The 113,683-nt window shown below is 69.5% G+C and carries 109 protein-coding genes, 1 other RNA gene and 1 pseudogene (1 of these 111 cut by a window edge); 68 read left to right on the top strand and 43 right to left on the bottom strand.

Annotated features, from left to right (window positions below; translation table 11 throughout):
* Window positions 1-137 precede the first annotated feature (137 nt).
* Together U0R18_RS00005 and istB are read left to right on the top strand one after the other, a co-directional pair.
* Window positions 138-1,499 carry an IS21/IS408/IS1162 family transposase gene (locus U0R18_RS00005; protein WP_526364690.1) on the top strand — a complete coding sequence of 454 codons (1,362 nt, stop codon included), beginning with the start codon at window positions 138-140 and terminating at the stop codon, window positions 1,497-1,499.
* Complete coding sequence (istB, locus tag U0R18_RS00010) at window positions 1,496-2,353, top strand: IS21-like element helper ATPase IstB (RefSeq protein WP_526364692.1); 858 nt, start codon at window positions 1,496-1,498, stop codon at window positions 2,351-2,353. The genes U0R18_RS00005 and istB overlap by 4 nt, the downstream gene beginning before the upstream one ends.
* Window positions 2,354-2,418: 65 nt before the next feature.
* On the opposite strand, the pseudogene U0R18_RS00015 reads toward istB, so the two are convergent.
* The 3 genes and pseudogenes from U0R18_RS00015 to U0R18_RS00025 all read right to left on the bottom strand — a co-directional run.
* Window positions 2,419-2,817 (bottom strand): annotated as a pseudogene (locus tag U0R18_RS00015) (diiron oxygenase); the annotation flags it as partial.
* A 132-nt stretch (window positions 2,818-2,949) separates the two neighbouring features.
* On the bottom strand, window positions 2,950-4,206 hold the full coding sequence (locus U0R18_RS00020; protein ID WP_526364694.1) for a hypothetical protein: 1,257 nt from the start codon (window positions 4,204-4,206) through the stop codon (window positions 2,950-2,952).
* Window positions 4,207-4,220: 14 nt separating this feature from the next.
* Window positions 4,221-5,006 carry an MspA family porin gene (locus tag U0R18_RS00025; RefSeq protein WP_526367315.1) on the bottom strand — a complete coding sequence of 262 codons (786 nt, stop codon included), beginning with the start codon at window positions 5,004-5,006 and terminating at the stop codon, window positions 4,221-4,223.
* A gap of 953 nt (window positions 5,007-5,959) precedes the next feature.
* Here U0R18_RS00025 and U0R18_RS00030 point away from each other — a divergent pair.
* From U0R18_RS00030 to U0R18_RS00045, 4 genes are all read left to right on the top strand, one after another.
* On the top strand, window positions 5,960-6,172 hold the full coding sequence (locus tag U0R18_RS00030) for a hypothetical protein (RefSeq protein ID WP_526364696.1): 213 nt from the start codon (window positions 5,960-5,962) through the stop codon (window positions 6,170-6,172).
* Window positions 6,173-6,355: 183 nt separating this feature from the next.
* Window positions 6,356-6,940, top strand: coding sequence for a TetR/AcrR family transcriptional regulator (locus tag U0R18_RS00035; protein ID WP_526364698.1), 585 nt, complete (start codon window positions 6,356-6,358; stop codon window positions 6,938-6,940).
* A 167-nt stretch (window positions 6,941-7,107) separates the two neighbouring features.
* Window positions 7,108-8,532, top strand: a complete 1,425-nt coding sequence (locus U0R18_RS00040; RefSeq protein ID WP_526364700.1) for an aldehyde dehydrogenase family protein — start codon at window positions 7,108-7,110, stop codon at window positions 8,530-8,532.
* A gap of 269 nt (window positions 8,533-8,801) precedes the next feature.
* Window positions 8,802-10,196 (top strand): DUF4185 domain-containing protein, encoded by a 1,395-nt coding sequence (locus U0R18_RS00045; protein ID WP_526364702.1) that lies wholly within the window; start codon window positions 8,802-8,804, stop codon window positions 10,194-10,196.
* Between the two features lie 9 nt (window positions 10,197-10,205).
* On the opposite strand, the gene U0R18_RS00050 is transcribed toward U0R18_RS00045, so the two are convergent.
* Both U0R18_RS00050 and U0R18_RS00055 read right to left on the bottom strand, forming a co-directional pair.
* The gene (locus tag U0R18_RS00050; RefSeq protein ID WP_526364704.1) at window positions 10,206-10,604 is read right to left on the bottom strand and encodes a VOC family protein; all 399 of its coding nucleotides are present in this window, start codon (window positions 10,602-10,604) and stop codon (window positions 10,206-10,208) included.
* 20 nt (window positions 10,605-10,624) lie between these two features.
* Entirely contained in the window at window positions 10,625-11,437 is an 813-nt protein-coding gene (locus U0R18_RS00055; protein WP_526364706.1) for an oxygenase MpaB family protein, read from the bottom strand.
* Between the two features lie 37 nt (window positions 11,438-11,474).
* On the opposite strand from U0R18_RS00055, the gene U0R18_RS00060 reads away from it, so the two are divergent.
* Window positions 11,475-12,413, top strand: coding sequence for a cobalamin biosynthesis protein (locus tag U0R18_RS00060; protein WP_526364708.1), 939 nt, complete (start codon window positions 11,475-11,477; stop codon window positions 12,411-12,413).
* Here U0R18_RS00060 and U0R18_RS00065 read toward each other — a convergent pair.
* The 3 genes from U0R18_RS00065 to U0R18_RS00075 are packed head-to-tail and all read right to left on the bottom strand — an operon-like array spanning window position 12,367 to window position 14,307.
* On the bottom strand, window positions 12,367-13,185 hold the full coding sequence (locus tag U0R18_RS00065; RefSeq protein WP_526364710.1) for an SURF1 family cytochrome oxidase biogenesis protein: 819 nt from the start codon (window positions 13,183-13,185) through the stop codon (window positions 12,367-12,369). The genes U0R18_RS00060 and U0R18_RS00065 overlap by 47 nt on opposite strands.
* A complete protein-coding gene (locus tag U0R18_RS00070) occupies window positions 13,182-13,667 on the bottom strand; it encodes a low molecular weight protein-tyrosine-phosphatase (RefSeq protein ID WP_526364712.1) in 486 nt (161 codons plus the stop codon). Before U0R18_RS00070 ends, U0R18_RS00065 begins: the two co-directional genes overlap by 4 nt.
* Window positions 13,654-14,307 carry an HAD-IA family hydrolase gene (locus U0R18_RS00075; protein ID WP_526364714.1) on the bottom strand — a complete coding sequence of 218 codons (654 nt, stop codon included), beginning with the start codon at window positions 14,305-14,307 and terminating at the stop codon, window positions 13,654-13,656. Before U0R18_RS00075 ends, U0R18_RS00070 begins: the two co-directional genes overlap by 14 nt.
* Before the next feature lie 57 nt (window positions 14,308-14,364).
* On the opposite strand from U0R18_RS00075, the gene U0R18_RS00080 reads away from it, so the two are divergent.
* The 4 genes from U0R18_RS00080 (at window position 14,365) to rnpB (ending at window position 17,760) form a co-directional block, all read left to right on the top strand.
* Window positions 14,365-15,498 (top strand): Nif3-like dinuclear metal center hexameric protein, encoded by a 1,134-nt coding sequence (locus U0R18_RS00080; protein WP_526364716.1) that lies wholly within the window; start codon window positions 14,365-14,367, stop codon window positions 15,496-15,498.
* Window positions 15,495-16,214, top strand: coding sequence for a zinc ribbon domain-containing protein (locus tag U0R18_RS00085; protein ID WP_526364718.1), 720 nt, complete (start codon window positions 15,495-15,497; stop codon window positions 16,212-16,214). Before U0R18_RS00080 ends, U0R18_RS00085 begins: the two co-directional genes overlap by 4 nt.
* Window positions 16,215-16,224: 10 nt before the next feature.
* A complete protein-coding gene (locus U0R18_RS00090; protein ID WP_526364720.1) occupies window positions 16,225-17,316 on the top strand; it encodes a bifunctional RNase H/acid phosphatase in 1,092 nt (363 codons plus the stop codon).
* Window positions 17,317-17,355: 39 nt separating this feature from the next.
* An RNA gene (gene rnpB, locus U0R18_RS00095) (RNase P RNA component class A) lies at window positions 17,356-17,760 on the top strand.
* A 115-nt stretch (window positions 17,761-17,875) separates the two neighbouring features.
* Here the strand turns inward: rnpB and U0R18_RS00100 are convergent.
* Complete coding sequence (locus U0R18_RS00100) at window positions 17,876-19,333, bottom strand: hypothetical protein (RefSeq protein ID WP_526364722.1); 1,458 nt, start codon at window positions 19,331-19,333, stop codon at window positions 17,876-17,878.
* Window positions 19,334-19,668: 335 nt separating this feature from the next.
* Here U0R18_RS00100 and U0R18_RS00105 point away from each other — a divergent pair, with 335 nt between their 5' ends.
* Window positions 19,669-19,911, top strand: coding sequence for a hypothetical protein (locus tag U0R18_RS00105; RefSeq protein WP_526364724.1), 243 nt, complete (start codon window positions 19,669-19,671; stop codon window positions 19,909-19,911).
* A 66-nt stretch (window positions 19,912-19,977) separates the two neighbouring features.
* Here the strand turns inward: U0R18_RS00105 and U0R18_RS00110 are convergent, their stop codons facing one another.
* On the bottom strand, window positions 19,978-21,510 hold the full coding sequence (locus tag U0R18_RS00110; RefSeq protein WP_526367317.1) for a CYTH and CHAD domain-containing protein: 1,533 nt from the start codon (window positions 21,508-21,510) through the stop codon (window positions 19,978-19,980).
* Window positions 21,511-21,612: 102 nt separating this feature from the next.
* On the opposite strand from U0R18_RS00110, the gene U0R18_RS00115 reads away from it, so the two are divergent.
* On the top strand, window positions 21,613-23,415 hold the full coding sequence (locus tag U0R18_RS00115) for a fatty acyl-AMP ligase (protein WP_526364726.1): 1,803 nt from the start codon (window positions 21,613-21,615) through the stop codon (window positions 23,413-23,415).
* Here U0R18_RS00115 and U0R18_RS00120 read toward each other — a convergent pair.
* Genes U0R18_RS00120 through U0R18_RS00130 form a run of 3 tightly spaced genes read right to left on the bottom strand, consistent with a single transcriptional unit; the run spans window position 23,412 to window position 26,793 of the window.
* Window positions 23,412-25,421: a 5-oxoprolinase/urea amidolyase family protein gene (locus U0R18_RS00120; protein ID WP_526364728.1), complete on the bottom strand. Its 2,010-nt coding sequence runs from the start codon at window positions 25,419-25,421 to the stop codon at window positions 23,412-23,414. The two genes, U0R18_RS00115 and U0R18_RS00120, sit on opposite strands and share 4 nt — an antisense overlap.
* Window positions 25,418-26,050, bottom strand: coding sequence for an urea amidolyase associated protein UAAP2 (locus tag U0R18_RS00125; RefSeq protein ID WP_526364730.1), 633 nt, complete (start codon window positions 26,048-26,050; stop codon window positions 25,418-25,420). Before U0R18_RS00125 ends, U0R18_RS00120 begins: the two co-directional genes overlap by 4 nt.
* An 8-nt stretch (window positions 26,051-26,058) precedes the next feature.
* Entirely contained in the window at window positions 26,059-26,793 is a 735-nt protein-coding gene (locus tag U0R18_RS00130) for a DUF1989 domain-containing protein (protein WP_526364732.1), read from the bottom strand.
* Between the two features lie 165 nt (window positions 26,794-26,958).
* Here U0R18_RS00130 and U0R18_RS00135 point away from each other — a divergent pair, with 165 nt between their 5' ends.
* Window positions 26,959-27,630, top strand: a complete 672-nt coding sequence (locus U0R18_RS00135) for a TetR/AcrR family transcriptional regulator (protein ID WP_526364734.1) — start codon at window positions 26,959-26,961, stop codon at window positions 27,628-27,630.
* The gene (locus U0R18_RS00140; protein ID WP_526364736.1) at window positions 27,627-28,406 is read left to right on the top strand and encodes an enoyl-CoA hydratase/isomerase family protein; all 780 of its coding nucleotides are present in this window, start codon (window positions 27,627-27,629) and stop codon (window positions 28,404-28,406) included. Before U0R18_RS00135 ends, U0R18_RS00140 begins: the two co-directional genes overlap by 4 nt.
* A 48-nt stretch (window positions 28,407-28,454) precedes the next feature.
* On the opposite strand, the gene panB is transcribed toward U0R18_RS00140, so the two are convergent.
* Window positions 28,455-29,306: a 3-methyl-2-oxobutanoate hydroxymethyltransferase gene (gene panB, locus U0R18_RS00145; RefSeq protein ID WP_526364738.1), complete on the bottom strand. Its 852-nt coding sequence runs from the start codon at window positions 29,304-29,306 to the stop codon at window positions 28,455-28,457.
* Window positions 29,307-29,469: 163 nt separating this feature from the next.
* Between panB and U0R18_RS00150 the strand changes: the two genes are divergently transcribed.
* The 7 genes from U0R18_RS00150 to U0R18_RS00180 all read left to right on the top strand — a co-directional run bounded on the left by U0R18_RS00150 (window position 29,470) and on the right by U0R18_RS00180 (window position 40,192).
* Complete coding sequence (locus U0R18_RS00150) at window positions 29,470-30,864, top strand: WS/DGAT/MGAT family O-acyltransferase (RefSeq protein ID WP_526364740.1); 1,395 nt, start codon at window positions 29,470-29,472, stop codon at window positions 30,862-30,864.
* Window positions 30,865-30,944: 80 nt separating this feature from the next.
* Window positions 30,945-32,483 (top strand): alpha/beta fold hydrolase, encoded by a 1,539-nt coding sequence (locus U0R18_RS00155; protein ID WP_526364742.1) that lies wholly within the window; start codon window positions 30,945-30,947, stop codon window positions 32,481-32,483.
* 52 nt (window positions 32,484-32,535) lie between these two features.
* Window positions 32,536-34,011, top strand: a complete 1,476-nt coding sequence (locus U0R18_RS00160) for an alpha/beta fold hydrolase (protein ID WP_526364744.1) — start codon at window positions 32,536-32,538, stop codon at window positions 34,009-34,011.
* A 190-nt stretch (window positions 34,012-34,201) separates the two neighbouring features.
* A complete protein-coding gene (gene glnA / locus U0R18_RS00165; RefSeq protein WP_526364746.1) occupies window positions 34,202-35,542 on the top strand; it encodes a type I glutamate--ammonia ligase in 1,341 nt (446 codons plus the stop codon).
* A 100-nt stretch (window positions 35,543-35,642) separates the two neighbouring features.
* Window positions 35,643-38,621: a bifunctional [glutamine synthetase] adenylyltransferase/[glutamine synthetase]-adenylyl-L-tyrosine phosphorylase gene (locus U0R18_RS00170; protein WP_526364748.1), complete on the top strand. Its 2,979-nt coding sequence runs from the start codon at window positions 35,643-35,645 to the stop codon at window positions 38,619-38,621.
* A gap of 93 nt (window positions 38,622-38,714) precedes the next feature.
* Window positions 38,715-39,332: a PaaI family thioesterase gene (locus U0R18_RS00175; RefSeq protein WP_526364750.1), complete on the top strand. Its 618-nt coding sequence runs from the start codon at window positions 38,715-38,717 to the stop codon at window positions 39,330-39,332.
* Window positions 39,332-40,192 (top strand): TIGR03619 family F420-dependent LLM class oxidoreductase, encoded by an 861-nt coding sequence (locus tag U0R18_RS00180; protein WP_526367319.1) that lies wholly within the window; start codon window positions 39,332-39,334, stop codon window positions 40,190-40,192. Before U0R18_RS00175 ends, U0R18_RS00180 begins: the two co-directional genes overlap by 1 nt.
* Before the next feature lie 60 nt (window positions 40,193-40,252).
* Here the strand turns inward: U0R18_RS00180 and U0R18_RS00185 are convergent, their stop codons facing one another.
* From U0R18_RS00185 to glnA (U0R18_RS00200), 4 genes are all read right to left on the bottom strand, one after another.
* Window positions 40,253-40,687 carry a DoxX family protein gene (locus U0R18_RS00185; protein ID WP_526364752.1) on the bottom strand — a complete coding sequence of 145 codons (435 nt, stop codon included), beginning with the start codon at window positions 40,685-40,687 and terminating at the stop codon, window positions 40,253-40,255.
* Between the two features lie 47 nt (window positions 40,688-40,734).
* Entirely contained in the window at window positions 40,735-41,166 is a 432-nt protein-coding gene (gene dtd / locus U0R18_RS00190; RefSeq protein WP_526364754.1) for a D-aminoacyl-tRNA deacylase, read from the bottom strand.
* Window positions 41,167-41,173: 7 nt separating this feature from the next.
* On the bottom strand, window positions 41,174-41,416 hold the full coding sequence (locus U0R18_RS00195; protein ID WP_526364756.1) for a hypothetical protein: 243 nt from the start codon (window positions 41,414-41,416) through the stop codon (window positions 41,174-41,176).
* A gap of 192 nt (window positions 41,417-41,608) precedes the next feature.
* A complete protein-coding gene (gene glnA / locus U0R18_RS00200) occupies window positions 41,609-43,045 on the bottom strand; it encodes a type I glutamate--ammonia ligase (protein ID WP_526364758.1) in 1,437 nt (478 codons plus the stop codon).
* 137 nt (window positions 43,046-43,182) lie between these two features.
* Between glnA (U0R18_RS00200) and U0R18_RS00205 the strand changes: the two genes are divergently transcribed.
* Window positions 43,183-43,644: an RDD family protein gene (locus U0R18_RS00205; protein WP_526364760.1), complete on the top strand. Its 462-nt coding sequence runs from the start codon at window positions 43,183-43,185 to the stop codon at window positions 43,642-43,644.
* A gap of 98 nt (window positions 43,645-43,742) precedes the next feature.
* Window positions 43,743-44,588: an endonuclease domain-containing protein gene (locus U0R18_RS00210; protein ID WP_526364762.1), complete on the top strand. Its 846-nt coding sequence runs from the start codon at window positions 43,743-43,745 to the stop codon at window positions 44,586-44,588.
* A 90-nt stretch (window positions 44,589-44,678) separates the two neighbouring features.
* Here the strand turns inward: U0R18_RS00210 and U0R18_RS00215 are convergent, their stop codons facing one another.
* From U0R18_RS00215 to sucB, 5 genes are read right to left on the bottom strand one after another with little or no spacing between them, the layout of a single operon-like run.
* Window positions 44,679-45,437: a DUF4191 family protein gene (locus U0R18_RS00215; protein WP_526364764.1), complete on the bottom strand. Its 759-nt coding sequence runs from the start codon at window positions 45,435-45,437 to the stop codon at window positions 44,679-44,681.
* A gap of 23 nt (window positions 45,438-45,460) precedes the next feature.
* Window positions 45,461-46,396, bottom strand: coding sequence for a lipoyl synthase (gene lipA / locus U0R18_RS00220; protein ID WP_526364766.1), 936 nt, complete (start codon window positions 46,394-46,396; stop codon window positions 45,461-45,463).
* A complete protein-coding gene (lipB, locus tag U0R18_RS00225; protein WP_526364768.1) occupies window positions 46,393-47,103 on the bottom strand; it encodes a lipoyl(octanoyl) transferase LipB in 711 nt (236 codons plus the stop codon). Before lipB ends, lipA begins: the two co-directional genes overlap by 4 nt.
* Complete coding sequence (locus tag U0R18_RS00230; protein WP_526364770.1) at window positions 47,100-48,011, bottom strand: TIGR01777 family oxidoreductase; 912 nt, start codon at window positions 48,009-48,011, stop codon at window positions 47,100-47,102. The genes lipB and U0R18_RS00230 overlap by 4 nt, the downstream gene beginning before the upstream one ends.
* Window positions 48,012-48,016: 5 nt before the next feature.
* Entirely contained in the window at window positions 48,017-49,780 is a 1,764-nt protein-coding gene (sucB, locus tag U0R18_RS00235; protein WP_526364772.1) for a 2-oxoglutarate dehydrogenase, E2 component, dihydrolipoamide succinyltransferase, read from the bottom strand.
* Window positions 49,781-49,946: 166 nt separating this feature from the next.
* Between sucB and U0R18_RS00240 the strand changes: the two genes are divergently transcribed.
* Window positions 49,947-50,288: an oxidoreductase gene (locus U0R18_RS00240; protein ID WP_526367321.1), complete on the top strand. Its 342-nt coding sequence runs from the start codon at window positions 49,947-49,949 to the stop codon at window positions 50,286-50,288.
* Window positions 50,289-50,342: 54 nt separating this feature from the next.
* Here the strand turns inward: U0R18_RS00240 and U0R18_RS00245 are convergent, their stop codons facing one another.
* The gene (locus U0R18_RS00245; protein ID WP_526364774.1) at window positions 50,343-51,875 is read right to left on the bottom strand and encodes a leucyl aminopeptidase; all 1,533 of its coding nucleotides are present in this window, start codon (window positions 51,873-51,875) and stop codon (window positions 50,343-50,345) included.
* Window positions 51,876-51,914: 39 nt separating this feature from the next.
* Here U0R18_RS00245 and gcvT point away from each other — a divergent pair, with 39 nt between their 5' ends.
* Window positions 51,915-53,012 (top strand): glycine cleavage system aminomethyltransferase GcvT, encoded by a 1,098-nt coding sequence (gcvT, locus tag U0R18_RS00250; protein ID WP_526364776.1) that lies wholly within the window; start codon window positions 51,915-51,917, stop codon window positions 53,010-53,012.
* 23 nt (window positions 53,013-53,035) lie between these two features.
* Window positions 53,036-54,142, top strand: coding sequence for a branched-chain amino acid aminotransferase (locus U0R18_RS00255; RefSeq protein WP_526364778.1), 1,107 nt, complete (start codon window positions 53,036-53,038; stop codon window positions 54,140-54,142).
* An 11-nt stretch (window positions 54,143-54,153) separates the two neighbouring features.
* Here U0R18_RS00255 and U0R18_RS00260 read toward each other — a convergent pair whose 3' ends face one another.
* The 4 genes from U0R18_RS00260 to U0R18_RS00275 are packed head-to-tail and all read right to left on the bottom strand — an operon-like array spanning window position 54,154 to window position 57,161.
* A complete protein-coding gene (locus U0R18_RS00260) occupies window positions 54,154-54,879 on the bottom strand; it encodes an adenosylcobinamide-GDP ribazoletransferase (protein WP_526364780.1) in 726 nt (241 codons plus the stop codon).
* Entirely contained in the window at window positions 54,876-55,925 is a 1,050-nt protein-coding gene (gene cobT, locus U0R18_RS00265) for a nicotinate-nucleotide--dimethylbenzimidazole phosphoribosyltransferase (protein WP_526364782.1), read from the bottom strand. Before cobT ends, U0R18_RS00260 begins: the two co-directional genes overlap by 4 nt.
* Window position 55,926: 1 nt before the next feature.
* Window positions 55,927-56,457 carry a bifunctional adenosylcobinamide kinase/adenosylcobinamide-phosphate guanylyltransferase gene (locus tag U0R18_RS00270; RefSeq protein ID WP_526364784.1) on the bottom strand — a complete coding sequence of 177 codons (531 nt, stop codon included), beginning with the start codon at window positions 56,455-56,457 and terminating at the stop codon, window positions 55,927-55,929.
* Window positions 56,458-56,474: 17 nt separating this feature from the next.
* Window positions 56,475-57,161, bottom strand: a complete 687-nt coding sequence (locus tag U0R18_RS00275) for a DUF3043 domain-containing protein (protein ID WP_526364786.1) — start codon at window positions 57,159-57,161, stop codon at window positions 56,475-56,477.
* A 71-nt stretch (window positions 57,162-57,232) separates the two neighbouring features.
* Here U0R18_RS00275 and U0R18_RS00280 point away from each other — a divergent pair, with 71 nt between their 5' ends.
* Both U0R18_RS00280 and U0R18_RS00285 read left to right on the top strand, forming a co-directional pair.
* Window positions 57,233-58,306, top strand: a complete 1,074-nt coding sequence (locus U0R18_RS00280) for a glycerate kinase (protein ID WP_526364788.1) — start codon at window positions 57,233-57,235, stop codon at window positions 58,304-58,306.
* A gap of 53 nt (window positions 58,307-58,359) precedes the next feature.
* Window positions 58,360-58,713, top strand: coding sequence for a HesB/IscA family protein (locus U0R18_RS00285; protein WP_526364790.1), 354 nt, complete (start codon window positions 58,360-58,362; stop codon window positions 58,711-58,713).
* Here U0R18_RS00285 and U0R18_RS00290 read toward each other — a convergent pair.
* Window positions 58,710-59,300 carry an Rv0361 family membrane protein gene (locus tag U0R18_RS00290; RefSeq protein ID WP_526364792.1) on the bottom strand — a complete coding sequence of 197 codons (591 nt, stop codon included), beginning with the start codon at window positions 59,298-59,300 and terminating at the stop codon, window positions 58,710-58,712. The genes U0R18_RS00285 and U0R18_RS00290 overlap by 4 nt on opposite strands.
* 138 nt (window positions 59,301-59,438) lie before the next feature.
* On the opposite strand from U0R18_RS00290, the gene U0R18_RS00295 reads away from it, so the two are divergent.
* Window positions 59,439-60,413: a carbohydrate kinase family protein gene (locus U0R18_RS00295; protein WP_526364794.1), complete on the top strand. Its 975-nt coding sequence runs from the start codon at window positions 59,439-59,441 to the stop codon at window positions 60,411-60,413.
* Between the two features lie 90 nt (window positions 60,414-60,503).
* On the opposite strand, the gene asnB is transcribed toward U0R18_RS00295, so the two are convergent.
* Entirely contained in the window at window positions 60,504-62,435 is a 1,932-nt protein-coding gene (gene asnB / locus U0R18_RS00300) for an asparagine synthase (glutamine-hydrolyzing) (protein WP_526364796.1), read from the bottom strand.
* Between the two features lie 207 nt (window positions 62,436-62,642).
* Here asnB and ctaC point away from each other — a divergent pair, with 207 nt between their 5' ends.
* The 4 genes from ctaC to U0R18_RS00320 all read left to right on the top strand — a co-directional run bounded on the left by ctaC (window position 62,643) and on the right by U0R18_RS00320 (window position 65,732).
* Window positions 62,643-63,725, top strand: coding sequence for an aa3-type cytochrome oxidase subunit II (gene ctaC / locus U0R18_RS00305; protein WP_526364798.1), 1,083 nt, complete (start codon window positions 62,643-62,645; stop codon window positions 63,723-63,725).
* 10 nt (window positions 63,726-63,735) lie between these two features.
* Window positions 63,736-64,155: an aa3-type cytochrome oxidase subunit IV gene (ctaF, locus tag U0R18_RS00310; RefSeq protein WP_526364800.1), complete on the top strand. Its 420-nt coding sequence runs from the start codon at window positions 63,736-63,738 to the stop codon at window positions 64,153-64,155.
* Window positions 64,156-64,293: 138 nt separating this feature from the next.
* Window positions 64,294-65,139: an MmpS family transport accessory protein gene (locus U0R18_RS00315; protein WP_526364802.1), complete on the top strand. Its 846-nt coding sequence runs from the start codon at window positions 64,294-64,296 to the stop codon at window positions 65,137-65,139.
* A complete protein-coding gene (locus U0R18_RS00320; RefSeq protein ID WP_526364804.1) occupies window positions 65,139-65,732 on the top strand; it encodes a DUF2561 family protein in 594 nt (197 codons plus the stop codon). Before U0R18_RS00315 ends, U0R18_RS00320 begins: the two co-directional genes overlap by 1 nt.
* A gap of 145 nt (window positions 65,733-65,877) precedes the next feature.
* Here the strand turns inward: U0R18_RS00320 and qcrB are convergent, their stop codons facing one another.
* Genes qcrB through ctaE form a run of 4 tightly spaced genes read right to left on the bottom strand, consistent with a single transcriptional unit; the run spans window position 65,878 to window position 70,221 of the window.
* Window positions 65,878-67,587: a cytochrome bc1 complex cytochrome b subunit gene (gene qcrB, locus U0R18_RS00325; protein ID WP_526364806.1), complete on the bottom strand. Its 1,710-nt coding sequence runs from the start codon at window positions 67,585-67,587 to the stop codon at window positions 65,878-65,880.
* Entirely contained in the window at window positions 67,584-68,735 is a 1,152-nt protein-coding gene (gene qcrA / locus U0R18_RS00330) for a cytochrome bc1 complex Rieske iron-sulfur subunit (protein WP_526364808.1), read from the bottom strand. Before qcrA ends, qcrB begins: the two co-directional genes overlap by 4 nt.
* The gene (gene qcrC, locus U0R18_RS00335) at window positions 68,732-69,583 is read right to left on the bottom strand and encodes a cytochrome bc1 complex diheme cytochrome c subunit (protein ID WP_526364810.1); all 852 of its coding nucleotides are present in this window, start codon (window positions 69,581-69,583) and stop codon (window positions 68,732-68,734) included. The genes qcrA and qcrC overlap by 4 nt, the downstream gene beginning before the upstream one ends.
* Before the next feature lie 26 nt (window positions 69,584-69,609).
* On the bottom strand, window positions 69,610-70,221 hold the full coding sequence (gene ctaE, locus U0R18_RS00340) for an aa3-type cytochrome oxidase subunit III (RefSeq protein WP_526364812.1): 612 nt from the start codon (window positions 70,219-70,221) through the stop codon (window positions 69,610-69,612).
* 112 nt (window positions 70,222-70,333) lie between these two features.
* Between ctaE and trpD the strand changes: the two genes are divergently transcribed.
* Window positions 70,334-71,386 carry an anthranilate phosphoribosyltransferase gene (gene trpD, locus U0R18_RS00345; RefSeq protein WP_526364814.1) on the top strand — a complete coding sequence of 351 codons (1,053 nt, stop codon included), beginning with the start codon at window positions 70,334-70,336 and terminating at the stop codon, window positions 71,384-71,386.
* Here the strand turns inward: trpD and U0R18_RS00350 are convergent.
* Window positions 71,303-73,129 (bottom strand): DEDD exonuclease domain-containing protein, encoded by a 1,827-nt coding sequence (locus tag U0R18_RS00350; protein ID WP_526364816.1) that lies wholly within the window; start codon window positions 73,127-73,129, stop codon window positions 71,303-71,305. The genes trpD and U0R18_RS00350 overlap by 84 nt on opposite strands.
* Window positions 73,130-73,341: 212 nt before the next feature.
* Here U0R18_RS00350 and U0R18_RS00355 point away from each other — a divergent pair, with 212 nt between their 5' ends.
* The 4 genes from U0R18_RS00355 to U0R18_RS00370 all read left to right on the top strand — a co-directional run bounded on the left by U0R18_RS00355 (window position 73,342) and on the right by U0R18_RS00370 (window position 76,841).
* Window positions 73,342-73,569 (top strand): hypothetical protein, encoded by a 228-nt coding sequence (locus tag U0R18_RS00355; protein ID WP_526364818.1) that lies wholly within the window; start codon window positions 73,342-73,344, stop codon window positions 73,567-73,569.
* A gap of 158 nt (window positions 73,570-73,727) precedes the next feature.
* Window positions 73,728-74,861 (top strand): peptidoglycan hydrolase RipC, encoded by a 1,134-nt coding sequence (gene ripC, locus U0R18_RS00360; RefSeq protein WP_526364820.1) that lies wholly within the window; start codon window positions 73,728-73,730, stop codon window positions 74,859-74,861.
* Window positions 74,862-74,892: 31 nt separating this feature from the next.
* Window positions 74,893-75,708: a hypothetical protein gene (locus tag U0R18_RS00365; protein ID WP_526364822.1), complete on the top strand. Its 816-nt coding sequence runs from the start codon at window positions 74,893-74,895 to the stop codon at window positions 75,706-75,708.
* Complete coding sequence (locus U0R18_RS00370; protein ID WP_526364824.1) at window positions 75,708-76,841, top strand: glycosyltransferase family 4 protein; 1,134 nt, start codon at window positions 75,708-75,710, stop codon at window positions 76,839-76,841. The genes U0R18_RS00365 and U0R18_RS00370 overlap by 1 nt, the downstream gene beginning before the upstream one ends.
* Before the next feature lie 77 nt (window positions 76,842-76,918).
* Here the strand turns inward: U0R18_RS00370 and U0R18_RS00375 are convergent, their stop codons facing one another.
* A complete protein-coding gene (locus U0R18_RS00375; protein ID WP_526364826.1) occupies window positions 76,919-78,724 on the bottom strand; it encodes an AMP-dependent synthetase/ligase in 1,806 nt (601 codons plus the stop codon).
* 133 nt (window positions 78,725-78,857) lie between these two features.
* On the opposite strand from U0R18_RS00375, the gene U0R18_RS00380 reads away from it, so the two are divergent.
* From U0R18_RS00380 to U0R18_RS00400, 5 genes are all read left to right on the top strand, one after another.
* Window positions 78,858-79,253: a polyketide cyclase / dehydrase and lipid transport gene (locus tag U0R18_RS00380; RefSeq protein ID WP_526364828.1), complete on the top strand. Its 396-nt coding sequence runs from the start codon at window positions 78,858-78,860 to the stop codon at window positions 79,251-79,253.
* Window positions 79,254-79,321: 68 nt separating this feature from the next.
* On the top strand, window positions 79,322-79,756 hold the full coding sequence (locus U0R18_RS00385; RefSeq protein WP_526364830.1) for an SRPBCC family protein: 435 nt from the start codon (window positions 79,322-79,324) through the stop codon (window positions 79,754-79,756).
* Window positions 79,753-81,060 (top strand): ArsA family ATPase, encoded by a 1,308-nt coding sequence (locus U0R18_RS00390; RefSeq protein ID WP_526367323.1) that lies wholly within the window; start codon window positions 79,753-79,755, stop codon window positions 81,058-81,060. Before U0R18_RS00385 ends, U0R18_RS00390 begins: the two co-directional genes overlap by 4 nt.
* Window positions 81,057-81,446: a hypothetical protein gene (locus tag U0R18_RS00395; RefSeq protein WP_526364832.1), complete on the top strand. Its 390-nt coding sequence runs from the start codon at window positions 81,057-81,059 to the stop codon at window positions 81,444-81,446. Before U0R18_RS00390 ends, U0R18_RS00395 begins: the two co-directional genes overlap by 4 nt.
* 85 nt (window positions 81,447-81,531) lie before the next feature.
* A complete protein-coding gene (locus U0R18_RS00400) occupies window positions 81,532-82,269 on the top strand; it encodes a lysophospholipid acyltransferase family protein (protein WP_526364834.1) in 738 nt (245 codons plus the stop codon).
* Here the strand turns inward: U0R18_RS00400 and U0R18_RS00405 are convergent.
* Window positions 82,190-83,479 (bottom strand): glycosyltransferase 87 family protein, encoded by a 1,290-nt coding sequence (locus U0R18_RS00405; RefSeq protein WP_526364836.1) that lies wholly within the window; start codon window positions 83,477-83,479, stop codon window positions 82,190-82,192. The genes U0R18_RS00400 and U0R18_RS00405 overlap by 80 nt on opposite strands.
* Between U0R18_RS00405 and U0R18_RS00410 the strand changes: the two genes are divergently transcribed.
* The 3 genes from U0R18_RS00410 to U0R18_RS00420 all read left to right on the top strand — a co-directional run bounded on the left by U0R18_RS00410 (window position 83,478) and on the right by U0R18_RS00420 (window position 85,604).
* Entirely contained in the window at window positions 83,478-83,612 is a 135-nt protein-coding gene (locus tag U0R18_RS00410) for a hypothetical protein (protein WP_526364838.1), read from the top strand. The genes U0R18_RS00405 and U0R18_RS00410 overlap by 2 nt on opposite strands.
* 10 nt (window positions 83,613-83,622) lie before the next feature.
* The gene (locus tag U0R18_RS00415) at window positions 83,623-84,144 is read left to right on the top strand and encodes a polyadenylate-specific 3'-exoribonuclease AS (protein WP_526364840.1); all 522 of its coding nucleotides are present in this window, start codon (window positions 83,623-83,625) and stop codon (window positions 84,142-84,144) included.
* Window positions 84,145-84,206: 62 nt separating this feature from the next.
* Window positions 84,207-85,604, top strand: coding sequence for a class II 3-deoxy-7-phosphoheptulonate synthase (locus U0R18_RS00420; protein WP_526364842.1), 1,398 nt, complete (start codon window positions 84,207-84,209; stop codon window positions 85,602-85,604).
* Window positions 85,605-85,689: 85 nt separating this feature from the next.
* On the opposite strand, the gene U0R18_RS00425 is transcribed toward U0R18_RS00420, so the two are convergent.
* Complete coding sequence (locus U0R18_RS00425; RefSeq protein ID WP_526364844.1) at window positions 85,690-86,958, bottom strand: protein kinase domain-containing protein; 1,269 nt, start codon at window positions 86,956-86,958, stop codon at window positions 85,690-85,692.
* Between the two features lie 61 nt (window positions 86,959-87,019).
* Between U0R18_RS00425 and U0R18_RS00430 the strand changes: the two genes are divergently transcribed.
* Complete coding sequence (locus tag U0R18_RS00430; RefSeq protein WP_526364846.1) at window positions 87,020-87,424, top strand: Rv2175c family DNA-binding protein; 405 nt, start codon at window positions 87,020-87,022, stop codon at window positions 87,422-87,424.
* 3 nt (window positions 87,425-87,427) lie between these two features.
* Here U0R18_RS00430 and U0R18_RS00435 read toward each other — a convergent pair whose 3' ends face one another.
* The 4 genes from U0R18_RS00435 to U0R18_RS00450 all read right to left on the bottom strand — a co-directional run bounded on the left by U0R18_RS00435 (window position 87,428) and on the right by U0R18_RS00450 (window position 91,390).
* Window positions 87,428-88,954 (bottom strand): alpha-(1->6)-mannopyranosyltransferase A, encoded by a 1,527-nt coding sequence (locus U0R18_RS00435; RefSeq protein WP_526364848.1) that lies wholly within the window; start codon window positions 88,952-88,954, stop codon window positions 87,428-87,430.
* A gap of 4 nt (window positions 88,955-88,958) precedes the next feature.
* Entirely contained in the window at window positions 88,959-90,020 is a 1,062-nt protein-coding gene (gene idsA2 / locus U0R18_RS00440) for a bifunctional (2E,6E)-farnesyl/geranyl diphosphate synthase (protein ID WP_526367325.1), read from the bottom strand.
* 61 nt (window positions 90,021-90,081) lie between these two features.
* Window positions 90,082-90,756, bottom strand: coding sequence for an LppM family (lipo)protein (locus U0R18_RS00445; protein ID WP_526364850.1), 675 nt, complete (start codon window positions 90,754-90,756; stop codon window positions 90,082-90,084).
* 4 nt (window positions 90,757-90,760) lie between these two features.
* On the bottom strand, window positions 90,761-91,390 hold the full coding sequence (locus U0R18_RS00450) for a GNAT family N-acetyltransferase (protein ID WP_526364852.1): 630 nt from the start codon (window positions 91,388-91,390) through the stop codon (window positions 90,761-90,763).
* A 277-nt stretch (window positions 91,391-91,667) separates the two neighbouring features.
* On the opposite strand from U0R18_RS00450, the gene U0R18_RS00455 reads away from it, so the two are divergent.
* The 20 genes from U0R18_RS00455 (at window position 91,668) to U0R18_RS00550 (ending at window position 113,314) form a co-directional block, all read left to right on the top strand.
* Window positions 91,668-92,063 (top strand): SCO2097 family morphological protein, encoded by a 396-nt coding sequence (locus tag U0R18_RS00455; protein WP_526364854.1) that lies wholly within the window; start codon window positions 91,668-91,670, stop codon window positions 92,061-92,063.
* A 349-nt stretch (window positions 92,064-92,412) separates the two neighbouring features.
* The gene (gene mraZ / locus U0R18_RS00460; protein ID WP_526364856.1) at window positions 92,413-92,844 is read left to right on the top strand and encodes a division/cell wall cluster transcriptional repressor MraZ; all 432 of its coding nucleotides are present in this window, start codon (window positions 92,413-92,415) and stop codon (window positions 92,842-92,844) included.
* Between the two features lie 34 nt (window positions 92,845-92,878).
* Window positions 92,879-94,009: a 16S rRNA (cytosine(1402)-N(4))-methyltransferase RsmH gene (gene rsmH, locus U0R18_RS00465; RefSeq protein ID WP_526364858.1), complete on the top strand. Its 1,131-nt coding sequence runs from the start codon at window positions 92,879-92,881 to the stop codon at window positions 94,007-94,009.
* Complete coding sequence (gene ftsL, locus U0R18_RS00470) at window positions 94,006-95,082, top strand: cell division protein FtsL (protein ID WP_526364860.1); 1,077 nt, start codon at window positions 94,006-94,008, stop codon at window positions 95,080-95,082. Before rsmH ends, ftsL begins: the two co-directional genes overlap by 4 nt.
* Window positions 95,079-97,010 carry a peptidoglycan D,D-transpeptidase FtsI family protein gene (locus tag U0R18_RS00475; protein WP_526364862.1) on the top strand — a complete coding sequence of 644 codons (1,932 nt, stop codon included), beginning with the start codon at window positions 95,079-95,081 and terminating at the stop codon, window positions 97,008-97,010. Before ftsL ends, U0R18_RS00475 begins: the two co-directional genes overlap by 4 nt.
* 36 nt (window positions 97,011-97,046) lie before the next feature.
* Entirely contained in the window at window positions 97,047-98,552 is a 1,506-nt protein-coding gene (locus U0R18_RS00480) for a UDP-N-acetylmuramoyl-L-alanyl-D-glutamate--2,6-diaminopimelate ligase (protein ID WP_526364864.1), read from the top strand.
* Window positions 98,549-100,060: a UDP-N-acetylmuramoyl-tripeptide--D-alanyl-D-alanine ligase gene (locus tag U0R18_RS00485; protein ID WP_526364866.1), complete on the top strand. Its 1,512-nt coding sequence runs from the start codon at window positions 98,549-98,551 to the stop codon at window positions 100,058-100,060. Before U0R18_RS00480 ends, U0R18_RS00485 begins: the two co-directional genes overlap by 4 nt.
* On the top strand, window positions 100,057-101,136 hold the full coding sequence (gene mraY / locus U0R18_RS00490) for a phospho-N-acetylmuramoyl-pentapeptide-transferase (protein WP_526364868.1): 1,080 nt from the start codon (window positions 100,057-100,059) through the stop codon (window positions 101,134-101,136). The genes U0R18_RS00485 and mraY overlap by 4 nt, the downstream gene beginning before the upstream one ends.
* 12 nt (window positions 101,137-101,148) lie before the next feature.
* Window positions 101,149-102,618 carry a UDP-N-acetylmuramoyl-L-alanine--D-glutamate ligase gene (gene murD, locus U0R18_RS00495; protein ID WP_526364870.1) on the top strand — a complete coding sequence of 490 codons (1,470 nt, stop codon included), beginning with the start codon at window positions 101,149-101,151 and terminating at the stop codon, window positions 102,616-102,618.
* A gap of 2 nt (window positions 102,619-102,620) precedes the next feature.
* Window positions 102,621-104,204: a putative lipid II flippase FtsW gene (gene ftsW, locus U0R18_RS00500; RefSeq protein ID WP_526364872.1), complete on the top strand. Its 1,584-nt coding sequence runs from the start codon at window positions 102,621-102,623 to the stop codon at window positions 104,202-104,204.
* Window positions 104,201-105,352 carry an undecaprenyldiphospho-muramoylpentapeptide beta-N-acetylglucosaminyltransferase gene (gene murG, locus U0R18_RS00505; protein ID WP_526364874.1) on the top strand — a complete coding sequence of 384 codons (1,152 nt, stop codon included), beginning with the start codon at window positions 104,201-104,203 and terminating at the stop codon, window positions 105,350-105,352. Before ftsW ends, murG begins: the two co-directional genes overlap by 4 nt.
* A gap of 44 nt (window positions 105,353-105,396) precedes the next feature.
* Window positions 105,397-106,818, top strand: coding sequence for a UDP-N-acetylmuramate--L-alanine ligase (murC, locus tag U0R18_RS00510; protein WP_526367327.1), 1,422 nt, complete (start codon window positions 105,397-105,399; stop codon window positions 106,816-106,818).
* A 1-nt stretch (window position 106,819) separates the two neighbouring features.
* Window positions 106,820-107,776, top strand: a complete 957-nt coding sequence (locus tag U0R18_RS00515) for a cell division protein FtsQ/DivIB (protein WP_526364876.1) — start codon at window positions 106,820-106,822, stop codon at window positions 107,774-107,776.
* 261 nt (window positions 107,777-108,037) lie between these two features.
* Entirely contained in the window at window positions 108,038-109,207 is a 1,170-nt protein-coding gene (gene ftsZ / locus U0R18_RS00520) for a cell division protein FtsZ (RefSeq protein ID WP_526364878.1), read from the top strand.
* Window positions 109,208-109,236: 29 nt separating this feature from the next.
* On the top strand, window positions 109,237-109,944 hold the full coding sequence (gene pgeF, locus U0R18_RS00525) for a peptidoglycan editing factor PgeF (RefSeq protein WP_526364880.1): 708 nt from the start codon (window positions 109,237-109,239) through the stop codon (window positions 109,942-109,944).
* On the top strand, window positions 109,941-110,720 hold the full coding sequence (locus tag U0R18_RS00530) for a YggS family pyridoxal phosphate-dependent enzyme (protein ID WP_526364882.1): 780 nt from the start codon (window positions 109,941-109,943) through the stop codon (window positions 110,718-110,720). The genes pgeF and U0R18_RS00530 overlap by 4 nt, the downstream gene beginning before the upstream one ends.
* 106 nt (window positions 110,721-110,826) lie before the next feature.
* Window positions 110,827-111,444 carry a cell division protein SepF gene (locus tag U0R18_RS00535; protein ID WP_526364884.1) on the top strand — a complete coding sequence of 206 codons (618 nt, stop codon included), beginning with the start codon at window positions 110,827-110,829 and terminating at the stop codon, window positions 111,442-111,444.
* A 75-nt stretch (window positions 111,445-111,519) separates the two neighbouring features.
* Window positions 111,520-111,825, top strand: a complete 306-nt coding sequence (locus tag U0R18_RS00540) for a YggT family protein (RefSeq protein WP_526364886.1) — start codon at window positions 111,520-111,522, stop codon at window positions 111,823-111,825.
* Between the two features lie 106 nt (window positions 111,826-111,931).
* Window positions 111,932-112,762, top strand: coding sequence for a DivIVA-like cell division protein Wag31 (gene wag31 / locus U0R18_RS00545; RefSeq protein ID WP_526364888.1), 831 nt, complete (start codon window positions 111,932-111,934; stop codon window positions 112,760-112,762).
* Between the two features lie 81 nt (window positions 112,763-112,843).
* Window positions 112,844-113,314, top strand: a complete 471-nt coding sequence (locus U0R18_RS00550; RefSeq protein WP_526364890.1) for a hypothetical protein — start codon at window positions 112,844-112,846, stop codon at window positions 113,312-113,314.
* On the opposite strand, the gene U0R18_RS00555 is transcribed toward U0R18_RS00550, so the two are convergent.
* A protein-coding gene (locus U0R18_RS00555; protein ID WP_526367329.1) for a phosphoribosyltransferase crosses the window boundary here: on the bottom strand, window positions 113,274-113,683 show its 3' portion. It continues 229 nt past the right edge of the window; the window shows 410 of its 639 coding nt (coding positions 230-639); its start codon lies beyond the right edge, outside the window; its stop codon occupies window positions 113,274-113,276. The two genes, U0R18_RS00550 and U0R18_RS00555, sit on opposite strands and share 41 nt — an antisense overlap.

Raw genomic sequence — 113,683 nt, forward strand, 5'->3', positions numbered from 1 at the left:
TGACCGCGCTCGCTGAAATTCCCCACTGACGCTCATCGAAATTCCCCACCCGTGTGGCTCCGCCGAGAAGGGCGGGCCTCCCTCGAAGCTGCTGGTGTCTGACGCCAGTTGCTCCACCGAAGGAGGCCCGCTTTCTCATGCTCACATGGGAGGACGATGTGGAAGTACATGCCCTACGCAAACGTGGTTGGTCGATCTCGGCGATCGCCCGCCACACCGGTCGCGATCGCAAGACGGTCCGCAAGTATCTGGCCGGTGACGGCAAGCCCGGGGTCCGGGCCCGGCCCGACCCTGATCCGTTCGATCCGTTCGTCGACTACGTCACCGCGCGACTGACCGAGGATCCGCACCTGTGGGCCCGCACCCTGTTCGACGAACTCGAGGACCTGGGGTTTCCGTTGTCGTATCAAAGCCTGACTCGCAACATCCGCACCCGCAATCTACGCCCGGTCTGTGAGGCGTGCCGGACGGCGACCCAGCGTCCGAACGCGGTGATCCCGCACCCGCCGGGTGATGAAACCCAATGGGACTGGCTGGAATTGCCCGATCCACCGGCATCATGGGGGTGGGGCAAGACCGCGCACCTGCTGGTCGGGTCGCTGGCCCATTCCGGAAAGTGGCGCGGCTATTTGGCGGCGTCGGAGGATCAGCCGCACCTGGTCGCCGGCTTGGACCGCGTCACCCGCGGCCTGGGCGGCTGCACACGGGTGTGGCGCTTCGATCGGATGGCCACTGTGTGCGACCCCGGCAGTGGCCGGGTGACCGCATCGTTCGCCGGGGTGGCCAAGCACTACGGCGTCTCGGTGGCGATCTGCCCGCCGCGGCGCGGCAACCGCAAGGGCGTGGTGGAGAAAGTCAACCACACCGCCGCCCAACGCTGGTGGCGCACCCTGGCCGACGACATGACCGTCGAGGCGGCCCAGGCCAACCTGGATCGCTTCGCCCGCGTCCGCGGTGACACTCGTTTGCGGGCCACCACCGACGGCCGCTCCTCGGTCGCAGTGGTGGCCAAGGCCGAACCGCTACAGCCGGTGCCGGCGACCCCGTATCCCGTCATCGTCTCCGAGCGCCGGACCGCGTCACGGCAGGCATTGGTGCCCTACCGCGGCAACCGCTACTCCGTACCCCCGGAACTCGCCGCCGCACAGGTCGTGGTGTCACATCCGGTCGGGGCCGACTTCTGCGATATCGCCACCATGAGCGGGATCGTGATCGCCCGGCACCGGATGGCCGCCGACGGGCTCGGGGTGATGGTGCGCGACAGCGGTCATGTCATCGCCTTGGACACCGCCGCGATGGCCACCGCGGCCACTGGGCGTCCACACCGTCGCAAGGAACGCATCCCACCCGGACCCGCGGCCAAAGCTGCTGCCGCACAACTGATCCAGATCAAACAGGCCGATAGTTCTGCTGATCAATCTTGCACTCCGTCAACCGATTCCACCGTCATCGACCTGTCCGCATATGAGCGGGCCGCCCAGAACAGGACCATCCAATGACCCCCACCCCACGCACCCCGAAAACCACCACTACGACCACCGCCGAGGAATCGCCGTCAGCGGCGGCAAGTCGTTATCAGCAGCTGCGCTCGCACCTGGCCGAACTCAAACTCACCGCGGCCGCCGAAGCGCTCCCCGCGGTGCTCGATCAGGCCGCCGCCGAGGGGTTGTCGCTGACCGTCGCGTTGGAGCGGCTGCTGGCCGTCGAGGTCGATGCCAGCACTGCCCGCCGATTGGCAGGCCGACTGCGGTTCGCCTGCTTGCCCACCCCGGCCACCCTCGATGACTTCGACGTCGACTCCGCCGCCGGGATCGACCGCAAGCTGATCGACGAGCTGGGCACCTGCCGCTACCTGGAGTCGGCGACCAACATCCTGCTCATCGGGCCGCCGGGAACAGGAAAGACGCACTTGTCGGTCGGATTGGCAAGGGCTGCAGCACATGCCGGCTACCGGACCTACTTCACCACCGCCGCCGATCTGGCCGCTCGGTGCCACCGCGCCGCGATCGAGGGACGCTGGGCCACCACTATGCGGTTCTTCGCCGGCCCGACCCTGCTCGTGATCGACGAACTGGGGTACTTGCCGTTGCCCGCCGAAGCCGCTTCGGCGTTGTTTCAGGTTGTCTCCCAACGGTATTTGAAGACCAGCATCGTCATCACCACCAACCGCGGGGTGGGAGCCTGGGGTGAGATCCTCGGCGACACCACCGTGGCCGCCGCCATGCTCGACCGCCTGCTGCACCGCTCCGTGGTCATCAACCTCGACGGCGAGTCCTACCGGTTACGCGACCACCAGGCCGCCGCGGAAACCCTACGCCGAACAACCACCGGCACCCGCCGACAACTACACTGACCGCTGCTCACAGGTGAGGAATTTCGGCGAGCACACCTGAGGATTTTCGATGAGCGCGATCACATGTGGTTGCACTCCTCGACGGATTCGTGCACGCAGTAACGAAATTCGGGTGATCCGTTGGGCAGTCGGAAGCTGTAGTGCATCAAGCCACGGACCAGGATGCTCTCGAACTGCGCAGCCACCTTGGCGATATTGGCCTGCCGGGCCAATCCGATGGCGATCTGCCTGCTCGATGACTGACCCTGATACCACCGGTGGCTGCCGAGTAGATCGGACTTCGACAGGACCCAGCGGGGGTCGTCGCGCCGTACGATGAATTCGGTTGCTCCCCAATTGATGTCGGCATATGCATCGAAGTGGCGGCGCACCGACCCCTCGCTCAGGATCGACAGTGCGGCACGGTATTGCGGGTCGTCGACAGCCTCGCTGTCCCTACGGCGTCGATGCGATTGTCGCCTCATCACCAGCGCCGAGATGGCGCCGGTGATGACGAGCGCCGTTGCCCAGCAGACTGCAGTCAACGGCGGATCCCCATGGAATCGGCTTCGGGCCCGCTGCCGACCGTGTCAATCCTGCGATCGCGCACGGCCGTCTCAGGGTCGGCAGTAGGAATTGCCGTTCGACGGTGCCTTGGTGATATCGGAATCCGGCGTGACCGGCTGGCACAGCTTACCGGTACGCATATTCTCCTTCACCCAACGCGTTTCGTCGTTGGCAACGCGCACGCAGGTGTCGTAGTCGCTCCCGCTCTGACCCACGGCAGCCACGCACTGGGCCGACATATTCGCGAATAATGCGTTGTTACACAGGTCGACTCCCGGACCTGGGTCGGTGATGTCGAGGCACATCTGTTGGCTGCGGCAGGCGCCGGTGAAATCGACCGATCGCCCGGTGTCGATGCTCACTCCGCTCGGGCCGCCCTGACATACCCCCGAGTGGCGTTGTGCGTAGAGCGCTGGATCGACGCCGTCGGGGCGGAATCGCCCATCGGTGTCCAAGACGTAATCGCCGGTTTTTATCGCAATCTGCGGTGCCGTCGCGCCCGGCGGAACACCGGCCCAGTCTTGCGAGAGCGCGCCGACGGTTGGAATGTTCGAGGCACGGTAAGCGACCATCACATCGACCGGAAAGGCGAGGATATTGGCAGGCCCGAGGTCGATCGAAATGTTCGTCTGATTCGGGAAGCCGCCGGCCAGGGTGGGAGTTACCGCGATTCCGACCCCATTCGAATCATGGGCGACCGGGACCGAGAAGGTTCCGATGACGGAGGCGGGGTTCCCCGGGGCCGGGTCGGTTTCGAGCAGGAACGCATTGTCGCCCTGGCGTAAATGAGTGTTCGCCGGCAGTCGAACCCCGAACTGCATATCGCTGGGTGAGCTGATGCTCTTTCGGTGGACGACGATGTCACCGCCACCGCCCGAATACGGAATCACTTGATAATCGACATCATTCGACGTATAGGTCGCCCCTCCGTCGCCCGCCCATTGGGCCGGCTGCAGCCGCATTTCGTTGGGGAGATGGATCACCACGTTGTTGCCGGCACGAACCGTCGGAAAGAAGATCCCGTCCTTGGCGAACATTGGCATCGTGAAGGTCGACAGCGAGGTTGCGGCGGCCAATGGCTGCCCCATCCCGTTGTCCTCGCCCTGCGGGGCGCTGGAGGAGACCTTCGCCCCGCCGATGTAGTCGGCACGCGGGGGATCTGCCGGCATCGGACGGATCGCGGGGTTCGGCGGAGCGACGTCGACGTCGGCAATGGCGGGTGTTCGGGCCGCCGAAGCGGTAACGCCCAGGCTGACCAACGCTGCGAACACCATTGCCCTGTTCCCCAGTTGACGCAACGCGATCATGTTGTCCCCCTTCATCACAAGGTCTTCGGTTCGCCGTAGAGCGTCTGTGTGTCGTTACCGTTGTCGGTCCTGACCCGAACGGTGGCGAAGGATTGAATGCGCACCTGCCCGCCGCACCCGTCGGCCTCGATGTTGACGGTCCGGACCTGCGAGACCGCGTGCATGTTTCTCAGGTTGATGCGGTCGATCGGCAGCTGGGCGAGACCGCCCGGCCGGAGCAACACCCGGATGTGGCCGCCGAGGTGTTCCTCGACGCCGGCCACGGCGCCGACCTGGGCGTTGACGCCCGCGTTGACACCCGCTCCCACGCCGCCACCCACGCCGCCGCCGACACCTGCACCTACGCCGGTCGGTAACCCCAGGAAACCCCCGGCCCCGCCACCGACGCCGCCGCCGACACCGGCACCGACGCCGACGCCGAGGTCAGCCCCGACGCCGCCGCCGACCGCTTGGAACCCGCCGACTCCGGCATCGCCGCCAACTTCTACACCGGCGGACGAATCTGTCCGGCAGCCGACGAAATATCCGGTCTCCACTTGGGAATCCTGGATCGGCGACGACCCTGCACCGCTGATGGTCACCTCAGCTCGATAGGACACTCGCGCTTGCCATGAATTGCTTGCGCCGGCGATGTTGTCGATGTGGTCGATCAGCTCATTCGTGAGAGTTAGATCGACCACCCATCCGTCGTCGGTGGTGAACTGTTGATACTGGTCAGGCATGATTTCTGGGTCCGCAACGGCCGCCGTGGCCGCGAACAGGACCGCAGCGCCGGTCGTGGTTGCGACCACGGCCGCCAGCCTCCGTGACACCAAAGTGTTCTCCTAGCTCATGCCGCCTCGCCGAGGACACGCCAGGACGCAATCGGCAGCCCAAGTGCCCGCACGGAGTGAGGGGCGCCAACTCCGCGCGGTATGACTGATATGCCAGTCACGGAATTATTACTATCGGTCGGCCGTTGGTCCCGTCAAGTTGTCATCGTTCGCCAGAGACGTGGTCCAGTTCGCTAAATCAATCGCTATACAGAGGGTTTCGGCCTGATATCTATTCGTTTGATGTTTGCGGAGCCGGGTGTGAACGAGCCCGAGGCAGAGCATGGTTTCCGTTTGGCGATTAGGCATGACGGTCGGATATTGCCCAAGGTTGACGGAAGAGGTCCGCCCCCCGGGTGATTATCGGACAGTTGCGACGTCCGGCTGGCTCGAATCTCCCTCGGGCGCGAGGTATCCAGCGCCGTCGTCGAGTAACGTCTTGGACAACCGCCGAACCGGGGTGCAGTTGTTCGTCCAGCGTGCTCATCCACGGATTCGTCAGCCGCGGCTCCGGTGGGATGCCGGCACACCCCAAGGCGTGAGGTCCGCGCATCTAATATCGAATAATTTGGTTGTTCAACAAAATTCGCGGATAGAAATCCGCAGGGGATGTCGGAGCCCAGAGGTCCGGATGCCACTTGGTGGTGTGCCTCGAACTGCTGATTGCTCCGAACCAGTGCGGCTGCCCCTCGTCCGTGCCCACTTTCAGCAAACGGATCAACATCGAGCGCATCGTTGCTAGCAACGTCGCGGTGTCCTAGCATATTTATCTGACTGCGTCGTCAGTCTCGTTAAAGGCCGCCTGAGGCCGGCTCCGTCGTCAGGCGGCGACGGTTGGCTCGGTGTTGAGAGAACGGTGTGGTCATGAGGTACCCCGATGCGTGCTCGGCGCCACCCGGCAGTCCTGGGCTTCCAGGTTCACCCGGTGGTGACGCGTGGTTGTGACGATCGTGCTGATCTTCGCCGTCGTGTGGGCCACTGGGGTTGTGAGTCTGTTGCTGCTCATACTGCTGGGCGTTCTGTTCGGTCGCGACAAGGCGGCCGCCGCGGACCGGGCGGTGGCGGCGATCACCGCGGAGATCGATCTCGACCGCTGGTCCGGCGAGATGGGCGAATTGACGGACGACCAGCGTCCTCTCTCGGACCGACCGTGACCGTGCGGGCTCCGAGTCGGCAACCGGGCGCGGGCACCTTCGGGCCGGTCCTGATTTGCTAATGTTCAGGAATCAATCGTCGTCAGGGAATCTTCTGGGGCAGTACCCGGCCGGGGTAGGGCGCCGAAGTCCTCGCTACGAAAGGTTCTGGCTGCCATCGCTGTTGACGATCGATCCGCTCAGTTGTACCGCGCTGCCACTGAGTTGTTCGTCAAGCTGGGCTATCGCGGCGTCGACGTGGTCGACATCACGAGCCGGTGCGGCGTCAGCCCCGGTACGTTCTACAACTACTACCGCAACAAGCGTGACCTCCTGGACGTGATCCTCGAACGCACCATCGACGGGCTGGTTTCCGCCGCGTCCGGCGCCGGCGATGTGTCCACACTGGTCGACCGGGACGCCTTCGTCGCCGAGTTCGAGGCGCGTGCCTACGCCGTGCTGGATCATGTGGCCAACAACGCCGAGGTCGTGTCATTCGTGGCGTTCGTGGCGCCCGGACTCGACGAGGCGGCGTACCGAACGATCTTCCACGGTTACCAGGAACTCGGCGCACAATTCGCCGCGCTGCTGTCGACCGGTCGGCGCCGCGGGTGGGTCCGCGAGGACGTGGACGTGCAGATCGCCGGCCAAGTGGTGGTGAGCTGCCTGGCGATGGCGGTGATGCCGATGAAGGACGGTGCCACGGCCGAGCCGTTCGATGCCCGCGAGGTAGCCGCTGCCTGTAGCTCCTACCTGCTGTTCGGCGGGCGCACTCTGCTCCCGGAGTGACCAACCGGCGTCCCGCGCCGCGACGGCTCGCGCAGCAGCCCGGCACCCTGGGCCGCCGTGTTCACGGCGGCATCTGATCGCAAAGACCGCAGAAGCGGATCTTGACGCCGCCCAGCCGCCAATGCTAAGCAAGTGCTCAGCATTGGCGGCTGGGCGAAGGGAAATCGATGTCAGTGAGCGCTCCGGGTGGCACGATTCCGGTGTTCAATCCGTCGAACGAGGAGCAGATCGGCGAGGTGCCCGACGCCGATCAGGCGGCCGTCGACGCCGCCGTGGCGCGAGCGCGCGAGACGTTCGAGTCCGGCGTCTGGCGTAAGTTGCCGGCCGCGCACCGGGCGGACGTGTTGTTCCGCGCCGCCGAGATCATCAAGGCGCGCACCGAGGAACTGGCCGAGATCGAGGCCCGCGACAACGGAATGAACGCGCTGGCCGCGCAGCAGATCATCAAGGTGGCCAACGAGATGCTGATCTACTACGCCGGTTGGGTGGGCAAGATCCACGGCGAGTCGGCCAACCTCGTGTCCGACGGCCTGCTCGGGCATTTCGAGGAATACCACACGTTCACCCAGCTGGAGCCGGTCGGCGTGGTGGGCCTGATAATCCCTTGGAACGGACCGTTTTTCGTCGCGATGCTCAAGGTGGCGCCGGCGCTGGCGGCCGGTTGCAGCGCGGTGCTCAAACCCGCCGAGGAAACCCCGATGTCGGCGCTGAAGCTCGAGGAGATCTTCCGGGAGGCGGGTCTGCCCGACGGCGTCCTGAACGTCATCACCGGCTACGGCGAGACCACGGGCGCGGCGCTGACCGCGCATCCCGACGTCGACAAGATCGCGTTCACCGGGTCCACGGAGGTGGGCCGGCTGATCGTCCACGCGGCCGCCGGCAACCTCAAGCGCCTGACCCTCGAGCTCGGCGGCAAATCGCCGTTGATCATGTTCGACGACGCCAATCTGGACAAGGCGATCATGGGTGCCGGAATGGGCCTGCTCGCCGGTTCGGGCCAGAACTGCTCGTGCACGTCGCGAATCTATGTGCAGCGCAAGATCTATGACCAGGTGGTCGAGGGGTTGGCCGGGTTCGCACAGATGCTGCCGATGGGTGGCTACGAAGATCCCAGCTCCGTCCTCGGTCCTCTGATCAGCGAGAAGCAGCGCACCCGGGTGGCGGGCATTGTCAGCGACGGTGTGGCCGGCGGCGCGGAGGTGATCACCGGCGGCAAGCCGATGGACCGCAAGGGCTATTTCTATGAGGCGACCATCATCACCAACACCACCCCGGATATGCGCCTGATCACCGAGGAGATCTTCGGCCCGGTCGGATCGGTGATCCCGTTCGACGAGGAAGAAGAAGCGATCGCCGCCGCCAACGACACCGCGTACGGGCTGGCCGGTGCCATCTGGACGGAGAACCTGTCCCGGGCCCATCGGGTCGCGAATTCTCTTCGCGGCGGCCAGATCTGGGTCAACTCGGCACTGGCGGCCGACCCGTCGATGCCGATCTGCGGGCACAAGCAGTCCGGCTGGGGCGGCGAGCGCGGCAAGAAGGGACTCGAGGCCTACTTCAACACCAAGTCGGTATACATCGGCCTCACCTGAGCAAGCTTCCCATCTGCTCAGCGGCCACGGACACGTTGTGCGAGTGGATGTCGCACACAGCGCTGCACAGATCGGTCAGGCGGTTGCGACACGGTCACGGCACCGCATCGATTGATGACGCACTGATCACATGAATCACAGCTTTCACTATCGTCACATCTGTCCCAGCCGGTGACGTCGCCTTTTGGCTCGAGCTCACGTGTCCGAGCCAGACGTCCCAACCTCGAAGGTGTGACGTGTCGGCGCGAAATCGAATTCCCACGGTCTCGGTGGCATCCGTTGCCGCGGTCGGCCTCTGTGCGGCAATGGTGGTCCCACCCACCACAGCGCAGGCCGACCCGTGCACCGGCGCCGCCGCCACCGCCCAACCGCTTCCCGAACAGGCGTACCAGATTCCCAGCCCGTCCCGGATCGCGCCGTTCGACCGACCGACCGGACACCGGCCCGCCGGCACCGACGACAACGCGCCCAGCCCCAAGCTCGGCCAGCTGATGGCCCTGCTCAAGGCGGTGATACCCAAATCGGCGAAGTCGGCCCAGATCGAACAGCAGGCCGCCGTCGTCGCGACCACGCCGTCGAAGTCCGCCAAGGCGCCTGCCCCCGCCCAAACCGCACCGGAGCCCGCTGCGGCCGCGGGCCCGCCGTCCACCGCCCCGCCGGGCACGTCGGTGGTCGGCTGGGTGACCGGACCCGACAGCCCCAACAAGACGATGGAGCGGTTCGCGATCAGCGGCACCGACCTCGGCATCATGTGGGACAACGGGGATCCCCACAACGACCAGGTGCTGATGGCCTTCGGCGACACCAAGGGCTACTGCGTGGTCCCCGGCAACCAGTGGCGCTACAACGTGTTGTTGCGCACGCAGGACCGCTCGCTGACCAACACCGTCGCGGTGTCCGACGCCGCGATCAAGAATCCGTACGCCGGTTCACCGATCTGGCGGCCGGGCATCTCCAAGCAGATCGTCAACAGCATCAACTACGCGCCAGAGGAGACGGGCATCATCCCGACCGCTGGCATCGCCGCCGGCGGCCGGCAGTACATGAACTTCATGTCCATCAAGACCTGGGACAACAACGGCGCGTGGACCACGAACTACTCGGCCATCGCCACCTCGGCGGACAACGGCGAGACGTGGGGCGTCTACCCGGGCACCGTTCGCCCGCCGTCCGGGGGCAACGAGAAGTTCCAGATGGGAGCGTTCCTCAAACCCGGCCCCGGCGATCCCTACATCTACTCGTTCGGAACGCCGAACGGCCGCGGGGGATCGGCGTACGTCTCCCGGGTCGCGCCGGCGCAGATTCCCGATCTCAGCAAGTACGAATACTGGAGTTCCGACAGCGACTCCTGGGTACCGGCGAACCCGGCCGCGGCCACCCCGGTCATCCCGGGCCCCGTCGGCGAGATGTCGGCGCAGTACAACTCGTACCTGAAGCAGTATCTGGCGCTGTACTGCAACGGCATGAACGACGTCGTGATGCGGACCGCGCCCGCTCCGCAGGGCCCCTGGGGGCCCGAGCAGATGCTGGTGTCCTCGATGCAGATTCCCGGCGGCATCTACGCGCCGTTCCTGCATCCGTGGTCGACGGGCCGCGAGTTGTACTACAACCTGTCGCTGTGGTCGGAGTACAACGTGATGCTGATGCACACGGTGCTGCCCTGAGGGCAGTCGCTATCCGGGCGGGGCGAAGAACTCCAGGGCAATGCCATCGGGATCACGGAAACTCAGGCCGGAACCGTAGTGCGCGTCGACCACACCGCCGTTGGCGACGCCGAGTTGATCCAGCCGCGCGGCCCATGATTCGAGCTCGGCGCGGGACGCGCAACCGAACGCGACGTGATCCAGTCCGGCCCGGAACTCGCTGAACTTCTCGTCGGGTGCGGCGGTGTCGTGCTGGTGGATACCGAACAACGTGCCGTTACCGAGTGCCCACACCGCATGATGGAAACCGGCGTCGGTGTCCTCATCGAGGGCGGGGTCGGTACCGAACAACGCGCGGTACCACGGGGTGCTCACTGCCAGATCGCGAACGGTGACCGCGACGTGGGTCAAGGCGGGGAATTCGGACATCGTCCCAGCCTTCGCCGGGATCAGACGATTTTCAACCCCAGTCGGTGCCGCAGCCGCATGTCCCACAGGTACAGCTGGTATCCCGCCAGCCAGGCCCGGCGCGGGATGACGCGGTCGGCCAGTCGCAGCCCGGAGATCAGCACCGCGAAGCGCCGTTCGTCGGCCGCGCCCCACGGCAACCGCATCATCGCGCGGAACTCCGGCGCCAGGAAGCCCGTCGTCGCGAACAGGTTCAGCGGCCCGACCACCGCGCGGATCGGCCGCGGCAGGAACGCGAATCCGGCCACCCCCTCGAGGTGCTCGCGCACGGGCGGGTCGATGGCCAGCTCGTCCAGCGAGCGTTTCCAGTATTCGTCGAACGCGACCCGGTCGGGCGGCCACATGCTATCGCGCACCTGCAGGGTGGTGCCGAGCTTGCGGGCGTCGGCGTACACGGCGTCGGCGGACTCGTCATCCAGTGGGCCGTAGAGGAATTCGTGTGCGTCAACGTAGTACCGGTACAGACAGGCCGCCACCCACAGCTGCAGTTTCGGGTCCATCGCGCGGTAGGAGACCGGGCTCTTGGCTGTCGAATGCACTTGCCGGTGCGCCGTGTCGACCGCCGCCCGGATCAACCTGCGGTCGGCGTCGGTGCCGATGGTCGCCACGGCCAGATAGGTGCCCGTGGTCCGCGCGCGTTTGAACGGATGCTTGTAGACGTTGCCCGAATCGACGGGGCTCTCCAGCACGCCGTAACCGACGCCGGGCGCGGACAACTGCATGATCACGTTCGACGCCGGCATCAGCATCGACGCCGGGTTGAGCAGATCGACCACCCGTCGGGCATGCCTCATGGATTCGAGTAGACCACCTTGTGAGACGCTGCCGTGGATGATTTCCCGACGCGTCGCGGGCATTCTGCTCGGCTACCTCGCCGATCTGGCGTTCGCCGACCCCCGCCGTGCACATCCGGTGGCTGGGTTCGGGTCCGCCGCCGCGACACTGGAACGGGTCACCCACCGCGACAGCCGGACCGCCGGCGTGCTGCACGTCGTGCTGCTGCTGGCGCCGGTGACCGTGGCCGCGGAGCTGGTCCGGCGTTCGTGGCCGGCACTGGCGGTAGCCACCTGGGTGAGCCTGGGCGGCACCTCGCTGGCACGCACCGGCCTGGCGATGGCCGACGACCTGGAACGTGACGACATCGATCGAGCCCGGGAACTGTTGCCGTCGCTGTGCGGCCGTGACCCGGCGCAGCTCGATCACGCCGGGCTGACGCGCGCAGCGTTGGAGTCGATCGCCGAGAACACCTCCGATGCGCAGGTGGCACCGCTGCTGTGGGCCGCGCTGGGCGGTGTGCCCGGGGTGCTGGCGTACCGCGCGGTCAACACGCTGGACGCGATGATCGGACACCGCTCACCGCGCTACGCCCGGTTCGGTTGGGCCGCAGCACGATTGGACGACGTGGCCAACTATCTGCCGGCGCGGCTGGCGGGCGCGCTGGTGGTCGGGTGCGCACCGCTGGTCGGCGGGTCGCCCGCCGAGGCCTGGCGGGCCTGGCGGCGCGACGCCGCCGCGCATCCCAGCCCAAACGCGGGGGTGGTGGAGGCGGCGTTCGCCGGGGCTTTGGGAGTGCGCCTCGGCGGTCCCACCCGCTATCACCACGAACTGCAGATCAGGCCGACGCTGGGGGACGGCCGCCCGGCGACGGTCGCGGATCTGCGTCGCGCCGTGCGACTCTCGCGCATCGTGCAGGCCTCGTCGGTGGTTGCCGTGACGGTTCTGGTCAGCGCCGCCGGCCGTACCGGTCGGCGAGTTTCTCCTCGACGGTGACCGGACCGCCGGCCGCGCCATCGCGACCCTGCTTCTCGCGGCGACGGGCCTTCAGCTCGGAGTACACGAAGTAACCCAGCCCGATCGGCGCGACGATCCCGAACGCGATCCACTGGATGCCGTAGGACAGGAACGGCCCGGCGTCCAGGTGGGGCAGCGGAGCGACGCCCAGCCCGCCGGGCTGATCGGCGCCCAGCTGGACGTACGAGCCGGTCAGCGGAACCCCGACCAGCTGCGAAACCTGCCCGGTGTCAATGGCATACACCTGCCGAAAGCCCTGCTCGGTGACGGGCTGCTTGTCCGCGGGGGCGGTCTCGGAATCGCGCAGCCGGCCCTCCAGCGTCACGGTGCCGGTCGGCGGTGCGGCGATCGGCGGAACGCGCGAAGCACCTTCGGGCCGGACGTATCCGCGGTCGACGAGCACGGTCGGGCCGTCCTCGACCGCGAACGGCACCAGCACCTGGAACGCGGGGTCGCCCTCGACCACCCGCAGCCGGGCCAGCACCTGCTTGTCGGCCAGGAATCGTCCGGTCGCGGTGACGCGCCGCCACTGCGCATCCGGCGCCGACGAATCCTGATGCGGCAGAACCGAGGTCAACGCGACCGGATCGGCCGACAGCGACGCGTTGATCTGTCGGTTCTCGCGCGAGGTTGTCGTATTCTTGCCCAGCTGCCAGGGCGCCAGGACCGTGAAGCACAGGTAGGCGAACCCGACCACCACCAGCGCCAGGGCGATCCAGCCCGGCCGCAGCAGGAACCCCAGCCGCGTCATGACCTGTCCAGCCGGTCGTCCACCCAGGCATGCAGACCGGGCAGCGCGGCGGCGATGACGTGGAACACCTCTTCGAATTCGGCGTCGCCGCCGTAGTACGGATCATCGACGTCGGGGGTGTGGGCGCCAGTGCGCGGGTCGAAGGCCCGCAGCATCCGGACCCGGTCGTCGGCCACGCCGGCTGCGCGCAGGAAGCGGAAGTGATTGCGGCCCAAGGCGATCACCAGATCCGCCGCCAGATGATCGTCGCCGATCTGGGCGACGCGGTGCTCCACCGGATAACCGTTGGCGGCCAGCACCTTTCGGGCCCGGCGGTCGGCACCCTCGCCGACGTGCCAGTGGCCCGTGCCCGCACTGCTGACGCGCACCCGGTCGGCCAGCCCGCGTTCGCGGATCTGGTGGGCGAACATCTTCTCCGCCATCGGCGAGCGGCAGATGTTGCCCGAGCAGATGAACGTCACGTGCAGATCATGATCGGGCATTCAGCACCTCACGCAGCTGCGCCACGTCGGCGACGTGCGCCATGGCGGGGGAGCCGTCGGGGAAGTCGGCGCCGCCGTAACCCCAGTCGACCACCACGGTGTCGATGCCGTGCTGCGCGGCGCCCTCGACGTCGTGGCTGCGGTCGCCGACCATCAGGACCCGGGTCGGTAGCGGTGTCAGCTGCGCCAGCGCGTGGGCCACCACGTCGGCCTTGGCCGAGCGGACGCCGTCCGGGCTGGCCCCGGCGATCACCTCGAAGAAGCCGTCCAGGCCGAAGTGCTCGAGGATCCGGCGCGCGATGGGTTCGGACTTGGACGTCGCGACCGCCAGGCGCACCCCGGCCGACCTCAGGTCGGCGAGCAGTTCCGGAACCCCGTCGAACGTGCGGTTCATCGCCCACCCCCGGGTGGTGTAGTCCGCGCGGTAGGCCGTCATCGCTTCGCCCGCGCGGTCCCCGACCAGGTCGGCCATGGTGACATGCATCGGCGGGCCGACGATCCGGGACACCAGATCGCCCTCGGGCACCGGGGCGCCCAGTTCACCCAGCGCATGCCTGAAACTGGCCACCACACCCTCGGCCGAATCGGTCAGGGTGCCGTCGAGATCGAACAGGACGAGTTCGGGCGAGTGCGGTGTCACGAGTTCATTCTCCCCGACCGCCGGGGCCCGGCTCTGCGCGCACTACTGTTCTTCACTGTGACGGTGCGGCTGGCGGACATCATCGAGGTGCTCGACGCCGCGTACCCGCCGCAGTTGGCGCAATCCTGGGACTCGGTCGGCCTGGTCTGTGGAGAACCGGGCGATCCGGTGGACTCCGTGGTCGTGGCCGTCGACGCCACCGCGGCGGTGGTGGACGAGGTACCGGAGCGGGCTCTGCTGCTCGCGCACCATCCGCTGCTGCTGCGCGGGGTGGACACCGTCGCCGCCTCGACACCCAAGGGCGCGCTGCTGCACCGGTTGATCCGGTCCGGCAGCGCCCTGTTCACCGCGCACACCAACGCCGACTCCGCGGCCCCCGGGGTGTCCGACGCGCTGGCTCGGGCCCTCGGCCTGACCGTCGTCGGCGTGCTGGACCCGACCGCCGGGGCGGACTTCGACAAATGGGTGATCTACGTCCCGCCCGAGCACGCCGACGCGGTCCGCGCCGCAGTGTTCGGCGCCGGCGCGGGACAGATCGGCGACTATTCCTGTTGCAGCTGGAGCGTGTCCGGCGTCGGGCAGTTCCTGCCGCACGACGGCGCCCGGCCGGCGATCGGAACGGTCGGGCAGATCGAGCGGCTGCCCGAGGACCGCGTCGAGGTCATCGCGCCGGCGGGCGCGCGGCCCGCGGTGCTGGCGGCCATGCGCGCCGCCCACCCCTACGAGGAGCCGGCCTTCGACGTCATCCCCCTGGCCGCGCTGCCCGCCGGCACCGGGTTGGGCCGCATCGCCGAACTGCCCGAGCCGGAACCCTTGCGCGACTTCACCGCTCGCGTGGGCGCGCGGCTGCCCGCCACCGCCTGGGGTGTCCGGGCCGCCGGTGACCCCGACCGGCCGGTCCGCCGCGTCGCGGTGTGCGGCGGTGCCGGCGACTCGCTGCTCAGCACCGTCGCCCGCGCCGGTGTGGACGTCTACGTCACGGCCGACCTACGCCACCACCCCTCCGACGAGCACCGCCGCGGCTCCGAGGTGGCCCTGGTCGACGTCGCGCACTGGGCCAGCGAGCAACCGTGGTGCGATCAGGCCGCCGCGGTGCTGGCCGGCCACTTCGGCGATGCGCTGGCCGTGCGCACGTCGTCCATCCGCACCGACCCCTGGAATCTGCACGCGCAACGGGAGAAGCACGCATGAAAGCCGACGCGACCCAGCAGCGGGCGCTGCTGGAACTGGCCCAGCTCGACGCCGAACTGACGCGGATCGCACATCGCGCCGCCAACCTGCCCGAGCAGCAGCGCTGCGACGAGCTCGAGGCCCAGCAGCGGGTGGTGGCCGATCGGGTGGCGGTACTCGGCCTGGCGCTCGAGGATCTCGAGGGTCAGGTGCAGCGGCTGGAATCGGAGATCGACGGGGTGCGCCAGCGGGAGGACCGCGACCGTGCCCTGCTGGATTCACCCGACACGAACGCCAAGCAGCTCGCCGAACTGCAGCACGAACTCGAGACATTGCAGCGCCGGCAGTCCGCCCTGGAGGATTCGGAACTCGAGATCATGGAGCGCCGCGAGCAGCTGCAGACCGAGCAGGCCGGTGAACAGCAGAGCATCGAGACGCTCACCGGGGAGCTCAACGCCGCCATGCACGCCCGCAACGAGGCGCTGGCCGGGATCGAACAGGCCCGCGATACCGCCACGGTGCGGCGCACCGAGTTGGTGTCGGTTGCCGGCCCCGACCTGGCCGCCCTGTACGACCGGGCCGGGGCGGGTGCCCTGCAGGGCGGCCGCTGCGGCGCCTGCCGAATCGAGATCGACCGGGGCGAGCTGTCCCGGATCGCGGCCGCTGCCGACGACGACGTGTTGCGCTGCCCGGAATGCAGCGCAATTCTGTTGCGCGTCAAGGGGGTTGGTTCGTGATGGTGGTTGCGTGAAGGTCATCGTCGAGGCCGACGGCGGCTCCCGCGGCAATCCCGGTCCGGCCGGCTACGGCGCGGTGGTACTGGCCGCCGACCGTGCCACGGTGCTGGGCGAGCGCAAACAGGCCATCGGGCTGGCGACCAACAACGTCGCCGAATACCGCGGCCTGATCGCCGGCCTGACCGAGGCGGTCGAACTCGGGGCCACCGAGGTGGCGGTGTCGATGGATTCCAAGCTGGTCGTCGAACAGATGGCGGGCCGCTGGCGGGTGAAACATCCCGACCTCATCGAACTCAACCGCGAGGCCCGGGCGCTGGCGGCGCGCTTCGAACACATCGCCTTCAACTGGATCCCACGGGAACGCAACACGCATGCCGACCGACTGGCCAACGAGGCGATGGATGCCGCGGCCGTCGTCGACGCCGATCCGCCGGGGGAGTCGGCCGAGAAGGCCGCGGCGCTGACGTCACCGGGATGGACGGGAGCCACCGGCGCTCCGACCCGGATGCTCCTGCTGCGGCACGGGCAGACCGAACTGTCGGTGCAGCGACGGTATTCGGGCCGGGGGAACCCGCCGTTGACCGAGCTTGGCCGCCGTCAGGCCAATGCGGCCGCGGCCTACCTGGGCGGCACGGGGGGCATCGCCGCGGTTGTCAGCTCACCGCTGCAGCGGGCGCTGGAGACCGCCGGCGCCGCCGCTGACGTCCTGGGCCTGCCCGTCACCGTCGACGACGACCTGATCGAGACCGACTTCGGCTCCTGGGAGGGCCTGACGTTCGCCGAGGCCGCCGCCGCCGACCCCAAGATCCACGGGAACTGGCTGCGGGACACGTCGGTCATCCCGCCCGGCGGGGAGAGCTTCGATGCCGTGCACGCCCGGGTGCGACGCGCCCGCAGCCGGATCATCGCCGAGTACGGCGGGTCGACGGTGCTGGTGGTCTCGCACGTGACGCCCATCAAGACGCTGCTGCGGATGGCCCTGGATGCCGGTCCGGGGATGCTCTACCGGCTGCACCTGGATCTGGCGTCGCTGTCGATCGCCGAGTTCTACGGCGACGGTGCCGCGTCGGTCCGGCTGGTGAACCAGACGGCCTACCTGTAACGGCGGCCAGCGCTGATCAGGTATTTTTGACGACGCGAACGAGTTGGCCGGGCGGCCGCGGGACCTGGATGTCTTCCAGGGCTCGAGGAAAGTCCGGACTTCACAGAGCAGGGTGATTGCTAACGGCAATCCGAGGTGACTCGCGGGAAAGTGCCACAGAGAACAGACCGCCGCCTGCGCCCTCGTGGCGCAGGGGGTAAGGGTGAAACGGTGCGGTAAGAGCGCACCAGCGCTCCGGGTGACCGGGGCGGCTAGGCAAACCCCACCCGAAGCAAGGCCAAGAAGGCCGCGCCCCTGGCGCGGCTGCGCAGGCGTTCGAGGGCTGCTCGCCCGAGCCTGCGGGTAGGCCGCTCGAGGCACCCGGTGACGGTGTGTCCAGATGGATGGTCGCCGCGGGGGTTTCGGCCCCCGGCACAGAATCCGGCTTACAGGCCAGCTCGTTCGCCCACGCAGCCCCAGGCATGGCGAGCGTCCGCGTTGGTACGCGACACGCCGCGGGAGGCCGTACAAACACGGCCGCTCGGCAGGGGGGTGCTGGCAGGGGGGTGCTGGTAGTGGGCTAGTTGGTCGACCCGCCGGTTCCCGGCGTTCCGTTGGTGCCGCCGATACCGGCCGTGCCACCGGCGCCGCCCTTGCCGGGGGCCGTGGTGTTGCCCGACGCATCCCCGCCGTGGCCACCGCGACCACCCACTCCGGCGGCCAGGCCGCCCGCCCCGCCGTCGCCGCCGTCCCCGCCGCTCGCCTTGCCGGTGGTCGGATCGGCCGTGGCGTCGCCGCCGTCGCCGCCGTCCCCGCCGATGCCGTATCCGGCCCCGCCCCCATAGCCGCCCTTGCCGCCCTTGCCGCCGGTCGCGCTCGCGCCGCCGGTCGCGTCGCCGCCGCGGCCGCCGTCGCCGCCGTTGCCGGTCAAGGTTCCGCCACCGTCGCCGCCGTCACCGGCGTCCCCGCCGACGGCATCCACCGCGGCCACGGCGCTGCCGCCGTCGCCACCCTGTCCGCCGTTCCCGACGGTCCCGTCGTAACCGCCCTTACCGCCCGCGCCGCCCGCGCTGGAACCCAGCGTCGAGGTCGCGTCACCGCCGGCGCCGCCCGCACCGCCGTTGCCGGATATCCCGTCGCCGCCGTGGCCGCCGTCACCGCCCAGGGCGTCGCCGTCGTAGGCGTAGGCGTTGCCGCCGTCGCCGCCCACACCGCCCGCGTGGTACTTGCCGTAACCGCTGTCGCCGCCGTTGCCGCCGACCGCATTGCCCTCGTACGCGTACGCGGTGCCGCCGTGGCCGCCCGTGCCGGCGGTCCCGGAGAACGAATAGCCGCTGGCGCCGCCGTTGCCGCCGACCGCATCGCCGGAGATGGCATAGGCGTCACCGCCGTCGCCGCCGGCGCCGGAGTCACCGCCGAAGATTCCGCTCGAACCGCCGGCGCCACCGGCGGCCCCCGCGGCCCCGCCGACGCCCGCGTAGTTGTAGTCGGAACCGCCCTTGCCGCCCTGACCACCCTGGCCGAACAGCTGAGCGCTGTTGCCGCCGGCGCCGCCGGCGACCGCCGCGGCGACCAGCACCCCGTCCTGATAGATCGCGTCGATCCCGTCGCCGCCGTCCCCGCCGTCGCCGAACAACGCGCCGGCACTGCCGCCGACGCCGCCGTAGGCGCCCTTGCCGCCATTGCCGCCGAACAACCCGGCGTCCTCTCCGTTGCACCGGAGGTTGCAGTTGGGGTCGAGTTCCAGAGCGTCGCGCCCGTCACCGACCAGCCAGCCGCCGCGCCCGAAGATGGGCCGCACCGCGGACGCGGACATCGTGGTGGTGTGCGGCTGATCGGAGCCCGTACCGGTCCACGCCGGGTCACCGGTCATCCACCACGGCAGCGGTGAATCATCGGACGCCAGTTGCACATCGGCGGTCCGGATCGGGAGCGGTCCCGGAGTGCGGTGTGGCGCGGCGGTCATCGCGGCGGAAACCGTCAGCGCCGCAGCGAACCCCGCGGCGGCGAACATTCCGGCCTTCGAGTGCATCGGCATCTCGAACCCCCTACGGTATGGGCGCATTCCGATAATCGGAGCACTGTGAGGTCAGCGTACGTTCGCCCCGCCCGCCCGCGCCGGTTTTCGAGCAAATGCCATGCTGCTTGAACTCCGTTGCAAGACAGAGCTTCTGACCGATCTGTCCGTGGCCACGCAAATCCGCAACCGAATGCGGATCTGGCAAACGTTCTGGCCCGGCGCCGAGGATGTCCACCGATCGGGGGACACCGAATTCCCCCGGCGCATCCACCGGTCACCCGACTGACTTTCCGGACTCCCCGGGCGAAAGTTGATCCAACACCGAAACAGAACTCGCACAGGAGAATTCGACAATGACCAACATCATCTTCCGCCGTATCGCCGCCGCCGCCGTGCTGAGCACCGCGCCGGCCCTCATCGCCCTGGGCACCGCCGCGGTCAGCGACGCCGCCACCACTGCGAGCGCCCGCAGCACCGTGGTCAGCACGGTCGATCAGGTGACGCCCCCGCAGCTCCACACCGGCCAGGGTGCGGTCGCGGCCAACGAGGTGCGCTACCGCCACCGGCACCGCAATCCCTTCCACCGCAACTGGTGACCGCGCCCCCACAGACATGACGGAGGCTGCCGCTCTCGGGGGACGGCAGCCTCCGTCATCACGTTCTCAACGCGTCTTGCGGACGGCCTTCGCCAGTGCTTCGAGCGCGCCGGAAAGCTGCTGGCGCGACGATTGGGCCAGCTCGTCCTCGAGTTGGTAGAGCACCCCGTAGGTGAACGTGTCCTCGCCGGCGGCATGCGCCGTCGCGGCCTGCTGGGCGACGTGCGTGCGGCTGATCACCGCGTCCTGGTGATCGCCCAGCAGCGTCTGGATGGTCTTGGCGGCATCGGACACCGCGCTCTTTCCCGTAGCGGCGGCGGTATACCGTAACCGCTTGGCGCCCTTGCGGATTCGGTGCAGGGCTTCGTCACGGTCCGGGCTCTCGGCGGCGGCTGCGGCCTCGGCGGTGCGGGCGGCCTTGCGGACCCGCTTGTACGCCGCGTCGATGGTCACCGGGGCGTGTTCGGCCGGCGCGTGGGTGTCCGCGGCGGTCGGCTCGGCCGTCACCAGTTCCTCGAGCGCGTCGAGCAACCGGAAGTACCGGTTCGTGCGCATCGCCGCCAGCGAGCGCCGCCAACCGCTCTCGTAACGCTTCCGCGCCCCGTCGACCAGGCGTTCGCGCACCGGCCCGCGAATCAGATCGGCCGGCAGTTCATCGAGCGTCTTCTGGTACTTCTCGGCGAGCACCTCGGCGTCGCGGGCCACCCCCAGGATCGAGGCGAGCTGCCGCAGCTCCTCGAGGACCCAGGCGTCGTCGGTGAGCCCGAACGACTCCTCGGACTCCTTGAGCAGGCTGCGCAGTTTGCGGGTGGTCACCCGCATCTGGTGCACCGAGTCGTAGGCGTCGGCCCGGACGGCCCGATCCCAGGTGATCAATTCGGCCACCTGCTGGGCGACGGCCCGGTGGATGGGGTCGGCGGGCGGCGGACCGGGAGTGTCGGCCGGTTCGGTGCCCGTCGCCGCCGCGTCGAGCACTCGGGCCAGTTTCGATCCGTGCCCGGCGGGGGTGGCGCCGGCGTCGTGCAGGCGCTGGCCCAGCCGGTCCAGCAGCGCCCGGTCACCGCAGCCCTCGGCCAGTTCGAGCTCCCACTCCCGCCAGCTGCCCACGGGGGTCTCGGGGCCGCCGTCGGGGAAGGCGCCGGCGGTCACCTCGTCGTCGCAGAATTCGGCCAGCGCCGATCCGTCGGCGGCGTACAGCATCCGTACGTGCCGCGTGGTCGCGATGCGTGCCACCGGGTTCAGCGGCCGGTCCCGCACGACCGCCAGCACCATGTCGCGCAGATCGGCGGGTACGTCGCCGGCTCCGTCCAGCGGCCGTCGGATCTCCGTTCGAGCGTCGGGCGCGTTGTCGCCGGCGGGCAGTTTGAGATGCCAGCCGGCGTCCTCACCGCCGGTGCGCCGCCGCAGGGTGATCCGGTGGCGGGCCAGGTCATGGCCGGCGGTGTCGTAGTACACCGCATCCAGCGTCTGGACCGGCAGTGCGTCCACCTGTGCGACGGACGTCAGACCGTCGAAAGAAGGGGTGACTGCGGTCTCATCGACGTCGAACTTGCGTTCGATCTCGGTGAACTTTCCGGACTTCTTGTGCGCGGCTGCCATGGTGTCCTCAGGGTGCCACAGCTGGGTGAACACCGTCGGTGACCGTATTGCAACCGTGTCGGGTGACGGATCTTCCTAAGGCATTCTCTTAGAATGTGCGTCATGATCTCGTCGAGCGTGACATCCGCCGAGGCATTCCTCGACGCCGAGGGGCACATCGCACTGCCGGTGGGCGCCACTTTGACGTCCTATCTGGATCGCAACATCGCCGACCTCGGTGACGAGCTGGCCTACCGCTACCTGGACTACTCCCACGACCGCGACGGCCGCGCGATCGACCTGACCTGGGCCCAGCTCGGCGCCCGGGTTCGGGCGGTGGCCGCGCGGCTGCAGCAGATCTGCGCCCCCGGCGACCGGATCGCCATCTGCGCACCGCAGGGTGTGGACTACGTCGTCGCGTTCTTCGCGGCCATCGAGGCGGGCGGCATCGCGGTCCCGCTGTTCGCACCCGAACTGCCCGGGCACACCGAGCGCCTCGGTGCGGTATTGACCGATGCCGCCCCGACGGTCCTGCTGACCACGACGGACGCGGCCGAGTCGGTCCAGGCCTTCCTGCGTGGGCGGCCCCGCGATCTGCGGCCGCGGACGATCGCGGTGGACGCCGTCCCCGACTCGGTGGGCGGGCACTACACGCCGGTGACGCTGGACACCGACGACGTCGCCTACCTGCAGTACACCTCCGGATCCACCCGCACCCCGGCCGGGGTCGAGATCACCCACCGCGGGGTGTGCACCAACATCCTGCAGATGGCACTCGGGGTTGGGCTCGATCCCAGCATCCGCAGCGTCAGCTGGCTCCCGCTCTACCACGACATGGGCCTGCTGATGATCATGTTCCCCGCGCTGAGCGGCGGATACCTCACACTGATGTCGCCGCTGGCGTTCGTACGCCGGCCGTCCCGGTGGATCGCCCAGCTCGGTGCCCATGCCGAGGTGGGCCGGACCTTCGCCGCCGCACCGAATTTCGCGTTCGAACTGGCCGCCCAGCGCGGACTCCCCGCACCCGGCGAGAAGCTGGACCTGAGCAATGTGGCCGGGCTGATCAACGGCTCCGAACCGGTCAACATGACCTCGGTGCAGAAATTCACCGACGCATTCGCGCCCTACGGGCTGTCACCCACCGTGGTTCGGCCGTCCTACGGGATGGCCGAGGCCACGCTGTTCGTGTCCACCATCGAACCCGGGACCGTTGCGCGGGTGCTGCACCTGGATCGCGACAAGCTCGGTTCCGGTGTGGCCGAAGAGGTTTCGCCCGACGCGCCGGAGGCGGTCGCCCTGGTGTCCTGCGGCCGGGTGGCCCGCAGCCAGTGGGCGGTCATCGTCGATCCGCAGACCGAGGCCGAGCTGGGCGACGGCCGGGTCGGCGAGATCTGGTTGCACGGCGACAACATCGGCCGGGGCTACTGGCGCCGTACCGGCGAGACCCGCGACACCTTCGGCAACAAGTTGCAGTCGCGGTTGAGTGCCGGCAGCCACGCCGAGGGCTCCGCCGTCGGCGGAACCTGGCTGCGCACCGGCGATCTCGGGGTGTACCTCGACGGCGAGCTCTACATCACCGGCCGGATCAAGGACCTCGTCATCGTCGACGGCCGCAACCACTACCCGCAGGACATCGAGGCCACGGTGGCCGCCGCATCCACCGCGGTGCGGACCGGCTATGTCGCTGCGTTCGCGGTGCCCGGCGATACCGGCGAGCAACTCGTGGTCGTCGCCGAGCGCGCCGCCGGAGCGGGCAGGGCCGACCCCGCCCCGGTGGCCGCCGACATCCGCGCCGCGGTGTCGCGCACCCACGCGCTGCCGATCGCCGACGTGCTACTGGTGGCCGCCGGCACCATCCCGCGAACCACCAGCGGCAAGCTGGCGCGCCGGGCGTGCCGCGAGGAGTACCTGGCCGGCCGGCTCTAACTGGCCCGCTGGCCGGTGAACTCGCCGGCCCGGCCCCAGGCGGCCCGCTCGGCGGCGAACGCCACACCCTGCTGGGCACGGAATTCGGCGATCGGCGCGGCATTCTCGGCCAGGAAGGCCGTGTAGTCCCGCATCGAGAACTGGCCGTCCGTGATGTCGACGTGCCCACGGCCGCCGGCCATATCGGCACGCAGGTCCGCCAACTCGGCGGCGCTGACCGGGTGGAACTCGATCCGGTCGAAATACCGGAGCAGCCAAGGGGTTCCGGGTTCGAAGGAGCTCGCCCCGGCGGGATGGCAGTGGTTCCACACCTGGGTGGTGCGGCCGACGAACTGGTAGCCGCCGGGGCCCTCCATCCCATAGATGCACAGGTAGGCCCCGCCGATGCCCACGGCGTTCTCCGGTGTCCAGGTCCGGGCCGGGTTGTACTTCGTGGTCACCAGTCGATGTCGCGGATCCAGGGGAGTGGCCACCGGCGCGCCCAGGTACACGTCGCCCAGACCCAGCACCAGGTACTGCGCACCGAACACCGTGTCGTAGACATCGGAGACGTCGCCGAGCCCGTTGATCCGGCGGATGAACTCGATATTGCTCGGGCACCACGGCGCATCGCTGCGCACACCGTGCATGTAGCGCTGGATGGCCTCATGGGTGGCCGGGTCGTCCCACGACATCGGCAGCCGGACCGTGCGGCTCGGCACCACCAGATCGCCGGTGCCCGGCAGTTGCTCGTCGGTGCGTCCGATCAGTTCGGTGACCTCGCGCATCGAGATCACCGCCGGGTCGAACTGCACCTGCAGCGAGCGCACCCCGGGCGTCAGCTCGGTCAGGCCGGCGGCGTCCAGGTCGCTCAGGTGACCGTGCAGGGCGTGGACGCGGGCCCGCATCGCCAGATCGAGTGCCATCGGGCCGTACTCGACCAGCACGCCGGCGTCACCGGCGCGTCGCAGCGTCACCTCGGTGCCGTCGGCCGCGGCGAACCGGCTCAGGACACCGTCGTCGCCGTCGCCGGTGTTCGACAACACCAGCGGGAACGACGCCCGCCGGTCGGCGTCGATGGTGCTCAGTGCCGGCGCGCGGTCGGCACGGACCGGGACGAAGCGCACGGTGTCGCCGGGGGCCATCTGGCCCAGCTTCCACCGGTCGGCGCGGACCACGGTGACGGGGCAGACGAACCCGCCCAGGCTGGGTCCGTCGGGCCCCAGCAGGATCGGCGTGTCCCCGGTGAAGTCCAGTGCGCCAACACAATACGCGTTGTCGTGGATGTTCGACGGGTGTAGTCCGGCCTCACCGCCGTCGGTGCGGGCCCACTGTGGTCCCGGCCCCTCCAGGCGCACCCCGGTGCGGTCGGAGTTGAAGTGCACGGTGTAGTCGGTGCCGACGATGGTGTCCATGTCGGCGCGGGTGAAGAATTCCGGGGCGCCGTGGGGGCCCTCGGTGACCGCGACCTCCCAGCGGTGCCCGATGGCGGGCTGTTCGTCGATGGCCGCGCGGGCGTCACGAAGGGGCCGCTCGGCGTGCGGGCCGGGATCGACCCCGGCGGTCAGGGTGTCCCCGGCGCGCAGTGCGCGGCCCTGGTGCCCACCGAACATGGCCATGGTGAAGGTGGCTGTGCTGCCGAGGTATTCGGGCTCGGTCAGGCCGCCGGCGATCAGCACGTAGCAGCGCATCCCGGGCCCGGACAGCACGCCGACCTCGAGGACGCCGCCGGCGGGGACGGTGATCGACTGCCACTGCGGTGCGGGGTTGCCGTCCAGGGTCACCGGCACCGGGGCGCCGGTGACGCATACCCGGGCACCGTCGGGGAACCGCAGGGTCGGGCCGCCCCGGGTGCACTCCAGTCCCGCTGCGCCCTCGGCGTTCTGCAGCACCCGGTTGCCGATGCGGAAGGACAGGTCGTCCATCGGGCCCGACGGCGGAACGCCGATGTGCCAGTAGCCGACCCGGCCGGGCCAGTCCTGGACGGTGCTGAGCATGCCCGGCGCAAGCACCTCGATGCGCGTCATCCGGTGATCACCATCCGCACCGGCGTCGGATCGAAGCCGTTGCACGGGTTGTTGATCTGCGGACAGTTGGACACCAGCACCAGGGTGTCCGTATTCGCTTGCAGGGTCAGCGATTTGCCGGGCGCCGAGAGACCGTCGACGATGCCCAGCGTGCCGTCCGCGTCCACCGGCACGTTCATGAAGAAGTTGACGTTGGACACGATGTCGCGCTTGCCCATGCCCCAGCGGGCGGCCTCGGCGAGGAAGTTCTCCGCGCAGGCGTGTTGATGCACGGTGTGGTGTCCGTAGCGCAGGGTGTTCGATTCCTTGGAGCAGGCACCGGCGATGGTGTCATGGTTGCCCACCTCGTCGGCGACGATCGTCACCAGCGGCGTGCCGTCCGCGGCGCGCAACACCGAACCGGTGGTGAGGAAGATGTTGCGCTGCGCGGCGACGGTGGCCTGTGCGCTGTAACGCAGTGCGGGATCGGGGGTTTCACCCCGAACCCCCCAGAAGAGAGTGTCGACGGCCTGGTTGCCGTGCAGGTCGATGATCTGAAGCCGCTGGCCGGCGCGCAGGACGACCGACCAGGGCAGGTTGGCGGCGGCGATCTCGTCGGCGATCGCGGTGGGGTCCGTGGTGATGGTCATCGGGTGTCCTACTCGGCGTTCTGGGCTGCGGCCCAAGTGGTTTCGGTGTTGAACAGCGCCCGCAGATACTCGGGCTCGTCGTTGACGGGAGCGGTGAGTTCGTCGTCGGCGCGCCAGGCCACCACGTCCAGGGCCGTCAGCGCGGGCGCGGGGTCCAGCGGGTGGGCGGTGTTGGTCAGCGTCACCACCACCGGCAGGTGGATCAACAGGTCGACGGCGTGTCCCGGGCCGGCGGTGCCGGTGAACTCCAGGTCGCCGTCAGCGGCCACCCGGACGCCCTGGAACAGCGACACCGAGGGGGCGACGTCCCGGATGTCCAGCCCGTTCTTGTGCACCGCCAGCAGCATCGCCTGCTGACCGGCCGGCGTCATGCCGCACAGGGTGTCGTGGTGCCCGGAGGTGTCGGCCACCACGGTGGCCAGCACCCGGCCCTGGTCGGACAGCAGCGGATGCCCGGCGCCCAGATAGGCCTGCCACGGAACCTTGACGGTGTCGGCGACATTGAGGCGTTCCCACGGGGCGTCGGCGCGGAACATCAGCAGGTGCGCGCACGCGCCTCCGTCGGGGTCGGCGAGCCGCAGCCGGGTGCCGCGGCCCAGTACCCGGGAGGTGTAGGACCCGGCGGGTACCGATTCGGCCCACACGGGTGCGACGCCGACCGGAGCGACCGGGACGCGCAGGTCGGCGGCGGCCGCCTGCGACCGGGCGTGGGACCGGGCGCCCTGGGTGGATGCGGTGCTCATGGCTCCTCCATTAACTGTCGTGTGAAAGTTTTCGGGACCCCGATTCCGTCCGGGTGTCCGGCCTGTTACGTCCGTGTTGAGGTATTTCTATCAAATGATAGGTATTCGTGCACGGTGATCGGCTGGTGAGCTTGGCCACCGCCGTCGAGTGCGAGAATGACGGCCATGTCCAATGAGGGCCGCGGCCGTCCCCGCCTCGAGCGGCCCCGTCGGCCGGGCAAGACCGCACGCGACGAGATCCTCGATGCGGCCGCGGAGCTGTTCACCACGCTGGGCTACGCCAGCACCTCCACCCGGCGCATCGCCGACGCGGTCGGCATCCGGCAGGCGTCGCTGTACCACCATTTCCCCACCAAGGACGACATCCTCGACGCGCTGCTGGCCGGCACCGTCGACGATCCCCTGCAACTGGCCCAGAGCCTGCTGGCCGAACCGGGGCCGGCGGCCGCGCGGCTGCACCTGCTGATCGTCACCGACGTCACGCAGTTGTGTGCCAACCGCTGGAACCTGGGGGCGCTGTACCTGCTGCCCGAACTGCGGGTGCCGCGGTTCGCCGAATTCCACCAGGCCCGCGGCGAGCTGCGCGGGCACTACCGCAGCCTGGCCCAGCACGTCGTCGCGGAGTGTGACGGCCACCCCGACGCCGACGACCTGCCGTTCCGGCTCGTCGAGACCGTCATCAACAGTCGCTCCGACGACAACACGTGCGAACCGGGACTGCCCATGGTGATCGCCGACGCCGCACTGCGGATCCTGGGCTGGCAGGGTGACGCCGAGGAGCTTCGGCGGGGGAGTGCGAACCGGGTGACAAACGCACCCGTTAATGTCACGTCGTGACCTATGAGACCCTGCTGTTCGAGCAGTCCGGCCCCATCACCCGAATCACCCTGAACCGGCCTGACGCCGCCAACGGGATGAACGACGCGATGACGGCCGAACTCGCCGACGCCGCCGCGCGCTGCGACACCGCCGGGACGAAGGTCGTCGTCCTGACCGGTGCAGGCCGATTCTTCTGTGCCGGAGGCGATCTCAAGGCGATTGCGGCCTCGCCGCTGGGGCCCGGACAGTTCGTCAGGGGCATCGCCGACGACCTGCACGTCGCGATCTCGCGACTGGCGCGGATGGACGCGGTGCTCATCACCGCCGTCAACGGCACTGCGGCCGGCGCCGGGTTCTCCCTGGCGATCGCCGGTGACCTGGTGGTCGCCTCGTCGTCGGCGTCGTTCACGATGGCCTACACCCGCGCCGGGCTGAGTCCGGACGGCAGTGCGTCCTACTACCTGCCACGCATCGTCGGGATCCGGCGGGCACACGATCTGATCCTGACCAACCGCAAACTGACCGCGGCCGAGGCCGAGCAGTGGGGTCTGGTGAACTACGTGGTCGACGACGCCGATTTCACCGCCAGGGTCGACGCCCTGGCGGCCCAGATCGCCGGGGGCGCAAAGGGTTCCAATGCGGCGGTGAAGAAGTTGCTGCTGACCAGTCTGGACAACTCCATCGAGGATCAGATGGAGCGGGAGAGCGAGTTCATCGCGGCCAACGCCGACGGCGCCGACGGCCGGGAGGGCATCGACGCCTTCCTCAACAAGCGCGCACCCAAGTTCGCGTGATTTCGGTGCGCTGACCGTCGCTCAGCGACGGGAAATGCACCGAAATCCCTAGAAGGAGTGCTCCTCGGCCGGGAACGCGCCCGAGGACACCTCGGCGGCGTATTGCTCTGCGGCCCGGCGCAATTCGCCACCCACATCGCCGAACCGCTTGACGAACTTGGCCGTCCTGCCCGAGGTCATCCCGGCCATGTCCTGCCAGACCAGCACCTGGGCGTCGCAATTGGGCCCGGCGCCGATGCCGACGGTGGGGCAGGTCAGCTTGCCGGTGATCTGGGTGGCCAGCTCCGCGGGCACCATCTCCATGACGACGGCGATGGCGCCGGCCTCGGCGACGGCGATCGCGTCGTGGATGGTCTGTTCGGCCGCGTCACCGCGGCCCTGCACCCGGAAACCGCCCAGGCTGTTGACCGACTGCGGCGTGAAACCGATGTGCGCGACGACCGGGATGCCGGCCTGGGTGAGCACCGCGATCTGCTCGGCGACCCGCTCGCCGCCCTCGAGCTTCACCGCGTGCGCGCCGGCTTCCTTCATGAACCGGACGGCCGTGGACAACGCTTGGGCAGCGCCGGCCTCGTAGCTGCCGAACGGCAGGTCGGCGACGACCAGTGCGTGCGGGGCACCGCGGACCACGCCGCGGACCAGGGGGATCAGTTCGTCGATCGAGATCGGCACGGTGGTGTCGTAGCCGTACACGACGTTGGCAGCCGAGTCACCGACCAGCAGTACCGGGATGCCCGCGTCGTCGAACACCCGTGCGCTCGAGTAGTCGTAGGCGGTGAGCATGGCCCACTTGTGGCCTTCGTTCTTCCACTGCTGCAAATGATGGGTGCGGACCTTGAATCGGGTCTCAGTGCGGGGCTTCGTAACTTCGGCAGCACCGTAAACCGGCTGTTCAGACATCTCTGTCCTCATTTTCGGGATCATCGGGTCGTTCCTCGTGGCCCGCTCGGCGGGTCCCCGGGTACGTCTGACCCGTCCATTGTGCCATCGTCGCCCGCAGCGGCGAACACCTGATTCAGTGGACTTCCTCACACCGGTCCCGGGCGGCACTAGCATCGCCAGCATGCAACGGCTCAGCGGACTGGACGCCGCATTCCTCTACCTCGAATCCCCTTCGCAGCCCTTGCACGTGTGCTCGGTGCTGGAACTGGACGCATCGACCATTCCGGGCGGCTACAGCTTCGACAAGTTGCGCGACAGCCTGGCGTTGCGGATCACCGCGATGCCGGAGTTCCGGGAAAAACTGTTCGACAGCCCGTTCAACATCGACCACCCGGTCTGGGTGGAGGACACCCACTTCGACGTGGACCGGCATCTGCACCGGATAGCGGTCCCGGCCCCCGGCGGTCGCGCCGAGTTGGCCGAGATGTGCGGGCATTTCGCCTCGCTCGCACTGGATCGCAGCAAACCGCTGTGGGAGATGCTCGTGGTGGAGGGCCTCGACGGCAGCGATCCGCACAACGGTGGCCGGATCGCGGTGGTCACCAAGGTGCACCACGCCGCGGTCGACGGGGTCACCGGCGCCAATCTGATGTCCCAGCTGTGCAGCACCGAGGCCGACGCCCCGGCGCCCGAACCGGTCGAGGCCACCCGGCCGGTGAGTCACCTAGAGATCGCCGCGCGGGGTCTGCTGCGGTTCTCCACCCGGCCCGTCAACCTGGTCACGCGGGCGCTGCCCGCGACGGTCAGCACTGTGGTCGACACCGTCCGGCGGGCCGTGGCCGGTGAGACCATGGCCAGCCCGTTCACCGCGCCGCAGACTCCGTTCAACGCCAGCATCACCGGCCGTCGCAACGTCGCCTTCGCCCAGCTGGACCTCGACGATGTCAAGACCGTCAAGAACCATTTCGGCGTCAAACTCAACGACGTGGTGATGGCCTTGGTGGCCGGCGCCCTGCGGCATTACCTGATCGAGCACGACGAGCTGCCGGACAGCTCGCTGGTCGCGATGGTGCCCGTTTCGGTCCACGGGAAATCCGACCGGCCCGGGCGCAACAAGGTGTCGGGAATGTTCACCAGCCTGGAAACCGACATCAAGGACCCAGCGGATCGGCTCCGCTCAATTGGCGAGGCGAGTTCGGTTGCCAAGGAACATAGTTCGGCGATCCCGGCTACCCTGCTGCAGGACTGGTCGCAGTTCTCCGCGCCCGCGGTGTTCGGCGTCGCGATGCGCCTGTACGCCAGCACCCGGCTGACCGAGGCGCGCCCGGTGCACAACTTGGTGGTGTCCAATGTGCCCGGACCTCAGGTGCCGCTGTACTTCTTGGGCGCCGAGGTCAAGGCCATGTACCCCCTCGGGCCGATCTTCCACGGCTCGGGCCTCAACATCACGGTGATGTCGCTGAGCGGCAAGCTCGACGTCGGCATCCTGTCCACCCCGGAGCTGCTACCCGACCTGTGGCAGCTGGCCGATGCGTTCGTCGCGGAGATGAAGGACCTGCTGGCTGCGGCGGGCTGACACACACCTCGGTTGACCGGCGGTTCCGGTTTGCGGCAGGCGTGCATGGCACTATGTGTGGCGATGAATCTGGTGCTGCCATGAGCTGGCGTTATTCCCTTCGTTTCCTGACCTCCATGGTCGCTGTCGTCGCGCTGGTGGCCGGCAGCGCGGGTTGCGCGCGGGTGGTCGACGGCCGCGCCGTGCTCGCCGGTCCGCGCGTCGGCGACCCGGTCCAGTGGGACAAGTGCAAGTTCAACGCTGCCACCGACACCGACGACGCCGTCAAGCGCGTTGCCCAGTGCGGCCGCATCGCGGTGCCCGTGGATTACGCCCATCCCGACGGTGACGTCGCGGTCCTGGCGCTGGTCCGATTCCCCGCCAAGGGCAAGAAGATCGGCTCGTTGGTGATCAACCCGGGTGGTCCGGGGGAGTCGGGGGTCGAGGCCGCGGTGGGGATGCTCTCGCTGCTGCCCGACGACATCCGGGACCGCTTCGACCTCGTCGGGTTCGACCCGCGCGGCGTGGGTTTGTCCACTCCGGCCCTGTGGTGCAACTCCGACGAGGACAACGACCGGCTGCGGGCCGACAACGTGGTGGCCTACACACCCGAGGGTGTGGCCCACATCGACGGCCAGACCAAGGAATTCATCCAGCGCTGCGTCGACAAGATGGGCAAGGGATTCCTGGAGAACATCGGCACCGTCAACGTCGCCAAGGATCTCGACGCCATCCGGGCGGGCCTCGGCGACGACAAGCTGACCTACCTGGGGTACTCGTACGGAACCCGAATCGGCGCCGAGTATGCCGAGCGGTTCCCGACGAAGGTGCGCGCGATGATCCTCGACGGCGCCGTCGATCCCAACGCCGATCCGGTCCAGCAGGACCTCGATCAGGCCGCGGCGTTCCAGAAGGCGTTCGACAACTTCGCCGCCGACTGCGCGAAGTCGTTCGACTGCCCGCTGGGCACCGATCCGTCGAAAGCCGTTGGCGTGTACCGCAATCTGATCGAACCGCTGGTGGACAAGCCGGCCCGGACCAAGGATCCGCGCGGACTGTCCTACAGCGACGCCGTGGTCGCCACCATCATGGCGCTGTATTCGCCGAACCTCTGGCGCCACCTGGAGAACGGCCTGGCCGAGTTGCGGACCGGGCGCGGCGACACGATGCTGGTCCTCGCCGACATGTACATGCGCCGCGACGCCAAGGGGCACTACACCAACTCCTCGGACGCCCGGGTGGCGGTCAACTGCGTCGACCAGCCGGCCATCACCGACCCGGCCACCATCATCGACGAGGACCGCCGGATGCGTGAGGCCGCACCGTTCATGAGCTACGGCGAGTTCACCGGACATGCGCCCACCCCGACCTGCGCGCTGTGGCCGGTGCCGCCGACCAGCAAGCCGCACCAGGTCTCGGCGCCCGGTCTGCCGCCGCCGCTGGTGGTCTCCACCACCCACGACCCGGCCACCCCGTACCAGGCCGGTGTCGATCTGGCCAAGCAACTCGGCGGCGCGCTGCTGACCTTCGAGGGCACCCAGCACACCGTCGTCTTCCAGGGCAACAAATGTGTCGACGACTACTCGACGGCCTACCTGTTGGACAACACCCTGCCGGCGCCGGGCACGGTCTGCCGTTGACGCGTGGCGTTCGCGATATCTGGCTGTGACCTGGTTGTGCGAGCATGACGTGATGCCGTTCGTCAGATCCCGGGGTTCTGCGCTGCTCGCACTGCTCTTGGGGACCTGGTTCGGAGCACCCGCAGCTAGCGCGATACCCGCTGCGCCACAAGTGAATTGGTCCAACTGCACAGCGATGCTCGGCGATGCCTCCGACATTCCCGCGGCGCGCTGCGCGCTGGTCCCGGTGGCCCCCAACATCGATGTCGCGGTGATCCGCATCCCCGCCGAGGGTGCGCGGATCGGTTCGCTGTTCGTCAACCCCGGCGGCCCGGGCGGCTCGGCCGTCGACGCCGTCGCCGGGATGGGCGCCGCCCTGAAGGGCAGTCCGATCAACGAGCACTTCGATCTCGTCGGCGTCGACCCCCGCGGCGTCGGGCACTCGACCCCGGAACTGCGCTGTCGCACCGACGCCGAGTTCGACGCCTGGCGTGCCGAACCCATGGTCGACTACAGCCCGGCCGGGGTCGCGCACATCGAGGCGCTGTACCAGCAGTTCGCCGATCGGTGCGTCAACCGGATGGGCAAGGACTTCCTGTCCGGCGTCGGAGCCGCGACCACGGCCGACGACATGGACGCGGTGCGCCGGGTCCTCGGCGACGAGCAGATCAACTATCTCGGGTTCTCCTACGGAACCCAGATCGGCACGTCCTACGTCAACCGGTACGGCGATCACGTGCGCGCCATGGTGCTCGACGGTGCCATCGACCCGAGCATCGGCCCGATCGAGAAGAGCATCCGTCAGATGGCCGCCTTCCAGCAGGCGTTCGACGACTACGCCGCCGATTGCGCGCTGTCGCCGGACTGCCCGCTGGGTCAGGACCCCACGCAGTCGGTCGCCCGGTTCCAGGCGCTGGTCGACCCGCTGGTGGCCCGGCCGGCCGCGGTGGCGGGGGACCGGCGCGGGTTGGGCTACGCCGATGCCATCACCGGCACGGTCAACGCGCTGTACACCCCGTCGTTCTGGAAGTACCTGACCAGTGGGCTGCTGGGGTTGGCGCGCGGGACGGATCCGGGTGATCTGCTGCTCCTGGCCGACGTCTACGAGAACCGCTCGATCGACGGCACCTACCGCAACACGCAGGACGCGTTCAACGCCGTGCGCTGTGTCGACGCGCCGTATCCGACCGATCCCGCGGTGTGGGTGGCCGCCGACGAGCAGACCCGGCAGGTCGCGCCCTTCGCGTCGTACGGCGCGTTCACCGGGTACGCGCCGCGCGACATCTGTTCGTTCTGGCCGGTGCCTGCGACGTCGACGCCAGCGCCCGCGGCGCCCGCGGCGCCCGGCCAGGTGGTGGTGGTGTCCACCACGCACGACCCGGCCACGCCGTACCAGGCGGGTGTGGACCTCGCGCGCCAGCTCGGCGCTCCGCTGATCACCTACGAGGGCACCCAGCACACGGCGGTGTTCAACGGCATCGAATGCATCGACACTGCGACGGTCAGTTACTTCGTCGACGGCGTGGTGCCGGGCAACCTGCACTGCTGAGCCGCCTTCGTCTTCGCCGAGGAGCCGGTTAGGTGACTTTTCCGGCGTCGCAGGGACACAAAGTGGCTCGCCACCCACCGTCAGGCCCGTGGAACCCAACACCGCCGCCGCGGCGGTTGTGCGGGTTGGGCAAGAGATTGGCGACACGGACGTAACACCGATTTAACAGCCGCTGCATACGCTCGCGGTCATGGATCGCCAGACGGAATTTGTGCTGCGCACGCTGGAAGAACGCGACATCCGGTTCGTTCGGCTGTGGTTCACCGATGTGCTCGGATTCCTCAAGTCGGTCGCGATCGCGCCCGCCGAACTCGAAGGCGCGTTCTCCGAGGGCATCGGATTCGACGGGTCCTCGATCGAGGGATTCGCCCGCGTCTCGGAGTCCGACACCGTCGCCCGGCCCGACCCGTCGACGTTCCAGATCCTGCCGTGGACCACCAGCGCGGGTGAGCACCACTCGGCGCGCATGTTCTGCGACATCACGATGCCCGACGGCTCACCGTCGTGGGCCGACTCGCGGCATGTGCTGCGCCGCCAGCTGGCCAAGGCCAGCGACCTCGGCTTCTCCTGCTACGTGCATCCCGAGATCGAGTTCTTCCTGCTCGAGCCCGGGCCGTATGACGGCTCCGTCCCGGTGCCCGCGGACAACGGCGGCTATTTCGACCAGGCCGTTCATGATTCGGCGCCCAACTTCCGCCGGCACGCCATCGACGCGCTCGAGCAGATGGGCATCTCGGTGGAGTTCAGTCACCATGAGGGTGCGCCGGGGCAGCAGGAGATCGACCTGCGCTACGCCGACGCCCTGTCGATGGCCGACAACGTCATGACGTTCCGGTACGTCGTCAAGGAGGTCGCCCTCGGCGAGGGCGTGCGCGCGTCGTTCATGCCCAAGCCGTTCGCCGAATATCCCGGTTCGGCCATGCACACCCACATGAGTCTGTTCGAGGGTGAGACCAATGCGTTCCACAGCCCCGACGATCCGCTGCAGCTGTCCGACGTCGGCAAGTCGTTCATCGCGGGCATCCTCGAGCACGCCAGTGAGATCAGCGCCGTCACCAACCAGTGGGTGAACTCCTACAAGCGTCTGGTGGCCGGCGGCGAGGCCCCCACCGCCGCGTCCTGGGGCGCGGCCAACCGCTCGGCGCTGGTGCGGGTGCCGATGTACACCCCCAACAAGTCGAGCTCGCGACGGGTGGAGGTGCGCAGCCCCGACTCGGCGTGCAATCCCTACCTGACCTTCGCGGTGCTTCTGGCCGCCGGGCTGCGCGGGGTGGAGAAGGGCTACGTGCTCGGGCCGCAGGCCGAGGACAACGTGTGGACCCTGACGTCGGAGGAACGGCGTGCGATGGGCTACCGGGAGCTGCCGGGGTCGCTCGGCAATGCCCTGGAGGCCATGGAGAATTCCGAACTGGTCGCCGAAGCGTTGGGGGAGCACGTGTTCGACTTCTTCCTGCGCAACAAGCGCACCGAATGGGAGACCTATCGCAGCAACGTGACCCCCTACGAGCTCAAGCAGTACCTCTCCCTGTAACCCATTCCGATCTGTTCAGCGCTGGCTGCGTTGTCGTGCGCGTGGATGTCGCACACCCGGCTGAACAGATCGCGGAATTTCGGTGCGTTACGGTTTTGTGGTGTCCCGACCCGGTGCGCCCAAACCCGCCACGCGGCGTCCGACGCTGCCCAGCGTGGGACGCCTCGGTCTGGTCGAGCCGACCGCCGCCGCCGATCTGGCGAAGTTGGGCTGGAACACCGACAAGCACATCGAATTGCTGTGGTCGCTGTCGCGGGCACCGGACGCCGACGCCGCGCTGCGCACCATGGTCCGGCTGGCCGACGCGCTCGACAAGGACTGGCCCGAGCTGGCCGAGTTGCTCCAGACCGATAAAGCGTTGCGCGGCCGGATCTTCGCGCTGCTCGGTTCGTCGCTGGCGCTCGGTGATCACCTGGTCGCCCACCCGCAGGCGTGGCGGCTGCTGCACGGCAAGGCGGAACTGCCGTCCGCGGAGGAGCTGACGGCGGCGTTCACCGAGTGCGCGACCACCACGCCCGCGGCCGAGGTGCAGCACGCGCTGCGGCGGCTCTACCGCGATCGATTGATGGTGCTGGCCGCCGTGGATGTGGCGCCCACCGTCGAGAACGAACGCGTGTTGCCCTTCGAGACCATCGGCGCGCACCTGTCGGATCTGGCCGACGCCGCAGTGGCCGGCGCGCTCGAGGTGGCCTACGCGACGGTGTGCAAGGACGGTGCACCGCGGCCCCGGCTGGCCGTCATCGCCATGGGCAAATGCGGTGCGCGCGAACTGAATTACGTGAGCGACGTCGACGTCATCTTCGTCGGCGAGGATGCGGACTCGCTGATCACCCGGGTGGCCGGCGAGATGATGCGGTTCGCGTCCGACACCTTCTTCGAGACCGACGCCGCGCTGCGTCCCGAGGGCAAGCACGGGCAGTTGGTGCGCACCCTGGACTCGCACATCGCGTACTACCAGCGCTGGGCGAAGACGTGGGAGTTCCAGGCGTTGCTCAAGGCCCGCCCGGCCGCGGGCGACGCCGAACTCGGCGAGAAGTACATCGCTGCGCTGATGCCGATGGTGTGGACGGCGTGCGAACGCGAGGACTTCGTGGTCGACGTCCAGGCGATGCGCCGCCGCGTCGTCGAGAACGTGCCCGCCGATGTCCGCGACCGTGAGCTCAAGCTGGGCTACGGCGGATTGCGGGACGTCGAATTCGCCGTCCAGCTCCTGCAATTGGTGCACGGCCGCAACGACGAAGCCCTGCACGTCAGCTCCACGCTGGATGCGCTGGCCGCTTTGGCCGACGGCGGCTACATCGGCCGCGACGACGCGGCCAACATGCGTGCGTCGTACGAATTCCTGCGTCTGCTCGAACACCGTCTGCAGCTGCAGCGGCTCAAGCGCACCCACATGCTGCCCGCGCCCGAGGACGACGAGGCGCTGCGCTGGCTGGCCCGGGCGGCGCACATGCGACCCGACGGCACCCACGACGCGCTCGGTGTCCTGCGTGAGGAACTCAAACGCCACAGCTTGCGGGTGTCCCGGCTGCATGCGAAGCTGTTCTATCAGCCTTTGCTCGAATCTCTCGGTGGCTCAATGGAATTCGGCGAGCACATGTCGCCGGAGGCGGCCGAACGTCAGCTGGCCGCGCTGGGCTACCAGTCGCCGCGCAGTGCCCTGACCCACCTGGCCGCGCTGACCAGTCAGGGTGGCCGCCGCGGGCGGGTGCAGGCCGTGCTGCTGCCCACCCTGCTGGACTGGCTCTCCGACACCCCCGATCCCGACGGCGGCCTGCTGGCCTACCGCAAGCTGTCCGAGGCGATGGCCGAGCAGCGCTGGTTCCTGGGCACCCTGCGCGACGAGAGCGCGGTGGCCAAACGGCTGATGCACGTCCTGGGAACCTCGGCCTACGTGCCGGAGTTGTTGATGCGCGCCCCGGAGGTCATCCAGGCCTACGCCGACGGGCCAACTGGCCCAAAGCTTCTGGATACCGACCCGGACAGTGTGGCCAAGGCGCTGGTGGCCGCGGCCGGCCGGCAGGCCGACCCGGTGAAGGCGATCGCGTCGGCCCGCACGCTGCGGCGGCGCGAGCTGGCCCGCGTCGCCTCGGCCGATCTGCTGGGCATGCTCGACGTCCGGGACGTCTGCAACGCGTTGACGTCGATCTGGGTTGCGGTACTGCAGGCCGCGCTCGAGGCGGTGATCCGGGAGAACCTGCCCGAGGATCGCACGGCTCCCGCCACGATCGCGGTGATCGGAATGGGCCGTCTCGGCGGCGGCGAGCTCGGCTACGGCTCCGACGCCGACGTGATGTTCGTCTGCGAGCCGGCTGCCGGCGCGGAGGAGACCATCGCGGTCAAGTGGTCGGTATCGGTGGCCGAACAGGTGCGAGCGCTGCTCGGAACCCCCAGTGTCGACCCGCCTCTGGAGGTCGACGCCAACCTGCGGCCCGAGGGCCGCAACGGTCCGCTGGTGCGGACGCTGGCCTCCTACGAGGCCTACTACCAGCAGTGGGCCCAGGCCTGGGAGGTGCAGGCGCTGCTGCGCGCACACTGGGTGGCCGGCGACGCGGACCTCGGCGAGCGTTTCCTGTTGATGATCGACGCGGTCCGGTATCCGGCCGGTGGTATCTCCGCGGCGACGGTGCAGGAGATCCGGCGGATCAAGGCCCGGGTGGACGCCGAGCGGCTGCCGCGCGGCGCCGACCCGAACACCCACACCAAGCTGGGCCGCGGCGGGCTGGCCGACGTCGAGTGGACCGTGCAGCTCCTGCAGTTGCGGTTCGCCGACAAGATCCCGGCGCTGCACAACACCTCGACGCTGGAAACGCTGGACGCCATCGGCGCCGCGGAGCTGATCGCCGAGGGCGATGTGGACCAGCTGCGGGACGCGTGGCTGTTGGCCACCCGGGCCCGCAACGCGCTGGTGCAGGTGCGCGGCAAGCCGGTGGACCAACTGCCCGGGCCGGGCCGGCAGCTGAACGCCGTGGCCGTGGCGGCCGGGTGGCCCAACGATGACGGCGGTGAGTTCCTGGACAACTACCTGCGGGTCACTCGGCGGGCGAAGGCCGTGGTGCGCAAGGTGTTCGGCGACTAGCCCGACCCCCGCCCGCCGACGGTGGTCCGTGTTCGTCCGAGGGTTCGCGGCCCCGGCGCACTTTCGTAGAACCCTCGATGCTATGAAGAGTCGATGAAGTTCTCCGCCGAGGTGATGGACGCCGAGGAATTCGACCGCCAGCGCAACCTGTACGAACCGCTGGCCGACGCGGTCCGGGATCTGCTGGACGCCACCATCCGCACGCAGGCCGACGCCGATACCGTCGCCGCAGCCATCCGGGCCGTGAAGGGCATCACCGCCGACCTGCGTGCGACGCAACTCGAGGGCCCGCGCGGCATCCGATACACCAGCGACGGTCGCAGCATGACGTGGGGCAATCCGGTGATCGGCGTGCACAACGCATTCGCCCCGCCGGTGGTGGTCAACAAGGAAGAAGACCGCTGCTGGGCGGAGTTCAACCTCGGCGCCGCCTACGAGGGCCCGCCCGATCATGTGCACGGCGGGGTGAGCGCGCTGATCCTCGATCACATGCTGGGGGAGGTCGCCAGCCTGGGCGGGATCAAACCGATCTTCACCGGGACGATCTCGTGCCGGTACCTCCGCGGGACCCCGCTGGGCTCGCTGCGGTGTGAGACGTGGGTCGACCGGGTGGACGGGATCAAGACGTACGCAAAGGGATTCATCGCCGACGGGGACGGGCCGACGGTGCAGGCCGAGGGCGTGTTCATCCAGCCCCAGTGGGCCCGCTAGTGCGGTTCTACGTCAGCACCGCCTTCCTGGATACCCGTGAGGCCGTCGAAGTTGCCAGGGCCGCAGACGAACTCGGCTATGACGGGATGGGCATTCCCGACCATGTGATCAACCTCGAGACGCTGCAGACGCCGTACCCGTACACCAAGGACGGTGCCCGGCGGTGGGAGGCCTTCACCGACTGGCCCGACCCCTGGGTCATGATCGGCGCCGTGGCCCTGGTGACGCAGCGGCTGCGGTTCGTCACCACGGTGTACCTGCCCGCCATGCGGGATCCGTTCTCGGCCGCCAAAGCCATTGGTACGGCGGCGGTTCTGGCGCAGGGCCGGCTCGAACTGGGTATCGGGGTGGGCTGGTGCCGGGAGGAATTCGAACTGCTGGGTCAGCAGTTCGACCGCCGGGGTAAGCGGACCGACGAGATGCTGGAACTGATGAAGGAACTCTGGTCGCCCGGCTGGACCGAGTTCGCCGGCGAGTTCTACGACGTTCCGCGCCTCGAGATGGAGCCGACACCGCCGCCCATCCCGATCTATGTCGGCGGGCTCTCCGACATCGCGCTGCGCCGGGCTGCCCGTCACGACGGCTGGATCGGCGACCTCATCACCACCGACAAGGCGCTCGAACGGGTGGACAAGCTACGGCAGCTGCGCGCCGAGAACGGTTCGGGCATGGCGGGTTTCGAGATCATCACGCCGCTGGTCGATGCGTTCACCCCGGAGCACTACCAGCGCGCGGAAGCCGGCGGGATCACCGGGATCATCACGATGCCGTGGATGTTCTACACCGGGCCGGAATCCACCCTGGACCAGAAGATCGACGGGATGCAGCGGTTCCGGGCCGACATGCGCCTGGACGCCTAGCCACCCGGCGGCCGTAGCGAAAGGGCTTCTGGCGTGCCAGATGTCGACGGTCGCGTCGGCTCAGACCCGCTCTACGGGCGGCGCTTCGACCGTCTTCCGGCCACGCCGGCCCAGGATGCTGTCGACGGCGAGCCAGCCCGACCCGGTGAACACCAGCAGGAAGAACGCCCAGCAGAACAACACGGCCAGCTCACCCTGGTTCGCGATCGGCCAGAACCCATTGGGGAAGTGCTGGGTGAAGAACGCCACCGCCATCTGTCCGGCCGCGATGAACGCCGCCAGGCGGGTGAACAGTCCGAGGGTGATCAACGTGCCGAGGCTGATCTCCAGGATGCCGGCCCACCAGAACTGTGATCCGCTGGGAACGGTGGGACCCATCGGCCAGCCGAACAGCTTCGACGTGCCGTGCAGGAAGAACGACAGGCCGAACACGATCCGGAAGAGGCTCAGGACCGTGGACGACAGGCCGCTGAGGCGAGCACCGAGTTGACTCATTCCCCGGACCGTAGTGCCCCGCGGTTACGACGCGGGTGAACCACCGGTCACAGTTCGAGTAACACGGTGACGGGTCCGTCGTTGACCAGGGCGACCTGCATGTCGGCGCCGAACACCCCCGTCGCGACGTCGGCCCCGAGCCCGCGCAGCGCGTCGGCGAACGCGGTCACCAATGGTTCGGCCACCTCCCGCGGGGCAGCGGCATTCCATGACGGCCGCCGGCCCTTGACGGTGTTGGCGTACAGCGTGAACTGGCTGACCACCAGGATCGGGGCGCCCACCTCGGAGGCGCTGCGTTCGTCGTCGAGAATCCTCAGTTGCCAGAGCTTCTCGGCCAGCCGGCCGGCGATCGCCGCAGTATCGGTGTGCGTGACACCGACCAGCGCCACCAGCCCCTGACCGTTCGGTTCGATCGAACCCACGACGGTGCCGTCGACGGTGACGCCGGCCGCGGTGACGCGTTGCACCAGGACCCGCACGGTGGGGTCAGATGAACGGTTGCTGCGTGATGGCCGCGGTCTTGAGCGGGGTCTGGTTGTTGGCGTCGAGTTCGGCGACGATGCCGATCTTCAGGAACGGCACGCTGATGATCGGGCGACGGTCCTTGAGGAACGTCACGAAGTTGTTGTCGATCACGTAGGTGTCCGCTTCGATGACGATCATCTGAGGAGGGCCAGGATTGCCCGATGGATCCTGGGTCGGCTGAGCGCCGATCGTATAGCGCGGCATGAGGCTTCCTGCCCTCTCGTTGAGGATTTGCTGACCGGTCGACATTAGCCGACCGGTCAGCACGCCGGCCCGCATAGGCCGAGAGCCGGGCGACATCCCGGAGGATGCCACCCGGCTCTGGTCGGCCGGTTGACTCACCGCATCGCCGGGCCTCGTGCTCGCGGAACTGCAACGCTCGCCGAACCCAGCGACCTACACGTCGTAGTACAGCGCGAACTCGTACGGATGAGGCCGGATCTGCACGGGCAGGATCTCGTTCTCCCGCTTGTAGGAGATGTAGGTCTCGATCAGGTCCTCGGTGAAAACGCCACCCTCGGTGAGGTATTCGTGATCCTCTTCGAGCTTGTCGATCACCGCGGCCAGCGACGTGGGCGCCTGGGGGATGTTGGCGGCCTCGTCCGGCGGCAGCTCGTAGAGGTCCTTGTCGACCGGCGCGAGCGGCTCGATCTTGTTCTTGATGCCGTCGATGCCGGCCATCAGCATGGCCGCGAACGCCAGGTACGGGTTGCCCGAGCTGTCCGGGCAACGGAACTCGAGGCGCTTGGCCTTCGGGTTGTTGCCGGTGATCGGGATGCGGACACAGGCCGACCGGTTGCGCTGGCTGTACACCAGGTTGATCGGGGCCTCGTAGCCGGGCACCAGGCGCTTGTAGGAGTTCACCGTCGGGTTGGTGAACGCCAGCAGGCTCGGGGCATGGTGCAGGATGCCGCCGATGTAGTGGCGTGCGACGTCCGACAGACCCGCGTAGCCCGACTCGTCGTGGAACAGCGGCTTGCCGTCCTTCCACAGCGACTGGTGGGCGTGCATACCCGAACCGTTGTCGCCGAACAGCGGCTTGGGCATGAAGGTGACCGTCTTGCCGGCCGCCCAGGCGGTGTTCTTGATGATGTACTTGAACAGCAGCACATCGTCGGCCGCGTGCAGCAGTGTGTTGAACTTGTAGTTGATCTCGGCCTGACCGGCGGTGCCCACCTCATGGTGGCCACGCTCCAGGGTGAAACCGGCGTTCTGCAGGTTGGTGGCCATGTCGTCGCGCAGATCCACGTAGTGGTCGTAGGGCGCGACGGGGAAGTAGCCGCCCTTGGGGCGGACCTTGTAGCCGCGGTTGGCGCTGCCGTCGGCCTCGAACGGCTCACCGGTGTTCCACCAGCCCGACTCGGAGTCGACCTCGTAGAAGGTGCCGTTCATCTTGGAGTCGAAGGACACCGAGTCGAAGATGTAGAACTCGGCCTCGGCCCCGAAGAAGCAGGTGTCGGCGATACCGGTGCTGGTCAGATAGTTCTCGGCCTTGCGGGCCACGTTGCGCGGGTCGCGGGAGTAGGCCTCGCGGGTGAACGGGTCGTGCACGAAGAACATGAGGTTCAGCGTCTTGGCGGCCCGGAACGGGTCGATGCGGGCGGTCTCGGGATCCGGCAGCAGCATCATGTCGGATTCGTGGATCGACTGGAAGCCGCGAACCGACGAGCCGTCGAATGCCAGGCCGTCCTCGAACACGCTCTCGTCGAACGCTGACGCGGGGATGGAAAAGTGCTGGACGACGCCGGGCAGATCGCAGAACCGGATGTCGACGTACTCGACGTTCTCGTCCTTGATCAGCTTGAAGATGTCGTCAGCGTTCTTGTCTGCCACTTATGAGCTCCTTCTTGCGGGCATGTGTATACAGCGTTTCTAAACCCGCGGCTGACGCTATGGAGCCGATGTTGCACGGCAGTCAACCGCATGTTGCGTAGACGTTACGCAATTGGCTGCGGCCCTATGCTGGGGGCATGGCCCGCTCCGTCTCCTCCTGGCTCTCCGGCCCCGAACCCAAGGATTCCGTCGACAACGCCTACCCGGGTCAAGCGCTGGGACTGCCGCAGGTCGGTCCGCGATCGTTGGCCCGCACCGGCCGGCGGCTGGCCGCCCTGTGTGTGGACTGGCTGATCAGCTACGGCATCGCGGCCCTGCTGATGAGTCTGGGTTGGATCCCGCTGGCCATGTTGTCGACCGCGGTGCTGGCGGTGTGGTTCGTCGTCGGCGCGGTGTCGGTGCGGCTCTACGGGTTCAGCCCCGGCCAGCTGGCACTGGGCCTGCAGGTGGTGCCGGTCGATGGCCGGTTGCACGTCGGTTTCGGACGGGCGGTAGTGCGCGGTGTGCTGCTGGCACTGGTGATTCCGGCGCTGTTCATGGACGTCGACGGCCGGGGGTTGCAGGACAAACTGACGTTCACCGCTGTCGTCCGGCGCTGAGCCTGCGTGAGATTGACGTGACGCTGCCTGCTACTCGCGCTTTGTCTGCGTGACATCAATCTCACGGCCGTGTCGGAGCCTGTCGGCACCATCGCAGCATGAACTCGATCCTGATCGGCAGCGAGGCGCTGTCCAGCGGGTTGCTCACCCGCCACACGCTGGCCGTCGGCTACGTCCGACTCTTTCCCGATGTCTACATCCGCAAGGGCGCCGACCCGACGCTGCGGCTCCGGACCGTTGGAGCGTGGTTGTGGTCGCGACGGCGCGGCGTGGTCGCGGGTGTGGCTGCCGCGGCACTGCACGGTGCGCCGCACGTTGACGCGGACCGGGAGATCGAACTGATCTGGGACAACGGCCGGCCACCGAAAGGTTTGGTGGTTCGCAACGAGACCCTCGCCGCCGACGAGGTCACCCGGATTGCCGGGCTGCCGGTGACGGTACGTGAACGCACCGCCTTCGATCTCGGCCGCCACTTGCCCCGGGACGAGGCGCTGATGAGGCTGGATGCGTTGATGTGGAATCAGCGATTCGCCGAAGTGGACGTGCTGCGCGTCGCGGAGCGATACCCGCGCGCCCGGGGGCGTCGCCAACTACGGGAGTTGCTACCCCTGGTCGACGGGGGAGCCGCATCGCCGAAGGAGTCGTGGCTGCGGCTGGTCGTCCTCGACGGCGGCTTCCCCCCGCCCGTCACGCAATATCCGGCGGGCAGTGGGCGCGCGGTGTTCGCATTTCTCGACATGGCCTGGCCCGAATTCAAGGTGGCCCTGGAATACGACGGCGATCAGCACCGCACCAATCGGCGCCAGTATGTGAAAGACATCCGGCGCATCGCCGAACTCGAGCGGAACGGCTGGATCGTCATCCGCGTGATAGCCGAAGACAATGTGCCGGACATCCTGGCAAGAGTCCGCAGCGCACTGGTCAGTCGCGGCTGGAAGCCGTGAGATTGAAGTGACGCAGCCCGCTACTCGCACGATCCCTGCGTGACATCAATCTCACGACCGGCGGGCGCCGAACCGTAAGGGACGCCAGAGCTACTTGCGGCGTACCGTGCGCTGCACGCCGCGCATCTTGGCCTGCGTGGGCATCGGGCCCTTGGGCAGGCCGGCCGGGCCGAGCTTGCTGCCCAGCGCCACCAGCTTGGACTCGAGTGAGTCCATCTGCTTGACGGTGATGTTGGCGGGCAGCTTGGTCAGGTGCCGCTCCAACTTGGCCAGTGGCACTTCGCCCTCGCCGTTGCCGATCACGATGTCGTAGATGGGGACATCGCCGACCAGCCGCGCGGTGCGCTTCTTCTCCTGCGCCAGAAGGGGTTTCACGCGGCTGGGCTGGCCCTCGCCGACGAAGATCACCCCGGGCCGGCCGATGACCCGGTGCACGGCGTCGAAATGGCCGGTCGCGGCGACGCCCGGGGTCACCCGCCACTTGCCGCGCAGGTTGTCCAGCGCCCAGGCCGCGGCACCGGTCTGGCCCTCGGCCTTGGTGTAGACCGACTTCTGGGCCCGGCGGCCGAAGATGATGAACGCCACCAGCGCGCCCAGGACGATGCCCAGCACGATGAATGTGTAGGTGGTGAAGCCGCCACCGCCGATCAGGATGCCCGCGGCTATCGAGAGCGCCACGATCAGCACGAAAGCGCCGATCATGTACGGCAGCAGCCGGGTGTCCTCCTTGCGCTGCATCTGGAACGCCTGCCAGAGCTGACTGCGCCGCTGCTTGGACGCCGCCTTGCGGGCCGCGGTTGCGGCTTGCTTCGCAGCCTTGTTCTCGGCGGCATTACGGGGTTTGGCCATGCGATAAGGATACGGCGGCCGATTCAGCCCTCGACGGCGATCCGCCCCTGCACGGCCTGGGCGTACAGCCGACCGGCCCGATACGACGACCGCACCAGAGGTCCGGCCAGCACCCCGGCGAAGCCGAGGCCCTCGGCGAACGTGGAATGCTCGGCGAACTCGTCGGGGTGCACCCAGCGCTCCACGGGATGGTGGCGCGCCGACGGCCGCAGGTACTGCGTGATGGTGACGATGTCGCAGCCCGCGCCGTGCAGGTCCCGCAGCGCCACCCGGACCTCGTCGGGTGTCTCGCCCATCCCGAGGATCAGATTCGACTTGGACACCAACCCGTCGTCGCGGGCCGCGGTCAGCACGTCGAGGCTGCGCTGGTACCGGAACGCCGGGCGGATCCGCTTGAAGATCCGCGGCACCGTTTCGAGGTTGTGCGCCAACACCTCCGGGCGGGTGTCGAAAACTTCGCGCAGTTGATCGGCGTTGCCGTTGAAGTCGGGGATCAGCAACTCGACACCGGTGCCGGGATTGAGTTCCTTGATCGCGCGCACCGTCTCGGCGTACAACCACGCACCGCCGTCGGGCAGGTCGTCACGTGCGACGCCGGTGACCGTCGCGTACTTCAGGCCCATCGCGGCGACGCTCTCGGCGACGCGGCGCGGTTCGTCACGGTCGAGGTCGGCGGGCTTGCCGGTGTCGATCTGGCAGAAATCGCAACGGCGTGTGCACTGTTCACCGCCGATGAGGAAGGTGGCCTCGCGGTCCTCCCAGCATTCGTAGATGTTGGGGCAGCCGGCCTCTTCGCAAACGGTGTGCAGGCCTTCACGTTTGACCAGCGCCTTGAGTTCGGTGTACTCCGGACCCATCCGCGCCCGGGTCTTGATCCACGGCGGCTTGCGTTCGATGGGGGTCTGCGCGTTACGCACCTCGAGCCGCAACAGTTTCCGGCCCTCGGGAACGACGCTCACGGGTGCGATCCTACGCGTTTGGTGGCCATGTTCCCGGCATGGGACCCGACGGGCAGCCGGCCGTCCAGGGCATCGGCGACGGCCTGCGCAACCGGTTCGATGACATCGGTCACACCGACGTCACGCCCCAGTTCCGCCGTCAGCGACGTGACCCCGGCGTCGGTGATCCCGCACGGGATGATGTCGCCGAACGCGGCCAGGTCGCAGTCGCAGTTCAGGGCGAAACCGTGCAGGGTGACCCCGCGCGCCACCCGGACGCCGATGGCGGCGATCTTGCGCTCGGGCCGGGCGCCGTCGGCGGGCAGCCACACGCCGGAGCGGCCGTCGACCCGGCCGGTGCGCAGGCCGAGTCCGGCACACACGTCGATCAGCGCCTCCTCGAGCCGCCGGACGAAATTCACCACGTCCATCGGCTCGGCGAGCTTGACGATCGGGTACCCGACCAGCTGCCCGGGTCCGTGCCAGGTGATCTTGCCGCCCCGGTCGGTGTCGACGACGGGGATGCCGTCGACGGGCCGTTCATGGGTCTCGGTGCGCCGCCCGGCGGTGTACACCGACGGGTGCTCGAGCAGCAGCAGACTGTCCGGGCCGCCGGCCAGTCGCTCGTCGGCCAGGGCGCGCTGGCGGTCCCAGGCGGCCTGATAGTCGATCAGTCCGAGCCGCTGCACATCGATCGGGCCGTCGGCGGATCGGATGCCGGTGCTCACGACCGTGCCGTCGCGTACCGCAACGCCTCGCCAATTGTGTTGTGGTGGAACGTGAATCCGGCATGTTCCAGTGCCGCGGGGATGGCGCGCTGCCCGGCGAGCAGCCCCTCGTTGGCGAACTCGCCGACCACGGTCCGTAGCGCGAAGCCGGGGACCAGCATGGGCGTGGGCCGGTTCAGCGCCCGGCCCAGCGCACTGGTGAATTCGGCGTTGGTGACCGGCGCGGGTCCGGTCAGATTCACCGGACCGGACAGGGAAGCGTCGCCCAGGGCGAAGATCAGCGCCCGGACCTCGTCCTCCAGGCTGATCCACGGCATGTACTGCCGGCCGCTGCCCAGTCGCGCGCCCAGGCCCAGTCCGAACAACGGCCGCAACGGCCCGAGCACCCCACCCGACGGCGCGAGCACCAGGCCCGACCGGGCCAGCACGATGCGCGCACCGGCGTTGCGGGCCGCCGCGGTGGCCGATTCCCAGTCGACGCACAACCGGGCCAGGAACCCGGCGCCGGGCGGGGCGGTCTCGTCGACCGTGCGCCCGCGCGTATCGCCGTAGTACCCGACGGCGCTGGCGTTGACCAGGATGGGCACCCCGGCCCGGGCAACCGCGTCGGCGAGCACTTCGGTGGGGTCGATGCGGCTGTCGCGCAGGCTCTGCTTGAACGACCCCGACCAGCGGGACCCACCGATGCTCACCCCGCACAGGTTGACGACGGCGTCGACGCCGTCCAGCACGCCGGGGTCCAGCGGGCCGGCATCCGGATTCCAGTGCAGCTCATCGGAATTCGCCGGGGTCCGGCGGACGATGCGCAGCACCCGGCGATCGGCGGCCCGCAGCGCGGAAACCAGTGCGGTGCCGATCAGGCCCGAGGACCCGGCGATCGCGATGGTGGCAGGGGTGGCGGGAGCCACGCGACTCACAACCCCAGGTCGGCCTCGAAGGCACCTTCTTCGAGGCGCTTGCGCACCGTGGTGAGGAAGCGTCCCGCGTCGGCGCCGTCGATGAGGCGGTGGTCGTAGGTCAGGGGCAGGTAGCAGATCGAACGCACGCCGATCGACTCGTTGCCGTTCTCGTCGACGACCACCCGGGGCCGCTTGACGATGGCGCCGGTGCCCAACATGGCCGCCTGCGGCGGGACCAGGATCGGGGTGTCGAACAACGCGCCCTCACTACCGATGTTGGTGATCGTGAAGGTGCCGCCGGACAGTTCGTCGGGCTTGAGTCCGCCCGAGCGGGCCCGTTCGGCGATGTCCTTGATCGCCCGGGCCAGCCCCGCCAGGGACAGATCACCGGCGTTGTGCACGACCGGCGACAGGAGCCCCTGCTCGGTGTCCACCGCGAAACCGAGGTTCTCGGTGTCGTAGTAGGTGATCTCCTTGGTGTCCTCGTTGTAGCTGGCATTGATGTTCGGATGCGCCTTGAGGGCGTCGATGGCGGCACGGGCGATGAACGGCAGATACGTGAGGTTCACGCCCTCCTTCTCCGCGAAGCTCTTCTTGGCCCTGGCCCGCAGCGCCACGATCTTGGTCATGTCGACCTCGTGGGTCTGGGTGAGCTGCGCGGTGGTCTGCAGCGACTCGCGCGTCTTCTTGGCGGTGAGCTGCCGGATCCGGTTGGCCTTCTGGGTGGTGCCGCGCAGATGTGCCAGCGGCGACGGCGTGGCCGGTGCGGGCGCGCCGGCCGACGGCGCTGCCGCGGGGGCCGACGGCGCGGCCGCGGCGGGTGCCTTCTTGGATTCCGCGGCGGCCAGCACATCCTGCTTGCGGATGCGTCCGCCGACGCCGGTGCCCTGGACGGCGCCGAGGTCAACTCCGTTCTCGGAGGCCAGCTTTCGGACCAGGGGAGTGACGTACGGGCTGCTGTCCGGCCCCGTCCCCGACCCCTCCGCCGCCGGAGCGGCGGGTGCGGGTTCGGCCTCGGGTGCCGGTGCGGGCTCCGGAGCGGGCGCGGGTGCCGGTTTCTCGGCGACAGGTTCGGGCTTGGGCTCCGGTTTCGGCTCCGGCTCGGGTTCCGGCTTCGGCTCGGGGGCCGGGGCGGGTGCCGCGGCCGGGGCGGCCTGCGCGTCGCCGATGGTGGCCAACTCGCCGCCGACGGCGACGGTGTCGTCCTCCTCGGCGGTGATCGAGAGCAGGGTGCCCGCGACCGGCGACGGGATCTCGGTATCGACCTTGTCGGTGGAGACCTCCACCAGTGGGTCGTCGACCTCGACCGAATCGCCCACCTTCTTCAGCCAGCGCGTGACCGTGCCCTCGGTGACGGACTCGCCGAGTTCGGGCATCTTCACCGACGTGGCCGATCCGCCACCCGCCGGTGCCGCCGGGGCGGGCTCGGGAGCGGGCGCCGCAGCCTGGGGCTCGGGCTCGGGTTCCGGTTGGGCCGCCGGGGCCGGCGCCGCTTCGGCCGCGGGGGCCGACTCCGCCGGAGCGGACGCAGGGGCCGCGCCCGCCTCTCCGATGACCGCGAGTTCACCGCCGACCTCGACCGTGTCGTCCTCCTGGGCCACGATCTTCGTCAGCACACCGGCGGCCGGCGACGGGATCTCGGTGTCGACCTTGTCGGTGGACACCTCCAGCAGGGGCTCGTCGACTTCGACCGTATCGCCCTCCTGCTTGAGCCAGCGGGTGACAGTGCCTTCGGTAACGCTCTCACCGAGCGCGGGCATCTGTACGGAGACGGCCATGTCGTGTGACTCCTCGAACGGTCGGTCGGGTCGACCTCTGGCTTACCACAGCGTCGTGTATCGAGTCGGTTACCCAGGTGGATTGGCGAACCAATCCTTCCACACAAGCTCTGGCACCATCGAAGAAGAGACCTGCCCGTAATCCGTTCAAGGAGTGTTCACCGAATTGGGACTCTTCGGTCGATTTCGTACCCGCCGATCAGCGGCCGGTTCCACCTCCGACGACCTGAGCCATCTGCGCGCCTGGACGGCCGCCCGCACCGGCGTCGAGGGCTTCATCGAACCAAAAACCACCGTCACCGATCTGACCGTGGTGCTGGTGGCCGCCGACGGTGAGTGGACGCGGCGGCGAGCCGGGACCGAGCGCGACGCGCTGCGCCTCGCGGACCGGTTGCAGATTCCGGTGTACGACGTGGAGAAGCTCGGCTACCCGCAGCGCATGCGGGACTACGACGCCCGCCGGCGCATCGAACGCCAGCGTGCGCTGCGCGACGAACTCGACCGCTGAGGGATTTCGGTGCCGAAATCGTCGCTCGCCGACGGCCGATGCACCGAAATCACGTCAACCGTTCGCGCAGATGTCCTCGAGGACCGCGAGCATCGTGCGGGCCGGCACCCCGGTACCGCCCTTGCCGGTGTAACCCCACGGTCCGCCGGTGTTGTAGGCCGGGCCGGCGACGTCGATGTGCACCCACTGCACGCCGTCGGCCACGAACTCGCGCAGGTACACCCCGGCCACCAGCATGCCGGCGAAGCGCTGCGCGCTGACGTTCGCCAGGTCCGCCACCGTCGACTTCAGGTCGTCCTTCAGCTCGTCGGGCAGCGGCATCGGCCAGCCGTTCTCGCCCACCTCCTGCGAGATGGCGGCCACCCGGTCGCGGAACTCGTCGGAGCCCATCACGCCGGGGATCCGGGCGCCCAGCGCCACCGTCTGGGCGCCGGTCAGGGTCGAGGCCTCCATCAGGTAGTCCGGGCCGTCCTCACACGCCCGCACGATCGCGTCGGCGAGGATCAGCCGGCCCTCGGCGTCGGTGTTGAGCACCTCCACCGTGGTGCCGCCGTACTGCGTCAGCACGTCGCCGGGGCGCTGCGCCGTCGAACTCGGCATGTTCTCGGCCATCGGCACCGTGGCGGTGACGTCCACGGGCAGGTTCAGCCGCGCGGCCATCGCAACGGCCGCGATGACGGCCGCCGCCCCGCCCATGTCCGAGGTCATGTGGTGCATCGAGGCGGCGGGCTTGATCGAGATGCCGCCGGTGTCGAAGGTGATGCCCTTGCCCACCAGCGCAACCTTTTTCGCGCCACGCTTGCCGGACCGGTGCGTCAGGCGCACCAGCCGGGGCGGGCGCGACGACCCCTGGCCGACGCCGATGATGCCCCCGTAGCCGGCCTTGGCCAGTGCCTTCTCGTCCAGGATCTCGACGGTCAGGCCGGCGTCCTCGCCAAAAGCCTTGGCGCGCTTAGCGAATTCGGCCGGGAACAGGTGGCTGGGCGGGGTGTTGACGAAGTCCCGGGCGGTGGCCACCGCCGACGCGATCGTCGCACCGCGCTGGGCCAGTTTCTTGGCGTCGCGGGCCTCCGACAGCACAGTGATCTTGCGCAGCCCCTTGTCCTTGGGTGCGGTCTTGGCGCTGCGGAAGTCGCTGAATCGGTAGGCGCCCAGGATCAGACCCTCGACGGTGGCCTCGGTGTCGATGTCACCGAGCGTGGTGACGACGGCCTCGGCGCCGCCCAGTGCGCGTGCGGCCACACCGGCGGCCCGGCGGATCAGATCGGCGGCCCATTCGTCGCGCGGCTTGCCCAGCCCGACCGCCAGCACACTGGCCACCGGCAGCGCCGGCGCCAGCACGCGGGTGACCTCGTCGGCGCCGCCCTTGGCGCCCAGCGCCGCCAGCGCGACCTCGATCTCGCCGGTCGCCTCGGCGTCCAGGAACGGGTTGGCCACCACGGTGGGCGTGCCGCCGGTGTCGTCCGGGTCGGAGCTGACGACACCGACGACGAGCACCGTCGCCCCCGCGCCGCGTTTGGGCAGGGTGGTGGCGACGGCGACGGAAGGGGGCGTATAACCAGGCTGCTGGCGGGTGGAGGCGCTCACCCGGAACACCCTAGCCACGTCCGGTTTAAGGTGTTCGCCGTGACCGAGAACCTGTTGCAGGGCCCGCTGGAAGAGCGTCACCGCGAACTGGGCGCCAGTTTCGCCGAATTCGGCGGCTGGCTGATGCCCGTCGCCTACGCGGGCACGGTGTCCGAACACAACGCCACCCGCAACGCCGTCGGCCTGTTCGACGTAAGCCACCTGGGCAAGGCGCTGGTCAAGGGGCCGGGTGCCGCCGAGTTCGTCAACTCCGCACTCACCAACGACCTGCGCCGCATCGGGCCCGGCAAGGCGCAGTACACGCTGTGCTGCACCGAGACCGGCGGGGTGATCGACGATCTGATCGCGTACTACGTCAGTGACGACGAGGTGTTCCTGGTACCCAATGCCGCGAACACCGCCGCCGTGGTGGCGGCCATGAAAGCCGTTGCGCCCGAAGGTCTTACAATCACCGACGAACACCGTTCGTATGCGGTGCTGGCGGTGCAGGGACCCAGGTCCAGCGAGGTGCTCAGCGCGCTCGGTCTGCCCACCGACATGGACTACATGGGCTACGCCGATGCGTCGTACCAGGGTGTGCCGGTGCGGGTGTGCCGGACCGGCTACACCGGCGAACACGGCTACGAACTCCTGCCGCCCTGGGAATCGGCCGGCGTGGTGTTCGACGCCCTGGTGGAGCAGGTGGGCGCCGCCGGCGGTGAACCGGCCGGCCTGGGGGCCCGCGACACCCTGCGCACCGAGATGGGCTATCCGCTGCACGGTCACGAACTTTCGCTGGACATCTCGCCGCTGCAGGCCCGCACCGGCTGGGCGATCGGCTGGAAGAAGGACGCCTTCTGGGGCCGCGACGCGCTGCTGGCCGAGAAGCAGGCCGGCCCCCGCCGCACGCTGCGCGGCCTGAAGGCGCTCGGGCGTGGCGTGCTGCGCGCCGACCTGGCCGTCCTGGCCGGCGACACCCCGGTGGGCGTGACGACGTCCGGCACCTTCTCGCCGACCCTGAAGATCGGCATCGCACTGGCGCTGATCGACGCCGCCGCCGGAATCGAGGACGGTGCGCGCGTCGTCGTCGACGTCCGGGGCCGTCCGATCGAGTGCGAGGTCGTCGCACCGCCGTTCGTGCAAGTCAAAACCCGCTAGCTCGCGGCGATAGAATCGACGCCATGAATCCCGCTGACCTCGAGTTCTCGCTCAGCCGCAACACCAGCCCGGCAAGCGACGAGGTAAGGGCCGGCATCCTGGCCGATCCCGGATTCGGCCGGTATCACACCGATCACATGGTCTCGATCGACTATGACGCGGGCATCGGCTGGCACGATGCCGCGGTGCTGCCGTACGGGCCCATCGAGCTGGACCCCTCGGCGATCGTGCTGCACTACGCGCAGGAGATCTTCGAGGGTCTGAAGGCCTACCGCTGGCCCGACGGGTCCATCGTCTCGTTCCGCCCGGACGCCAACGCCGCCCGGATGCGGGCCTCGGCACACCGGCTGGCCATGCCCGAGCTGCCCGACGAGTTGTTCGTCGAATCGCTGCGGCAGCTGATCTTCATCGACGGTGCGTGGGTGCCGCCGGCCGGCGGTGAGGAGTCGCTGTACCTGCGGCCGTTCATGATCGCCACCGAGCCGGGGCTGGGGGTGCGGCCGGCCAACCAGTACCGCTACCTGTTGATCGCCTCGCCCGCCGGGGCGTACTTCAAGGGCGGCGTCAAACCCGTCAGCGTCTGGTTGTCCACGGAGTACGTGCGGGCCAGCCCCGGCGGCACCGGCGCGGCCAAGTTCGGCGGCAACTACGCCGCTTCGCTGCTGGCCCAGGCCGAGGCCGCCGAGCACGGCTGCGATCAGGTCGTGTGGCTGGATGCCATCGAACGGCGCTACGTCGAGGAGATGGGCGGGATGAACCTGTTCTTCGTCTTCGGCAGTGGCGGCGCAGCCCGGTTGGTCACGCCCGAGCTGTCCGGGTCGCTGCTGCCCGGCATCACCCGGAACTCGTTGCTGCAGTTGGCAACCGACGCTGGCTTCGCGGTCGAGGAGCGCAAGATCGACGTCGAGGAGTGGCGCAAGGGCGTGGCGGCCGGCGAGATCACGGAGGTTTTCGCCTGCGGAACCGCGGCCGTGATCACGCCGGTGTCGGTGGTCAAGTACGGAGATGGTGAGTTCACCGTCGCCGACGGCGAACCCGGTGAGGTCACGATGGCCCTGCGCGACACGCTGACGGGTATCCAGCGCGGCACCTTCGCCGACACCCATGGCTGGATGACGCGGCTCGGCTGAGCCCGAACAGATCAGAAGTGGGCCGCCAGGCCCAGCGCCGTCAGCGTTGTCGTCACCTCGACGGCCGCACCGAGCACGTCTCCCGTGATGCCGCCGAAGCGCCGCACACAATGGGCAACCAGGCCCGCGGTCACGACGAGGGCACCCAGCACCACCACCGGCCCCTGCCACAGCGTCGGCGTGACCCACACCGACGCACCCGCGAGTGCGACCGACCATGCCGCGATCGCCCATAACGGCTGGGTCCCGGCCACCGCCGCGCCCAGGGAACTGCCCGCCGCCGCGGGCACCGAATGCCGGCAGGCCACCAGCACGGCGACGCGCCCCGCGGCCACCGCGACGACGATCGCGGGCAGGGGAGCGCTGGCATACGCGAAGGCCTGCAACGTGATCGCCAGGACCACCGCCGCCACCCCGAAGGGGCCGGCGGTGCCGCCGCGCATCACCGCCAGTGCGCGGTCCGGCGGCCCGTAGCAGCCCAAGCCGTCGATGGTGTCCGACAGGCCGTCGATGTGCAGGCCGCGGGTGGCCAGCAGCAGCGCGCCGACGGCGAGCAGTCCGCCGATGACAGCAGTGGTGAAGACCTTGTCCGCCCCGGCCACCACACCGGCGGCCAGCACGCCTAGCACCAGTCCGACCACCGGCAGGGCGGCCAGCGTGCCGCGGCCCGGCGGGCGTCGGCTACCGACCGGCAATACCGTCGCGAACGCGAAAGCCGATGCCAGGGAACGGATCATGGTTCGCTGCGGCCCGATACGCCCGCGTCGTCGAAGGTGGCCATCTCGGCCAGGGTGGCGATCGCCGCCCGCAGCACGGGCAGGGCGACCGCCGCGCCGGAACCCTCGCCGAGCCGCATTCCCAGATCGATGATCGGGTCGAGTTCCAATTGGGCCAGCGCCAGCGTGTGCGCGGGCTCGGTGGACCGATGCCCGGCCTGCCACCACGCCCGTGCGCCCGGGGCCATCCGCTCGGCCGCCAATGCGGCCGCCGTCACCACCACGCCATCGAGCAGCACGGGCGTGCGTCGCACCGCTGCCTGTGCCAGGAATCCGGCCATGGCCGCCAGGTCGGCGCCGCCGGCCACCCGCAACAGGTCCAGGGGTTCGTATCGGACCGCGTGGGCCCGATACAGCGCGTCGCGCACCGCCGCGGTCTTGCGGATCCAGCCCGCGTCGTCGATGCCGGTGCCGCGGCCCACCACCGCCACCGGCTCGGTGTTGGTCAGTGCCGACACCAGAACCGTTGCGGGCGTGGTGTTTCCGATGCCCATATCACCGGCGATCAGCAGATCGGCCCCGGCGTCGACCTCCTCGTCGGCGATCGTGCGTCCGGCCGCGACGGCGGCGGCGGCCTCGTCCGGGGTCAGGGCATCCTCGACGGAGATGTCGCCGCTGCCACGGCGCACCTTGTGCGCGTCGACGGTACCGGCATCGGCATCGACGGCGACGTCGACCACCCGGACCGAGGCGCCGGCGATCCCGGCCAGTACGTTGATCGCCGCGCCGCCGGCCCGGAAGTTCGCCACCATCTGCGCGGTGACCTCCGGCGGGAACGCCGACACGCCGGACCGGGCCACCCCATGGTCGCCGGCGAACACCACCACCCGGGCACGCTCGAATTGCGTTGGCGGGCAGACGTTCTGGCAGGAGGCGACCCAGACGGACAGTTCCTCGAGACGGCCCAGCGCGCCCGGCGGCTTGGTGAGCGTGCCCTGCCGCTCGCGCGCTGCCGCGGCCGTCGCCGACGAGGGCGGTGTCACTGGGGGGAAATCGGGCTGGTTCACGCTATGACGTTCCCTCGGGTTTGATCGGCACGGCCACCCCGGCGACGACGAGCACCACGCGCTCGCTGACCGCCGCCAACCGCTGGTTGAGCGATCCCAGCTCGTCGGCGAACCGCCGGCCGGCCTCGGTGGCGGGGACCACCGTCAACCCGACCTCGGGGCTCACCAGTACCAGGCGGGCCCGGAATTCGCGGACGGCGTCGATCAATTCGGCCACGCACGGGTCGATCGAACCGCCGGTCCACGCGTCGCACCGGTCCATTGCCGCCGTGAGCCAGCCGCCGATGTCGTCGACCAGGGTGGCCGTCGCCGGATCCGCGCGCAGCACCGCGGCCACGTCGGCGTTCTCGACGCTCAGCCAGTGCGCGGGACGCCGGGCCCGGTGTGCGGCCACGCGGCGGGCCCAGGACGGATCGCCCTCGGTGGCCGGTCCGGTCGCCAGATATCGCACGGCGCCGGGGGATTCGTTGATCCGCTGTTCGGCCCAATCGGACTTGCCCGAGCGGATCCCGCCGAGCACCAGGGTGCGCATCAGTGCTCCGGTGCGGTTCAGTCGATCTTGGCGCCCCGGTCGACCCGGGGCCGCGGCGCGCGCATCCGGCGCAGCTGGGAGGCCCGGCCGGCCGCGTATGTTCCCAGTTTCCAGGAACTCTCGGTGTTGCTCGGGAACTTGACATCCACCTTGCTGCGGACCTTGCGGGCCAGCAGCACGGCGTCGATCGCCATCACGAGCATCAGCACCAGCATGGCCGGTGAGACGTAGTACTGCAGCTGCGGGACACCCAGCATGACGAAGATCATGAACAGGGCCGAGGGCATGAACAGGCCGAGTAGGTTCCGGCGGGCGTCCACGATATCGCGCACGTACGCCCGCACCGGCCCCTGGTCCCGGGGCAGCAGATAGGCCTCCTCGCCGGCCATCATCTTGGCCCGCCGATCGTCCATCCGGGCCCGGCGCTCGGTGCGCTCGGCCTTGCGTTCCTCCCGGGACAACTTCGGGCCGGCCAGTTCCTTGCGCCGCGCGCGGGCCTCCGAGGTGGTCATCGGGGCGGGCGCCACCGGGCCGCGGCGCGCGTTGCCGTCACGTTTGGGGGTCGGCCGACCCTTGGGCGCCGTCTGTCCGGCGGTGCCCGACGCGGGCGCTCGGTCCGTCGCGCCGACCCCGGTCGCCCCGTCGGCGTCGCCCTGGGGGTCCAGTTCGTCGCCGTCACCCTTGTTCCGGCCCAACAGTTTCACGCCAGCCAGGTTACTTCGCGATACCCGTCGCCCGGAATGCACCCGGATCCGGCCGCCCTTAACCTGCTGGTATGCGAGTGCTCATCGCGCCCGACTGCTTCGGCGACACGCTGACCGCGGTGCAGGCCGCCCAGGCGATCGCCGACGGCTGGGGGCGGGCCCGCCCCGCCGACGTGTTGACCCGGGCGCCGCAGTCCGACGGCGGCCCCGGTTTCGTCGACGTGCTGGCCAGCCGGCTCGGTGAACGCCGCCGGGCCCGTGTCCCGGGTCCGCTGGACCAGGCCACCGACGCCGAGTGGGTGTTCGACCCCGCGTCGGGCACCGCCTACATCGAGTGCGCGCAGGCCTGCGGCCTCGCGCTGCTCCCGGACGGTCCGACCGTCGGTACGGCCGTGGCCGCCCACAGCCGCGGGGTGGGCCACCTGGTGGACGCCGCGCTGGCCGCCGGTGCGCGCCGGATCGCCGTCGGGCTGGGCGGCAGCGCCTGCACCGACGGCGGCCGCGGCCTGGCGGACGCCCTGGGCGGGCTGGCGGTTGCGCGCGACCGGCTGGCCGGGGTGGATCTCATCGCGGCGACGGACGTCGAGCACGTCCTGCTGGGCCCGATGGGTGCGGCGCGCGTGTTCGGGCCGCAGAAGGGCGCCGACGCGGCGACCGTCGAGCTGCTCGAACAGCGCCTGAGCACCTGGGGGGCCGAACTCGACGAGGCCGCGGGACGCCCGGTCAGCACCGAACCCGGCGCCGGTGCCGCCGGTGGCCTCGGCGCGGCCCTGCTGGCCCTGGGCGGCCGGCGAGAGTCCGGCGCCGCGATCATCGCCGAGTTCACCGGGCTGGCCGACGACATCGCCACCGCGCAGCTGATCATCACCGGCGAGGGCAGGTTCGACGACCAGTCACTGCACGGCAAGGTGGTCAGTGCGCTGGCCGCCGGCGCCCGCGCCCACCGGGTGCCGGTGCTGGTGCTGGCCGGTCAGGTGACCCTGGACGAGGCCGCCCTGGCGGCGGCCGGCATCCGGGCGGCACATGCGATCGCGGACTTCGCCGGGTCGGTCGAACTGGCCATCGACGACGCCGCCAACCAGCTCACCGGACTGGCCCGGCAGACGGCGGCCGAGCTGGGCGAGGAATACGGGAATAGCAGCTGAGCAAGGTACCGTTGTGGAAGCTGCGACCCGAGCCGATCCAAGGAGACGCAACAATGACCGTTCAGGACGAATCGACAACCACCCATGGCGCGGTCCTGACCGATGCCGCCGCCATCAAGGCGAAGTCGCTGCTGGACCAGGAGGGCCGCGACGATCTGGCCCTGCGGATCGCCGTCCAGCCGGGCGGCTGCGCCGGTCTGCGCTACAACCTGTTCTTCGACGACCGCACCCTCGACGGCGATCTGAACGCCGACTTCAACGGCGTCACGCTGACCGTCGACCGGATGAGCGCCCCCTACATCCAGGGCGCCACCATCGACTTCGTCGACACCATCGAGAAGCAGGGCTTCACCATCGACAACCCCAACGCCACCGGCTCCTGCGCCTGCGGCGACTCGTTCAACTAGAACGTCCCCGCCGCGCGCTGCACGTACGAACACACCAGGATCTGGTTGTCGTGCGCCAGGACCTGCGCCACGGCCTGCCGTTCGATCCCGCCGCCGTCCCGGCTGCCGGTCGCCGGCGCCACCTTCATGGTGAACAGCACCTGAGCGCTGTTCGCTGAGCTGAACACCATGGTGTCCACCGAGGTCACATCGGCCTTGGCGAACTGTTTCTGGAAGGCGTCACTGGACATCCGTGCCAGCGCATCGTCGGTCCGCCGGTCCTTCACCCCGTCGTAGAGCCCGCACAGCGTGTTGCGCGAGATGGTCTGGATGTCGCCGTCCGACAGCGCGTCGAGGTATTTCTGGATCGCGACCTTGACGGCGTCGGCGGTCAGCCCGGTGCTCGACGACGGTGCGGGACCGCGACCGGCGAGCACGGCGGCCACGACGATCCCGGCCACCACCGCCAGGCAGGCCACCACGACGCCCAGCGCACGCCCGCGGCGCCGCGGCCGACGCGGCGGCGGGCCCGGAAAGGGCGGCGGGACGCGGAACGGCTCGGGATAGGGAAGCGGTTGCCCGGTGTACGGATACGGCGGGCCGGCCATAGGTTGTCTCCCGGGTTGGCGCTGGTACACGTTGTCACCGATCCTAAGCATGTCGGCGCAGGCGGTGAATTGTCGGCGGCGACGCCGTGTTCGGTAGGGTGCGCAGGACCGGCCGAAAAATGTAAGGGGTACAGCCACGTGACCATCGCAGTAACCGGGTCGATCGCCACCGACCACCTGATGCGATTTCCGGGCCGATTCTCCGAGCAGCTGCTCGCCGAGCACCTGCAGAAGGTGTCGCTGAGCTTCCTGGTGGACGACCTGGTGGTGCACCGGGGCGGTGTCGCCGGGAACATGTCCTACGCCATCGGTGTGCTCGGCGGCAACGCCGCTCTGGTGGGTGCGGCCGGTGTCGACTTCGGCGAGTACCGGGCCTGGCTGGAGGCCGCCGGCGTCGACTGCAGCCCGGTGCTGGTGTCGCAGACCTCGCACACGGCCCGATTCGTCTGCACCACCGACGAGGACATGGCCCAGATCGCGTCGTTCTACCCCGGTGCCATGTCGGAGGCGCGCGACATTTCGCTCGCAGATGTTGTGAAGACTTGCGGCACACCGGAATTGGTGATCGTGGGGGCCAACGATCCGGCGGCGATGCTGCGGCACACCGAGGAGTGCCGCGAGCTCGGCCTGGCGTTCGCCGCCGACCCGTCGCAGCAGCTGGCCCGCCTGTCGGGCGAGGAGATCCGGTCGCTGATCGGCGGCGCGCAGATCCTGTTCACCAACGACTACGAGTGGGACCTGCTGCTGTCCAAGAGCGGACTGAGCGAGGCCGACGTGATGGGCCAGATCGGGTTGCGCGTGACCACGCTGGGCGCCAAGGGCGTCGATGTGGTCGAGCCGGACGGCACCGTCACCCACGTCGACGTCGTCCCCGAGACCAGTCAGACCGATCCCACCGGCGTCGGCGACGCGTTCCGGGCCGGGTTCCTGACCGCCCAGAGCGCCGGGCTGGGCATCGAGCGTGCGGCGCAGCTGGGCTCGCTGGTGGCCGTGCTGGTGCTGGAGTCCACCGGCACGCAGAACTGGACCTGGAATCGCGACGCCGGTCTTTCGCGCATCAAGGACGCGTACGGCGCGGAAGCGGCCAGCGAGATCGCCGCGGCCCTGCTGTAAACGGCTGACGAGCGTCCGGGTTCGTACACTCCGCATCGGCGTGTCGCGTACAAACACGGCCGCTCGCGGGGGTTGGGCGGGATCGGGGAGCTACAGCTCGACGGGGTAGGTCGGCTCCTTGATATCGGGCACGATGCTGCCGTCGACGAAGATCGCGTGCCAGAGCATGAAGATCAGCACCGTCCACAACCGCCGGCTGTGATCGATGACGCCCTCACGGTGCTCGTCGAGCATGCGGCGCACCCCGGCCAGGTCGACCAGGTCACCGGCCTGCGACGTGTCCACCATGTGATGGGCCCACTCCAGTAGCTCGCCGGCCCGCAGCCAGTGCCGGATCGGCACCGGGAAGCCGAGCTTGGCCCGGTGCAGCACATGCGCGGGCACGATCGGCTCCAGCGCGCGGCGCAGCGCGTACTTGGTGGTGGTGCGGGTGATCTTCTGGTCGAACGGCAGCCGGGACGCGACGGCGAACACCTCGGGATCCAGGAACGGCACCCGCAGTTCCAGCGAGTTGGCCATGGTCATCTTGTCCGCCTTGACCAGGATGTCGCCGCGCAACCAGGTGAACAGATCCAGGTGTTGCATGCGGGCCACCGGATCCCAGTCGCGCGACTGCGCGTAGATGGGCGCCGTGACGTCGGTGTGGGTCCACCCGGCGCGGAAGTTCGGCAGGACGGTGCGCAGCTGATCGTCGGAGAAGCTGCGGGCGTTGCCGTAGTAGCGCTCCTCGAGCGTCAGCGATCCGCGGTGCAGCAGACTCTTGCCGCGCATTCCTTCCGGCAGCGGCCGCGACGCCCTGCCCAGCGACCGTCGCAACGGGCGGGGGATACGGTCGAAAGCCTTGAGCGACAACGGTTCCCGGTAGATGGTGTAGCCGCCGAACAGCTCGTCGGCGCCCTCGCCGGACAGCACCACCTTGACGTGCTTGCGCGCCTCTCGGGCAATGAAGAACAGCGGCACCAGCGCCGGGTCGGCGACCGGTTCGTCGAGGTACCAGACGATCTCGGGCAGCGCGTCGACGAATTCGGCCTGACCGACCACCTTCGTCACGTGCCGGGCGCCGATCGCCTCGGCCGACGCCACGGCCACGTCCACCTCGGAGAATCCTTCGCGTTCGAATCCGGTGGTGAAGGTGATCAGCTTGGGGTTGTGCCGGATCGCCAGCGCCGCGATGGCCGTCGAGTCGATACCGCCGGACAGGAACGCCCCCACGGTGACGTCGGCGCGCATGTGCTTGGCGACGGAATCCTCGAGTACCGCGGTGATCTGGTCGTAGCGGGCCTGCTCGGCACCGGCCCGGAACGGCACGGGGGAGAACCGGGGCGTGAAGTACCGGCCGACCTCGGGGGCCGCGCCCGGCCGGATCCGGGCGAACGAACCCGACTCGAGCCGCCGCACCCCGGTGTGCAGGGTCTCGGGCTCGGGGACGTACTGCAGCACGGTGTAGTGCTGCACGGCACGTCGGTCGATGCTCAGGTCGATGCCCAGCGGCCCGGCGAGATCCAGCAGGCACTTCTTCTCGCTGCCGACCACCGTGCCGCCCGGGCCGGTCGCCATGAACAGCGGCTTGATGCCGAACGGGTCGCGAGCGCAGAACATCTCGCCGGCGGCGGTGTCCCACAGCGCGAACGCGAACATGCCGCGCAGCCGGGTCAGCACCTCCGGGCCCCAGTGATGGAAGCCCGCGACGATTGCCTCACCATCGCCCTCGGTCGCGAACACCGCGCCGAATTCGGACCGCAGCGCCTCCCGCAACTCGAGGTAGTTGTAGATCTCGCCGTTGAACACCAGCACGTAGCGGTCCGGGGAATCCGGCGGCCCCCAACGCAGCGGCTGGTGCGAATGCGCGATGTCGATGATCGACAGCCGGTTGAATCCCAGCACGACGGCCTCGTCGGCCCAGGTGCCGGGCTCGTCGGGGCCGCGGTGGCGCATCAGGTGCGACGCGCCGGCCACCGCGTCGACCAGTTCGGGGGTGACGGACCGGGCCGGGTCACACACCAGGGCAAGCAGTCCGCACATCGCGGGTAAGTATGCCAAACCAGCACGGAACCAGAGGCTGTCGGAGCTTCTCCGGGCATTTCGGGGACCCCGTGCAGCGCCACGCGATACCGAAAGCCGGGTGTGCCGAGCCCGCGCCGTGGCGGTGGTCTACGCTGCGTAGTATTCGATTCGCGCTGCGCGCGTGACCGATCAGACCGAGCTGGATCTCATACAGGAGGCGCCGACGTGAAAACCCACGGGCAGGCCGTTACCCGGACCGGTTCCGGGGGCCGTTCTCGTCGGTTCCGGCAGCTGGGCGTCGCGGTGACGCTGGGCGCACTCGCGGTGACCCTCAGCGGCTGCAGCTGGCAGGAGATCGTCGGCCTCGGCTGGCCCAAGGGCATCACCCCCGAGGCCCACGCGAACTACGACCTGTGGATCTACTCGGTGATCGCGGCGTTCGTCGTCGGCGCCATCGTCTACGCGTTGATGTTCTGGGCGTCGGTGTTCCACCGCAAGAAGGCCGGCGACACCGAGCTGCCCCGCCAGTTCGGCTACAACATGCCGCTGGAACTGGTCCTGACGGTCCTGCCGTTCCTGATCATCTCGGCGCTCTTCTACTTCACCGTGGTGGTGCAGGAGAAGATGCTGCACAAGGACCCCAACCCCGAGGTCGTCATCGACGTCACCGCCTTCCAGTGGAACTGGAAGTTCGGTTACCAGAAGGTCGACTACCGCGACGGGTCGCTGTCCTACGACGGGGCCGACCCGGCCCGCAAGGCCGCCATGGTCTCCAAGCCCGAGGGTGTCGACGCCCACGGTGAGGAGCGGGTGGGCGCCGTGCGCGGGCTCAACCCCGAGGACCGCACCTACCTCAACTTCGACAAGGTCGAGACCCTCGGCACCAGCAGCGAGATCCCCGTTCTGGTCGTGCCCGCCGGCAAGCGGATCGAGTTCCAGATCGCCTCGGCCGACGTCGTGCACTCGTTCTGGGTCCCCGAGTTCTTGTTCAAGCGGGACGTGATGCCCGACCCGCAGGCCAACCACACCGAGAACGTCTTCCAGATCAGTGAGATCCAGCTGCCGGACGGCAAGTCCAGCAGTGCGTTCGTCGGCCGGTGCGCCGAGATGTGCGGCACCTACCACTCGATGATGAACTTCGAGGTCCGGGTCGTCTCGCCCGACGATTTCAAGGCCTACCTGCAGCAGCGCATCGCCGGCAAGACCAACGCCGAAGCGCTGAAGTCGATCAAGCAGTCGCCGCTGGCGACCACCACCGAACCCTTCGACACGCGGCGGGGCGAGCAGGCACCCCCGCTTGGGAACTAGGGAGACAGCGATGCACATCGAAGCGAGGCTCTTCGAGATCCTCACCGCGTTCTTCCTGATCTCGGCCGTCGTCTACGGCGTCCTCACCGGGCTGTTCCAGTACGGCGGGATCGAGTGGGCCGGCACCGTGGCGCTGGCGCTGAGCGGCGGGCTGTCGCTGATCACCGGAACCTTCTTCCGGTTCGTCGCGCGGCGCCTGGACACCCGGCCCGAGGACTATGAGGACGCCGAGATCAGCGACGGCGCGGGCGAACTGGGCTTCTACAGCCCGCACAGCTGGTGGCCGATCATGATCGCGCTGTCGGCCTCGGTGACCGCCGTCGGTATGGCGCTCTGGCTGCCGTGGCTGATCGTCGCCGGTGTGGTCTTCGTGCTGAGCTCGGTGGCCGGTCTCGTATTCGAGTACTACCTCGGCCCCGAAAAGCACTGACCTGCGTCGAAGGTCACAATCAAGGCGCGGTTTCTGCCCCTGCCGTTCTGTCGCGTTCGCCGGGCCCACGGCCTTGGGTAGTGTTCCCGGCGAGCAGGAAAGCGATATCCGTGGACAGACAGGCGGTATGAGGCGGCAATGAGCGGGCCGACATCCCCGGATGACGACGCCGAGGCCGGCGCGGGAACTCCCGACGAGCTCGCCGGCGCGGACTTCCCGTCGCAGGCGTACTCCGCGCCGGAATCCGAGCACATCACCATCGCCCCGTACGTCCCGGCCGACACCGATCTCTACGACTACGACAGCTACCGGCACGAGGGTGCGGACGACAGGGTAGGCGTCGCCGGGCCACGGCCACCGCGCTGGCCCTGGGTCGTCGGGGTCACCGCCATCATCGCGGCGATCACGCTGGTGGTGTCCGTCGCGCTGCTGGTGACCAAGCGGGACACCACGAACCTGGCCATGCCGTCCACGTCCACCACGCCGTCGGCGCCGCCGGTGCAGGACGAGATCACCACCACCGTCCCGCCCCCGCCGCCACCCCCGACCACCACCGAGGAACCGCCACCGCCACCGCCCCCGCCGCCGCCCACCGAGACGGCGACCGAGACGCCCGAACCGCCACCGCCCCCGCCGGCGACCACCGAGGCGCCGCCCCCACCGCCACCCGCCACCACCGCGCCACCGCCCCCGCCGCCGACCACGCCGGCCGGGCCGCGCCAGGTGACCTACTCGGTCACCGGCACCAAGGCGCCGGGCGACATCATCTCGATCACCTACATCGACGCCTCGGGCCGGCAGCGCACGCAACGTAACGTCTACATCCCGTGGTCGCTGACCGTCACCCCGATCTCACAATCGGAGGTCGGCTCGGTGCAGGCGTCCAGTCTGTTCCTGGTGAGTCGGCTGAACTGCTCCATCACCACCAGCGACGGGACCGTGTTGTCGTCGAATTCCAGCAACTCCGCGCAGACCAGCTGCTGATGGGAACACTCACCAGTCGGTGGCCGGGAACACCGCAATCACTGGACCGCGCGTTGGTCATCGCGTGCGCGGCGATCTGGCTGCTGGTCGTGGGCATGGGCGTCGCGGCGGCCGTGGCACTGACCGACCTTGGTCGCGGCCGTTCGGCCGGCGAAAGTGGTTCTGGCACTTCATGGTTGCTGTACGTGGTGATCGCGGTCTCGGCGCTGGTGATCGTGTTGGCGGTGCCACTGCTGCTGCGCGCCCGCAACGCCGCCACGGCGGTCACGCAGGATCCGGCAGCGGCGCCGCCACGGCGTGCGGCGGCCCTGCCCGCCGAGTCGCCCGGATATGTCGAGCCGAACCGGGCGAAGGGCACACCGAAGGTGCCCGGCGACGTCCTGGACCGCATCTGGTTGCGCTGCGGCACCGGCGTCATCGCGGCCACGGGTGCGGCGATGCTGGCGGTCGCGCTGGCCGCTTACCTGCTTGCGGTGGATGCCGACACCGCCGCGTGGGTGGCGCTGGGCATCGCGGCGCTGGTCACCGCCGCGATGTGCGCCATCCCGGTACTGTCGCTGCGTCAGCTGCAGGCCGAACTCGGCTCCACCTGAGCCACCCCGCGCATCACGCGCGGCAGGCGGGATTCTGCGCTCCACCGATCAGCGGTCCGGCTCTGTTCGGCGCGCCCCTCATGCGAAAGCAATTGGGCCCGGGTTCTCACCCGGGCCCAATTGCTGTGTCGCTCAGCGTTGTTGGCTACTCGTGCGTCGCGGACGCCGACTCGACCTCGCGGTGGCCACTGCCGTTGCCGTTGCCGCCGACGATCTCCTCGTCCTGGTAGTTCCGCAGTGCGGCCAGGGCCTGGTGCTCGCGGGCATGGTCGGCCTCGGTGAGCGCGCGGTCCTGGTCCACCGGATCGGCGAACAGGAAGCTGCCCGAGCCGGGCCGGCCGGCCGACCCCAGCTTGTTCATCTTCTTGGGCAACGCCGAACCCTCGTACTCGAGGGGGAGCGGGTGGCCGTGGTCGTCGACCGGTCCCAGTGGCTGGTGCAGCTCGATGTACGCGCCGTGCGGCAGCCGCTTGATGATGCCCGTCTCGATGCCGTGCTCGAGCACCGCGCGGTCGCTGCGCTGCAGGGCCACGGCCCAGCGGTAGGCGATGAAGTACACCAGCGGCGGCACGATCACCATGCCGATACGGCCGATCCACGTCGTCGCGTTCAGCGAGATGTGGAACTTCAGCGCGAGAACGTCGTTCATGGCCGATAGCGTCAGCACCATGTAGAACGCGATCGCCATCGCGCCGATGGCCGTGCGGACCGGAGCGTCCCGCGGACGCTGCAGCAGATTGTGGTGGGCGGTGTCACCGGTGAACCGCTTCTCCAGGAACGGATACGCGATCAGCAGGGTGAAGATCAGGCCCATCAGCAGGGCCACCCACACCACGGCGGGAATGGTGTGCCCGAACGGGTAGAGCTCCCACGGCGGGAAGATACGGGCCAGGCCTTCCGTCCACATCATGTAGAAGTCCGGCTGGCTGCCCGCCGACACCTGGGACGGCTTGTAGGGACCCAGATCCCAGATCGGGTTGATCTGGAACAGGCCGCCCATCAGACCCAGCACGCCGACCGTCATGGCGAAGAACGCACCAGACTTGACCGCGAACACCGGCATGACGCGCACGCCGACGACGTTGCCCTCGGTGCGGCCCGGGCCGGGGAACTGGGTGTGCTTCTGGAACCACACCAGCGCCATGTGCGCGCCGATCAGCGCCAGGATGATGCCGGGGATCAGCAGGATGTGCAGCGCGTACATCCGGGGCAGGAAGACTCCGGAGATATCACAGGTGTAACCGACGCCGCCGCAAGGGAAGTCGCCGCCGAACAGCGCCCAGTGCAACCAGGTGCCGATGATCGGCATGCCCAGCGTGATGGAGCTCATCGCGGCGCGCAGGCCGATGCCGGACAACAGGTCGTCGGGCAGCGAGTAGCCGAAGTAACCCTCGAACATGGCCAGGATCAGCAGCAGCGAACCGATGATCCAGTTCGCCTCACGCGGCCGGCGGAACGCGCCGGTGAAGAAGATGCGCGCCAGGTGGACCATGATCGACGCCGCGAACATCAGGGCCGCCCAGTGGTGCACCTGGCGGACGAACAACCCGCCGCGGATCTCGAAGCTGATATCGAGCGCGGAGGCATAGGCCCGCGACATCTCGATGCCGCGAAGGGGTTGGTAGACACCCTGGTAGGTGACCTCGGCCATCGACGGATCGAAGAACAACGACAGGTAGACACCGGTGATCAGCAGGATGATGAAGCTGTACAGCGCGATCTCGCCGAGCAGGAAGGACCAGTGCGTCGGGAAGACCTTGTTGAGGATGCCGCGCCGGACGGCTTCCGACGGGTGATACCGCGAATCGATCGCGTCGCCCTGCTTGGCCATTACCTCGCCGAGTTTCGGACTCATGATGTGCGCTCCCAGAATGCCGGGCCGACGGCTTCGATGAAGTCACCGTTGGCTACCAGATACCCATCCTTGTCGATCGTTATCGGAAGCTGTGCCAACGCGCGTGCGGCCGGGCCGAAGATCGGCTTGGCGAAGTGCAGCGCGTCGAACTGCGATTGGTGGCACGGGCAGAGGATCCGGTAGGTCTGCTGCTCATAGAGCGACGACGGACAGCCCAGGTGCGAGCACACCTTGGTGTAGGCGAAGAACTCACCGAAGTTGAAGCTCTCCTGGCCCTGTCGCTTGACCACCTTGTGCAGGTCCTGCGGTTTGATCCGGATGAGCATCACGGGGTTGCGGACGCCCATCATGATGCGGCTCAGCAGGTGGTGGGATTCGACGGTGGTGCCGTCGCCGTCCGTCTCGCGCCACGGGAAGACGGTCTCCATGCCACCGGCGTCGAGATCCTCCGGCCGCATCTTGACGAACGGGGAGTGGCTGTCACCGGTCGCGCGGGCCAGGTAGATGGTCTCGCCGTGGAAGCGCGGGGTCCAGCCCGACGTCCACAGCACGGCCTTCTTGCCCTCGGCCGTCGGCACCACGGGTTTCCACGGGTTCTTGATCAGGCCGCCGGCGAAGGCCACCAGGGTGCCCACGCCGAACGCGCCCATGCCCAGGCCCATGGAGGCGATGATCATCTTGCGCCGCTTGATGGTCGAGCCGTCCAGCGCGTCGGTCAGGTTGGCGACGATGGTCTTGCGGTGGATCTCCGGGGACGCGCCGTCGTGGCGGTCCTGGATGGTGATCTCCTCCGGGATGAACTTCTTCTGATAGAGCACCGCGCCGATGCCGATCGCCAGGATCGACAGGCCGAAGGTCAGCCCGTACATCGGGGTGGCCAGCGTGTACCACCAGCTGTCCGGGTCGTACTCCCAGGGCCAGAACAGGAAGACCACCAGCAGTGCCAGCCCCATCACGCCGCCGAGCAGCAGCCACAGGGCCACCGTGCGCTCGGCGCGCTTCTCGGCGCGGGTGCCGTCGACCGGCCAGCGGCTCTCCTTGAAGACGATGTCGACGCCGTCGAGCTTGCCGCCCAGGTCGAGGAGTTCCTCGTTGGACATCTCGGCCAGTTCGGCGTCCGTCGGCCGAGGACCCTGCTGGTTGCTCATGCGCGCGCTCCGATCCACATCGCGATGCCGATCATCAGGACCATGCCGCCGATCCACATGAACATTCCCTCGGAGGTCGGACCGAAGCCGCCCAGGCCGTAGCCGCCGGGGCTGCGCGCCTCGGCCGACTCGCGCACGTAGGTGACGATGTCCTTCTTCTCCTCGGGCGAGAGCTGCCGGTCGGAGAACTTCGGCATGTTCTGCGGACCCGTCAGCATGGCCGTGTAGATCTGCTGCGGGGTGGCCTCGCCGAGATCCGGTGCGTACTTGCCGGACGACAGTGCGCCCCCCTTGCCGGTGAAGTTGTGGCAGGACGCGCAGTTCAGCCGGAACAGGTCGCCGCCACGGGCCACGTCACCGCGGGTCAGGGACTCCTGTGCGATGTGGCCGTTGGCGTCCCGCACCACCGTCGGTCCGCCGCCGTTGGCCTGGACGTAGGCCCCGAGTGCCTCGATCTGCGCCTCGTCGAAGATGACCTGCTTCTTGGGCACCTGCGCATTGAGGCTCATCGCCGGCATCCGGCCGGTGGAGACCTGGAAGTACACCGCCGCGTCGCCAACCCCGATCAGGGCGGGCCCACGATCGCCCACACCCTGCAGGTTGGCACCGTGACAGCTGACGCACGACGTCTCGTAGAGCTGCTTGCCGGTACGCAGGATGGCCGACTGCGATTCGTCGGCCACCGCGACCTGCGGGCGCGGCGTCAGTACGGCGGCAAGACCACCCGCGAACGCCAGGGCTATCAGCAGGAGCAACCCGGCCGACAACCGGCGGCGCAGACGTCTGCGCGACCGATCGCTGGCCGATCCGAGCAACCGCGAGATCTTCAACCGAGCACTCCTGTCCATGGGCTTGTCTGGGGGCTACCGGGATTTCATCGCACGAAATAGATGACGGCGAACAGCGCGATCCACACGATGTCGACGAAGTGCCAGTAGTACGACACGACGATCGCGGCGGTGGCCTGTGCGGGGGTGAACTTGCTCATCCTGGTTCGCGCCAGCAGCAGGATGAAGGCGATCAGACCGCCGATGACGTGCAGCCCGTGGAACCCGGTGGCCAGGTAGAACACCGTTCCGTAGGCGCTGCCGGGGATGGTGGTGCCGTGCGCCACGAGGTGCAGATACTCATATCCCTGGCCGCAGACGAAGAACAGGCCCATCAGGAAGGTGAGCAGATACCACCGGCGCAGGCCGAACACGTCGCCGCGCTCGGCGGCGAAGACGCCCATCTGGCACGTGAACGACGACGCGATCAGCACCAGGGTGACCGGTACCGCGAGCGCGAGGTTCAGCTCGGTCGGATGTGGTGGCCAGTCCCCGGCAGCTTGGGCGCGCGCGGTGAAGTACATCGCAAAGAGGCCGGCGAAGAACATCAGCTCGCTCGACAGCCACACGATGGTGCCGACACTGACCATGTTTGGCCTGTTCAGCGAATGTACGCGCGACGTGATGGCAGTACCGGAGGTCCCTACAGCGCTCGTCACATGAAGAAGTATGACGCTTTGTAGTTGGCGAACTCCACCCGGGGAGGGAATTGGTTTCCGGTGTCGCGCTCCCGGGTCCCGGACGACCCGCGCGACATGGGAAAATCGGCGGGTGACCGACGACCGTTCGTGGCGCGCCATCCTGAGCCGCCTCACCGATCTACAGCACCTGGCGCCTGGGGATGCCGCGTGGGCGATGGAGCAGATCATGACCGGGGCCGCGACGCCGGCACAGATCGCGGCCTTCGGGGTCGCGATGAAGATGAAGCGGCCCACCCCGGCCGAGGTGACCGAGCTGGCCGACGTGATGCTGGCGCACGCCCGCCGGGTGCCCACGGAGGTCATCGGCACCGAGACCGTCGACATCGTCGGGACCGGGGGCGACGGGGCCAACACCGTGAACCTGTCCACGATGGCCGCCGTGGTGTGCGCGGCCGCCGGTGTTCCGGTGGTCAAGCACGGGAACCGGGCGGCGTCCTCGTTGTCCGGGGGGGCCGACACCCTCGAGGAGCTCGGGGTCCGGATCGACCTGGGCCCCGCGGAGGTGGCCCGCTGCGTCGAAGAGGTGGGTATCGGGTTCTGCTTCGCTCCCATCTTTCATCCGTCCTACAAGCACGCCGGGCCGCCGCGTCAGCAGATCGGGGTGCCCACCGTCTTCAATCTCCTTGGGCCGCTGACGAATCCGGCCGGGCCCCGGGCCGGGTTGATCGGTTGTGCGTTCGGCGATCTGGCCGAGGTGATGGCCGGGGTGTTCGCCGCGCGGCGCTGCAGTGTGCTGGTGGTCCATGGCGACGACGGCCTCGATGAGCTCACGACGACCACCACCTCGACCATCTGGCGCGTGCAGGCCGGCACCGTCGACCGGCTGACGTTCGATCCGGCCGGGTTCGGGTTCGCCCGCGCCGCACTGTCCGAACTGGTGGGCGGCGACGCGCGGTTCAACGCGGCCGAGGCGCGGTCCGTCTTCGGCGGTGCGACCGGCGCGGTGCGCGACGCGGTGATCCTCAACGCGGCCGGGGCGTTGGTGGCCCATGCGGGACTGTCGAGTTCGGCGGAGTGGCTGCCGGCGTGGGAGTCGGGCCTAGCCCGCGCCGCGCAGGCCATCGACAGCGGCGCGGCCGGGGAGAAGCTGGCCGACTGGGTGAAGTTCAGTCAGTCGTTCTGAGAAGCCTTGGGCCGCAACGCGGGCCGAGCGCGCGGTGGCCGACCAGGTGCCGAAGTGGCCCGCGCCGCCGGCCGGGCTGGCCCAGCCGGTGCTGGCCCGGACGATCCGGGTGCCCGGCGTCACGAGCCAGCGGTCCAGCAGCGCCGTCTCCTCGACGAGCGCTCCCCCCAGTGGCGCGGCCTGATACAGCACGGTCTGCGCCGCCGCGGTCAGCGCGTCGACCACCGGCATCGGCGGGACGCCCTTGGCCGCGTTGCCGGCACTGGCGAGCTGACCGTGCCGGATGACGGCGAGCTGCCAGCCCCCGGCCCCGTCGGGCTGGGCGGCGACCAGTTCGGCGACCGCGGCCAGGGCGTGCAGCCGCTGTCCGCGCCACAGCGCGTCGATGGCGGTGGCCAGGTGGTCGCGCAGCCGGGCGGCGCTCTCGTAGCGGCCGCGTTCGGCGAGTTCGGCGACGTGGGCGACGGCCGCGGCCAGGGCGGTGCGGTCGGCGCCGGCGATCAGGGTGGCCATCCGCTGTGCCGCCGGGGCGTACTCGGCCGCCGAGACGTCACGGGCGGCCGGGCAGGGTGAGACCTCGCGTTCGGGGCATGCCGGCCCGTGCCGCGCCGAACCCGCGATCCGGCGGGTGCACGTGCGCAGACCGGTGAAGCGGGCCAGCACGTCGGCGGTGGCGGCCGCGTCGGCGCGGGCCCGGAACGGCCCGGCGATGCCGAGTTCCGGCCCGGCGGGTTTCGGGCGGCGCACGACCGACAGCCGGGGGAACGCCTCGTCGGTCAGGGTGATCCACCACCACCGGTGCGGGAACCTCGACCGCCGGTTGTACGGCGGCGCGTGGGCGGCCAGCAGCCGAAGTTCACGCACTCCGGCCTCCAGCGGGTGCGCGCACTCGACGTGGTCGACCGCCTCGGCCAGGGTGACCATTTCGCGCATCCGCCCACGCGGGTCGGCGCCGGTGAAGTAGTGGGCGACGCGGCGGCGCAGGTCGGCCGCGGTACCGATGTAGAGCACCTCGGCGCCGGGCCCGCGGAACAGGTAGACCCCCGGACGGTGCGGCAGGTGGTCGGCCAGCACCCGCTTGCGGCGCTGGGCCGGCGCGATGTTGGGCAGGTACGAGCGCAGTTCGGGGTAGGTGTGCACGCCGAGGTTGCCGACGCGTTCGATCAGTCCGTGCAGGACGTCGACGGTGGCGCGGGCGTCGTCGAGGGCGCGGTGGGTGGGTTCGGTGGTGGTCCGGAACAACCGGGCCAGTGCCGCCAGCCGGACGCTGGGTGCCTCCTCGCGGGTCAACACCCGGCGGGCCAGTCGGACCGTGCACAGCACGGGCGGGTTGGGCCAGGTCAGCGCGCACTGGGCCGCGGCGGCGCGCAGGAAGCCGATGTCGAAGCCGGCGTTGTGCGCCACCAGCACCGCACCGCGGCTGAACTCGAGGAACATCGGCAGCACCGCGTCGATCTTCGGTGCGTCGTGCGCCATGGCGGTGGTGATGCCGGTGAGCCGGACGATCTGCGGCGGGATCTCGCGACCGGGGTCGACCAGGGTGGCGAACTCGCCGAGGACGACGCCGCCGCGGATCTTGACGGCGCCGATCTCGGTGATGGCGTCGCAGACCCCGCCGGGGGTGGCCGGCCGGGACCGGCCGCCGGTGGTCTCGAGGTCCACGACCACGAAGGTGGTGTCGCGGAGCGCGACATCGGCGGTCGAATCCATGTCGCCGAAGCTCAGCTGGCCGGCCTGTCCCACGGCACAGACGGTAAACCGGGGCCCCGACAGCCCCACGGGTCTCGTGCGACCCAGCCGCCTCGAGTGCCCGTGCGCGCGGCGCCGACTGCGCGGTTTCGCCGATGACACGCCGGGCCGGTCGCCGATTTCGCACGTTCGGCGTGTCGTCGGTGGGGGCCACTTGTCGGGGGTCGGTATTACCGTCCGGCCCATGAGCGAGGACAGGACTGAACATGGGTGACTACCAGGGCGATCCGAACGGCCCGATCGTTATCGACTGCGACGACTGCGCGGTGCGCGGTCCCGGCTGCAAGGACTGCGTGATCAGCGTCTTGCTGGGGGTCCCGGACACCCTGTTGGACGACGAGCGCCAGGCACTCGAGGTCCTGGCAGAAGCCGGTCTGGCGCCCCGGCTGCGGCTGGTGCCGATCCACCGGACGCCGAAGCCCGGTGTGGCCTGAACGACACGTGGCGCTGCGCCGGTCGGGTTCCACGCATTGGTAAATTTGTCGCGACCCGATGGACAACGCCGATGCCGTTTCGTAACCTATCTGAGACCTAAAGGCGGTTCGACGGCGGCGCGATAGCCACGTCGAAGGCAGTTTAAGGACACGAAATCTTGACCCTCGACGGATCGCATCGGACGAAGCGTGCTGCCAGCCTGCCCATCCTCGGTGTGGTGACCGGGGCTGTTCTCCTCGGGCTGATGTCCTCCACCGCCACGGCCGATCCGGCCGAGGACGCCGTGGCCAAGCTGAATGATCTCTCCCGCCAGGCCGAACAGGCGGCCGAGGCCATGCACTCGGCGCAGCTCGACCTGAACCAGAAGCTCGATGTGCAGGCCGCCGCCGACCGGCAGCTCACCCAGTCCCAGGCCGACGTCTCCGTCGCGCAGTCGCAGCTCAGCTCGTTCCAGACATCGGTCGACCGGGTCGCCGCGGCCACCTACATGGGCGGCCGGACGGACGGCATGGCCGCCATCCTCACCGCCGAATCGCCGCAGGGCCTCATCGACAAGCTCGCCATGCAGCGCGTGATGGCCACCGAGATGTCGGCGCAGATGACCAACTACAAGCGGCTGGCCGCCGCGGCCAACACCGCGCAGAGCACCGCCGCCAAGTCCGCCGCCGACGCCAGGACAGCGGCCGATGCGGCCAGCGCGGTCAAGGCCGACCTGCAGGCCAAGCAGACCAAACTGCAGCTGCAGATCGCCGTGGTGAAGTCGCAGTACAACATGCTCTCGCCCAACCAGCGGGTGGCCATGGCCGCGCCGGTGCCCGTCGCGGCCGCCCTGCCTCCCGAAGCCCCGCCGCCAGGTGTCGATGTGCTGGCCGCCGCGCCCGAGGCGCTGCCCCCGGCCCCACCGCCGGAGGCCGCCGTGGCACCGGGTGGTGGTGGGGGCACCAGTGAGGGCGCGATCGCCGTCCAGGCCGCACTGACCCGGGTCGGGTCGCCGTACTCCTGGGGTGCTTCGGGACCCGGAGCGTTCGACTGCTCAGGGCTGGTGATGTGGGCGTTCCAGCAAGCCGGGATCGCGCTGCCGCACTCGAGCTATGCGCTGGCCGCCGGCGGCACTCCGGTGTCGCGCGATCAGTTGCAGCCCGGTGACGTCGTCAACTTCTATTCCGACGCCTCCCACACCGGCATCTACGTCGGCGACGGCATGGTGGTGCACGCCTCCACGTACGGCGTGCCCGTGAAGGTGGTGCCGCTTGACGGTGCCGGTCCGTTCTTCAACGCGCGCCGTTACTGACCGTTTCCGCCTGCTGCGGCCCTGGTGGCCGGTGCTGGCGGTTGCGCTGGTCGCCGTCGCGGTCCTGGCCGTGCCGCTCGCCCGGACGGGTCCGCATCTCGGTGCCGCGCCGTCCGGTGAGACGAAAACCGTTGCGCCCGAACATGTTGCGCAACGATCGGTGTCGCCGGTCAACCTCGGCGGCCCCGCGGGTCAGGTGTTGCTGGACCGGGTGTCCGCCGAGGCCGGTCCCGCCGTGGCGGCGGTGCAGGAATTCTGGGGCACCGACTGGGGCCGCGACAGCGCCGGGCCGATCGTCGTGATGTCCACCGGCAGCGCCGCGGAGTTCGCCGCCCGGTCCGGCGCCGGCGGGGAGCGAGCCGACACCGCCGCGGTCGCGGTGGCCGACCGGGTCGACCCGGCTTCCCGGACCGCCGAGGGTCAGCGGATCGTGTTGGCCCCGGGGGCCGCGGCGATGAACCCGGGCGATCTTCGGATCGTGTTCCGCCACGAGCTGTTCCACTACGCGGCACGTGCCGACACGGCACTCGACGCGCCGCGCTGGCTCACCGAGGGGGTGGCCGACTACGTGGCGAGGCCCGCGCCCGCCGCACCCGTCCGGATCGACACCACCCACCTGCCGTCGGACGCGGACTTCACCGGGACGCCCGAGGAGCTGTCCGCGGCCTACGACCGGGCGTGGCTGTTCGCCCGGTTCGTCGCCGACCGCTATGGCGCCCCGGCGCTGCGGCTGCTGTACCTGCGCGGCGCCGGGTACGCGCACGCCGATGCCGCGACCGCGGTGCGCGACGTGCTCGGTACCGGTCCGGACGAGCTGCTCGCCCAGTGGCGGGAGTGGGCCCGCTGATGTCGACCCGGGTTCTGTTGGTCACCAACGACTTTCCGCCTCGCCGCGGCGGCATCCAGTCCTACCTGGAGAATCTCGTCACCCGCCTGGCAGCGACCGGCGATCATGACATCGCGGTGTACGCCCCGCAGTGGAAGGGCGCCCAGGAGTACGACGCGCGGGCGGCGAATCTGCACGTCGTGCGTCATCCCACGTCGCTCATGCTGCCGGTGCCGTCGGTGGAGCGCCGGATGCGCGGGCTCATCCGCGAGCACGACACCGAGGTCGTCTGGTTCGGGGCGGCCGCGCCCCTGGCGCTGTTGGGCCCCAGCGCCCGCCGGGCCGGCGCCGGCCGTGTCGTGGCCAGCACCCATGGACACGAGGTCGGCTGGTCGATGCTGCCCGGAGCGCGCTCGGCGCTGCGCCGGATCGGCGACGGCACCGACGTCATCACCTACATCAGCCGCTATACGCGGGGCCGGTTCGCCGGGGCGTTCGGCCCGCACGCCGCGTTCGAGCACCTCCCGCCCGGCGTCGACCCCGACACCTTTCGGCCCGACCCGGCGGCGCGCGCCGAGCTGCGCGCCCGCTACCGGCTCGGGGAGCGCCCGACCATCGTCTGCGTGTCCCGTCTGGTGCCCCGCAAGGGGCAGGACATGCTGATCCGGGCGTTGCCGGCGATCCGCGAGCGTGTGGACGGCGCGGCGCTGGTGATCGTCGGCGGCGGGCCACATCTGCAGCCGCTGCGAAAGTTGGCCGCCGACAACGGGATCGACGATCATGTGGTCTTCACCGAAGGTGTCCCGTTCGCCGAACTGCCCGCGCACTACACGCTGGGCGACGTGTTCGCGATGCCGTGCCGGACCCGGGGCGCCGGCCTGGACGTCGAAGGGCTGGGGATCGTGTTCCTCGAGGCGTCGGCCACCGGGATCCCCGTGGTGGCCGGCGATTCGGGCGGGGCGCCGGAGGCGGTGCTCGACGGTGAGACGGGGTTCGTCGTCGACGGCCGGAACCTCACCGAGATCACCGACACGATCAGTGCGCTGCTCTGCGACCCCGACACCGCCGCGCGGATGGGCGCCCGCGGACGCCAGTGGATCGACGAGCAGTGGCGGTGGGACACCCTGGCCGCGCGGATGGCCCGACTGCTCTAGTAGGCCGAGCGTGCACAAGAGTCCGCCCGTGACGGCGTGTCCGCGGACTGACACGCACGTTCGCGGAGGAACCTGGGTCAGTCCTTGCGGTAGATCGCGTCGATCTGGTCGGCGAACTTCTCGGCCACGACCTTGCGCTTGACCTTCAGCGTCGGCGTCATCTCACCGGTCTCCTCGGTGAAGTCCACCGGCAGGATCTTGAACTTGCGGATGGCCTCGGCGTGGCTGACGTGGCTGTTGGCCTCCTTCACCGCGCCGTCGATCTCGGCCAGCAGATCCGGATCCTCGGTCAGGTCGGCCACCGACGCGCCGGAGTTCTTGCCGTGGCGTTCCTTCCAGCCCTCGAACGCCTCCGGGTCGATGGTGATCAGCGCGCCGATGAACGGCTGCGCGTCGCCCACCGCCATCGCCTGACTGACCAGTGGGTGGGCCCGCAGACTGTCCTCGAGCACCGCCGGGGCGACGTTCTTGCCGCCGGCGGTCACGATGAGCTCCTTCTTGCGGCCGACGATCTTGAGGAACCCGTCGGAGTCGACCTCGCCGAGATCGCCGGTGTGGAACCAGCCGTCCTGGACCGCCTCGGCGGTCGCCGTGTCGTTCTTCCAGTAGCCGTGGAAGACGACACCACCCTGCACCAGCAGCTCACCGTCGTCGGCGATCCGCATGCTGTTGCCCTCCAACAGCTTTCCGACGGTGCCGGGCTTGATGGCACCGATCTGGTTGACCGTGATGGCCGCGCTGGTCTCGGTCAGGCCGTAGCCCTCGTAGATGGTCAGCCCTACACCGCGGTAGAAGTGGCACAACCGGGCGCCCAGCGGCGCGCCGCCCGAGATGGACGCGACGCAGTCGCCGCCGAGGGCCGCCTTGAGCTTGCCGTACACCAGCTTGTCGAACACCTTGTGCTCGAGCTTGAGCAGCAACCCCGGGCCGCCGGGACGGTCCAGCGCCTCGCTGTAGGCGATCGCGGTCCGGGCGGCGATCCCGAAGATCTTGCCCTTCCCGTCGTTGGCAGCGTTCTGCTCGGCCGTGTTGTAGACCTTCTCGAACACCCGCGGCACCGACACCACGATGGTCGGTTTGAACACCCCGAACATCGGCACGAGATTCTTGATGTCGCTGGTGAAGCCGACGGTCACCTTGTTGTGGAACGCTCCGATGGTGATCGCGCGGGCCAGCACGTGCGCCAGCGGCAGGAACACCAGCAGCCGCTGGCCCTTGTCCAGCAGCGAGGGCAGGGCCGCCTTGGCGCCACGGATCTCGTAGAGCAGGTTGGAATGGGTGAGCTGGCAGCCCTTGGGTCGGCCGGTGGTACCCGAGGTGTAGATCAGGGTGGCCGGGTCGGAGGCCCGGATTCCCTCGACCCGGCGGGTCACCTCGCCGGGATCGACCGCGGCGCCGGCCGCCGTGAGTTCGTCGAGTGCAGCGGGGCCCGACCCGTCGATGGTGAAGTGCCGGCGCAGGTCCGGCAGCCCGCCGGCGAGGTCGGCGATGATGCCGGCATGGGCGTCGGTCTCCGCGAACGCCACCACCGCGCCGGAATCCTGCAACACCCACTGCACCTGATCGGCCGAGGACGTCTCGTAGATGGGAACCGTCAGCGCGCCGACCGACAGGATGGCCATGTCGATGACCGCCCACTCGAAACGGGTCGCGGAGAAGATCGCGACCCGGTCACCGGGCTGCACGCCGAGCGCGATCAATCCCTGTGCGACCGAACGGATCTGGGCCGCCGCTTCGGCGCACGACACATCGATCCAGTTGCCGTCGACCTGGCGCTGGTAGATGGCGAACCCCGGGTCGGTGCGTTCGTGGTCGTAGACGACGGAGACGATGTTGTCGGTCTCGGCGACGTCGAAGGATGCCGAAACACTCAACTCGCGCAAATCGCTGTCCTCCCGTAGTGCGTTGATGAACGCACCCACAGTAGTCCGACCGGGGGCGGCGATGTGACTTCCTTCACGGTTTTGCGGTCGACCGGCTGCCGGCCGGCGGTTCGGATATGTGAAGCTAGCGGGCATGCACAGCATCCAGGTGGCCGACCAGACTTTCGTCGCCGCCGCCGGCGCGAAGGTCGGCGCGGCGATCGCGGATCCGGCCAGGTGGCGGCGGTGGTGGCCGGACCTGCGGCTCGACGTCGTGGAGGACCGGGCCGACAAGGGCATCCGCTGGACGGTGGCCGGGCCGCTGACGGGCACCATGGAGATCTGGCTCGAGACCATGCTCGACGGTGTGATCCTGCACTACTTCCTGCATGCCGAACCGACGGGCGCCGCCCCGGCCGAGGCGGCCGGAATGGACCTGGCAAAACTGACCCATGAGCGCCGCGTCGCGGGCAAACGAATGTCCTTCGAGATCAAGAACGAACTCGAGGCGGGGCGCCCGGTGGGTTCGGCTCCCACGCATTGGATATGAGGGCCAACGGCTGCCCGGGAGGGTAGCGTGGCCGCGAAAGAGACTCCGAGAGGCAAGGCAGCGTTCACGTGGCGGACAAGACCGCGCAGACGATCTTCATCGACGCCGACCCCGGCACGGTGATGGATGTGATCGCCGATATCGGCTCCTACCCCGAGTGGGTCAAGGAGTACAACGACACCGAGGTCCTCGACACCGACGACGGCGGTAATCCGCGTACCGCGCGGCTGGTGCTCGACGCCGCGGTGCTCAAGGACACCATGGTCCTCGAGTACGACTGGCCCGCCGACCGGAAATCGGTCCGCTGGTGGCTGGTGTCCAGTTCGCTGCTCAAAGCTCTGGATGGTGAATATCGCTTGGCGCCCAAAGGATCCGGGACCGAGGTCACCTACGAGCTGTCGGTCGACCTGATGATCCCGATGATCGGGTTGCTCAAGCGCAAGGCCGAACGCCGCCTCACGGACACGGCGCTCAAGGATCTGAAGAAACGAGTCGAGGGCTGACGGAATCCGGCGAGGTCGACACCGGCATCCGGGCCCGCATCAGCCTTTTCGTCGGCAAGGGCGGGGTCGGCAAGTCGACGCTGGCAGCGGCAACCGCGGTGCGCGATGCCCGGTCGGGGCTGCGTGTCCTGCTGGTGTCCACGGATCAGGCGCACTCCCTCGGCGATGTGCTCGGCGTCCCCGTACCGCCCACGGGGGCGTGCGACCCGGTCCGGGTGACGGCCGACCTGTCGGTGGGCGACCCGGCCGGGGGCGGGGGATCGCTGGACGCGCTGGCGCTGGACACCCTGGCGCTGCTCGAGGACCGCTGGCGTCGGACCAGCGGGCAGCTCGCCGCCAGATTTCCCGAGTCCGACGTGGGAGATGTTGCACCGGAAGAGCTTTCGGCGTTCCCCGGCATCCAGGAAGTGCTCGGGCTGGGTGAGGTGGCACGCCTGGCGGAATCCGGCGACTGGGATCACCTGGTGGTGGACTGCGCCTCGACCGCCGACGCACTGCGGATGCTCACCCTGCCTTCGGCCTTCGCCCTGTACCTCGAGCGCGCGTGGCCGCGGCACCGCCGCCTGAGCATCGCGCCCGGCGATGCCCAATCGGTGGCCATTGTGGAGTTGCTGGAGCGCACCGCCGCCGGTCTCGAAGGACTGTCGGCGATGATCACCGACACCGGCGGGGAGGTGGGCGCGCACCTGGTCCTGACGGCCGAGCGGGTGGTAGCGGCCGAGGCCGTCCGCACGCTGGGGTCGTTGGCGCTGCTGGGCGTCGAGGTTCGTGAGTTGATCGTGAATCAGGTTCTGGTACAGGATGATTCGTACGAATACCGCAACCTGCCCGCACATCCCGCATTCGACTGGTACACCGAGCGGATCGCCGAGCAGCAGTCGGTGCTCGACGAGCTCGGCGCCGGCACCGGGGATGTCGGACTGGTGCTGGTGCCGCACCTGGCCGGCGAACCGATCGGGCCCAAGGCGCTGGCGGAACTCCTGGACTGTGCCCGCCGGCGCGGCAGTGCGGCGCCGCCCGGGCCGCTGCGGGCCGTGGTCGACCTGGAATCGGGCACGGGACTGGACTCGGTCTACCGGATGCGGCTGCAGCTGCCTCCGCTGGATCCGTCCGCGCTGGGGACCCTTCAACTGGGCCGGGTGGACGACGATCTCATCGTCGCCGTCGGGGGGCTGCGCCGGCGCGTGCGGTTGGCCTCGGTGCTGCGCCGGTGCACCGTCAGCGGGGCCCAGCTCAAGGGTGACCAGCTGACCGTGCGCTTCCGGCCGAACCCGGACGTCTGGCCGAAGGCGGGTGGGCAGTGAGCGGCCCGGGGGCACCCGGTCACGGCGACCTGGGTCCCGAGCTGCGCCAGCTCGCCCAGGAGATCCTCGACCGGCTCGATCCCGCGGTGCGATCGATGGCAGCCCTGATGGCCGCGCGTTCCGGCGGTGAACCCGGTCGCTGCCAACAGGTCTGGTGTCCGGTGTGCGCGCTGGCCGCGGTGGCAACCGGTGAGGAGCATCCGTTGCTGACGGTGGTCGCCGACCACAGCGTGAGCCTGCTGACCGTGCTGCGCGGACTGCTCGCCGAGTCCGGGGCCACGGCCCCCGAACCAGATCCGGATCCCGACCCCGCTCCACCCCCGGTCGGGGGCCCCCCCTCGGGGAATGGCCGCTATCAGCACATTCCCATCACGTTCGAGGATTGAGCCCGGCCCGTCGCTGTGGTGGCTCTCACCGAGGGTCGGTAAGGTTGGCGCAAAGCACCGCCGGTGCAGCCCGACTGGAGGACCCATGTGGTACTGGTTGTTCAAATACATCTTCATGGGTCCGCTGCTGTCCCTGCTCGGCCGTCCGAAAGTTGAAGGCCTGGAACATATTCCGGCGGACGGTCCGGCGATCCTGGCCAGCAACCACCTGGCCGTCGCCGACAGCTTCTACCTACCACTGGTCGCGCCCCGCCGGATCACCTTCCTGGCAAAGCAGGAGTACTTCACCGGCACCGGGCTCAAGGGCCGGGCGATCGCCTGGTTCTACACCGTTGCGGGACAGGTACCGATCGACCGGACCGATGCCGACTCGGCACAGGCCGCGCTGACCACCGCCGAGCGGATCCTGTCCGAGGGCAAACTGCTGGGCATGTACCCCGAGGGCACCCGGTCGCCGGACGGCCGGCTGTACAAGGGCAAGACGGGGCTGGCCCGGCTGGCCCTGCAGACCGGCGTTCCGGTGATCCCGGTCGCGATGGTCGGCACCGACGTCGTCAATCCGCCGGGGTCCAAGATGTGGCGGTTCGGCCGCGTCACCGTCCGCATCGGGAAGCCGATGGATTTCAGCCGGTTCGACGGACTGGCCGGCAACCGGTTCATCGAGCGTGCCGTCATCGACGAGGTGGTCTACGAGCTGATGCAGCTCTCCGGCCAGGAATACGTCGACATCTACGCCGCCAGCCTCAAAGAGGATGCAACGCCGGGGCCGGGGTCTGCTGCGGGCCAGCCGCCGGCCCGGGTCCCGCAGACAGCGGCCGGCTGACCTCCGGTCGCGCGGCGGTCAGCCCGGACACCAGGATCACCGCCAGCGCCCACCACAGGTAGGAAGCGCCGACGAGCTGGCGCCACAGCTGCGCCTGTGCCTCGTGGTGCTGGGGCATCAGGTCGATCGGCGTCCACACCATCAGCGCCGCGCCGGCCAGCGTCAGCAACCCCAGCGCGGCATCGCGCTTCCGGTACCCGACCACCGCGGTGACGATCAGCGTCGGCAGTGTCCACACCCAATGGTGCGACCACGACACCGGTGAGACCGCGAGGCCCAACATCGCCACGCAGATGAGGGCCAGCACCGGCCCCGAGTCGCCGCCGCTGCGCAGCAGCCTGCGCGCCGCCCACACGGTCAGGGCCAGCACCAGCACGCACGCGGCCGCCCACAGCACGAAGTGGGCGCCCTCGCCGAGCCCCAGCCGGGCCAGCGCCGCGGCGATGTTCTGATTGGTGTTCAGCGTGGCGTTCCCGATCCGGTCGGTGTCGCGGATGGTGGTGGTCCAGTACTCCAGGGAATCGCGCCAGGCGAGCAGGAACCCGACGAACGTCGCGCCGGCGAACGAGACCAGTGTGGTCGCCACGGCGCGGCCATCGCGACGGACCACGAAATACACCAGGAACACCGCGGGCGTCAGCTTGAGTGCGATGGCCAGTCCGAGCAGCAGGCCACGCGGCCAGCGGGTACGCCGGGTGACCGTATCGGCCAGCACCAGCGTCATCAGCACCGCGTTGATCTGGCCGAAGTCGAAGTTCGACCGCACCGGCTCGAGGTAGATCACCGCCGGTGCGACCAGTGCGAACGCGATGAAGAGCCGACGCACCCAGGCGGGATCGCGGGTGACGGCGGACCAGCCCGGGCCGCCGCAGACGTCGAGTCGGGTGAGCACGATGAGCGTGGAGACCACCAGCAGCACCAGGGTGATGGCGGTGATGGTGGCACTGGCCGCGGGCAGGGACAGTAGAGCGAACGGGGCGAACACGATGGCCGACAGCGGGGGATAGGTGAACGGCAGGTCCGCGCCCGCCTGGGTGTGGAACGACGTCTCACCGGAGTACAACGGCTGTCCGTCGAGCCAGCACCGGCCGCCCATCCGGTACACGTCGATGTCGATCCGGTAGGGCGTGTGGCCCAGCAGCCGCCAGCCGGCATACCCGAAAGCGACGGCCGCGCACAGCTGGAACACCCGCCAGGCAAAGATTTTCATGACCCGAACAGCCTATCGGTGCGCCGGTGTGTCGGCGCCCACCTCGACCCTCGACTTCACCGCGTGCCTCGCCGATTGCCGCGAGGCCAACTCGGATCGCAAGATCCACGTGGCCGGTGCGCAGGCTCGATAGGGTGTCCGGCGTGCGGTTCTTCTACGACACCGAGTTCATCGACAACGGCCGGACGATCGAGCTCATCTCGATCGGCGTGGCCGCCGAGGACGGCCGCGAATATTACGCTGTGTCAACGGAATTCCCTGGCGAGCAAGCCGGCAACTGGGTCAAGACCCATGTGCTGCCCAAACTCCCGCCGCCGTCGTCGCAGCTGTGGCGCTCCCGGCGGCGCATCCGGGAGGACCTCGAGGAGTTCTTCGGCATCGACGGTGACGAGCCGATCGAGCTCTGGGCCTGGGTGGCCGCCTACGACCATGTGGCGCTGTGTCAGCTGTGGGGGCCGATGACGCATCTGCCGCCGCAGATCCCGAGGTTCACCCGCGAGCTGCGTCAGTACTGGGAGGACCGCGGGTCCCCGCGCATGCCGCCGCGGCCCCGCGACACCCACGACGCCCTCGTCGACGCCCGGCACAACCTGCGCCGATTCGAGGTGATGACCGAACTGGACGCGAGGGCGGCCGGCTGGGGAACGGTCCAGGGAAGGGGCTGAGCTGCAGGTCTGCCCGGTCAGCGGTGGTAAAACCACCCGTTCTGCCCGGTTACCATGGACGGGTGAACTGGACCGTCGACGTACCCATCGAGCAGCTGCCGGCCCTGCCGCCGCTGCCTGACGACCTGCGCCAGCGGCTGGACGACGCCCTGGCCAGGCCGGCCGCTCAACAGCCGAGCTGGGACCCCGATCAGGCCGCGGCGATCCGCACCGTGCTGGAGAGCGTCCCGCCCGTCACCGTTCCGTCGGAGATCGAGAAGCTGCAGGGCCAGCTGGCCGCCGTCGCCCGTGGTGAGGCGTTCCTGCTGCAGGGCGGCGACTGCGCCGAGACCTTCGCCGACAACACCGAGCCGCACATCCGCGCCAATATCCGCACGCTGCTGCAGATGGCCGTCGTGCTGACCTACGGCTCGAGCATGCCCGTCATCAAGCTGGCCCGCATCGCCGGGCAGTACGCCAAGCCCCGCTCATCGGACATCGACGCACTGGGCCTGAAGTCCTACCGCGGCGACATGGTCAACGGGTTCGCGCCCGACGCCGCCGTGCGTGATCACGATCCGTCGCGACTGGTGCGCGCGTACGCCAACGCCAGCGCCGCGATGAACCTGGTTCGCGCCCTGACGTCGTCGGGTATGGCCTCGTTGCACCTGGTGCACGACTGGAACCGGGAGTTCGTCCGGACCTCGCCGGCCGGGGCGCGCTACGAGGCGCTGGCCGGCGAGATCGACCGGGGCCTGCGATTCATGAGTGCGTGCGGGGTCAACGACCGCAATCTGGACACCGCCGAGATCTTCGCCAGCCATGAGGCGCTGGTGCTCGACTACGAGCGCGCCATGCTGCGGCTGGCGGATTCCCTGGAGAGCCCCGGCGCGGAGGCAAAGCTCTACGACCTGTCGGCGCACTACGTGTGGATCGGTGAGCGCACCCGTCAGCTCGACGGCGCGCACATCGCGTTCGCCGAGGTGATCGCCAACCCGATCGGGGTCAAGATCGGTCCCAGCACGTCGCCGGAGCTGGCGGTCGAGTACGTCGAGCGGCTCGACCCGCACAACAAGCCGGGCCGCCTGACCCTGGTCAGCCGGATGGGCAACGGCAAGATCCGCGACGTGCTGCCGCCCATCATCGAGAAGGTGCAGGCATCCGGGCACCAGGTGATCTGGCAGTGCGACCCGATGCACGGCAACACTCACGAGTCCTCGACCGGGTACAAGACCCGCCACTTCGACCGCATCGTCGACGAAGTGCAGGGCTTCTTCGAGGTGCACCGCGCGCTGGGCACCCACCCGGGCGGCATCCACGTCGAGATCACCGGTGAGAACGTCACCGAATGTCTCGGTGGGGCACAGGACATTTCGGACGACGACCTGGCCGGCCGGTACGAGACGGCCTGCGATCCGCGACTGAACACCCAGCAGTCACTGGAGCTGGCGTTCCTGGTCGCGGAGATGCTGCGCGACTGACCTTCTTTCACGCCGAGCGTGCGTGTTGGTCCGCAACACGCCGGGCCCGTGCGTACTTCTGTGCACCCTCGCCGGAGGATGGACGTCAGCCGATCAGTCCGTCGACGTGGGTGCCGAGCTGCCACGCGCCGGCGGCCACCCCGACGGTCAGCAGGATCACGACCAGCAGCCAGATGACCGTCCGGCGCCGGGCCCGTTGCCGCGCCCAGGCCAGCTCGTCCATCGAAACTCCGGCGAAATGGCTTGCACCGGAATGTGTTTCGCTGTCTTCGTCAGCCCCCGCGGGATTCCAGTCGTCCGGCCCGCGGGTCATCGCCAGGGTGGGCCGGCGCGCCGCGGCGGGCTTCGGGGCGCCGCCCGCGACGGAGACCCGCGCCGGCGGGGTTTCGGGCGCTCGCCGGCCGACGGTCTGGCGCTCGTCGACCCGGCCGGTCGGCAGTGCCGCCGACGGATGCGGGACGGCCCGGTGCGGCGCGGGCACGCGGAACGGCGGCAGGCTCAGCTCGGCGGTCACCGCGTCGACCGCTTCGGCCATCTCCGCGGCGTCGGCGTACCGGGCGGGGGCGTCGCGGGCGGTGGCCCGGGCCACCAGCCCGTCGAACTGCGGGGGCACCCCGGCGATGGCGGCACTCGGCGGCGGGACGTCCTGATCCAGCCGCATGTAGGCCACCGCGAGCGGGTTGTCCCCGGCAAAAGGTGTTGTGCCGGTGAGTAATTCGTAGGTCAGGATGCCGAGCGAATACACGTCGCTGCGTGGGGTCGCATCCCCGGTGCTGACCTGCTCGGGTGACAGGTAGGCCGCGGTTCCCAGGATGACGCTGGTCGATGTGATGCCGGCCTGCGCGAGCGCGCGCACCAGGCCGAAGTCGGCCAGTTTGACCTCACCGCGCTCGGAGATCAGGACGTTCTCGGGTTTGAGGTCGCGGTGCACCAGGCCGCCGCGGTGCGCGACCGCCAGCCCGCGCAGCACCGGCCGCAGCACCGCGACCACCGCGTGCGGCGGCATCGGGCCGCGTTCGCGCAACAGCTCGCGCAGCGTGCCGCCCTCGACCAGTTCCATCACCAGATAGGGGTGACGCGCGTCCATGCCCTGGTCGAACACGGCCACCAGACGGGGGTCCGACAGCCGGGCCGCCGCGCGTGCCTCCAGCTTGAAACGGGTCAGGAACTGCTGGTCGCCGGCGTACCGTGCGTCCATCACCTTGACCGCTACCGGCCGGTCCAGCCGGGTGTCCAGCCCGCGGTACACCGTGGACATCCCGCCGGTGGCAATCGGGCCCTGCAGCAGGTACCGCCCGTCGAGGAGGATTCCCTCCAACGGCCCGTCCGCCCGGCTGACGCTCACCGGAGCCATCGTAGGACCCGACCCATCGGCGGGGGTCGTGCCGTGTCCGCATCGGAATTAAACTGACGCGGTGAGCAGCATCCCGACCGGAGACGACGTACTCGAGGCCGCCGAACCGGTACTGGCCCTACCCGATGTCGCGGCCAAGCTGCGGATCCCGATCACCAAGGTGCATCAGCAGTTGCGCGACGGGCATCTGATCGCGCTGCGCCGCGACGGCACGGTGGTGGTGCCGACGGCGTTCTTCACCGAGTCCGGTGCGCTGATCAAGTCGTTGCCCGGCCTGCTGGCGGTGCTGCGCGACGGGGGATACGGGGACACCGAGATCCTGCGCTGGCTGTTCACCCCGGATCCGTCGCTGACCCTGACCTTCGACGGCTCCCGCGAATCCACCGCCAACGCCCGGCCCGTGGACGCACTGAAGTCCCATCAGGCGCGCGAGATCGTGCGTCGCGCGCAGGCCCTGGCGTACTAGTTCCTACGTCTCGCCGAGTTCGTGCCCGGGCGCGAACCGTTTGGGGAAGCGATCCGGCCGCAGCAGCGCGTACCACGCCGCCACGGCGCACGCGGTCGCCAGTGCGACGTGGATCAGCGAGTACATGCCGTGGGAGCCGTCCGGCTTGAAGATCACCATGATCCAGGTGGAGAAGCCGGCGATGGCCGCGATCCAGGTCCGCGACTGCGTCAGTGCGGACATCACCGCCAGCGGCCAGGTGTAGTACCACGGCAGCGCGGCCGGCACGAACAGGACCACCACCGCCATCGCCCAGGCGATCCCGACCAGCGCCTCCCGGTCGGTGTGCCGGAAGCGCCACCACAGCAGCGGCAGGCTCACGGCGATCACCCCGACGCCGATCGTCCGCGTGACGTCGAGCACCGCATAGAAGTTCACCGGGAAGAACAGTCCGCCAATGGCATTGGTCATGTTGGCCACCGCGGTCGGGATGGTCAGCCAGTTGACGATCTTGACCGAGCCGGCCAGTGCGGTGAGCCAGCCCAGGCCCACATCGGCCAGCCAGGACAACACGGCGAACACCGCGATGAAGATCGCCACGGACGCCACGCCGGCGGTCAGGAACGCCGGGACGGTCCGCATGGGCCGGCGTGACGAATCGCGCAACTGCCGCATCCATACCCAGACCAGGAACGGAAGTGCAAGTCCCGCTGTCGCTTTGACCGCCACGGCCGTGGCCACCAGTGCGATGCCGGGCACCGGATGCCGGTAGAGCGTGAGTGCGATCCCGGCCATCATGAGGCCCACCATGAGCATCTCGTTGTGCACGCCGCCCATCAGGTGGATGATCACCAGCGGGTTGAGTGCGCAGATCCACAGCGCGGTGGCGCCGTTGGCACCGACCTTGCGGGCGATCCGCGGTGCGGCCCACAGCAGCAGCACCAGGCCGGGCAGCATGCACAGTCGCAGCAGCATGGTCCCCGCGATGACGTTGTTGCCCACCAGCATGGTCACGAACCGGGCCACCAGGATGAACGCCGGGCCGTACGGTGCGGTGGTGGTGGTCCAGATCGGACTCACGTTGTCCAACAAGATGTTCGGGTTCTCGACCGGGCCGACGACGTACGGATCGAGGCCGTCGCGCAGGAGCGCTCCCTGCGCGAGGTAGGAGTAGGTGTCGCGGCTGAACACCGGCACCGACAGCAGCAGGGGAGCCAGCCAGAACCAGGTGGTGGTCACCATCGTGCGTTCGTCGGCCTGGCCGTCGGCCACCCGCCGGCCGAGCCAGAGCCAGGCGAACAGCATGACCGCGACCCCGCCCCACAGCAGCAGCGACGAGAAGACCAGGCCGTGACCGAACCGCAGCCACGACAGGTGCAGTGATTCCAGCAGCGGGTCGTGGATCCGGGTGCTGCCGGCGCCCAGTCCGCCGGCGGTGATGAGCAGCGCCCCGAGCAGCCCCAGCAATGCCGGGCGCGCCGCGTCCGTGCCCGTGAACGTGGCCAGTCGGGCCAGCGATCGCGGCCGGTGCTGCGGAATCTGGGTCGACATCGGTTCAGGAGCTCCGGTTGCCCGCCAGGCGCGCCATTTCGGCCAGGCCACGGGCCGCGGTCGGGTCGATCGGTGCCGCGGCGAGCGCGGCCAGCGCGCGATCGGTCAGCGTCGCGATCCGTGCTTCGACGGCGGCCAGCGCACCCACCGATTCGATGACCCCGGACAGTTCGGCGACCTGGGCGTCGTCGAGTTCGGTACCCACCGATCGGCGCAGCAGCTCGGCGGCCGCCGGATCGGATCGGTCGGCCCGTTCGATGGCTTCGGCCAGCAGCACGGTGCGTTTGCCGGAGCGCAGGTCGTCACCCGACGGTTTGCCCGTGACGGCGGGGTCGCCGAACACCCCGAGGACGTCGTCGCGCAGCTGGAAGGCGATCCCGAGTTCGGTGCCGACCTCGCCGAACACCGCCTGGACATCGGGCCGATCGGCGGCGGCCGCGACTCCCAGCTGCAGTGGCCGGGTCACGGTGTAGGAGGCCGTCTTGAAGGTGTTGACCCGCATCGCCGATTCGATGGTGTCGGCGGCGCTGGATTCGGCGACGATGTCGAGGTACTGCCCGCCGAGCACCTCGGTCCGGATGTCGGACCACACCCGGCGGACCCGCACGCGCGCCTGGTCGGGCAGCGCGGCCGTGGCGACGATGTCGTCGGCCCACACCAGCGCGAGGTCACCGAGCAGGATCGCCGCGGAGATGCCGAACTGGGCGGGGGAGCCGCGCCAGGCCCGGCTGCGGTGCATGTCCTCGAAACGGACGTGCACGGTCGGCATTCCGCGGCGCGTGCTCGACGCGTCGATCACGTCGTCGTGCACCAGGGCGCAGGCCTGCAGCAGTTCCAGCGCAGAGAACAGTCGCATCGCCTCGGGGGGAACGCCTTCGGGTCCCGGGACGGTGGCCACCGACCGCCAGCCCCAGTACGCGAACGCGGGCCGCACGCGCTTGCCGCCGCGCAGGACGAAGTCCTCGAGCACCGTCAGCAGCACCTCGTGGTCCGCGCCGATGTAGGCCGACCCGGCGCGGCGTTCGGCCAGATACTCGCGCAATTGATCGGTGACTGCCGCGGCCAGTTCGGCGGCCGAGGGTACCGCTGTGTCGACGCTCAGCGCCGCGCCCCTTTCTGTTCGGTCGTCAACTCTGGTCGGCGGTCTCGGTCGAGCGGTCCCGGGCCAGCCACGCCAGCGCCGCAACGATGGCCGACACGATGATCGACGCGATGCCGACGACCCATGCGCCGCTGACGAAGGACCGGGTGCTGGGGTCGGTGTAGCGCGCTTGGGCGGTCATGGTGTTGACGATCCCGGGCTTGAGGGCCCACTGGACGGAGTCGGTGCTGACGCGTTCGCCGTTGGTGGAGGTGACCTCGCCCGGGAAATTCACCGTGAGGTCCACCTGAGCGTCGGGGTCGGTGACCAGGGTGAGATCGACCCGGCCTTCGAGCAGCACCAGATTTCCGGCCCGACGCAGCGTCAGGTCCACGCCGGCCGCGTCGGGGTTCATGTTGGCCAGTTGCGGCACTTCGGCGAACGTCAGGTCCGAGAACACCGCCTGGGATCCGACAAAGCCCTCCTCGCTGTATCGCGACACCGCGACCTTCTGCGGGAACGGCAGATTCGTGTCGAGCTGGGGACCCTTGTCGTCGTCGCCCCGCGGTTTGGCCGCGGTGATGATCTGACCGGACACGGTGTCGTCGGGCGAGACCGTCATCGACGCGCGCACGCGCAGGCAACCCGCCAGCACGGGCGCGACGACCAGCATCAACACGAGCAGGGCTACCGCGCGCAGGCGCCGAGGGCGGTTGGACATTCGGTCATCGTGCCAGATCAACGCCGGAAACCGGCACCGATAGCGGCAGTGCCCGGCCGAGCACCGCGAAGGGGCGCGGGTCGCCGGCGAACTGGTAGTCGCGGATGACGTCGCCGAAGCCGAGTCGGCGGTACAGCCGCCAGGCACGGTTGCCCTCGCCGTTGACCTCCGGTGTCGACAGCAGCACGAACGCTTCGTCCCGGTTGTCCAGCAGTCGGCGGGTCAGTGCTTCGCCCAGGCCGTGGCCCTGCGCGTCGGGGCGGATGTGCAGTTCGGTCAGTTCGAAATAGCTCGACGTCAGGCGACGGATCTCGGCGTCGGGCAGGCCGGCCCGGTGCAGGCCCTGGACCACCTGCTGCTGCCACCACTGATCGGGTGCCCCGCAGTAGCCGTAGGCGACGCCGAGCAGGGGGGCATCGGCCAGTGCGGACGGGTCGGCCCCGTCGGCGGTATCACTCGGAGCCACCGCCGCGACGGCCTTCCAGCCGCTGCGCTTGGTGTGTTCGAGCCACATCGAGGCACGGTTGTCCTCGGTGCCGCGCGGGTAACGCATCGCATCGACGTACACCGAGAGCGCCTCGCCGAGGCGTCGCCGCATGTCCTGCGGGGACAGGTCGATGAGGTACGTCGCCAATGCCGGTTCCCTCCGTCTGGTTCCGGGCCCATTATCGCCGCCGGCAACGCCGGTGCGGGCAGGCACCTCATGGCGCGGACGACGGGCCGGCCGGAACACCCCCTGGACGCCGATGGACGTCGCCAAAGACCGTAGAATCGGCTGTCGAACTAGGTGGTACGGCATACGTTCTGCTCGTATCATCGTGTTAGTCGCCCGTATCCTCGGGCGTATCAGTGTTTTCGCAGGCCCTTGACCCGGCCCGAAACCCGGCCCGAAACCCGGCAAGGAGGGACGAATGCCACTCTCCGAGCACGAGCAGCGCATGCTCGACCAGATCGAGAGCGCGCTGTATGCGGAAGACCCCAAGTTCGCCTCCAGCGTGCGCGGCGGGTCTTTCCGGGCTCCCTCGGCCCGGCGGCGCCTCAAGGGTGCCGGGCTGTTCGTGGCGGGGTTGGCGATGCTGATCGCCGGTGTTCCGTTCTACTCCCAGAATCACCTCTTCCTGATCCTGAGCGTGCTCGGGTTCATCGCGATGTTCGCCGGCGCCGTGATCGCGGTGACCGGCCCGCGGGTGTCGGGTAACGGCAAGAGCGCGCCGCTGCCGGGTGGCGCCCGGTCGCGCAAGCCTCGTTCTGGCGGCTCGTTCACCAGTCGCATGGAGGACAGGTTCCGCCGGCGGTTCGACGAATAACGCCAGGTCGTAGGTAGGACAAGGGACAGCTTCGGCTGTCCCTTCTGCTGTTTGTGCGCACGGCAAGCCCCCGGCGCCGGCCGAATGCTCCCCACTTCGCCCCACCGGGGCGGCTTCCCGGTTAGTTGATCGGCTTGACCTGTGCCTTTGTCGGTAGCTGCGTTCGTTCCAGCACCCGCAATTCCGCAGCCGATCCAGGGCTGACGCCGAAGGTGGGGCAGACACGCAGTTCTGTGGTGTGAATTGGAGCAAAGTGGGGGATTGTGGGGTATGGTGGCAGCTAACGGAACGACCGAGGTTCCGGGGCACCAACCGGGGATGGACGTAAGAGCTAGGAGATGTGCACAGCATGTTTCTCGGCACTTACACACCCAAGCTCGACGACAAGGGCCGGCTCACACTGCCGGCCAAGTTCCGCGAAGCACTCGCAGGGGGGTTGATGGTGGCGAAGAGCCAGGACCACAGCCTCGCGGTCTACCCCCGGGCCGAATTCGAGGAGCGGGCCCGTCGCGCGGTCGAGAAGGCGAAGTCGAACCAGGACGCCCGGGCCGAATTGCGTGTTTTCGCCGCGGGCGCCGACGAACAGCTCCCCGACGCGCAGGGCCGGATCACCCTGCCGGCCGACCTGCGCCGCTACGCCGACCTGTCCCGCGAGTGTGTGGTGATCGGCGCCGTCGACTACCTCGAAATCTGGAACGCCGAGTCCTGGCAGTCCTACCAACAGACCCATGAGGAGCAGTTCTCCGCCGCCGGCGACGAAGCACTCGGCGACAGTGCTTGACACGGCGGTCGGCCCGACAGCGGAACTGGAATCCGTGCCGTCCCGTGCATCGTGGCCTCTGCCCGAACCGACCCTGACGTACTTCCCCGACGTCAGGTTCGCCTCGGACAGGGACCTCGGTGCCACGGGCAGCCGGCGCGGCACGCGATGGACCGGCTCGAGACGGAGAGGCGAAACCATGGCAGACGATTTCGGCCATGTGCCCGTCCTGCTCGACCGGTGCGTCGAACTGCTGCTCCCGGCGCTGACCCGGCATGACCCCGACGGCTCGGGGGCGGTGCTGGTCGACGCGACGCTGGGGGCCGGCGGACACTCCGAGCGTTTTCTGACAGACCTGCCCGGCCTGCGGGTGATCGGGCTGGACCGTGATCCGAGTGCACTGCAGATCGCCCGGGACCGGCTGGCTCCCTTCGGCAGTCGGTTCACCGCGGTCCGCACCCGCTACGACGGGATCGTCGACGCGCTCGGCGAATGCGGTTATGCCGCTTCGGGATCCATCAACGGTGTGCTCTTCGACCTGGGCGTGTCGTCGATGCAGCTGGACCGGACCGAGCGGGGATTCTCCTACGCCGCCGACGCGCCGCTGGACATGCGGATGGATCCCGACCTGCCGTTGACGGCGGCGGACATCCTCAATACGTTCGACGCCCGCGACATCGCGAAGATCCTCCGGGACTTCGGCGACGAGCGTTACGCGCCCCGCATCGCGGCGCAGATCGTCCGGCGCCGCGAACAGCAGCCGTTCGCCCGGACCGGCGAGTTGGTCGAGCTGCTCTACGACGCGATTCCGGCGCCGGCCCGCCGAACCGGAGGTCATCCCGCCAAGCGCACCTTCCAGGCCTTGCGGGTCGCGGTCAACGCCGAACTGGACTCGCTGCGGGCTGCGCTGCCGGCCGCCCTGGCCGCCCTGGCCGCCGGCGGGCGTGCCGTGGTGATGGCCTATCAGTCGCTCGAGGACAAGATCGTCAAGACGGTGTTCGCGGAGGCCACCTCGAACCGGTCGCCGGCCGGGCTGCCGGTCGAACTGCCGGGTTACGAACCGGAATTCACCGCGGTGACCCGGGGCGCCGAGCGCGCCGACGCCGACGAGATCGAACGTAATCCGCGAAGTGCAGCGGTACGGCTGCGAGCCGTGCAGCGAGTCCAGGGGAAGGGTCGCCCATGAGCAAGCCGTCCAAGACGCCCAGGGGTGGGTCGCGTCGCGAGGAAGCGCCGGCGCGCCGGCGCGGTCGCGGTCCGGTACTCGAGGACGCCCCCCGTCGCAACGACCGCCGCGGCGAGCGTCGGCCCGTGGACGCCCCGGCGCGCGACCGTCGCCCGAAGAACGCCCGCACCGCCGGCCCGGCACGTGATCAGCGCGCGCTGCGCCCCGCTGGGCCGCTCACCGCGCCGATGCCCCGGGTCGCTCCTGCCAAGAGCACGAGTCAGGCCAAGGCGCGGGCGAAGGCACGTAAGGCAAAGGCGCCCAAGGTTGTTCGGGTTCCACTGCGGGAGCGGTTGAACGCCCGGCTGGAGCGGCTGGCGCAGATCGACCTGAGCCCGCGCACCCTGCTGGCCCGGGTGCCGTTCGTGGTCCTGGTGATCGGCGCCCTCGGCCTGGGGCTGGGCGTGACGCTCTGGCTGTCGACGGATGCCGCCGAACGCTCGTACCAGCTGGGCCGCGCGCGGGTGGTGAATCAGGCCCTGCAGCAACAGAAGGAAGCGCTCGAGCGTCAGGTGCTCGAGGCACAGGCGGCACCGGCGTTGGCAGAATCGGCGCGGAACCTGGGCATGATCCCGTCCCGCGACATCGCCCACCTCGTCCAGGATCCCGGCGGGAACTGGATCGTCGTCGGCAGTCCGAAGCCCGCACAGGGAGTTCCGCCCGCGCCGTTGAATGTCAAGCTGCCCGACGAGGCCCCACCGGCCCCCACGCCGCCGGCCCGCGTGGCCGAGCGCCCGGTCGTCGTCGCGCCGGCGCCGTCGGCCCCCGCGCCCGCCCAGGCCCTGGCCGCACCCGCGCCCGCCCCGGTCCCGTCCGCGCCGGGCCCGGCCGCCGCTCCGGAAGTGCCGGTGCCACTGGATCATTCACCGGCCGTCCCGCTAGGGGCGCCGGGAACCGGGCCCGCACCCGGTCCGGCCGATGCCGCGCCGGGGCTGGTGCTCGTCCCCGTTCCGGCCGCACCCGCGCCGCCGCCCGCGCCCGTACCGCTGGTCGCCCCCGGTCCCGCACCCGCGCCGGCCGGAGCGCCCGCATGAGAGGGCGAGAGCCGCAGCCCGATCGCGGCGCCCGCCGGGCCCCGAAGTCCGCCGAACGCGCTGCCGAGGGTCACGGTCGGCCCGCGCGCGCCACCCGCACTCGCCCACCGACCGAAACCGGCTCTCGGACATCCTCGTTCGAGTTCCGCCAGCGCGGCGGCATCATCGTCATCTTCGTGGCCCTGGTGATCGCGGGCGCACAGCTGTTCTACCTGCAGGTCCCGCGCGCGGCCGGGCTGCGCGCCGAGGCAGCCGGCCAGTTGAAGGTCACGGACGTCGAGCGGGCGGTCCGGGGGAGCATCGTAGACCGTAACCTCAACAAGCTGGCGTACACCATCGAGGCGCGCGCGCTGACCTTCCAGCCACTGCGCATCCGCAAGCAACTCGCCGAGGCCCGTGCCCAGTCGCCGAAGGCCCCCGACCCCCAGCAGCGCCTGCGGGAGATCGCGCGCGAGGTGTCGACCCGGCTGGACGGCCACCCCGACTCCACGACCCTGCTGAAAAAGCTCACCAGCAACGACACCTTCGTCTATCTGGCCCGCTCGGTGGATCCCGCCATCGCCGGGGCCATCACCGACAAGTTCCCGGAGGTCGGCGCCGAGCGTCAGGACATCCGGCAGTATCCCGGCGGTTCACTGGCCGCCAATGTGGTGGGCGGTATCGACTGGGACGGACACGGTCTGCTCGGCCTGGAGGACTCCATGGACTCCGTGCTGGCCGGCACCGACGGGTCGGTCACCTACGACCGCGGCTCCGACGGCGTGGTCATCCCCGGCAGCTACCGCAACCGCCACGACGCGGTGGACGGCTCGACGGTGCAGCTGACCATCGACGACGACATCCAGTACTACGTGCAGCAGCAGGTGCAGCAGGCCAAGGACGCCTCCGGCGCCAAGAACGTGTCGGCCGTCGTGCTGGACGCCAAGACCGGTGAAGTGCTGGCGATGTCCAACGACAACACGTTCGATCCGAGCCAGGACATCGGCCGTCAGGCGGATCGGCAGATGGGCAACCTCGCGGTGTCCTCGCCGTTCGAACCGGGGTCGGTCAACAAGATCGTGGCCATCTCCACGGCCATCGAGAACGGGCTCACCACGCCCGACGAGGTGCTGCAGGTTCCGGGTTCGATCGACATGGGCGGGGTCACCGTCAGCGATGCCTGGAAGCACGGCGTCATGCCGTACACCACCACCGGCGTCCTGGGGAAGTCGTCGAACGTCGGGACGCTGATGCTCAGCCAGCGGATCGGCCCGGAGAAGTATTTCGACATGCTGGAGAAGTTCGGGCTGGGGCAGCGCACCGATGTCGGCCTGCCCGGTGAGAGCGACGGGCTGGTGCCGCCGATGGCCCAGTGGTCGGGTAGCACGTTCTCCAATCTTCCCATCGGGCAGGGCCTTTCGATGACACTGCTGCAGATGGCCGGGATGTACCAGACCATCGCCAACGACGGCGTCCGGATCCCGCCGCGCATCATCAAGGCGACCATCGCCCCGGACGGCAGCCGCAAGGAGGAGGCGCGACCCGAGGGGGTCCGGGTGGTCTCCGCGCAGACCGCGCAGACGGTCCGCAACATGCTGCGCGCCGTGGTCCAACGCGACCCGATGGGCTATCAGCAGGGCACCGGTCCGGCCGGTGCCGTCGAGGGCTACCAGATGGCCGGCAAGACCGGAACGGCTCAGCAGATCAACCCGGCCTGCGGCTGCTACTACAGCGACGTCTACTGGATCACCTTCGCGGGCCTGGCCACCGCCGACAACCCGCGGTACGTGATCGGGATCATGTCCGACGCCCCGCATCGCGCGGCCGACGGTTCACCCGGTTCGTCGGCGGCGCCGTTGTTCCACAACATCGCGGCCTGGCTGATGCAGCGCGAGAACGTGCCGCTGTCGCCGGACCCCGGACCGCCGTTGGTGCTGCAGGCCACCTGACGGCCCGGTGCGCGATCCGTCGGTAGGGTGTTGCCGGTGTCCCCACCACCCGTGTCGCTGTCCGCGCTGGCGGAGCGGGTGGGGGCGTCGCCCGCAGCCGACGGCTTTCCCGACGTCACCGTCACCGGCGTCACCCTGCGCGGCCAGGACGCCCGGCCCGGCGACCTCTTCGCCGCCCTGGCGGGTGCGTCGGCGCACGGCGCGGCCTTCGCCGCCGATGCGATCCAACGGGGCGCCGTCGCGGTTCTGACCGACCCCGCCGGCGCCGAGCTGCTCGGCCCCGCCGTGACAGTGCCGGTGCTGGTTCACCCCGATCCGCGCGGCGTGCTCGGCGCGGTGGCCGCCGAGGTGTACGGGCGGCCCTCGGAGGCGCTGACGGTCATCGGGGTCACCGGAACGTCGGGCAAGACCACCACCACCTACCTGATCGAGGCCGGCCTGCGGGCCGCCGGCCGCACCGCCGGACTGATCGGCACCGTCGGGGTCCGGATCGACGGCACGGATCTGCCCAGTGCACTGACCACCCCGGAGGCGCCCGCGCTGCAGGCACTGCTGGCCGTGATGCGCGAGCGCGGCGTGGATACCACCGTCATGGAGGTGTCCAGTCACGCGCTGTCGTTGGGCCGGGTCGACGGGGTGCGCTTCGCGGCGGGCGGATTCACCAACCTCTCGCGCGACCATCTCGATTTCCACCCGACGATGGCCGACTACTTCGAGGCCAAGGCCCGGCTGTTCGACCCGGCCGCACCGACGTGTGCAGCCGTCGCGGTGGTGTGCGTCGACGACGAGGCCGGCCGGGCGATGGCACAGCGTGCGAACGCGGCGATCACCGTCAGCGCGGTGGGACCGGCCGACTGGACCGTCGAGGACGTGACCGACCTGCCCGACGGTTCGCAGGAGTTCTTCGCGGTCGACCCGGCCGGGGTGCACCATCACATCGGGATCCGGCTGCCGGGGCGCTACAACATCGCCAATTGTCTTGTGGCACTGGCACTCTTGGACGCGGTGGGGGTGGCGCCCGAACAGGCCGCGCCCGGCCTGCGCGATGCCCGGGTGCCGGGGCGGCTGGAACCCGTCGAGCGCGGGCAGGACTTCCTGGCCCTGGTCGACTATGCCCACAAGCCGGGCGCGCTGCGCGCGGTGCTCGAGACCCTGCGCCGCGCGCCCAACACCCGGCGCATCGCGGTGGTGTTCGGCGCGGGCGGCAATCGCGATGCGGGCAAGCGGGTCCCGATGGGCGCCGTCGCCGCCGAACTGGCCGATCTGGTGGTCGTCACCGACGACAACCCGCGCGACGAGGATCCCGCGGCCATCCGGGCGGCCGTGCTCAGTGGTGCGGCCGGCGGTCCGGCGCAGTCCGTCGAGATCGGCGACCGCCGGGCCGCGATCGACCACGCGGTGGGCTGGGCGGGCCCCGGTGATGTGGTGCTGATCGCGGGCAAGGGCCACGAGTCCGGTCAGACCGCGGGTGGCCGGACCCGGCCGTTCGACGACCGCGACGAACTGGCGGCAGCGCTCGAGGCCCGGGGGGCCCACGGGTGATCGCACTGACCGTCGCCGAGGCCGCCGACATCGTCGGCGGCACGCTGACCGACATCAGCCCGGCCGAGGCTGCCCAGACCGTGATCACCGGCACCGTCGAATTCGATTCGCGCGCAATCGGTTCCGGGTCCCTGTTCCTCGCACTGCCGGGCGCCCGCAGCGACGGGCACGACCACGCGGCGGCGGCCGTGGCTGCGGGTGCGGTGGCGGTGCTGGCCGCCCGGCCGGTCGGCGTGCCCGCCATCGTGGTGCAACCGCGGGCGGGCGACGTCAGCGCGAGTGTCCTCGAGCACGACCGCGACGGTTCGGGTGCGGCGGTGCTGGCGGCGCTGGGCAAACTGGCCGCGGCCGTCGCCGCACGCCTGGTCGCCGACGGATTGACGATCATCGGCGTCACCGGTTCCTCCGGCAAGACGTCCACCAAGGACCTGCTGGCCGCGGTTCTCACACCGCTGGGCGAGGTGATCGCCCCGCCCGGGTCGTTCAACAACGAACTCGGCCACCCGTGGACGGTTCTGCGGGCCACCGAGGACACCGACTTCCTGGTACTCGAGATGTCGGCCCGGCACCCGGGCAACATCGCCGCGCTGGCCGCCATCGCGCCGCCCGGGATCGCGGTGGTGCTCAACGTGGGCACGGCCCATTTGGGTGAATTCGGTTCCCGCGAGATCATCGCGCAGACCAAGTCCGAACTGCCGCAGGCGGTTCCGGCGTCGGGCGTGGTGGTGCTCAACGTCGACGACACCGCGGTGGCGGCGATGGCGAAGACGACGGCGGCGCGGGTGGTCCGGGTGAGCAGGGCCGGCGGCGTTCAGCCGCCCGACGTGTGGGCGACGGACGTCGTCCTCGACGACCTGGCCCGGGCGCGGTTCACCCTGCACCACGGGGATGCGGAGCCGGTGCCGGTGCGGCTCGCCGTCTTCGGCGATCATCAGGTGTCCAACGCGTTGTGCGCGGCCGCGGTCGCCTTCGAGTGCGGGGCCACCGGCGAGCAGGTGTCCAAGGCGCTGGCCACGGCGGGCCCGACCTCGCCCAGCCGGATGGACGTTGTGACCCGGGCCGACGGGGTCACCGTCATCAACGACGCCTACAACGCCAATCCGGATTCGATGCGCGCCGGCCTGCAGGCCCTGGCCTGGATGGCGCGGCCCGAATCGGGGGGCCAGCGGCGGCGCAGCTGGGCCGTGCTCGGGGAGATGGCGGAGCTCGGTGACGACACGATTTCCGAGCACGATCGCATCGGCAGGCTGGTCGTGCGCTTAGATGTGTCTCGACTCGTCGTCGTCGGAACCGGGAGGGCATTGGGCGCCATGCATCAGGGGGCCGTCATGGAAGGCTCGTGGGGAGCCGAGGCCACGCGGGTCGCCGACGCCGACGCCGCGCTGGCTCTGCTACGCGCCGAGCTTCGCCCCGGTGACGTGGTGCTGGTCAAGGCCTCCAACTCCGCGGGCCTGGCCGCACTGGCCACGTCGCTGGTCCAGCCGGCGGACGGAGCCGCGTCCCGATGAGACTCATCCTGATCGCCGTCGGCCTGTCGCTGATGGTGTCCATCCTGCTCACGCCGCTGTTGATCCGACTGTTCGCCCGGCAGGGGCTGGGTCACGAGATCCGGGCCGACGGGCCGCCGAGTCACCACACCAAACGCGGCACCCCGTCAATGGGTGGGGTGGCGATCCTGGCCGGGATCTGGGTGGCCTACCTGGGTACGCACCTGATCGGTGCGGCGCTCGACGGGATCGGCCCATCGGCCTCGGGGCTGCTGGTGCTGTTCCTGGCGACCGCCCTCGGCTTCGTCGGATTCCTCGACGACATCATCAAGCTCCGCAAATCGCGCAACCTGGGCCTGAACAAGACGGCCAAGACGGTCGGACAGATCGTCGCCGCGGTCCTGTTCGGGATTCTGGTACTGGCGTTCCGGAACAACGACGGCCTGACCCCGGGCAGCCCCGAGTTGTCCTACGTCCGCGAGATCGCCACGGTGACGCTGACACCGGTGATCTTCGTGCTGTTCGTCGTGGTGCTGGTGTCGGCGTGGTCCAACGCGGTGAACTTCACCGACGGACTCGACGGTCTGGCCGCGGGCAGCATGGGCATGGTCACCGCGGCCTATGTGCTGATCACCTTCTGGCAGTACCGCAACGCCTGCGCGACGGCGCCCGGGGTGGGCTGCTACAACGTGCGCGACCCGCTGGACCTGGCGATCATCGCGGCGGCCACCGCCGGCGCCTGTATCGGCTTCCTGTGGTGGAACGCCGCCCCGGCCAAGATCTTCATGGGCGACACGGGCTCGCTGGCACTGGGCGGCATCATTGCCGGACTCTCGGTGACCAGCCGGACGGAAATCCTCGCGGTGGTCCTCGGCGCGCTGTTCGTCGCCGAGATCGTCTCGGTGGTGGTGCAGATCCTGGCGTTCCGGACCACCGGCCGCCGGGTGTTCCGGATGGCGCCGTTCCATCACCATTTCGAACTCGTCGGCTGGGCCGAGACCACGGTGATCATCCGGTTCTGGTTGCTCACCGCCATCGCCTGCGGGCTGGGCGTCGCGCTGTTCTACGGCGAGTGGCTCAGTGCCATCGGTGCCTGACGGCTCGGTGACGTGCTCGGGCCGCTGACCGCCGCAGCCCGGGTGCTCGTGGCCGGCGCCGGGCTCACCGGCCGATCGGTGCTGGCCGCGCTGGCGCCACTGGACGTGCGCGCCGAACTCACCGACGACGACGACGCGACGCTGGCGCAACGTGCCGCCGAGGGCATCGCGACGGTGCCGGCCGCGACGGCCGCGGCCCGGGTGGCCGATTACGTCGTCGTCATCACCAGCCCGGGGTTGCCGCCGTCGTCGCCGCTGTTGGTGGCCGCCGCGGCGGCCGGGGTTCCGGTGTGGGGGGACGTCGAGTTGGCCTGGCGCCTGGACCGGTCCGGCCGGTTCGGTCCGCCCCGGCGCTGGCTGGTGGTGACGGGCACCAACGGGAAGACCACGACGACGTCGATGCTGCACGAGATGCTGCGCGCCGGCGGCCGCGCCAGCCTGTTGTGCGGCAACATCGGCACACCGGTCATCGATGTGCTGGCGCAGCCGGGCGACCATCTGGCCGTCGAGCTGTCCAGCTTCCAGCTGCACTGGTCGGACTCGCTGCGCCCCGAGGCCGGGGTGGTGCTCAATGTGGCCGAGGATCACCTGGACTGGCACGGCTCGTTGCCGGCCTACGCCGCGGACAAGGCACGGGCGCTGACCGGTCGGGTGGCGGTGGCCGGGGTCGACGACCCGATTGCCGCGGGCCTGCTGGCCGCCGCGCCGGCGTCCACCCGGGTGGGATTCCGGCTCGGTGAACCCGGCCCCGGTGAACTCGGCGTGCGCGACGGCATGCTGGTCGATCGGGCGTTCGGCCCGGACAACACCGCGGGTGTGCGGCTCGCCCCGGTCTCGTCGATACCCGTGGCCGGGCCGGTCGGCGTGCTCGACGCGCTGGCCGCGGCGGCCCTGGCCCGGGCGGTCGGGGTGGCGCCCGAAGCCATTGCCCGGGCACTCGCCGACTTTCACGTGGGGCCGCACCGCGCCGAGGTGGTGGCCGTCGTCGACGGAGTCTCCTACGTCGACGACTCGAAGGCCACCAATCCGCACGCGGCCGAGGCGTCTGTGCGCGCGCATCCCCGGGTGGTGTGGCTGGCCGGCGGTTTGCTGAAAGGCGCGTCGGTGGACGAGATGCTGGCGCGGGTCGGTGATCGGCTCGTCGGCGCGGTGCTGTTCGGCCGGGACCGCCGCGAGATTGCTGAGGCGTTATCGCGACACGCCCCTGATGTCCCCGTCGTCGAGGTTGTGACGGGGGAGGATGCTGGGGTGGATGGGACTGGTGTTACTCGAGTGACTGTCGCCGGGGGGGAACCGGTCGGATCGGCCGTCATGGTTGCTGCCGTCGCCGCGGCCCGCAACCTGGCCACGCCCGGCGACACCGTCCTACTCGCCCCGGCAGGCGCGTCCTTCGACCAGTTCAGCGGGTACGGCGACCGGGGTGACCGGTTCGCCGCCGCAGTCCGTGCGCTCACAGCCCCGACGCCGAGCGGGGAGGGGTAGCCGTGACGAGCCTGCTGAGCCGGCTGGGCCGGTCCCGCTCCGCCGAGCCGCCGCCGGCCGGCGCCACCCAGCCGTTCGCGCTGTCGCGCACCCGGTTCGGCGCCTGGCTGGGCAAGCCGATGACCTCGTTCCACCTCATCGTCGCGGTGGCGGCCCTGCTGGTCACGCTCGGGCTGATCATGGTGCTGTCCGCATCGGGCGTGCACTCCTACGACGAGGACGGCTCACCCTGGGCCATCTTCGGCAAGCAGGTGCTGTGGACGCTGTTCGGGCTGATGGCGTTCTACATCGCCATGCGCACCCCGGTGAACCTGATGCGCCGGCTGGCGTTCCCCGCGTTCGCCGTCACCATCGTGCTGCTGGTCCTGGTGCTGGTGCCCGGCATCGGCACCGAGTCCAACGGAACACGCGGCTGGTTCGTCATCGCCGGGCTCTCGATGCAGCCCTCCGAGCTGACCAAGATCGCCTTCGCCATCTGGGGGGCCCACCTGCTGGCCGCGCGCCGGATGGAACGGGCCTCGCTGAAGGAAATGCTGGTCCCGCTGGTCCCGGCCGCGCTGATCGCCCTGATGCTCATCGTGATCCAGCCCGACCTCGGGCAGACGGTATCGATGGGCATCATCCTGCTGGCCCTGCTCTGGTATGCGGGCCTGCCGCTCAAGGTGTTCCTGAGCTCGCTGTTGTCGGTCATGGTGGCCGGCGCCGTCCTGGCCGTGTCGGAGGGTTACCGCTCCGACCGGGTGCGGTCCTGGCTGGACCCCAGCGCCGACGCACAGGGCGCGGGTTACCAGGCCCGGCAGGCCAAGTTCGCGCTGGCCAACGGCGGCGTCTTCGGCGAGGGCCTGGGTCAGGGCACCGCGAAGTGGAACTACCTGCCCAACGCGCACAACGACTTCATCTTCGCGATCGTCGGCGAGGAACTCGGGCTGGTCGGCGCCATCGGGCTGCTGGCCCTGTTCGGCCTGTTCGCCTACACCGGCATGCGGATCGCGCGCCGGTCGGCCGATCCGTTCCTGCGTTTGCTGTCCGCAACGGCCACCCTGTGGGTGATCGGTCAGTCGTTCATCAACGTCGGCTACGTCATCGGCCTGCTGCCCGTCACCGGCATCCAGTTGCCCCTGATATCGGCGGGTGGAACATCAACGGCCACAACACTTTTCATGATCGGCGTGATCGCGAACGCGGCCCGGCACGAGCCCGACGCGGTGGCCGCGCTGCGCGCCGGCCGCGAGGACCGGATGAACCGGTGGCTGCGCCTGCCACTGCCCGAACCGTACAACCCCACCCGGGTCGAAGCGCTGCGCGACCGGTTGCGGACGCCGCGGTCAGTGGGTGCCCCGGCCCGCGAGGAGGCCCGCGAGAAGACCCGCGCCAAGGCTGTCAAGAAGGCGGCCAAGCAGCCCCCGAAGAAGGCCGCGGCCAAGGTCGACAAGCGCGGCAAGCCCGCCAGGGCCGCCAAGGTGGCCGATGCCGGGGAGCGGCGGCGCCGGGAGCCGGTGCATCATGTAGACGGCCGGCGCGAGGCACGCGGCGGACGGCCCCAGGCATCTCGACCGCGCGCGTTGGAAGGTCATCGTTACGGGTGAGTGACTCGGTCACACCGCCGGCCCGCGGCGGACCAGACCAGAAGGTGATCTCGGTGGTTCTGGCCGGCGGTGGCACGGCCGGCCATGTGGAGCCGGCGATGGCGGTCGCCGATGCGCTGCGCGTGCTGACGCCCGCGTCACGCATCACCGCGCTGGGCACCGCACGCGGCCTGGAGACCCGGTTGGTCCCGGAACGCGGCTACGACCTGCGGCTGATCACCCCCGTCCCGCTGCCCCGCAAGATCACCGGTGACCTCTTCCGGCTGCCGATGCGGCTGCGCCGCGCGATCCGGGAGACCAGGGCCGTCCTCGAGGACGTCGACGCCGATGTGGTGATCGGGTTCGGCGGCTACGTCGCGGTGCCGGCCTATCTGGCCGCGCGCAAATGCGTGCCGATCGTCATCCACGAGGCCAACGCCCGGGCCGGGATCGCCAACAAGCTCGGTGCGCGCTACGCCCGCCGGGTTCTGGCGGCGGTGCCCGATTCCGGTCTGGCCGCCGAGGTGGTGGGAATGCCGGTGCGTGCGACGATCGCGAACCTGGATCGGGCGGGACTGCGCAGCACGGCGCGGGCGCATTTCGGCTTCGCCGACGACGCCGTGGCGCTGCTGGTCTTCGGCGGATCCCAGGGCGCGCAATCGCTGAACCGGGCGGTGTCGGCGGCCGCGCCCGCACTGGCGGCCCGCGGGGTGTCGGTGCTGCACGCCCACGGTCCCAAGAACACCCTCGACCTGCCCGCGCCCGATCCGGACGCGCCACCCTACGTGGCGGTGCCCTACCTGAGTCGGATGGATCTGGCCTATGCCGCGGCCGATCTGGCCGTGTGCCGCTCGGGTGCGATGACGGTGGCCGAGGTGTCGGCCGTGGGCCTGCCGGCGGTGTACGTTCCGCTGCCGATCGGCAACGGTGAGCAGCGACTCAACGCGCTGCCCGTGGTGCGGGCCGGCGGCGGCCTGCTCGTCGATGACGCGGATCTGACCCCGCAGTTCGTGGCCGACACCATCGGCGGACTGCTCACCGACGCACCTCGATTGGCCGCGATGACGGCCGCCGCCGCCGGCGTCGGGCACCGCGACGCCGCCGAGCGGGTGGCCCGGGTCGCTCTGGAAGTTGCCGGCGCCCAACGGGATACGGAGGTGAGCTCGTGACCCCGGGCGCCGCGCCGCTGCCCGACGAGCTGGCCCGGGTGCACATGGTCGGCATCGGCGGCGCCGGCATGTCCGGCATCGCCCGCATCCTGCTCGACCGCGGGGCGCTGGTCTCGGGGTCGGACGCCAAGGAGTCCCGCGGGGTCCTGGCGCTGCGCGCGCGCGGCGCGCTGATCAACATCGGGCACGATGCGTCGGCGCTGGACCTGCTGCCCGGCGGGCCGACCGCGGTGATCACCACCCACGCCGCGATACCCAGGACCAATCCCGAACTCGTCGAGGCCCGTCGGCGCGCCATCCCGATCGTGCTGCGCCCGGTGGTGCTGGCGCGGCTGATGGCCGGGCACACCACCGCCCTGGTCACCGGCACGCACGGCAAGACCACCACCACCTCGATGCTGATCGTCGCGTTGCAGCACGCGGGCCTGGACCCGTCGTTCGCCGTGGGCGGCGAACTGGGGGAGGCCGGCACCAACGCGCATCACGGCAGCGGCTCCTCCTTCGTGGCCGAGGCCGACGAGAGCGACGGCTCGCTGCTCGAGTACACGCCGGATGTCGCCGTCGTCACCAACATCGAGGCCGACCATCTGGACTTCTTCGGCAGCACCGAGGCGTACACCGAGGTGTTCGACGAATTCGTGGACCGCATCGCGCCGGGTGGCGCACTGGTGGTGTGCACCGACGACCCCGGCGCGGCGAGCCTGGCCGGCCGCGCGCACGCCCAGGGTGTGCGGGTGCTGGCGTACGGCGCCGGCCCGGCGGTCGAGGGCGCGCTGCCACTGGCGGCGCGGCTGGTGCACTGGCAGCAGCAGGGCACCGGCGCGGTTGCCGAGATCCAGCTGGCGGGCGAGGCCCAACCGCGGGCGATGCGGTTGTCGGTGCCCGGTCAGCACATGGCCCTCAATGCGCTGGCCGCGTTGCTGGCGGCGGTGGAGGTGGGCGCCCCGGTCGACGAGATCCTGGACGGGCTGGCCGGTTTCGAGGGAGTCCGTCGGCGGTTCGAACTGGTGGGGGTGGCCAACGGAGTGCGGGTCTTCGACGACTACGCGCATCATCCGACCGAGGTCCGCGCGGCGCTCGGGGCCCTGCGGACGGTCGCCGAACAGGGCGGCGGGGGCCGTACCCTGGCCGTCTTCCAGCCCCATTTGTATTCGCGCACAAAGGCTTTCGCTGCGGAGTTCGGCTCCGCGCTGGACGCGGCCGACCGCGTCTTCGTGCTGGATGTGTACGCGGCGCGGGAGCAGCCGATCGCCGGCGTCAGCGGGGCGACCGTCGCCGGCCACGTCGGTACCCAGGTGAGTTATGAGCCCGACGTGTCGGCGGTGGCCGCCCGGGTCGCCGAGGTGGCGCGGCCCGGTGATGTGGTGGTCACGATGGGTGCCGGTGACGTCACGATGCTCGGCCCGCAGATCCTGACGGAGATCCAGGCGGCGGCCAACCGGCACGTTCCGGGCCGGCGGCACTGAGATGACCGGGCCGCCGTCGCAGCCGGAGTCGGAGTCGACCGAACCGGAGAGCGTGCCCACCACCGATGCCATGACGGTCCCGCTGGAGGTCCCCGCCGACGCCGACGCCGACCCGGAGGCCGTCGCGGAAGAGGATGCCGCGGAGCCGGAGTTCGAGGGTCCGCGGCGGCGCGAACGGCGCGAACGGGCCGAGCGGCGCGAGGCGCAGGCCCGCGCCCGGGCCATCGAGGAGGCCCGCCTGGAGGCCAAGCGCAAGGTCCGCAACCCGAGCGGCGGCGCAACACCGGCCCGCGGTTCGGTGCGCGGCCTCAAGGTGGTGCTGCTCGGGCTGCTCGCGCTGGTGGTGACGGTCGGCCTCGGCCTCGTCATGTACTTCACCCCGCTGATGTCGGTGCGCAACGTGGTGGTCGTCGGTACCGGGTCGGTCACCGAGGAGCAGGTGTTGCAGGCGGCCGCGGTCCCGGTGGGCAGGCCGCTGCTGCAGGTCGACACCGATGCGGTGGCCGACCGGGTCGCGACCATCCGGCAGGTGGCCACCGCGCGGGTCCAGCGCGAGTATCCGTCGACGTTGCGGATCACCATCGCCGAGCGGGTTCCGGTGGCAATCAAGGATTTTCCGGACGGTCCGCGCCTGTACGACCGCGACGGCGTGGACTTCACCGGGCCGCCGCCGCCCGCGCTGCCGTACCTCGACGTCGACAACCCCGGGCCGGCGGACCCGCCGACCAAGGCCGCCCTCGAGGTGCTGACCTCGCTGCGGCCCGATGTGGCCGGCCAGGTGGGCCGGGTCGCGGCGCCGTCGGTGGCCTCGATCACGCTGACCCTGACCGATGGCCGGGTGGTGGTGTGGGGGACCAACGACCGGACCGAGGAGAAGGCCGAGAAGCTGGCCGCGCTGCTGACCCAGCCGGGTCATACCTATGACGTGTCCAGTCCGGATCTGCCGACGGTCAAATAGCCGTTCTTCCTGCGCGAGCGTGCAGCCATGTGCAGATCCCGCGCCCGGAATTACATATGGGTGCACCCTGGGCCCAACGCAGATTGAAAAATCCGCGCAACACGCGGCGCGCCTGCGGCAATCGCCCGTACACAGCCCCTAACTTGCTGAGTACGCGGAACTACTTGACATAACTCTAAACCTATGGTTCAGGTTGAGGGTTTAGGGACACGGTCAGGAAATCCGGTATCAGGCAGTCACCAGGCAAGGAAGGTCCTACCGATGACCCCACCGCACAACTACCTCGCCGTCATCAAGGTGGTCGGCATCGGCGGCGGCGGCGTCAACGCCGTCAACCGCATGATCGAGCAGGGCCTCAAGGGCGTCGAGTTCATCGCCATCAACACCGACGCGCAGGCACTGCTGATGAGCGACGCCGACGTCAAGCTCGACGTCGGACGTGACTCCACCCGCGGCCTCGGCGCCGGCGCGGACCCCGAGGTCGGCCGCAAGGCTGCCGAGGACGCCAAGGACGAGATCGAGGAGCTGCTCCGCGGCGCCGACATGGTGTTCGTCACCGCCGGCGAGGGCGGCGGCACCGGAACGGGCGGCGCGCCCGTGGTGGCGACCATCGCGCGCAAGCTCGGCGCCCTGACCGTCGGCGTGGTCACCCGGCCGTTCTCCTTCGAGGGCAAGCGGCGCAGTCAGCAGGCCGAGAACGGCATCACCTCCCTGCGGGAGAGCTGCGACACCCTGATCGTCATCCCCAACGACCGGCTGCTGCAGATGGGCGATGCCGCGGTGTCGCTGATGGACGCCTTCCGCAGCGCCGACGAAGTGCTGCTCAACGGCGTGCAGGGGATCACCGATCTGATCACCACGCCGGGCCTGATCAACGTCGACTTCGCCGACGTCAAGGGGATCATGAGCGGCGCCGGGACGGCGTTGATGGGCATCGGTGCCGCGCGCGGTGACGGCCGGGCGCTCAAGGCCGCCGAGATCGCGATCAACTCGCCGCTGCTGGAGGCGTCGATGGAGGGCGCCCAGGGTGTACTGATGTCCATCGCGGGCGGCAGCGACCTGGGTCTGTTCGAGATCAACGAGGCCGCCTCGCTGGTGCAGGACTCCGCGCACCCCGAGGCCAACATCATCTTCGGCACCGTGATCGACGACTCGCTGGGCGACGAGGTCCGCGTCACCGTCATCGCCGCCGGCTTCGAAGCCGGTTCGGCCAGCCGCAAGCCGGCCACGTCGATCTCCGGTGCGGCGGCGGCCATCGCCTCGGCGCGGGCCGGTGCCGTCAATCAAGCGGTCACCTCGTCGGTCTTCGAGCCCGACGCCGCGGCCAGCGTGCCCCACACCAACGGCGCCACGGTCCGGGTCGGTGGTGGCGGTGACGACGGCGGGATCTCCGACGACGACGTCGACGTGCCGCCCTTCATGCGGCACTGACGGGCACCCGAGAACCCGAGACGTCCCGAGTGGCCGCCCGCATCCGCCGAGTCACCACGACCCGCGCGGGTGGTGCGTCCGCAGCGCCGTTCGACACCTTCAATCTGGGCGACCACGTGGGTGACGACCCCGCGGCGGTGGCCGCCAACCGGCGCCGGCTGGCGACGGCCATCGGAGTCGGCGAGGGCCGGCTGGTGTGGATGAATCAGGTCCACGGTGATCGCGTCGAACTGGTCGAGGGTCCCCGCGACACCGCCGTCGACGACACCGATGCCCTGGTCACCGCGGTGCCGCGACTGGCGCTGGCGGTCGTCACCGCCGACTGCGTTCCCGTGCTGCTGGCCGATGCCCGCGCCGGCGTGATCGGCGCCGTGCATGCCGGCCGGGTCGGGGCGGCCAAGGGTGTGGTGGCCCGCACGCTGGAGGTCATGGTGGGTGCGGGCGCCCACGCCGAGGACGTGTCGGCATATCTCGGGCCGGCGGTCAGCGGGCCCAACTATGAGGTCCCCGCCGCGATGGCCGACGACGTGGAGGCCGCGTTGCCGGGTAGTCGCACGGTGACCGCGACCGGCAGCGCGGCCCTGGACCTGCGGGCCGGGATCGCCCGTCAGTTGCGCGAACTCGGGGTCGGGGCCGTCGACGTCGATCCGCGGTGCACGGTCGACGACCCCACGTTGTTCAGTCACCGGCGCGACGCGCCGACCGGACGGCTGGCCTCGGTGGTGTGGATCGAATGAGTGAGCCGGACCGGAACGAACCGGCGCGCGAGATCGAGTTGATGACCGCGCTGGCACGGGTGCGGCAGCGGCTGGCCGACGCCGCCGAGTCCGTCGGCCGCAGACCCGGGGAGGTGGAGTTGCTGGCGGTCACCAAGTTCTTCCCGGCCAGCGACGTCGCGATGCTGTACCGGCTCGGCCACCGTGCGTTCGGTGAGGCCCGCGAGCAGGAGGCCGCGCGCAAGGTGGCCGAGGTGCGCGAACTGACCGGAGCGCAGGCGCCGATCACGGGGGAGCGACCCATCGCCTGGCACATGATCGGGCAGATCCAGCGCAACAAGGCCAAATCGATTGTGGCATGGGCGGATACGGTGCATTCGGTGAGCAGCGAGCGGGTCATCACCGCGCTGGACCGGGCCCGGTCGGCGGTGCTCGACAAGGGCGTGCGCACCGAGCCGCTGGGGGTCTACGTGCAGGTGAGTCTGGACGGCGACACCGAGCGCGGCGGCGTGGACGTCGGCGACCCGGCGGCCATCGACGCGTTGTGCGACCAGGTGGCCGTAGCGCCGGCCCTGCGACTGCTGGGTGTCATGGGTGTCCCGCCGCTCGAGGCGGATCCCGATGAGGCGTTCGCGCGACTGGCGGCCGAACACCGCCGGGTGCTGCGGGGTCATCCGGAGGCCACGGGGTTGTCGGCGGGGATGTCGAGCGACCTGGAGATCGCCGTCAAACACGGATCGACTTGTGTGCGTGTCGGTACCGCGCTTCTGGGCCGACGACCGCTAACGTCACCGTGAGTAGTCACTCCAGTCACATATTCATCACAAGTACCGCCGAACTCGAACCTCTAAACATCCCAAGAGAACTCAGCTCCATCGAGCAGGCAAAGCGAAGGGTCAAGCGATGAGCACACTGCACAAGGTCAAGGCCTACTTCGGGATGGCTCCGTTGGAGGAATACGACGACGAGTACTTCGATGACGACCGCGGTCCCACGCGCGGCCGTGGTGGCGAGCGCTTCGCCGACGACCGCTACGACCGGTATCCCGAGCGCCGCGACTACGCCGACGACGACGACTACGCACCGGGTTACCGCGGCTACGACGATCGCGACTCCCGGTTCCGGGGGCGTGACTTCGATCGGCCCACCCAGCGCCTCACCCCGCTGAGCACCGGCGCCGCGACCCGCGGCGCGCTGGCCATGGCGCCCCGCCGCCAGCAGGTGCTCTTCGACGAGGGCAGCGCGCTCTCGAAGATCACTACCCTGCGGCCCAAGGATTACAGCGAGGCCCGCACTATCGGCGAGCGGTTCCGCGACGGCACCCCGGTGATCATGGACCTGGTCTCGATGGACAACGCCGACGCCAAGCGGCTCGTCGACTTCGCCGCGGGCCTGGCCTTCGCGCTGCGCGGGTCGTTCGACAAGGTCGCCACCAAGGTGTTCCTGCTGTCGCCGGCCGATGTCGAGGTCACCCCCGAGGAGCGTCGCCGGATGGCCGAGGCCGGGTTCTACGCGCAGTAGTTCCCGGTCGGTAGGCTGGCGGCGCGGTGCCGATCGGCGCCAGGACTCCTCAGGTCAGTTAGGTCGGTCAGGCGTTTGACGTACTTCTTCGGAATCCTTGGCTTCGTGCTGTTCGTGTTCTGGCTGCTGCTGATCGCCCGCATCGTGGTCGAGTTCGTCCGCTCGTTCAGTCGTGACTGGCACCCGCGGGGCGTCACGGTGGTGATCCTGGAGTTGATCATGACCATCACCGACCCGCCGGTGAAGCTCTTGCGCCGGCTGATTCCGCAGCTGAACCTCGGTGCGGTCCGGATCGACCTGTCGATCATGCTGTTGTTGCTGGTGGTTTTCTTCGGCATGCAGTTCGCGTTCGCGGCGGCGGGCGACCCCCGGGGTCTTTGAAAATCAGTCTTATTCTGACGCCAACCCGCAACCGTAGGGTCTGGTGTGACAGGATGGACGCCAGTTACCGTTGGATCGAACCGTTCCAGAACTGAGGGGGCACCCGATGCCGCTTACTCCCGCCGACGTCCACAATGTGGCGTTCAGCAAACCGCCGATCGGTAAGCGCGGTTATAACGAGGACGAAGTTGACGCCTTCCTCGATCTGGTGGAGAACGAGCTGTCGCGTCTGATCGAGGAGAACGCGGACCTGCGCCAGCGGGTCAGTGAACTGGACGCCGAGCTGGCCGGCGCGCGCGCCGGAGGGATCCAGGCCACCCAGGCCATCCCGCTGTACCAGCCCGAGCCCGAGCCCGAGCCCGAACCCGAACCCGTCGCCGAGGTCGTGCAGGAGGCCCCGGCCCCGGCCCCCGCGCCCGCTCCCGCGGCGGCCGCTCCCGTCACCGGCGACGTCCATGTCAAGGCCGCCCGAGTGCTGGCACTCGCGCAGGACACCGCGGACCGCCTGACCAGCAGCGCGCAGGCCGAGTCGGACAAATTGCTCTCCGATGCGCGGGCCAACGCCGACGCACTGGTCAGCGAGGCGCGCCGCACCGCGGAGAGCACTGTCGCCGACGCCCGGGCGCGCGCGGACGCGATGCTCGCCGACGCGCAGACCCGGTCGGAAACGCAGCTGCGCCAGGCCCAGGAGAAGGCGGACGCGCTGCAGGCCGATGCCGAGCGCAAGCACACCGAGATCATGGGCAACATCAATCAGCAGCGGACCGTGCTCGAGGGTCGGCTCGAGCAGTTGCGCACCTTCGAGCGCGAATACCGGACCCGGCTCAAGACCTATCTGGAGTCGCAGCTCGAGGAGCTCGGCCAGCGTGGCTCGGCGGCTCCGGTCGACAGCTCCGGCGAGGCCGGGTACACCCAGTTCAACCGGGGCAACGGCTAGTCACTAGTCTGACCGGGACGTGCCGCTTGCAGGAATGTCCACGGTACGGTCCGGTATCGCCTCGAGAAGGATGGTCGATCGATGTTGATCGTTGCATTGGTGCTGGCGGTGATCGGGCTGGCAAGCCTGGTGACCGCGGTGGTCACCGGTAATGAACTGATTGCCTGGGTGTGCATCGGGGCCAGCGTGCTCGGTGTCATCCTGCTGATCGTCGATGCGATCCGGGAGCGGCAGACCCGCAGCGTGGTCGCCGACCAGGATCTGGCCACTGCGGACGACGCGGTCGCCGCGGCCCCGGCCACCGTGGACAACACCTACGAGAACTTCGACGCAGAGTACCCCGACGAGGCAGCGGCGCCGGCCGCCGAGACTGCCGACGCGGTGGTCGACGAGGCCGTCGAACCACCAGTTGCGCCGGTCGACGAGCTCGAGCCGGGCGATGGGGACGCCGATTCGCCGACGCAGGTCGAGTACGTGGGTGAGGACGAGTCCGACACGACCGTCGAACGCGTCACCGAGGCTGATCCGGCCGAGAAGCTCGAGGACAAGTAGCGTCCGCGCGCCGCAGTACCGCCAGCAGCTCGTCGTCGTCGACCTGGGGGAACCTGCGGTAGAACATCCCGACGGCACCGAATGGTTCCGGTGTGTACGGGCACACGAAATCATCTGACAGACCGGCGAATTCGCGCGCGGCACTGCGCGGTGCGGTGGGCACAGCGACGATCACGGCTGCGGCTCCGCGGGCCTGCATGTCACGAACGGCCACCCGCATGGTGGCCCCGGTGGCCAGGCCGTCGTCGACCAGGAGCACCGTTCGGCCCGTCACCTCGACGGCGGGACGGCCGGCCCGGTAGGCCGCCGACCGCCGCCCCAGCTCGCGGCGTTCCCGATCGATCACGGCGTCCAGCGCGGCCGACGACA

The organism is Mycobacterium sp., assembly GCF_046330795.1.
In the GTDB taxonomy this organism is placed as follows: Bacteria; Actinomycetota; Actinomycetes; order Mycobacteriales; family Mycobacteriaceae; genus Mycobacterium.

Coding starts and splice junctions, on each gene's coding strand:
- U0R18_RS00005 (WP_526364690.1), top strand. CDS start 138: ATGCTCACATGGGAGGACGATGTGGAAGTACATGCCCTACGCAAACGT.
- istB (WP_526364692.1), top strand. CDS start 1,496: ATGACCCCCACCCCACGCACCCCGAAAACCACCACTACGACCACCGCC.
- U0R18_RS00020 (WP_526364694.1), bottom strand. CDS start 4,206: ATGATCGCGTTGCGTCAACTGGGGAACAGGGCAATGGTGTTCGCAGCG.
- U0R18_RS00040 (WP_526364700.1), top strand. CDS start 7,108: ATGTCAGTGAGCGCTCCGGGTGGCACGATTCCGGTGTTCAATCCGTCG.
- U0R18_RS00050 (WP_526364704.1), bottom strand. CDS start 10,604: ATGTCCGAATTCCCCGCCTTGACCCACGTCGCGGTCACCGTTCGCGAT.
- U0R18_RS00055 (WP_526364706.1), bottom strand. CDS start 11,437: ATGAGGCATGCCCGACGGGTGGTCGATCTGCTCAACCCGGCGTCGATG.
- U0R18_RS00060 (WP_526364708.1), top strand. CDS start 11,475: ATGATTTCCCGACGCGTCGCGGGCATTCTGCTCGGCTACCTCGCCGAT.
- U0R18_RS00065 (WP_526364710.1), bottom strand. CDS start 13,185: ATGACGCGGCTGGGGTTCCTGCTGCGGCCGGGCTGGATCGCCCTGGCG.
- U0R18_RS00070 (WP_526364712.1), bottom strand. CDS start 13,667: ATGCCCGATCATGATCTGCACGTGACGTTCATCTGCTCGGGCAACATC.
- U0R18_RS00085 (WP_526364718.1), top strand. CDS start 15,495: ATGAAAGCCGACGCGACCCAGCAGCGGGCGCTGCTGGAACTGGCCCAG.
- U0R18_RS00100 (WP_526364722.1), bottom strand. CDS start 19,333: ATGCCGATGCACTCGAAGGCCGGAATGTTCGCCGCCGCGGGGTTCGCT.
- U0R18_RS00105 (WP_526364724.1), top strand. CDS start 19,669: ATGACCAACATCATCTTCCGCCGTATCGCCGCCGCCGCCGTGCTGAGC.
- U0R18_RS00110 (WP_526367317.1), bottom strand. CDS start 21,510: ATGGCAGCCGCGCACAAGAAGTCCGGAAAGTTCACCGAGATCGAACGC.
- U0R18_RS00115 (WP_526364726.1), top strand. CDS start 21,613: ATGATCTCGTCGAGCGTGACATCCGCCGAGGCATTCCTCGACGCCGAG.
- U0R18_RS00120 (WP_526364728.1), bottom strand. CDS start 25,421: ATGACGCGCATCGAGGTGCTTGCGCCGGGCATGCTCAGCACCGTCCAG.
- U0R18_RS00125 (WP_526364730.1), bottom strand. CDS start 26,050: ATGACCATCACCACGGACCCCACCGCGATCGCCGACGAGATCGCCGCC.
- U0R18_RS00130 (WP_526364732.1), bottom strand. CDS start 26,793: ATGAGCACCGCATCCACCCAGGGCGCCCGGTCCCACGCCCGGTCGCAG.
- U0R18_RS00135 (WP_526364734.1), top strand. CDS start 26,959: ATGTCCAATGAGGGCCGCGGCCGTCCCCGCCTCGAGCGGCCCCGTCGG.
- panB (WP_526364738.1), bottom strand. CDS start 29,306: ATGTCTGAACAGCCGGTTTACGGTGCTGCCGAAGTTACGAAGCCCCGC.
- U0R18_RS00150 (WP_526364740.1), top strand. CDS start 29,470: ATGCAACGGCTCAGCGGACTGGACGCCGCATTCCTCTACCTCGAATCC.
- U0R18_RS00155 (WP_526364742.1), top strand. CDS start 30,945: ATGAGCTGGCGTTATTCCCTTCGTTTCCTGACCTCCATGGTCGCTGTC.
- U0R18_RS00160 (WP_526364744.1), top strand. CDS start 32,536: ATGCCGTTCGTCAGATCCCGGGGTTCTGCGCTGCTCGCACTGCTCTTG.
- glnA (WP_526364746.1), top strand. CDS start 34,202: ATGGATCGCCAGACGGAATTTGTGCTGCGCACGCTGGAAGAACGCGAC.
- U0R18_RS00175 (WP_526364750.1), top strand. CDS start 38,715: ATGAAGTTCTCCGCCGAGGTGATGGACGCCGAGGAATTCGACCGCCAG.
- U0R18_RS00185 (WP_526364752.1), bottom strand. CDS start 40,687: ATGAGTCAACTCGGTGCTCGCCTCAGCGGCCTGTCGTCCACGGTCCTG.
- U0R18_RS00195 (WP_526364756.1), bottom strand. CDS start 41,416: ATGCCGCGCTATACGATCGGCGCTCAGCCGACCCAGGATCCATCGGGC.
- U0R18_RS00205 (WP_526364760.1), top strand. CDS start 43,183: ATGGCCCGCTCCGTCTCCTCCTGGCTCTCCGGCCCCGAACCCAAGGAT.
- U0R18_RS00210 (WP_526364762.1), top strand. CDS start 43,743: ATGAACTCGATCCTGATCGGCAGCGAGGCGCTGTCCAGCGGGTTGCTC.
- U0R18_RS00215 (WP_526364764.1), bottom strand. CDS start 45,437: ATGGCCAAACCCCGTAATGCCGCCGAGAACAAGGCTGCGAAGCAAGCC.
- sucB (WP_526364772.1), bottom strand. CDS start 49,780: ATGGCCGTCTCCGTACAGATGCCCGCGCTCGGTGAGAGCGTTACCGAA.
- U0R18_RS00255 (WP_526364778.1), top strand. CDS start 53,036: ATGAATCCCGCTGACCTCGAGTTCTCGCTCAGCCGCAACACCAGCCCG.
- U0R18_RS00260 (WP_526364780.1), bottom strand. CDS start 54,879: ATGATCCGTTCCCTGGCATCGGCTTTCGCGTTCGCGACGGTATTGCCG.
- U0R18_RS00270 (WP_526364784.1), bottom strand. CDS start 56,457: ATGCGCACCCTGGTGCTCGGCGGGATCCGCTCGGGCAAGTCCGATTGG.
- U0R18_RS00280 (WP_526364788.1), top strand. CDS start 57,233: ATGCGAGTGCTCATCGCGCCCGACTGCTTCGGCGACACGCTGACCGCG.
- U0R18_RS00285 (WP_526364790.1), top strand. CDS start 58,360: ATGACCGTTCAGGACGAATCGACAACCACCCATGGCGCGGTCCTGACC.
- U0R18_RS00290 (WP_526364792.1), bottom strand. CDS start 59,300: ATGGCCGGCCCGCCGTATCCGTACACCGGGCAACCGCTTCCCTATCCC.
- asnB (WP_526364796.1), bottom strand. CDS start 62,435: ATGTGCGGACTGCTTGCCCTGGTGTGTGACCCGGCCCGGTCCGTCACC.
- ctaF (WP_526364800.1), top strand. CDS start 63,736: ATGCACATCGAAGCGAGGCTCTTCGAGATCCTCACCGCGTTCTTCCTG.
- U0R18_RS00315 (WP_526364802.1), top strand. CDS start 64,294: ATGAGCGGGCCGACATCCCCGGATGACGACGCCGAGGCCGGCGCGGGA.
- U0R18_RS00320 (WP_526364804.1), top strand. CDS start 65,139: ATGGGAACACTCACCAGTCGGTGGCCGGGAACACCGCAATCACTGGAC.
- qcrB (WP_526364806.1), bottom strand. CDS start 67,587: ATGAGTCCGAAACTCGGCGAGGTAATGGCCAAGCAGGGCGACGCGATC.
- qcrA (WP_526364808.1), bottom strand. CDS start 68,735: ATGAGCAACCAGCAGGGTCCTCGGCCGACGGACGCCGAACTGGCCGAG.
- qcrC (WP_526364810.1), bottom strand. CDS start 69,583: ATGGACAGGAGTGCTCGGTTGAAGATCTCGCGGTTGCTCGGATCGGCC.
- U0R18_RS00355 (WP_526364818.1), top strand. CDS start 73,342: ATGGGTGACTACCAGGGCGATCCGAACGGCCCGATCGTTATCGACTGC.
- U0R18_RS00370 (WP_526364824.1), top strand. CDS start 75,708: ATGTCGACCCGGGTTCTGTTGGTCACCAACGACTTTCCGCCTCGCCGC.
- U0R18_RS00380 (WP_526364828.1), top strand. CDS start 78,858: ATGCACAGCATCCAGGTGGCCGACCAGACTTTCGTCGCCGCCGCCGGC.
- U0R18_RS00400 (WP_526364834.1), top strand. CDS start 81,532: ATGTGGTACTGGTTGTTCAAATACATCTTCATGGGTCCGCTGCTGTCC.
- U0R18_RS00410 (WP_526364838.1), top strand. CDS start 83,478: ATGACCCGAACAGCCTATCGGTGCGCCGGTGTGTCGGCGCCCACCTCG.
- U0R18_RS00405 (WP_526364836.1), bottom strand. CDS start 83,479: ATGAAAATCTTTGCCTGGCGGGTGTTCCAGCTGTGCGCGGCCGTCGCT.
- U0R18_RS00425 (WP_526364844.1), bottom strand. CDS start 86,958: ATGGCTCCGGTGAGCGTCAGCCGGGCGGACGGGCCGTTGGAGGGAATC.
- U0R18_RS00435 (WP_526364848.1), bottom strand. CDS start 88,954: ATGTCGACCCAGATTCCGCAGCACCGGCCGCGATCGCTGGCCCGACTG.
- U0R18_RS00445 (WP_526364850.1), bottom strand. CDS start 90,756: ATGTCCAACCGCCCTCGGCGCCTGCGCGCGGTAGCCCTGCTCGTGTTG.
- U0R18_RS00455 (WP_526364854.1), top strand. CDS start 91,668: ATGCCACTCTCCGAGCACGAGCAGCGCATGCTCGACCAGATCGAGAGC.
- mraZ (WP_526364856.1), top strand. CDS start 92,413: ATGTTTCTCGGCACTTACACACCCAAGCTCGACGACAAGGGCCGGCTC.
- ftsL (WP_526364860.1), top strand. CDS start 94,006: ATGAGCAAGCCGTCCAAGACGCCCAGGGGTGGGTCGCGTCGCGAGGAA.
- U0R18_RS00475 (WP_526364862.1), top strand. CDS start 95,079: ATGAGAGGGCGAGAGCCGCAGCCCGATCGCGGCGCCCGCCGGGCCCCG.
- mraY (WP_526364868.1), top strand. CDS start 100,057: ATGAGACTCATCCTGATCGCCGTCGGCCTGTCGCTGATGGTGTCCATC.
- murC (WP_526367327.1), top strand. CDS start 105,397: ATGGTCGGCATCGGCGGCGCCGGCATGTCCGGCATCGCCCGCATCCTG.
- U0R18_RS00515 (WP_526364876.1), top strand. CDS start 106,820: ATGACCGGGCCGCCGTCGCAGCCGGAGTCGGAGTCGACCGAACCGGAG.
- ftsZ (WP_526364878.1), top strand. CDS start 108,038: ATGACCCCACCGCACAACTACCTCGCCGTCATCAAGGTGGTCGGCATC.
- U0R18_RS00530 (WP_526364882.1), top strand. CDS start 109,941: ATGAGTGAGCCGGACCGGAACGAACCGGCGCGCGAGATCGAGTTGATG.
- U0R18_RS00535 (WP_526364884.1), top strand. CDS start 110,827: ATGAGCACACTGCACAAGGTCAAGGCCTACTTCGGGATGGCTCCGTTG.
- wag31 (WP_526364888.1), top strand. CDS start 111,932: ATGCCGCTTACTCCCGCCGACGTCCACAATGTGGCGTTCAGCAAACCG.
- U0R18_RS00550 (WP_526364890.1), top strand. CDS start 112,844: ATGTTGATCGTTGCATTGGTGCTGGCGGTGATCGGGCTGGCAAGCCTG.